The sequence below is a fragment of the Pseudomonas sp. GW823-FHT03E05 genome (genome assembly GCF_058796855.1).
Genome location: NZ_JBXAJB010000008.1, coordinates 114,176 through 226,388, shown reverse-complemented (window position 1 = coordinate 226,388; position 112,213 = coordinate 114,176). Strand labels below are relative to the sequence as shown.

At 59.8% G+C, this 112,213-nt stretch carries 104 protein-coding genes (2 of these 104 cut by a window edge); 68 read left to right on the top strand and 36 right to left on the bottom strand.

Annotated features, from left to right (window positions below; genetic code table 11):
• Both AC1RCO_RS27865 and AC1RCO_RS27860 read left to right on the top strand, forming a co-directional pair.
• Window positions 1–1,062, top strand: the 3' portion of a protein-coding gene (locus AC1RCO_RS27865) for a thiolase family protein (protein WP_207239750.1). Its footprint begins 123 nt before the window's first position; only the last 1,062 of its 1,185 coding nucleotides appear in the window; the start codon falls outside the window, past its left edge; its stop codon occupies window positions 1,060–1,062.
• Between the two features lie 147 nt (window positions 1,063–1,209).
• A complete protein-coding gene (locus AC1RCO_RS27860; RefSeq protein WP_019093385.1) occupies window positions 1,210–2,169 on the top strand; it encodes a DMT family transporter in 960 nt (319 codons plus the stop codon).
• A 73-nt stretch (window positions 2,170–2,242) separates the two neighbouring features.
• Here AC1RCO_RS27860 and AC1RCO_RS27855 read toward each other — a convergent pair whose 3' ends face one another.
• A complete protein-coding gene (locus tag AC1RCO_RS27855) occupies window positions 2,243–3,637 on the bottom strand; it encodes a class II fumarate hydratase (RefSeq protein WP_011062598.1) in 1,395 nt (464 codons plus the stop codon).
• 193 nt (window positions 3,638–3,830) lie between these two features.
• Between AC1RCO_RS27855 and AC1RCO_RS27850 the strand changes: the two genes are divergently transcribed.
• The 7 genes from AC1RCO_RS27850 (at window position 3,831) to AC1RCO_RS27820 (ending at window position 11,652) form a co-directional block, all read left to right on the top strand.
• Complete coding sequence (locus AC1RCO_RS27850) at window positions 3,831–4,346, top strand: DUF2059 domain-containing protein (protein ID WP_015636579.1); 516 nt, start codon at window positions 3,831–3,833, stop codon at window positions 4,344–4,346.
• A gap of 12 nt (window positions 4,347–4,358) precedes the next feature.
• Window positions 4,359–4,658 carry a BolA family protein gene (locus tag AC1RCO_RS27845; protein WP_011062596.1) on the top strand — a complete coding sequence of 100 codons (300 nt, stop codon included), beginning with the start codon at window positions 4,359–4,361 and terminating at the stop codon, window positions 4,656–4,658.
• A 102-nt stretch (window positions 4,659–4,760) separates the two neighbouring features.
• A complete protein-coding gene (gene trhO / locus AC1RCO_RS27840; RefSeq protein ID WP_011062595.1) occupies window positions 4,761–5,702 on the top strand; it encodes an oxygen-dependent tRNA uridine(34) hydroxylase TrhO in 942 nt (313 codons plus the stop codon).
• Between the two features lie 36 nt (window positions 5,703–5,738).
• Window positions 5,739–6,341: a DsbA family protein gene (locus tag AC1RCO_RS27835; RefSeq protein WP_169892285.1), complete on the top strand. Its 603-nt coding sequence runs from the start codon at window positions 5,739–5,741 to the stop codon at window positions 6,339–6,341.
• 31 nt (window positions 6,342–6,372) lie between these two features.
• The gene (locus tag AC1RCO_RS27830; RefSeq protein WP_169892275.1) at window positions 6,373–8,154 is read left to right on the top strand and encodes an ABC transporter ATP-binding protein; all 1,782 of its coding nucleotides are present in this window, start codon (window positions 6,373–6,375) and stop codon (window positions 8,152–8,154) included.
• A 208-nt stretch (window positions 8,155–8,362) separates the two neighbouring features.
• Entirely contained in the window at window positions 8,363–10,822 is a 2,460-nt protein-coding gene (locus AC1RCO_RS27825; RefSeq protein WP_011062592.1) for an EAL domain-containing protein, read from the top strand.
• A gap of 77 nt (window positions 10,823–10,899) precedes the next feature.
• Complete coding sequence (locus tag AC1RCO_RS27820; RefSeq protein ID WP_186355228.1) at window positions 10,900–11,652, top strand: iron-containing redox enzyme family protein; 753 nt, start codon at window positions 10,900–10,902, stop codon at window positions 11,650–11,652.
• A gap of 96 nt (window positions 11,653–11,748) precedes the next feature.
• On the opposite strand, the gene AC1RCO_RS27815 is transcribed toward AC1RCO_RS27820, so the two are convergent.
• The 5 genes from AC1RCO_RS27815 to AC1RCO_RS27795 all read right to left on the bottom strand — a co-directional run bounded on the left by AC1RCO_RS27815 (window position 11,749) and on the right by AC1RCO_RS27795 (window position 16,609).
• Window positions 11,749–12,675 carry a GGDEF domain-containing protein gene (locus AC1RCO_RS27815; RefSeq protein WP_011062590.1) on the bottom strand — a complete coding sequence of 309 codons (927 nt, stop codon included), beginning with the start codon at window positions 12,673–12,675 and terminating at the stop codon, window positions 11,749–11,751.
• Window positions 12,676–13,044: 369 nt separating this feature from the next.
• Complete coding sequence (locus AC1RCO_RS27810; protein ID WP_015636577.1) at window positions 13,045–13,785, bottom strand: YciK family oxidoreductase; 741 nt, start codon at window positions 13,783–13,785, stop codon at window positions 13,045–13,047.
• A 56-nt stretch (window positions 13,786–13,841) separates the two neighbouring features.
• Entirely contained in the window at window positions 13,842–14,513 is a 672-nt protein-coding gene (gene mupP, locus AC1RCO_RS27805; protein ID WP_123431301.1) for an N-acetylmuramic acid 6-phosphate phosphatase MupP, read from the bottom strand.
• 3 nt (window positions 14,514–14,516) lie between these two features.
• The gene (gene ubiG / locus AC1RCO_RS27800) at window positions 14,517–15,215 is read right to left on the bottom strand and encodes a bifunctional 2-polyprenyl-6-hydroxyphenol methylase/3-demethylubiquinol 3-O-methyltransferase UbiG (RefSeq protein WP_011062588.1); all 699 of its coding nucleotides are present in this window, start codon (window positions 15,213–15,215) and stop codon (window positions 14,517–14,519) included.
• A 62-nt stretch (window positions 15,216–15,277) separates the two neighbouring features.
• Entirely contained in the window at window positions 15,278–16,609 is a 1,332-nt protein-coding gene (locus AC1RCO_RS27795) for a TRZ/ATZ family hydrolase (RefSeq protein WP_207239751.1), read from the bottom strand.
• Window positions 16,610–16,718: 109 nt separating this feature from the next.
• Here AC1RCO_RS27795 and mtnA point away from each other — a divergent pair, with 109 nt between their 5' ends.
• From mtnA to AC1RCO_RS27700, 19 genes are all read left to right on the top strand, one after another.
• Entirely contained in the window at window positions 16,719–17,795 is a 1,077-nt protein-coding gene (gene mtnA, locus AC1RCO_RS27790) for an S-methyl-5-thioribose-1-phosphate isomerase (protein WP_207239752.1), read from the top strand.
• 354 nt (window positions 17,796–18,149) lie between these two features.
• The gene (gyrA, locus tag AC1RCO_RS27785) at window positions 18,150–20,819 is read left to right on the top strand and encodes a DNA gyrase subunit A (protein WP_011062585.1); all 2,670 of its coding nucleotides are present in this window, start codon (window positions 18,150–18,152) and stop codon (window positions 20,817–20,819) included.
• A 64-nt stretch (window positions 20,820–20,883) separates the two neighbouring features.
• Window positions 20,884–21,969, top strand: a complete 1,086-nt coding sequence (gene serC, locus AC1RCO_RS27780) for a 3-phosphoserine/phosphohydroxythreonine transaminase (protein ID WP_026019999.1) — start codon at window positions 20,884–20,886, stop codon at window positions 21,967–21,969.
• The gene (gene pheA / locus AC1RCO_RS27775; RefSeq protein WP_401334533.1) at window positions 21,969–23,063 is read left to right on the top strand and encodes a prephenate dehydratase; all 1,095 of its coding nucleotides are present in this window, start codon (window positions 21,969–21,971) and stop codon (window positions 23,061–23,063) included. Before serC ends, pheA begins: the two co-directional genes overlap by 1 nt.
• Before the next feature lie 10 nt (window positions 23,064–23,073).
• Window positions 23,074–24,186, top strand: a complete 1,113-nt coding sequence (hisC, locus tag AC1RCO_RS27770; RefSeq protein ID WP_011062582.1) for a histidinol-phosphate transaminase — start codon at window positions 23,074–23,076, stop codon at window positions 24,184–24,186.
• Window positions 24,187–24,214: 28 nt separating this feature from the next.
• A complete protein-coding gene (locus tag AC1RCO_RS27765; protein ID WP_077934602.1) occupies window positions 24,215–26,422 on the top strand; it encodes a bifunctional prephenate dehydrogenase/3-phosphoshikimate 1-carboxyvinyltransferase in 2,208 nt (735 codons plus the stop codon).
• The gene (gene cmk, locus AC1RCO_RS27760) at window positions 26,419–27,108 is read left to right on the top strand and encodes a (d)CMP kinase (RefSeq protein WP_011062580.1); all 690 of its coding nucleotides are present in this window, start codon (window positions 26,419–26,421) and stop codon (window positions 27,106–27,108) included. The genes AC1RCO_RS27765 and cmk overlap by 4 nt, the downstream gene beginning before the upstream one ends.
• Before the next feature lie 121 nt (window positions 27,109–27,229).
• A complete protein-coding gene (gene rpsA / locus AC1RCO_RS27755; protein WP_007931318.1) occupies window positions 27,230–28,924 on the top strand; it encodes a 30S ribosomal protein S1 in 1,695 nt (564 codons plus the stop codon).
• 200 nt (window positions 28,925–29,124) lie between these two features.
• Entirely contained in the window at window positions 29,125–29,406 is a 282-nt protein-coding gene (locus AC1RCO_RS27750) for a hypothetical protein (protein ID WP_065365456.1), read from the top strand.
• Between the two features lie 140 nt (window positions 29,407–29,546).
• Entirely contained in the window at window positions 29,547–29,834 is a 288-nt protein-coding gene (gene ihfB / locus AC1RCO_RS27745; protein ID WP_073698965.1) for an integration host factor subunit beta, read from the top strand.
• Window positions 29,835–31,098: 1,264 nt separating this feature from the next.
• Window positions 31,099–32,241 carry a dTDP-4-amino-4,6-dideoxygalactose transaminase gene (gene rffA / locus AC1RCO_RS27740; RefSeq protein ID WP_492618249.1) on the top strand — a complete coding sequence of 381 codons (1,143 nt, stop codon included), beginning with the start codon at window positions 31,099–31,101 and terminating at the stop codon, window positions 32,239–32,241.
• Window positions 32,228–33,523, top strand: a complete 1,296-nt coding sequence (locus tag AC1RCO_RS27735) for an O-antigen translocase (protein WP_492618248.1) — start codon at window positions 32,228–32,230, stop codon at window positions 33,521–33,523. The genes rffA and AC1RCO_RS27735 overlap by 14 nt, the downstream gene beginning before the upstream one ends.
• Window positions 33,523–34,428 carry a glycosyltransferase gene (locus AC1RCO_RS27730; protein ID WP_492618247.1) on the top strand — a complete coding sequence of 302 codons (906 nt, stop codon included), beginning with the start codon at window positions 33,523–33,525 and terminating at the stop codon, window positions 34,426–34,428. Before AC1RCO_RS27735 ends, AC1RCO_RS27730 begins: the two co-directional genes overlap by 1 nt.
• Window positions 34,429–35,170: 742 nt before the next feature.
• Entirely contained in the window at window positions 35,171–36,379 is a 1,209-nt protein-coding gene (locus AC1RCO_RS27725) for a glycosyltransferase family 4 protein (protein ID WP_255313446.1), read from the top strand.
• A complete protein-coding gene (locus AC1RCO_RS27720; protein WP_492618246.1) occupies window positions 36,379–37,359 on the top strand; it encodes a UDP-glucose 4-epimerase family protein in 981 nt (326 codons plus the stop codon). The genes AC1RCO_RS27725 and AC1RCO_RS27720 overlap by 1 nt, the downstream gene beginning before the upstream one ends.
• Window positions 37,356–38,372 carry an MraY family glycosyltransferase gene (locus AC1RCO_RS27715; RefSeq protein ID WP_065365459.1) on the top strand — a complete coding sequence of 339 codons (1,017 nt, stop codon included), beginning with the start codon at window positions 37,356–37,358 and terminating at the stop codon, window positions 38,370–38,372. The genes AC1RCO_RS27720 and AC1RCO_RS27715 overlap by 4 nt, the downstream gene beginning before the upstream one ends.
• Window positions 38,373–38,425: 53 nt before the next feature.
• A complete protein-coding gene (locus AC1RCO_RS27710; RefSeq protein ID WP_492618245.1) occupies window positions 38,426–40,414 on the top strand; it encodes a polysaccharide biosynthesis protein in 1,989 nt (662 codons plus the stop codon).
• A gap of 110 nt (window positions 40,415–40,524) precedes the next feature.
• Window positions 40,525–40,854 (top strand): ComEA family DNA-binding protein, encoded by a 330-nt coding sequence (locus AC1RCO_RS27705; RefSeq protein WP_065365461.1) that lies wholly within the window; start codon window positions 40,525–40,527, stop codon window positions 40,852–40,854.
• A 202-nt stretch (window positions 40,855–41,056) separates the two neighbouring features.
• Window positions 41,057–41,851: an SDR family NAD(P)-dependent oxidoreductase gene (locus AC1RCO_RS27700; protein WP_015636561.1), complete on the top strand. Its 795-nt coding sequence runs from the start codon at window positions 41,057–41,059 to the stop codon at window positions 41,849–41,851.
• A 25-nt stretch (window positions 41,852–41,876) separates the two neighbouring features.
• Here the strand turns inward: AC1RCO_RS27700 and AC1RCO_RS27695 are convergent, their stop codons facing one another.
• A complete protein-coding gene (locus tag AC1RCO_RS27695) occupies window positions 41,877–42,437 on the bottom strand; it encodes a TetR/AcrR family transcriptional regulator (protein ID WP_492618244.1) in 561 nt (186 codons plus the stop codon).
• 193 nt (window positions 42,438–42,630) lie between these two features.
• Here AC1RCO_RS27695 and AC1RCO_RS27690 point away from each other — a divergent pair, with 193 nt between their 5' ends.
• Window positions 42,631–43,284 (top strand): GntR family transcriptional regulator, encoded by a 654-nt coding sequence (locus tag AC1RCO_RS27690; protein ID WP_053153125.1) that lies wholly within the window; start codon window positions 42,631–42,633, stop codon window positions 43,282–43,284.
• 15 nt (window positions 43,285–43,299) lie between these two features.
• The gene (locus tag AC1RCO_RS27685) at window positions 43,300–44,151 is read left to right on the top strand and encodes an urea carboxylase-associated family protein (RefSeq protein ID WP_492618243.1); all 852 of its coding nucleotides are present in this window, start codon (window positions 43,300–43,302) and stop codon (window positions 44,149–44,151) included.
• Window positions 44,152–44,195: 44 nt separating this feature from the next.
• Here the strand turns inward: AC1RCO_RS27685 and AC1RCO_RS27680 are convergent, their stop codons facing one another.
• Together AC1RCO_RS27680 and eat are read right to left on the bottom strand one after the other, a co-directional pair.
• Window positions 44,196–44,363 (bottom strand): DUF2897 family protein, encoded by a 168-nt coding sequence (locus AC1RCO_RS27680; RefSeq protein ID WP_011062571.1) that lies wholly within the window; start codon window positions 44,361–44,363, stop codon window positions 44,196–44,198.
• 132 nt (window positions 44,364–44,495) lie between these two features.
• Window positions 44,496–45,860: an ethanolamine permease gene (gene eat, locus AC1RCO_RS27675; protein ID WP_011062570.1), complete on the bottom strand. Its 1,365-nt coding sequence runs from the start codon at window positions 45,858–45,860 to the stop codon at window positions 44,496–44,498.
• A gap of 342 nt (window positions 45,861–46,202) precedes the next feature.
• On the opposite strand from eat, the gene kdpF reads away from it, so the two are divergent.
• From kdpF to AC1RCO_RS27645, 6 genes are all read left to right on the top strand, one after another.
• On the top strand, window positions 46,203–46,292 hold the full coding sequence (kdpF, locus tag AC1RCO_RS27670) for a K(+)-transporting ATPase subunit F (protein ID WP_019092894.1): 90 nt from the start codon (window positions 46,203–46,205) through the stop codon (window positions 46,290–46,292).
• 11 nt (window positions 46,293–46,303) lie between these two features.
• On the top strand, window positions 46,304–47,998 hold the full coding sequence (gene kdpA / locus AC1RCO_RS27665) for a potassium-transporting ATPase subunit KdpA (RefSeq protein WP_492618242.1): 1,695 nt from the start codon (window positions 46,304–46,306) through the stop codon (window positions 47,996–47,998).
• Window positions 47,999–48,008: 10 nt separating this feature from the next.
• Window positions 48,009–50,093 carry a potassium-transporting ATPase subunit KdpB gene (gene kdpB, locus AC1RCO_RS27660; protein WP_492618241.1) on the top strand — a complete coding sequence of 695 codons (2,085 nt, stop codon included), beginning with the start codon at window positions 48,009–48,011 and terminating at the stop codon, window positions 50,091–50,093.
• Window positions 50,094–50,129: 36 nt separating this feature from the next.
• Entirely contained in the window at window positions 50,130–50,675 is a 546-nt protein-coding gene (gene kdpC, locus AC1RCO_RS27655) for a potassium-transporting ATPase subunit KdpC (RefSeq protein WP_065365465.1), read from the top strand.
• Window positions 50,676–50,798: 123 nt separating this feature from the next.
• A complete protein-coding gene (locus AC1RCO_RS27650; protein WP_492618240.1) occupies window positions 50,799–53,450 on the top strand; it encodes a DUF4118 domain-containing protein in 2,652 nt (883 codons plus the stop codon).
• 101 nt (window positions 53,451–53,551) lie between these two features.
• Window positions 53,552–54,247, top strand: a complete 696-nt coding sequence (locus AC1RCO_RS27645; RefSeq protein ID WP_011062565.1) for a response regulator — start codon at window positions 53,552–53,554, stop codon at window positions 54,245–54,247.
• A 15-nt stretch (window positions 54,248–54,262) separates the two neighbouring features.
• On the opposite strand, the gene AC1RCO_RS27640 is transcribed toward AC1RCO_RS27645, so the two are convergent.
• A complete protein-coding gene (locus tag AC1RCO_RS27640; protein ID WP_011062564.1) occupies window positions 54,263–55,297 on the bottom strand; it encodes a patatin-like phospholipase family protein in 1,035 nt (344 codons plus the stop codon).
• A 219-nt stretch (window positions 55,298–55,516) separates the two neighbouring features.
• Here AC1RCO_RS27640 and AC1RCO_RS27635 point away from each other — a divergent pair, with 219 nt between their 5' ends.
• The 3 genes from AC1RCO_RS27635 (at window position 55,517) to AC1RCO_RS27625 (ending at window position 57,613) form a co-directional block, all read left to right on the top strand.
• A complete protein-coding gene (locus AC1RCO_RS27635; protein WP_011062563.1) occupies window positions 55,517–55,795 on the top strand; it encodes a hypothetical protein in 279 nt (92 codons plus the stop codon).
• Window positions 55,796–55,938: 143 nt separating this feature from the next.
• Window positions 55,939–56,706, top strand: a complete 768-nt coding sequence (locus tag AC1RCO_RS27630; protein ID WP_011062562.1) for a CHAD domain-containing protein — start codon at window positions 55,939–55,941, stop codon at window positions 56,704–56,706.
• A gap of 109 nt (window positions 56,707–56,815) precedes the next feature.
• Entirely contained in the window at window positions 56,816–57,613 is a 798-nt protein-coding gene (locus tag AC1RCO_RS27625; RefSeq protein WP_011062561.1) for an acyl-CoA thioesterase, read from the top strand.
• 4 nt (window positions 57,614–57,617) lie between these two features.
• On the opposite strand, the gene AC1RCO_RS27620 is transcribed toward AC1RCO_RS27625, so the two are convergent.
• The 3 genes from AC1RCO_RS27620 to AC1RCO_RS27610 all read right to left on the bottom strand — a co-directional run bounded on the left by AC1RCO_RS27620 (window position 57,618) and on the right by AC1RCO_RS27610 (window position 60,473).
• The gene (locus AC1RCO_RS27620) at window positions 57,618–57,980 is read right to left on the bottom strand and encodes a terminase (RefSeq protein WP_026019949.1); all 363 of its coding nucleotides are present in this window, start codon (window positions 57,978–57,980) and stop codon (window positions 57,618–57,620) included.
• Window positions 57,981–58,099: 119 nt separating this feature from the next.
• Window positions 58,100–59,581: a methyl-accepting chemotaxis protein gene (locus AC1RCO_RS27615; RefSeq protein ID WP_093407846.1), complete on the bottom strand. Its 1,482-nt coding sequence runs from the start codon at window positions 59,579–59,581 to the stop codon at window positions 58,100–58,102.
• Between the two features lie 85 nt (window positions 59,582–59,666).
• Complete coding sequence (locus AC1RCO_RS27610) at window positions 59,667–60,473, bottom strand: TatD family hydrolase (protein ID WP_011062558.1); 807 nt, start codon at window positions 60,471–60,473, stop codon at window positions 59,667–59,669.
• A 235-nt stretch (window positions 60,474–60,708) separates the two neighbouring features.
• Here AC1RCO_RS27610 and AC1RCO_RS27605 point away from each other — a divergent pair, with 235 nt between their 5' ends.
• From AC1RCO_RS27605 to AC1RCO_RS27595, 3 genes are all read left to right on the top strand, one after another.
• Window positions 60,709–62,130, top strand: a complete 1,422-nt coding sequence (locus tag AC1RCO_RS27605) for an MltF family protein (protein WP_011062557.1) — start codon at window positions 60,709–60,711, stop codon at window positions 62,128–62,130.
• A gap of 103 nt (window positions 62,131–62,233) precedes the next feature.
• On the top strand, window positions 62,234–62,668 hold the full coding sequence (locus AC1RCO_RS27600; protein ID WP_011062556.1) for a DoxX family protein: 435 nt from the start codon (window positions 62,234–62,236) through the stop codon (window positions 62,666–62,668).
• A gap of 285 nt (window positions 62,669–62,953) precedes the next feature.
• Complete coding sequence (locus AC1RCO_RS27595; RefSeq protein ID WP_011062555.1) at window positions 62,954–63,274, top strand: hypothetical protein; 321 nt, start codon at window positions 62,954–62,956, stop codon at window positions 63,272–63,274.
• A gap of 131 nt (window positions 63,275–63,405) precedes the next feature.
• Here the strand turns inward: AC1RCO_RS27595 and AC1RCO_RS27590 are convergent, their stop codons facing one another.
• Window positions 63,406–64,035 carry a response regulator transcription factor gene (locus tag AC1RCO_RS27590; RefSeq protein ID WP_011062554.1) on the bottom strand — a complete coding sequence of 210 codons (630 nt, stop codon included), beginning with the start codon at window positions 64,033–64,035 and terminating at the stop codon, window positions 63,406–63,408.
• A 292-nt stretch (window positions 64,036–64,327) separates the two neighbouring features.
• Between AC1RCO_RS27590 and greB the strand changes: the two genes are divergently transcribed.
• The gene (greB, locus tag AC1RCO_RS27585; RefSeq protein ID WP_011062553.1) at window positions 64,328–64,801 is read left to right on the top strand and encodes a transcription elongation factor GreB; all 474 of its coding nucleotides are present in this window, start codon (window positions 64,328–64,330) and stop codon (window positions 64,799–64,801) included.
• A 33-nt stretch (window positions 64,802–64,834) separates the two neighbouring features.
• Here greB and AC1RCO_RS27580 read toward each other — a convergent pair whose 3' ends face one another.
• Entirely contained in the window at window positions 64,835–67,339 is a 2,505-nt protein-coding gene (locus AC1RCO_RS27580; protein WP_492618239.1) for an ABC transporter permease, read from the bottom strand.
• Entirely contained in the window at window positions 67,339–68,022 is a 684-nt protein-coding gene (locus tag AC1RCO_RS27575) for an ABC transporter ATP-binding protein (RefSeq protein ID WP_011062551.1), read from the bottom strand. Before AC1RCO_RS27575 ends, AC1RCO_RS27580 begins: the two co-directional genes overlap by 1 nt.
• Window positions 68,023–68,032: 10 nt before the next feature.
• On the opposite strand from AC1RCO_RS27575, the gene AC1RCO_RS27570 reads away from it, so the two are divergent.
• The 3 genes from AC1RCO_RS27570 to AC1RCO_RS27560 all read left to right on the top strand — a co-directional run bounded on the left by AC1RCO_RS27570 (window position 68,033) and on the right by AC1RCO_RS27560 (window position 70,097).
• A complete protein-coding gene (locus AC1RCO_RS27570) occupies window positions 68,033–68,638 on the top strand; it encodes an arylesterase (RefSeq protein WP_019092884.1) in 606 nt (201 codons plus the stop codon).
• Window positions 68,639–68,694: 56 nt separating this feature from the next.
• Complete coding sequence (locus AC1RCO_RS27565; RefSeq protein ID WP_007931378.1) at window positions 68,695–68,988, top strand: hypothetical protein; 294 nt, start codon at window positions 68,695–68,697, stop codon at window positions 68,986–68,988.
• Window positions 68,989–69,122: 134 nt separating this feature from the next.
• A complete protein-coding gene (locus tag AC1RCO_RS27560) occupies window positions 69,123–70,097 on the top strand; it encodes a L,D-transpeptidase family protein (protein WP_015636545.1) in 975 nt (324 codons plus the stop codon).
• Between the two features lie 126 nt (window positions 70,098–70,223).
• Here the strand turns inward: AC1RCO_RS27560 and oprI are convergent, their stop codons facing one another.
• Window positions 70,224–70,475, bottom strand: a complete 252-nt coding sequence (oprI, locus tag AC1RCO_RS27555) for an outer membrane lipoprotei OprI (protein WP_003448337.1) — start codon at window positions 70,473–70,475, stop codon at window positions 70,224–70,226.
• 641 nt (window positions 70,476–71,116) lie between these two features.
• Between oprI and AC1RCO_RS27550 the strand changes: the two genes are divergently transcribed.
• Entirely contained in the window at window positions 71,117–71,398 is a 282-nt protein-coding gene (locus AC1RCO_RS27550; protein ID WP_011062548.1) for a GNAT family N-acetyltransferase, read from the top strand.
• Between the two features lie 60 nt (window positions 71,399–71,458).
• On the opposite strand, the gene AC1RCO_RS27545 is transcribed toward AC1RCO_RS27550, so the two are convergent.
• On the bottom strand, window positions 71,459–72,535 hold the full coding sequence (locus AC1RCO_RS27545; RefSeq protein WP_011062547.1) for a 3-deoxy-7-phosphoheptulonate synthase: 1,077 nt from the start codon (window positions 72,533–72,535) through the stop codon (window positions 71,459–71,461).
• 140 nt (window positions 72,536–72,675) lie between these two features.
• Window positions 72,676–73,110: a PilZ domain-containing protein gene (locus AC1RCO_RS27540; RefSeq protein ID WP_011062546.1), complete on the bottom strand. Its 435-nt coding sequence runs from the start codon at window positions 73,108–73,110 to the stop codon at window positions 72,676–72,678.
• Here AC1RCO_RS27540 and AC1RCO_RS27535 point away from each other — a divergent pair.
• From AC1RCO_RS27535 to cysB, 5 genes are all read left to right on the top strand, one after another.
• Window positions 73,109–73,495, top strand: a complete 387-nt coding sequence (locus AC1RCO_RS27535) for a thioredoxin family protein (protein ID WP_011062545.1) — start codon at window positions 73,109–73,111, stop codon at window positions 73,493–73,495. The genes AC1RCO_RS27540 and AC1RCO_RS27535 overlap by 2 nt on opposite strands.
• Window positions 73,495–74,451: a putative 2-dehydropantoate 2-reductase gene (locus tag AC1RCO_RS27530; protein ID WP_492618238.1), complete on the top strand. Its 957-nt coding sequence runs from the start codon at window positions 73,495–73,497 to the stop codon at window positions 74,449–74,451. The genes AC1RCO_RS27535 and AC1RCO_RS27530 overlap by 1 nt, the downstream gene beginning before the upstream one ends.
• Window positions 74,452–74,482: 31 nt before the next feature.
• Complete coding sequence (locus tag AC1RCO_RS27525; RefSeq protein WP_065365474.1) at window positions 74,483–75,388, top strand: 5'-nucleotidase; 906 nt, start codon at window positions 74,483–74,485, stop codon at window positions 75,386–75,388.
• A gap of 95 nt (window positions 75,389–75,483) precedes the next feature.
• A complete protein-coding gene (locus tag AC1RCO_RS27520; RefSeq protein ID WP_011062542.1) occupies window positions 75,484–75,984 on the top strand; it encodes a universal stress protein in 501 nt (166 codons plus the stop codon).
• Window positions 75,985–76,095: 111 nt separating this feature from the next.
• Entirely contained in the window at window positions 76,096–77,070 is a 975-nt protein-coding gene (gene cysB, locus AC1RCO_RS27515; protein ID WP_011062541.1) for an HTH-type transcriptional regulator CysB, read from the top strand.
• A gap of 12 nt (window positions 77,071–77,082) precedes the next feature.
• Here cysB and AC1RCO_RS27510 read toward each other — a convergent pair whose 3' ends face one another.
• Both AC1RCO_RS27510 and AC1RCO_RS27505 read right to left on the bottom strand, forming a co-directional pair.
• Window positions 77,083–77,565 carry a GreA/GreB family elongation factor gene (locus AC1RCO_RS27510; RefSeq protein ID WP_011062540.1) on the bottom strand — a complete coding sequence of 161 codons (483 nt, stop codon included), beginning with the start codon at window positions 77,563–77,565 and terminating at the stop codon, window positions 77,083–77,085.
• 2 nt (window positions 77,566–77,567) lie between these two features.
• On the bottom strand, window positions 77,568–77,966 hold the full coding sequence (locus tag AC1RCO_RS27505) for a hypothetical protein (protein ID WP_492618237.1): 399 nt from the start codon (window positions 77,964–77,966) through the stop codon (window positions 77,568–77,570).
• A gap of 123 nt (window positions 77,967–78,089) precedes the next feature.
• Here AC1RCO_RS27505 and earP point away from each other — a divergent pair, with 123 nt between their 5' ends.
• Together earP and AC1RCO_RS27495 are read left to right on the top strand one after the other, a co-directional pair.
• Window positions 78,090–79,223 carry an elongation factor P maturation arginine rhamnosyltransferase EarP gene (earP, locus tag AC1RCO_RS27500; RefSeq protein ID WP_401262168.1) on the top strand — a complete coding sequence of 378 codons (1,134 nt, stop codon included), beginning with the start codon at window positions 78,090–78,092 and terminating at the stop codon, window positions 79,221–79,223.
• 48 nt (window positions 79,224–79,271) lie between these two features.
• Window positions 79,272–79,844, top strand: coding sequence for an elongation factor P (locus AC1RCO_RS27495; RefSeq protein ID WP_007931398.1), 573 nt, complete (start codon window positions 79,272–79,274; stop codon window positions 79,842–79,844).
• A 71-nt stretch (window positions 79,845–79,915) separates the two neighbouring features.
• Here AC1RCO_RS27495 and AC1RCO_RS27490 read toward each other — a convergent pair whose 3' ends face one another.
• From AC1RCO_RS27490 to AC1RCO_RS27480, 3 genes are all read right to left on the bottom strand, one after another.
• A complete protein-coding gene (locus AC1RCO_RS27490) occupies window positions 79,916–80,335 on the bottom strand; it encodes an organic hydroperoxide resistance protein (protein WP_011062537.1) in 420 nt (139 codons plus the stop codon).
• A gap of 220 nt (window positions 80,336–80,555) precedes the next feature.
• Entirely contained in the window at window positions 80,556–81,017 is a 462-nt protein-coding gene (locus tag AC1RCO_RS27485) for a MarR family winged helix-turn-helix transcriptional regulator (protein WP_011062536.1), read from the bottom strand.
• Window positions 81,018–81,093: 76 nt separating this feature from the next.
• Window positions 81,094–82,044, bottom strand: coding sequence for a LysR family transcriptional regulator (locus tag AC1RCO_RS27480; RefSeq protein WP_011062535.1), 951 nt, complete (start codon window positions 82,042–82,044; stop codon window positions 81,094–81,096).
• Window positions 82,045–82,149: 105 nt separating this feature from the next.
• Between AC1RCO_RS27480 and AC1RCO_RS27475 the strand changes: the two genes are divergently transcribed.
• Entirely contained in the window at window positions 82,150–82,899 is a 750-nt protein-coding gene (locus AC1RCO_RS27475; protein ID WP_011062534.1) for a sulfite exporter TauE/SafE family protein, read from the top strand.
• Here the strand turns inward: AC1RCO_RS27475 and AC1RCO_RS27470 are convergent.
• Together AC1RCO_RS27470 and AC1RCO_RS27465 are read right to left on the bottom strand one after the other, a co-directional pair.
• On the bottom strand, window positions 82,889–83,743 hold the full coding sequence (locus AC1RCO_RS27470; protein ID WP_011062533.1) for a LysR substrate-binding domain-containing protein: 855 nt from the start codon (window positions 83,741–83,743) through the stop codon (window positions 82,889–82,891). The genes AC1RCO_RS27475 and AC1RCO_RS27470 overlap by 11 nt on opposite strands.
• A 72-nt stretch (window positions 83,744–83,815) precedes the next feature.
• Window positions 83,816–84,385: a peroxiredoxin gene (locus tag AC1RCO_RS27465; protein ID WP_401026925.1), complete on the bottom strand. Its 570-nt coding sequence runs from the start codon at window positions 84,383–84,385 to the stop codon at window positions 83,816–83,818.
• Window positions 84,386–84,802: 417 nt separating this feature from the next.
• On the opposite strand from AC1RCO_RS27465, the gene AC1RCO_RS27460 reads away from it, so the two are divergent.
• From AC1RCO_RS27460 to AC1RCO_RS27440, 5 genes are all read left to right on the top strand, one after another.
• Complete coding sequence (locus tag AC1RCO_RS27460) at window positions 84,803–84,970, top strand: hypothetical protein (RefSeq protein WP_015636538.1); 168 nt, start codon at window positions 84,803–84,805, stop codon at window positions 84,968–84,970.
• A gap of 447 nt (window positions 84,971–85,417) precedes the next feature.
• Entirely contained in the window at window positions 85,418–86,875 is a 1,458-nt protein-coding gene (locus AC1RCO_RS27455; RefSeq protein ID WP_169892177.1) for a thiaminase II/PqqC family protein, read from the top strand.
• The gene (locus tag AC1RCO_RS27450) at window positions 86,872–87,774 is read left to right on the top strand and encodes a hypothetical protein (RefSeq protein WP_492618236.1); all 903 of its coding nucleotides are present in this window, start codon (window positions 86,872–86,874) and stop codon (window positions 87,772–87,774) included. The genes AC1RCO_RS27455 and AC1RCO_RS27450 overlap by 4 nt, the downstream gene beginning before the upstream one ends.
• 130 nt (window positions 87,775–87,904) lie before the next feature.
• Window positions 87,905–88,126 (top strand): DUF1127 domain-containing protein, encoded by a 222-nt coding sequence (locus AC1RCO_RS27445; protein ID WP_041119391.1) that lies wholly within the window; start codon window positions 87,905–87,907, stop codon window positions 88,124–88,126.
• A 64-nt stretch (window positions 88,127–88,190) separates the two neighbouring features.
• Window positions 88,191–89,405, top strand: a complete 1,215-nt coding sequence (locus AC1RCO_RS27440; RefSeq protein ID WP_125063707.1) for a winged helix-turn-helix domain-containing protein — start codon at window positions 88,191–88,193, stop codon at window positions 89,403–89,405.
• Between the two features lie 67 nt (window positions 89,406–89,472).
• Here the strand turns inward: AC1RCO_RS27440 and AC1RCO_RS27435 are convergent, their stop codons facing one another.
• Window positions 89,473–90,819, bottom strand: coding sequence for a class II 3-deoxy-7-phosphoheptulonate synthase (locus AC1RCO_RS27435; protein ID WP_194237939.1), 1,347 nt, complete (start codon window positions 90,817–90,819; stop codon window positions 89,473–89,475).
• Between the two features lie 162 nt (window positions 90,820–90,981).
• Here AC1RCO_RS27435 and AC1RCO_RS27430 point away from each other — a divergent pair, with 162 nt between their 5' ends.
• Window positions 90,982–91,737 (top strand): spermidine synthase, encoded by a 756-nt coding sequence (locus AC1RCO_RS27430; protein ID WP_011062527.1) that lies wholly within the window; start codon window positions 90,982–90,984, stop codon window positions 91,735–91,737.
• Between the two features lie 49 nt (window positions 91,738–91,786).
• Here AC1RCO_RS27430 and AC1RCO_RS27425 read toward each other — a convergent pair whose 3' ends face one another.
• The gene (locus tag AC1RCO_RS27425; RefSeq protein ID WP_053153080.1) at window positions 91,787–92,578 is read right to left on the bottom strand and encodes a crotonase/enoyl-CoA hydratase family protein; all 792 of its coding nucleotides are present in this window, start codon (window positions 92,576–92,578) and stop codon (window positions 91,787–91,789) included.
• A 420-nt stretch (window positions 92,579–92,998) separates the two neighbouring features.
• Between AC1RCO_RS27425 and AC1RCO_RS27420 the strand changes: the two genes are divergently transcribed.
• Window positions 92,999–94,672: a DEAD/DEAH box helicase gene (locus AC1RCO_RS27420; RefSeq protein WP_011062525.1), complete on the top strand. Its 1,674-nt coding sequence runs from the start codon at window positions 92,999–93,001 to the stop codon at window positions 94,670–94,672.
• A 91-nt stretch (window positions 94,673–94,763) separates the two neighbouring features.
• On the opposite strand, the gene AC1RCO_RS27415 is transcribed toward AC1RCO_RS27420, so the two are convergent.
• Window positions 94,764–95,531 carry a DODA-type extradiol aromatic ring-opening family dioxygenase gene (locus AC1RCO_RS27415; protein ID WP_019092872.1) on the bottom strand — a complete coding sequence of 256 codons (768 nt, stop codon included), beginning with the start codon at window positions 95,529–95,531 and terminating at the stop codon, window positions 94,764–94,766.
• A gap of 102 nt (window positions 95,532–95,633) precedes the next feature.
• Here AC1RCO_RS27415 and AC1RCO_RS27410 point away from each other — a divergent pair, with 102 nt between their 5' ends.
• Window positions 95,634–96,302, top strand: a complete 669-nt coding sequence (locus tag AC1RCO_RS27410) for a thiopurine S-methyltransferase (protein WP_011062523.1) — start codon at window positions 95,634–95,636, stop codon at window positions 96,300–96,302.
• 63 nt (window positions 96,303–96,365) lie between these two features.
• Here the strand turns inward: AC1RCO_RS27410 and htpX are convergent, their stop codons facing one another.
• A complete protein-coding gene (htpX, locus tag AC1RCO_RS27405) occupies window positions 96,366–97,253 on the bottom strand; it encodes a protease HtpX (protein ID WP_015636531.1) in 888 nt (295 codons plus the stop codon).
• 301 nt (window positions 97,254–97,554) lie between these two features.
• A complete protein-coding gene (locus AC1RCO_RS27400; protein ID WP_011062521.1) occupies window positions 97,555–98,766 on the bottom strand; it encodes a pyridoxal phosphate-dependent aminotransferase in 1,212 nt (403 codons plus the stop codon).
• A 224-nt stretch (window positions 98,767–98,990) separates the two neighbouring features.
• On the opposite strand from AC1RCO_RS27400, the gene msrB reads away from it, so the two are divergent.
• From msrB to AC1RCO_RS27385, 3 genes are all read left to right on the top strand, one after another.
• Complete coding sequence (gene msrB, locus AC1RCO_RS27395) at window positions 98,991–99,383, top strand: peptide-methionine (R)-S-oxide reductase MsrB (RefSeq protein ID WP_011062520.1); 393 nt, start codon at window positions 98,991–98,993, stop codon at window positions 99,381–99,383.
• 104 nt (window positions 99,384–99,487) lie between these two features.
• Window positions 99,488–99,973 (top strand): glutathione peroxidase, encoded by a 486-nt coding sequence (locus AC1RCO_RS27390; protein WP_011062519.1) that lies wholly within the window; start codon window positions 99,488–99,490, stop codon window positions 99,971–99,973.
• A complete protein-coding gene (locus AC1RCO_RS27385; RefSeq protein WP_065365481.1) occupies window positions 99,970–100,431 on the top strand; it encodes a MarR family winged helix-turn-helix transcriptional regulator in 462 nt (153 codons plus the stop codon). Before AC1RCO_RS27390 ends, AC1RCO_RS27385 begins: the two co-directional genes overlap by 4 nt.
• Here AC1RCO_RS27385 and AC1RCO_RS27380 read toward each other — a convergent pair.
• Window positions 100,415–102,736 carry a hybrid sensor histidine kinase/response regulator gene (locus AC1RCO_RS27380; RefSeq protein WP_011062517.1) on the bottom strand — a complete coding sequence of 774 codons (2,322 nt, stop codon included), beginning with the start codon at window positions 102,734–102,736 and terminating at the stop codon, window positions 100,415–100,417. The genes AC1RCO_RS27385 and AC1RCO_RS27380 overlap by 17 nt on opposite strands.
• A gap of 165 nt (window positions 102,737–102,901) precedes the next feature.
• Between AC1RCO_RS27380 and AC1RCO_RS27375 the strand changes: the two genes are divergently transcribed.
• Window positions 102,902–103,792, top strand: a complete 891-nt coding sequence (locus AC1RCO_RS27375) for an ATP-binding protein (RefSeq protein ID WP_019092871.1) — start codon at window positions 102,902–102,904, stop codon at window positions 103,790–103,792.
• Window positions 103,789–104,271 (top strand): GAF domain-containing protein, encoded by a 483-nt coding sequence (locus AC1RCO_RS27370; protein ID WP_011062515.1) that lies wholly within the window; start codon window positions 103,789–103,791, stop codon window positions 104,269–104,271. Before AC1RCO_RS27375 ends, AC1RCO_RS27370 begins: the two co-directional genes overlap by 4 nt.
• A gap of 5 nt (window positions 104,272–104,276) precedes the next feature.
• Here the strand turns inward: AC1RCO_RS27370 and AC1RCO_RS27365 are convergent, their stop codons facing one another.
• From AC1RCO_RS27365 to AC1RCO_RS27350, 4 genes are all read right to left on the bottom strand, one after another.
• Window positions 104,277–107,225 (bottom strand): HD domain-containing phosphohydrolase, encoded by a 2,949-nt coding sequence (locus AC1RCO_RS27365; RefSeq protein WP_492618235.1) that lies wholly within the window; start codon window positions 107,223–107,225, stop codon window positions 104,277–104,279.
• 120 nt (window positions 107,226–107,345) lie between these two features.
• Window positions 107,346–109,088 (bottom strand): response regulator, encoded by a 1,743-nt coding sequence (locus tag AC1RCO_RS27360; protein ID WP_492618234.1) that lies wholly within the window; start codon window positions 109,086–109,088, stop codon window positions 107,346–107,348.
• A 43-nt stretch (window positions 109,089–109,131) separates the two neighbouring features.
• The gene (locus tag AC1RCO_RS27355) at window positions 109,132–109,758 is read right to left on the bottom strand and encodes a response regulator transcription factor (protein WP_019096116.1); all 627 of its coding nucleotides are present in this window, start codon (window positions 109,756–109,758) and stop codon (window positions 109,132–109,134) included.
• Between the two features lie 202 nt (window positions 109,759–109,960).
• A protein-coding gene (locus AC1RCO_RS27350; protein ID WP_492618233.1) for a hemagglutinin repeat-containing protein crosses the window boundary here: on the bottom strand, window positions 109,961–112,213 show its final stretch. 2,706 nt of this gene lie beyond the right edge of the window; only the last 2,253 of its 4,959 coding nucleotides appear in the window; the start codon falls outside the window, past its right edge; it ends in the stop codon at window positions 109,961–109,963.

Below are 112,213 nucleotides of genomic sequence, written 5' to 3'. Positions count from 1 at the left end.
AACGGCATCGACCCGGCCAGTGTCGAGGACTGCATCGTCGGCGCCGGCTCCAATGAAGGGGCCCAGGGTTTCAACATAGGGCGCAACGTCGCGGTGCTCTCGGCCCTGGGCACCGGCACCGCGGGGATGACCCTCAACCGCTTCTGTTCCTCGGGCCTGCAGGCGATCGCCATCGCCGCCAACCAGATCGCCTCCGGCTGCAGCGACATCATCGTGGCCGGTGGCGTCGAATCCATCAGCCTGACCATGAAGAGCGTCAACACCGAAAACCTGGTCAACCCGCTTCTCAAGGAGCAGGTACCGGGCATCTACTTCCCCATGGGCCAGACCGCCGAAGTGGTGGCCCGGCGCTACGGTGTCAGCCGCGAAGCCCAGGACCGCTACTCCCTGCAAAGCCAGCAGCGTACCGCCCAGGCCCAGGCCGCCGGCCTTTTCAGCGACGAGATCGTGCCGATGACGGTCAAGTACAAGGTCGAGGACAAGAACACCGGTGAGGTGCAGATCCTTGATGGCGTGGTGGACCGCGACGATTGCAACCGCCCCGACACCACCCTGGAAAACCTAGCGGCGTTGAAGCCGGTGTTTGCCGACGACGGTTCGGTGACGGCGGGCAATTCCTCGCAGCTGTCCGACGGTGCTTCGATGACCCTGGTGATGAGCCTGGAGCGGGCCCTGGCCCTGGGGCTCAAGCCCAAGGCGTTCTTCCGCGGCTTTACCGTGGCCGGCTGCGAGCCGGACGAGATGGGTATCGGCCCGGTGTTCTCGGTGCCCAAGCTGCTCAAGGCCAAGGGCCTGAGCGTGGCTGATATCGATCTTTGGGAGCTCAATGAAGCGTTCGCTTCCCAGTGCCTGTATGCCCGCGACCGCCTGGAGATCGACAATGCCCGTTACAACGTTAATGGCGGCTCGATCTCCATCGGCCACCCGTTCGGCATGACCGGTTCGCGTCAGGTCGGGCATCTGGTGCGCGAGCTGCAGCGGTGCAACCTGCGCTATGGCATCGTCACCATGTGCGTGGGTGGCGGCATGGGGGCCACGGGGTTGTTCGAGGCGGTACGCTAGGTTTCGCTTCGTCGGCAAGCCGGCTCCCGTGGGGCCGGTTTGCGACCTGCACAATCCTGTTTGCGCTTTGTCGCCAACTGTCTCTGTGTCGGCTGCCGGCGCAGGCCTAGTATGTGAACCTTGCTCGTAAGGCCTTGTGGGGTTCGCATGCACGTCTCGTCCGGTCGCTGGGTCTATGGTCTGTTCCTGGCCTTACTGACCGCGCTGTTGTGGGGCATCCTGCCCATCAAGCTCAAGCAGGTACTGCAAGTGATGGACCCGGTCACCGTGACCTGGTTTCGCCTGACGGTGTCCGGTGGCTGCCTGCTGGCCTACCTGGCGGCGGTGGGGCGCCTGCCGCGCTGGCGAGTGCTGGGGCCCAAGGGTATCTGGCTGGTGCCGATCTCGGTCTGTGGCCTGGTAGGCAATTACGTGCTGTACCTCATGGGCCTCAATCTGTTGAGCCCGGGCACCGCGCAACTGGTGGTGCAGATGGGGCCTATCCTGCTGTTGATCGCCAGCCTGTTCGTATTCAAGGAGCGGTTCAGCCTCGGCCAGGGCCTGGGGCTTCTGGTGCTGCTGATCGGCTTTGGGCTGTTCTTCAATCAGCGCCTGAGCGAACTGCTGACTTCCCTGAGCGACTACACCGCGGGGGTCCTGACCATTCTTGCCGCTTCCGCGGTCTGGACCTTCTACGCCCTGGGCCAGAAGCAACTGCTGAGCGTGTGGAATTCCCTGCAGGTAATGATGGTGATCTACCTGTTCTGCGCCTTGTTGCTCACCCCTTGGGCTCACCCGCTGGAGGCGCTGGAGTTGAACCCGTTGCAGGGTTGGCTGTTGCTGGCGTGCTGCCTCAATACCCTGATTGCCTATGGCGCCTTTGCCGAGGCTCTGGCCCATTGGGAAGCGTCGCGGGTCAGCGCGACCCTGGCCATTACGCCGCTGGTGACCTTTGTCGCGGTGGCTTGGGCCGCCTGGCTCTGGCCCGAGTATGTGCAGGCCGAGCAGATCAATGGCCTGGGCTATGGCGGGGCGCTGCTGGTGGTGCTGGGGTCGGCGCTGACGGCACTGGGTCCGTCGTTGATGGCGGGGTTGCGAGCGAGGCGGCAGCGGATTGCGGCGGGCTGAGCTTCGCTGGCGAGCCAGCTCCTGCAGTCGGGTTGTGGCAGGAGCTGGCTCGCTAGCGAAGGCGACTGCGGTCTTACCCCTGCTTCCCGGCCTCCAGCATGTTTTCCGGGCGGACCCAGGCATCGAACTGTTCATCGGTCAGGTACCCGAGTTCCAGCGCCGCCTCGCGCAGGGTCAGGTTCTCGGCATAGGCCTTCTTGGCGATCTCGGCGGCCTTGTCGTAGCCGATATGGGTATTGAGCGCGGTCACCAGCATCAGCCCGCGCTCCAGGTGCGCGGCCATCTGTTGCGGGTCAGGCTCCAGCCCGGCGATGCAATGGTGCTGGAAGTTGCTGCAGCCATCGGCCAGCAGGCGGATCGATTGCAGCAGGTTGTGGATGATCACCGGCTTGAACACGTTCAGTTGCAGGTGGCCCTGGCTGGCGGCAAAGCCGATGGTCACATCGTTGCCCATGACCTGGCAGGCCAGCATCGACAGGGCTTCGCACTGGGTCGGGTTGACCTTGCCGGGCATGATCGAGCTGCCGGGTTCGTTGGCGGGGAGCTTGACCTCGGCCAGGCCCGCCCGTGGCCCGGAGCCCAGCAGGCGCAGGTCGTTGGCGATTTTCATCAGGCACACGGCGAGGGTCTTCAGGGCGCCGGAAAGGCTGGTCAGCGGTTCATGGCCGGCCAGGGCGGCGAACTTGTTCGATGCCGTGACGAAGGGCAGGCCCGAGAGCGCCGCCAACTCGGCGGCGATGGCCTCGCCGAAACCGTGGGGTGAGTTGAGCCCGGTGCCTACCGCGGTGCCGCCCTGGGCCAGTTCGCAGACGGCCGGCAAAGCGCTGCGGATGGCGCGCTCGGCGTACCCCAGTTGGGCGATGAAGGCCGAGATTTCCTGGCCGAAGGTAATGGGGGTGGCGTCCATCATGTGGGTGCGACCGGTCTTCACCAGCTTCATGTGCCGCGCCGACAGCTCGGCCAGGCCGCCGGAGAGCTCGGTGATCGCTGGCAGCAACTGGAACTGCACCGCCTGGGCCGCCGCAATGTGCATGGCAGTGGGGAAGCAGTCGTTGGAGCTCTGCGAGCGATTGACGTGGTCATTGGGGTGCACCGGCGTCTTGCCGCCCCGAGGGTTGCCCGCCAGCTCGTTGGCCCGTCCAGCCAGCACTTCGTTGACGTTCATGTTGCTTTGGGTACCGCTGCCGGTCTGCCACACCACCAGAGGGAACTGGTCGTCATGCTCGCCCGCGAGCACTTCGTCGGCGGCCTGTTCGATCAGGCGGGCGATATCGGCAGGGATGTCGCCGTTGCGGTCGTTGACCCGCGCCGCGGCTTTCTTGATCAGGGCCAGGGCATGCAGCACCGCCAAGGGCATGCGTTCGTTGCCGATGGCGAAGTTGACCAGCGAACGTTGGGTCTGCGCGCCCCAGTAGGCTTCTTGCGGGACTTCAACCTGGCCCAGGCTGTCGGTTTCGATTCGGTTCATCGTGGCAATCCTCCTAGTCTGACAGGCCAGTTTAGGCCGTGATCCGCGGCTCGGGTTCCATGCCGGGGGTTTTTCCCCGCCATGGCCGAGCAAAACCGGGGGCCGGTCGGCGTGGGGTTGAGGGACGCGGATTAATAGGCGCAGAATGGGCGCCCTTGGGGTTCTACCTCGCCTGCTAGATAAAGGAAACTCGATGACCCGTTTTCGTGCCATCTGTACCGCGGTTGTTCTGGTGTGTGCCAGCGGCCAGGTTCTTGCCGATACCGCCAGCCACAACGCCAGTGCCGAGGCCTTCCTGACCCTGGCCCATGCGGACAAGCTCGGTACCCCGGTGTACATGCAAGTTCAGCAAATGTTCGCCCAGCGCTTCGAGCAGACCAAAGCCCCGGAATCCAAGCGTGCCCTGCTGGAAACCTACCAGGCCAAGGCCAATGCCGCCCTGGACCAGGCCATTGGCTGGAACAAGCTGAAGCCGGACATGGTCAAGCTCTACACCAGCAATTTCAGCGAATCGGAGCTCAAGGAACTGGTGGCTTTCTATCAGTCGCCACTGGGCAAGAAAGTCCTGGAAAAAATGCCCCAGCTGACCCAGCAATCGGCGCAGATGACCCAGGCCAAGCTGGAAAGCGCGGTACCGGTAGTGAACAAGCTGCTGGCTGACATGACCGCCGAGCTCGAGCCCAAGGCTGCCCCGGCGAAGAAGAAGTAAGCGGAGCCCGCAATGACCATGCAACAACGTATCGAAGCGGCGCTCGGGGCATTGCAGCCCGAGCACCTGCAAGTGCTGGATGAAAGCCACATGCACAGCCGTGGCCTGGAAACCCACTTCAAGGCGGTACTGGTCAGCGAGCAGTTCGCCGGCCTCAACAGCGTCAAGCGCCATCAGAAGGTCTACGCCACCCTGGGTGAGCTGATGGGCCAGTTCCATGCGTTGGCGCTGCACACTTATACGCCTGAGGAATGGTCGAAGATCGGTGTGGCTCCGGCTTCGCCGACCTGTGCCGGTGGCAGTCAGCATTAACCGCGGTTTTTTTGTTAGAATCCGCAACGCGCCGCTTATGCCGGCGCGTTTTTTTTTGCATCCGGTTCACCCTTTACGAGGGTAGCCACCTGGAGATTACCCATGGCACAACCTATTGTCGTGGCGGCACTGTACAAGTTCGTCACCCTCGAAGATTACGTCAACCTGCGTGAGCCCCTGTTGCAGGCAATGCTCGACAACGGCATCAAGGGCACCTTGCTGATTGCCGAAGAAGGCATCAACGGCACGGTTTCCGGCAGCCGCGAAGGCATCGACGGGCTGCTGGCCTGGCTGAAGAACGACCCGCGCATGGTGGATATCGATCACAAGGAATCCTACTGCGACGAGCAGCCGTTCTACCGCACCAAGGTCAAGCTCAAGAAAGAGATCGTTACCCTGGGCGTGCCCGGCGTCGATCCCAACAAGAAGGTCGGGACCTACGTCGAGCCACAGGACTGGAACGCCCTGATCAGCGATCCGGAAGTGCTGCTGATCGATACCCGCAACGACTATGAAGTGTCCATTGGCACCTTCGAAGGCGCCATCGACCCCAAGACCACCAGCTTCCGCGAATTCCCGGACTACATCAAAGCCCACTTCGACCCGAGCAAGCACAAGAAGGTGGCGATGTTCTGCACCGGCGGCATCCGTTGCGAGAAGGCCTCGAGCTACATGCTCAGCGAAGGCTTCGACGAGGTGTTCCACCTCAAGGGCGGGATCCTCAAGTACCTCGAAGAGGTACCGCAGCAAGAGAGCAAATGGCAGGGCGACTGCTTCGTGTTCGATAACCGGGTCACCGTGCGCCACGACCTGAGCGAAGGCGACTACGATCAATGTCATGCCTGCCGTACTCCAGTGAGCGTCGAGGATCGTGCATCCGAGCACTATGTGCCTGGTATCAGCTGCCCGCACTGCTGGGACAAGCTGAGCGAGAAGACCCGCCGCAGTGCCATCGACCGGCAGAAGCAGATCGAATTGGCCAAGGCTCGCAACATGCCGCACCCGATTGGTTACAACTACAAGCAATCTTCTTCCGAGGCTTGAGCCATGTCTGCCCGCCTGCTCTATGTGATGGACCCGATGTGTTCATGGTGCTGGGGCTTTGCGCCCGTGGCCCAGGCCCTGGCGGAGCAGGCCCGGGCCGCCGGGGTCGAGGTGCACCTGGTGGTGGGGGGCTTGCGTACCGGTAGCGGTGCGGCCCTGGAACCCAATACCCGGCGCTACATCCTCGAGCACTGGCAGGCGGTGCACCAGGCCACCGGCCAACCGTTCGGCTTCGAGGGCGCCTTGCCCGATGGCTTTGTCTATGACACCGAACCGGCCTGTCGCGCCATCGTCACCGCACGTGGCCTGGCGGCGGACTGCGCCTGGACCCTGCTGGGGCTGATCCAGCAGGCGTTCTATGTCGAAGGCCGGGATGTCACCCTGGCCAGTGTGCTGGTGGAGCTGGCGGAGCGGGCAGGGGTGCCGCGCATCGAATTCGCCGAGGCCTTCGACCGGGCCGAGCAGCATGTGGCTACCGCGGCGGACTTCACCTGGGTCCAGGACCTGGGAATCGCCGGCTTTCCTACCTTGCTGGCCGAGCGTAATGGCCAGTTGGCGTTGCTGACCAACGGCTATCAGCCGCTGAGCGAGCTGTCTCCTCTGTTGGGGCGCTGGCTGGAGCGTGCCGCCTGTGCCTGAGCCGGTGGATTCAAGCGTCAGCGGTAAGCCGATCGATCGCCTGAGCTGGGCGCATATCCGTCGCCTGGCTCTTGAGCACAAGAAATCTCTGTGGATCGCCAACGGCGTCGCCGTGCTGGCGACCCTGTGCAGTGTTCCGATCCCGCTGCTGCTGCCCTTGCTGGTGGATGAGGTGCTGTTGGGGCACGGCGATGCCGCTCTGCAGGTGATGAACCGCTTCCTGCCCCAGGGATGGCAGAGTGCCGCTGGCTATATCGGCCTGATGCTCATGGTGACGCTGATCCTGCGCTGCTCGGCGCTGGTGTTCAACGTGATTCAGGCGCGGCTGTTTGCCGGGCTGGCCAAGGACATCGTCTACCGCATCCGCGTGCGGCTGATCGAGCGGCTCAAGCGCATTTCCCTGGGGGAATACGAAAGCCTGGGGGGCGGTACGGTCACCACTCACCTGGTCACCGACCTGGACACTGTGGACAAGTTCGTCGGCGAGACCCTCAGCCGCTTCCTGGTGGCCATGCTGACCCTGGTGGGCACGGCGGGCATCCTGATGTGGATGCACTGGAAACTGGCCTTGCTGATCCTGCTGTTCAACCCGCTGGTGATCTTCGCCACGGTGCAGTTGGGCAAGCGGGTCAAGCACCTGAAGAAGCTGGAAAACGACAGCACTTCGCGCTTTACCCAGGCCCTGACCGAGACCCTGGAGGCTATCCAGGAAATTCGCGCGAGCAATCGCCAGGGCTACTTTCTCGGGCGCCTGGGGCGGCGTGCCGAGGAAGTGCGGGACTACGCTGTGGCCTCGCAATGGAAAAGCGATGCCTCGGGCCGCGCCAGCGGGCTGCTGTTCCAGTTCGGCATCGATATCTTCCGCGCGGCGGCGATGCTGACCGTGTTGTTCTCCGACCTGTCCATCGGCCAGATGCTGGCGGTATTCAGTTACCTGTGGTTCATGATCGGGCCGGTGGAACAGTTGCTGAACCTGCAATACGCCTACTACGCCGCGGGCGGCGCACTGACCCGGATCAACGAGCTGCTGGCGCGGGCCGACGAACCGCAGTACGGCCCGGGTGCGGACCCGTTCGTGGGGCGCGAGACCGTCGGCATCGAGGTCCGCGGCTTGAGCTTCGGCTACGGTGACGAGCGGGTGCTGGACAATATGGACCTGTCCATCGCTCCCGGTGAAAAGGTAGCCATTGTCGGTGCCAGCGGTGGCGGCAAGAGCACCCTGGTGCAGTTGCTGCTGGGGCTGTACACACCGCAGACCGGGGTGATCCGCTTTGGTGGTTCGACCCAGCAGGAAATCGGCCTGGAGACGGTGCGGGAGAACGTGGCGGTGGTGTTGCAGCATCCCGCGCTGTTCAACGACACGATCCGCGCCAACCTGGCCATGGGGCGCGAGCGCAGTGACGAAGCCTGCTGGCAGGCCCTGGAAATTGCCCAGTTGGACGCTACCGTCAGGGCCTTGCCGCAGGGGCTGGACAGCGTGGTGGGGCGTTCCGGCGTGCGTTTGTCCGGGGGCCAGCGCCAGCGCCTGGCGATTGCGCGGATGGTTCTGGCCGAGCCCAAGGTGGTGATTCTCGATGAGGCCACTTCCGCCCTGGATGCCGCCACCGAGTACAACCTGCATCAGGCCTTGACGCGTTTTCTGCGTGGGCGGACTACGCTGATCATTGCCCATCGCTTGTCAGCGGTAAAACAGGCGGACCGGGTTTTGGTGTTCGATGGCGGGCAGATTGCCGAAGATGGCGACCATCAGCAGCTGATTGCCGATGGCGGCCTTTACGCCAAGCTGTACGGGCATTTGCAGCAGGTTCGATAGCCTTGAGTTTTATCCGTCTTTCTGTGCTTAGTGCTTGAATTTCCTGGTGGAACAACCGTTTCAGCTTTAGTGCGGCGGCCCGTTTCCCCGGCCAGTCTGCGTCAGCGGCAGCCTGCCCTGCGCCGGTTCTGTGGAAATTGGCCTAACCTGTGCTGTCTGAGGCGCAACTACTGGGTGTTCATTTGGCTGTGCGCAAGCAAGGACCCTCATGAAGCAAAAGCGGACTTTCGCAACGCCGCGCTTGTTGGGCATCGTCTGGCCCTTCATCGCCGTGGTGTTATTTCAAGCGCTGTTGGGCGGCCTCAGCCTGTACGTACTGTCGGCGGTACGGGGCTATGTGGCTGGTGAAAGCCTGTGGTCCAAGGGCCAGAAAGACGCCATCTACTACCTCAATCTGTATGCCGACAGCCGCGACGAAGGCACTTTCCTCAAGTACCAGAACGCAATTGCCGTGCCCCAGGGCGGGCATGAGTTGCGGGTTGCCCTGGATCACCAGCCACCGGATCTGGAGGCCGCACGCCTGGGCATCCTCAAGGGCGGCAATCACCCGGACGATGTCTCCAGCCTGATCTGGCTGTACCTCAACTTCCGTCATTTCAGCTACCTGGAAAAGGCCATCGATCTGTGGACCGTGGGGGACGGATACCTGTTGCAACTGGACACCGTGGCCCGGGAGATGCACCAGAGGATCGGCAGCAATAGCGCCAGCGAAGGCGACGTGCAGCGCTGGAAGAGTCAGATTTTCGCCATCAATGACGGCGTCACTCCCGCTGCCAAGGCCTTCAGCGATGCCTTGGGCGAGGGTTCGCGGGTGATCTTGCGGCTGTTGCTGGTGACCAACCTGGCAACCGCGCTGGTGCTGATTGCCCTGGCCCTGCTGCGCACGCACAAGCTGCTGGCCCAGCGCCATGCCTTTGCCGACGCCCTGCAACTGGAAAAGGAGCGGGCGCAGATCACCCTGCAGTCCATCGGCGACGGGGTGATCACCACCGACGTCGAAGGTGCCATCGCCTACATGAACCCTGCGGCAGAGGACCTGACTCGCTGGAAGGCCGAGCAGGCAGTGGGGTTGCCCCTGGCAGCCTTGTTCAACCTGCTGGATGAAAATGCCCAGGCTGACGGTTTCACCCTCATCGAACACATCCTCAGCGGTCAGCTCAGCGGCGGCAGCGAGCATTCCAAACTGATCCAGCGTCTGGATGGCAGCACGGTCTCGGTGACCCTGGTGGGGGCGCCGATCCGCAATGCCGGCAAGGTCAGCGGCACGGTGCTGGTGCTGCACGACATGACCCAGGAGCGGCAATACATCGCCAACCTCTCCTGGCAGGCGACCCATGACGCCCTGACCGGCCTGGCCAATCGCCGGGAGTTCGAGTTCCGCCTGGAGCAGGCCCTGCACAGCCTGATTCGCCAGCCGGCACGGCATGCGCTGATGTTCCTCGATCTGGATCAGTTCAAGCTGGTCAATGACACCTGTGGCCATGCTGCCGGGGACGAGCTGCTGCGGCATATCTGCGCGCTCCTGCAGTCGGGCCTGCGCGAAGGCGACACCCTGGCACGGCTGGGTGGGGACGAGTTCGGCATCCTCCTGGAGAATTGCTCGCCAGAGGCCGCGGAGAAGATTGCCGAGGGGCTGCGCCAGACCGTGCAGAATCTGCATTTCGTCTGGAAAGGCCGGCCCTTCGTGACCACCGTGAGTATCGGCCTGGTGCACATCGCCCAGACCCCGACCACCCTCGAAGCCTCGCTGAGAGCGGCGGACATGGCCTGCTACATGGCCAAGGAAAAGGGGCGTAACCGTGTGCAGGTCTACCATGCCGACGATTCCGAGCTGTCGCTGCGCTTTGGCGAGATGGCCTGGGTCCAGCGTCTGCACATGGCGCTGGAGGAAAACCGCTTCTGCCTCTATTCGCAGGAGATCACCGCCCTGGGGCATGTCGAGCGTGGCGGCGGGCATGTGGAGATTCTGTTGCGCCTGCATGACGAGGCGGGCCGGATGATTCTGCCGGACAGCTTCATTCCGGCGGCGGAGCGCTACGGCCTGATGACCTCTCTGGACCGTTGGGTGGTACAGAACGTATTCAAGATCATTGCCCAATGCATTGCCGAAGGCCGTGAAGGGCCAATGGCAATGTGCGCCATCAACCTGTCGGGTATCACCATCGGTGATGATGCGTTTCTCGACTTCTTGCGCGAGCAGTTTGTCGTCTATGGCGTACCGCCAAAGTTGATCTGTTTTGAAATTACTGAAACCAGTGCGATTGCCAATTTGGGCAGTGCCATTCGTTTCATAAATGAACTCAAGGGCTTAGGCTGCCATTTTTCCCTGGATGACTTTTGTGCGGGAATGTCGTCGTTCGCTTATCTCAAACATTTGCCTGTAGACTTCCTCAAGATCGATGGAAGTTTCGTAAAGGATATGCTGGACGACCCGATTAACCGCGCCATGGTCGAAGTGATCAACCACATCGGGCATGTCATGGGTAAGCGCACGATTGCCGAGTTTGTTGAAACACCGCAGATCGAGCAGGCATTGCTTGAGATCGGCGTGGATTATGCTCAAGGCTACATTATTGAACGCCCGCAATTGTTCACCTGTGACAGCCTGCAGTGTCGACCCGTGAGACCACAGCCACTGTTGTTCAAGGCGCCCGGTACGTTCCGTTGAAACCTCTTTTGGATCCGTACATCACAATCAAAAGGAGCCCGACAGTGATCGACACATTCAGCCGAACCGGCCCGCTCATGGAAGCTGCCAGTTACCCCGCCTGGACCCAGCAATTGATCCAGGACTGCAGCGAGAGCAAGCGCCGCGTCGTGGAGCATGAACTGTACCAGCGCATGCGCGATAACAAACTCAGTGCCAAAGTCATGCGTCAGTATCTGATTGGCGGCTGGCCGGTGGTTGAACAGTTCGCCCTGTACATGGCGCAAAACCTGACCAAGACCCGTTTTGCCCGCCATCCCGGCGAAGACATGGCGCGTCGCTGGCTGATGCGCAATATCCGGGTCGAGCTCAATCATGCCGATTACTGGGTGCACTGGAGCCGGGCCCATGGCGTGACCCTGGAAGACCTGCAGGCCCAGCAAGTACCGCCAGAGCTGCATGCCTTGAGCCATTGGTGCTGGCATACCAGTTCTGCCGATTCCCTGATCGTGGCCATTGCCGCCACCAACTACGCCATTGAAGGGGCCACGGGCGAGTGGTCGGCGCTGGTGTGTTCCAACGGCATCTATGCCGCGGCGTTCCCGGAAGAGGATCGCAAACGTGCCATGAAGTGGCTGAAGATGCATGCCCAGTACGACGACGCCCATCCCTGGGAAGCGCTGGAAATCATCGTCACCCTGGCAGGGCTGAACCCGACCAAGGCCCTGCAGGCCGAGCTGCGTCAGGCCATCTGCAAGAGCTATGACTATATGTACCTGTTCCTGGAACGCTGCATGCAGCAGGAAAAGACTGCGGTGACCCGCGAGCGCCTGGCACTGGCCGAAGGCTGAGTCAGGGAATGTCGGGCGCTTCGATTGCCGCGCACGCTGGACGTGTGGGGTGATGAAGTTGCCCGTGCATCAACGGGGCAGGGCGCTACCTTGTGCTCAGCCCGCCATTGCCAGGCGGTTGCGCCCTTCGCGCTTGGCCACGTACAGCGCGCTGTCGGCGCGTCGCAACAGGCTTTCTGCGGATTCTCCCGGTAGCAGAGTCGAACACCCCAGGCTTACGGTAAGTTCGATCGGCTGACCATCGGCTCGGTAGTCCTGGGCCTGGGCGGCATGGCGCAGACGCTCGCCCACCATCGCCGCGGCTTCGCGCCCGGTGTTGGACAGCAGGATCAAGAACTCTTCCCCGCCAAAGCGAAACACCATGTCGACATTGCGCAATTGCCCCTTGATTGCCGCGGCAACGGCCTTGAGCACTTGATCGCCGGCGCTGTGGCCGTGGTTGTCGTTGATGCGCTTGAAGTGATCGATGTCCAGCATCAGCAGCGACAGTGGAAGCAGGTGACGACGGGCCATTTCGATTTCCCGTTGCAGGGTCTGGTCCATGGCGATGCGATTGCCGGTATCGGTCAGCGGATCCCGCAGGGCGCTGCGAGTGGCGGCGCGATACAGCAGGGCATTGCGCATCGGGTACAGCAGGGTCGAGAGCAGCGATTCCAGGGAGCCCTGTTCTGATTCGCTGAAGCGCTGGTTGCGGCGAAAGACCAGCTCGCCCATCGGTTCGCCTTCGTGGCTCAGGCTGTAGCTGATGGAGTGATGGCCGCGCTGGCCGAACTCCAGGCGCAGGTCGCTGGGAGTGTGCTGGTACTGCAGGGCATCCAGGGGGACCAGGCGCTGAACCTCACGAAAGAACAGGCCCAGGATGCGTTGCGGTTCAAGGCTGGTCTGCAGCTGCAGGCCCAGTTGCTGGCGCAACTGAGCGAGGCTGATGGGCTGCTTGATCAGTGGCGACTGCTGGCCAAAGCCCAGGCGTTGCAATTTGGCGCTATCGAAGTCAATTGCGTTGGTCTGGGTCGGTGTTTTCATCTGAGCTTGAGCCCCCTGAGCACTGTGTACGGTCTAACTGCCTGGGTGAGAGCGGCTCAGAGCTGCGCGTCATACTGTTCCATCAGTCCCGTAGGACAACGCGCATATTTTAGGCCGTCTCGCCTGTGGCTATAAAGCCCTCAGCGCAAGCCGTTTTCCACAGCGTCAATGCACTGTGTATTGAGTGTCGTTAGAGCGAAACTCGTGCCATTCGGTTCATATTGGGAAAACTTGTTTGGATTCAGCAGCTTGGGTTTCGGCGTAAAAAGGCTGTCGTCAAAAATGACATTTGTTTGGCTTGAAACCTACGCGGGGTAGGCATTGCCGAGGCGTCGCGACGGTATTCCGTCGCGACGAACGGGAGGGGTATTACTGCGCGTCGAAGGCTTGACCGTTGATCCCGGTGCTGTCCGGCCCCATCAGGTACAGATAGACCGGCATGATTTCTTCCGGGGTCGGATTGTTGCTGGGGTTTTCTCCCGGGTAGGCCTGGGCCCGCATGCTGGTGCGGGTGGCGCCTGGGTTGATGCTGTTGGCCCGCACCGGGGCCACGGTGTCCAGCTCGTCGGCCAGGGTCTGCATCAAGCCTTCGGTGGCGAATTTCGACACGCCGTAGGCGCCCCAGTAAGCCCGGCCCTTGCGGCCAACGCTGCTGGAGGTGAAGACCACCGAGGCATCCTGGGACAGCTTGAGCAGGGGCAGCAGGGTGCTGGTAAGCATGAACATGGCGTTGACGTTGACCTGCATCACACGCATGAAATTCTCCCCGGAGAGCTGCTCCAGAGGCGTGCGCGGGCCGATGATCGAGGCGTTGTGCAACAGGCCGTCGAGGTGGCCGAACTCGGTTTCGATCATGGCCGCCAGTTCGTCGTACTGGTGCGGCAGGGCGGTTTCCAGGTTGAACGGGATTACCGCCGGCTGCGGATGGCCGGCCGCCTCGATGGCGTCGTAGACCTCGGTCAGGTTGGCTTCGGTCTTGCCCAGCAGCAGCACGGTGGCGCCATGAGCGGCAAAGGTCTTGGCGGCGGCGGCGCCGATGCCACGACCGGCGCCAGTGACCAGAATGACCCGGTCCTTGAGCAGTTCTGGGCGAGCGGAATAATCAAACATAAAAGGCCTCAACAGAAATTGGATCGTCCCCGGCGCTTAGCCGGGCATGCCGCTGCTCAGCAGCCGCACAGCGCGTTGTCCAGAACCTGGCGCAGTTCCAGCGGGTGACTGACCACCACGTCGGCGCCCCAGTGCCGTGGGTTGTCGTCCGGATGGATATAGCCATAGGTCACCGCAGCGGTCCTGGTGCCCGCATCGCGGCCGGATTCGATATCGCGCAGATCGTCGCCGACAAACAGCACGCTGGACGGGGCCAGGTCGAGCATCTTGCACGCCAGGATCAGCGGTTCGGGGTCGGGCTTGCTGTTCTTCACGTGGTCAGGGCAGATCAGCAGTGCCGAGCGCTCGGCCAGCCCCAGTTGCTGCATGATCGGCTCGGCGAAGCGCAGCGGCTTGTTGGTGACCACGCCCCAGACCAGGTGGGCCTTTTCGATATCTGCCAGCAGCTCGGCCATGCCGTCGAAGAGCTTGCTGTGCACGGCGCAATGCTTGAGGTAGCGCTCGAGAAACTCCAGGCGCAGTTCCTCGAAGCCCGGGGATTCGGGGTCCATGGAGAAGGTCACCGCCACCATGGCGCGGGCGCCGCCGGAGATCTCGTCGCGAATGTGCTGGTCGGCGATGGGTGGCAGGCCGCGATCACGGCGCATGCCCTGGCACACCGCGATGAAGTCCGGAGCGGTATCGAGCAGGGTGCCATCCATGTCGAAGAGAACGGCTCTGATAGCCATGTCTTACTCCTCTCGCAGGGTCTGGATCATGTAGTTGACGTCCACGTCCGGGGCCAGCTTGTAGTGCTTGGTCAGCGGGTTGTAGGTCAGGCCGATGATGTCCTTGACGGTCAGGCCGGCAGAGCGGCTCCAGGCACCGAGCTCGGATGGGCGGATGAACTTCTTGAAGTCGTGGGTGCCGCGCGGCAGCAGCTTCATGATGTATTCAGCGCCGATGATGGCGAACAGGTAGGCCTTGGGGTTGCGGTTGATGGTGGAGAAGAACACCTGGCCACCGGGCTTGACCATGCGGAAGCAGGCGCGAATCACCGACGAAGGGTCCGGCACGTGCTCGAGCATTTCCAGGCAGGTGACCACGTCGAACTGCTCGGGCATTTCCTCGGCCAGGGCCTCGGCAGTGATCTGCCGGTACTCGACGTTGACGCCGGATTCCAGCTGGTGCAATTGCGCCACGGCCAGCGGGGCCTCGCCCATGTCGATGCCGGTCACGGTAGCGCCGCGCTGGGCCATGGCTTCGCTGAGGATGCCGCCGCCGCAACCGACGTCGAGGACTTTCTTGCCCGCCAGGCCGACCCGTTCGTCGATCCAGTTTACCCGCAGGGGGTTGATGTCGTGCAGGGGCTTGAACTCGCTTTCACGGTCCCACCAGCGATGGGCCAGGGCTTCGAATTTGGCGATTTCAGCGTGGTCGACGTTGCTCATGGGTAGTGCTCCAAAGCTAGAAAATTCTCTGTCGGGCCTCGAGCCTGTGCTCAAGGCCCGGGTTATGGGTGGTGGCCGCTGATGCGCCGGGCCCAGTCGCGGGCGGTAGCGCCCAGCTGATGCTCGTCCAGGCGGGTCAGGCGTCGGTCATCCAGCAGTTGCTTGCCGGCGACCCATACATGTTTCACGCAGTCTCGGCCGGTGGCGTAGATCAGTTGCGACACCGGGTCGTAGATCGGCTGCTGCGCCAGGCCGGACAGGTCGAAGGCTGTCAGGTCTGCGGCCTTGCCGATTTCCAGGGAACCCACTTGGCTTTCCAGGCCCATGGCCCTGGCGCCGTTGAGGGTAGCCATGCGCAGTGCGCGATGGGCATCCAGGGCGGTAGCCGACCCGGCCACGGCCTTGGCCAGCAGCGCGGCGGTCCGGGTTTCCCCCAGCAGGTCCAGGTCGTTGTTGCTGGCGGCGCCATCGGTGCCTACCGCCACGTTGACTCCGGCTTGCCACAGACGTTCTACAGGGCAGAAGCCGCTGGCCAGTTTCAGGTTGGATTCCGGGCAGTGAATGACGCTGGTGTTGGTTTCTACCAGTAAAGCCAGGTCGTCATCGCTGATTTGGGTCATATGAACGGCCTGGAAGCGTGGTCCCAGCAGGCCCAGGCGAGCCAGGCGCGCCAGCGGTCGCTCACCGTGCTGTTCCACGGATTGCTGCACCTCGTGGGCGGTCTCATGCACATGCATGTGGATCGCAGCGTCGAGTTCTTCGGCAATGATCCGGATTTTTTCCAGGTTCTCGTCGCCAACGGTGTAGGGTGCATGAGGGCCGAAGGTGATGTTGATCCGCGGATGATGCTTGAGATCGCCGAACAGCTCTACGCCCTGGCGGATGGCTTCGTCGGCATCGTGGGCACCGGGAATCGGGAAGTCGAGAATGGGGATGGCGACCTGTGCTCGCATGCCGCTGTTGTGCACCCGCTCACTGGCAACCTTCGGGAAGAAGTACATGTCCGAGAAACAGGTGATCCCACCCTTGACCTGCTCGGCGATGGCCAGGTCGGTGCCGTCGCGGACGAAGGCTTCATCCACCCACTTGGCTTCGGCGGGCCAGATGTGCTTTTCCAGCCAGGTCATCAGCGGCAGGTCATCGGCCAGGCCGCGAAACAGGGTCATGGCGGCGTGCCCGTGGGCGTTGATCAGGCCCGGGGTGAGCAGCGTGTCGGGCAGTTCGCGGATTTCCGTGGCGCGATACTTCAAGGCCTCGGCGCGTGGGCCGATGAACACGATGTGCCCGTCGCGGATGCCCAGGCCGTGTTCCCTGAGGACGACGCCGGCCGGCTCGACCGGCACCAGCCAGGTCGGGAGCAGCAGCAGGTCGAGCGCAATGTCGCGGTTCGGCATCGAGTATCGGTCCAGGGCTTTATATAAAAGGATGGCGAAGTATACCCGAGCGTCCTGGCAGGGGGATCGCTATAATCGGCGGCTTTTGTTCATGAGTGCGGGGTGAGGGATGCGCGATCGTCTGTTGGCTGCGGAGAAAGTCAGGGCCATTGAATGGCGGGATAGCATTCTGTACCTGCTCGATCAGCGGGCCTTGCCTTTCGAGGAATCCTGGATTGCCTATGACAGCGCCGCTGGAGTGGCCGAGGCGATTCGCTCGATGGTGGTCTGTGGGGCGCCGGCCATTGGCATCAGTGCTGCCTACGGCCTGGTTCTGGCAGCACGTGGACGATTTGTCGCAGGTGGCGACTGGTTTGCGGCGCTGGAAGAGGATTTCACCTTGCTGGCGGATGCCGCTCCTGCGGCGGTGAATCTGTCCTGGGCGCTCAATCGCATGCGCGAGCGCCTGGAGCGGGTCAGGGAACATGCTGATCCGTTGGCAGCGCTGGAAGCTGAAGCCCTGGCCATTCATGAGAGCGATCGCGAAGCCAACCTGACCATGGCTCAGCTGGGTGTGGACCTGATCCGGCGGCATCAGGGCAACCCCCAGGCCCTGTTGACTCACAGCAATACCGGCGCCCTGGCCACCGGTGGCTTCGGCACGGCCTTGGGGGTGATTCGCGCGGCCTGGCTGGAAGGTATGGTGGAGCGGGTCTACGCCGATGAAACCCGGCCCTGGTTGCAGGGTTCGCGCCTGACGGCCTGGGAGCTGGCCAGCGAAGGCATTCCGGTAACGGTAAATGTCGATGCAGCCGCCGCGCACATCATGAAGACCAAGGGCGTGACCTGGGTCGTGGTGGGGGCGGACCGCATCACTGCCAATGGCGATGTAGCGAACCAGATTGGCACTTACCAGCTGGCGGTCAATGCCATGCACCACGGTGTTCGCTTCATGGTGGTGGCGCCCAGTTCGAGCATCGACATGAGCCTTGCCAGCGGTGATGACATTCCCTTGGCAGAGCGGGCGGGCGAGGAGTTGCTGGAGATCGCGGGCAAGCGCATGGGGGAGGGGGTAGAAGGCTTCAATCCGCTGTTCGATGTCACGCCAGCGGACCTGATCGATGCCATCGTCACCGAGAAGGGCGTTGTCGAGCGGCCGGACACGGCCAAGATGGCGCAATTGATGTGCCGCAAGCGCTTGCACTGACGAGTGCCCGGGCAAGTCGTTGGTGCCAGCTTCCCGGGAAAGCTGTCAGCTCAGTAAAAAGCGCTTAATTATGTGCGAATTTGGCCTCTGAGCCCCTCTCGTCTCTTATCAGGCTGTCACCGGTCAACTAACTATGCTCCATGCGCGTCAGGGGGATAGGTGCGTGGCGGCGATTGTGATAACATCCGGCGGTTTCCAAGGTGGTCCGACGCGGCTGCCTTCACTGCGCAAATCCATGGCATAACTTGTTGATTTGTCGTAAGTCGGTGCATGGCACTAGGCCTGCAGCGGCGAGCTTCGTTCGTCCCATATGGATGTGACGAAGTTTCACCAGAAAAAGGAATCAGGCTTCTCATGGGCGAACTGGCCAAAGAAATCCTCCCGGTCAATATCGAAGACGAGCTGAAACAGTCCTACCTCGACTACGCGATGAGCGTAATCGTCGGGCGGGCACTGCCTGATGCGCGCGATGGCTTGAAGCCCGTGCACCGGCGTGTGCTGTACGCGATGAGCGAGCTCGGTAACGACTGGAACAAGCCGTACAAGAAATCTGCCCGTGTTGTCGGTGACGTGATCGGTAAGTATCACCCGCACGGTGATACCGCGGTGTACGACACCATCGTTCGTATGGCCCAGCCATTCTCCCTGCGCTACCTGCTGGTAGACGGCCAGGGTAACTTCGGTTCGGTCGACGGCGACAACGCGGCGGCCATGCGATACACCGAAGTTCGCATGACCAAGCTGGCGCACGAGCTGCTGGCCGACCTGCACAAGGAAACCGTGGACTGGGTGCCGAACTACGACGGCACCGAGATGATCCCGGCGGTCATGCCGACCAAGATCCCCAACCTGCTGGTCAACGGTTCCAGCGGTATCGCCGTGGGCATGGCGACCAACATTCCGCCGCACAACCTCGGTGAAGTCATCGATGGTTGCCTGGCGCTGATCGACAATCCCGAGCTGACTGTCGACGAGCTGATGCAGTACATCCCCGGCCCGGATTTCCCGACCGCGGCGATCATCAACGGTCGCGAAGGCATCATCGAGGCCTATCGCACCGGCCGTGGCCGCATTTATATGCGTGCCCGCTCGATCATCGAAGACATTGACAAGGTTGGCGGCCGCCAGCAGATCGTCATCACCGAGCTGCCTTACCAACTGAACAAGGCGCGGTTGATCGAGAAGATCGCCGAGCTGGTGAAAGAGAAGAAACTCGAAGGCATCACTGAACTGCGCGATGAGTCCGACAAGGACGGTATGCGCGTCGTGATCGAGCTGCGTCGTGGCGAAGTGCCTGAGGTAATCCTCAATAACCTCTACGCCCAGACCCAGCTGCAAGCAGTGTTCGGCATCAACATCGTGGCGCTGATCGACGGCCGTCCGCGGATCCTCAATCTCAAGGATCTGCTGGAAGCCTTCGTTCGTCACCGTCGTGAAGTCGTTACCCGGCGTACCGTGTTCGAGCTGCGCAAGGCTCGTGAGCGTGGCCACATCCTTGAAGGCCAGGCCGTTGCCCTGTCCAACATCGATCCGGTGATCGCCCTGATCAAGGCCTCGCCGACGCCGTCGGAAGCCAAGGAAGCGCTGATCAGCACCCCTTGGGAGTCCAGCGCGGTCATGACCATGGTCGAGCGTGCCGGTGCGGATTCCTGCCGTCCGGAAAACCTTGATCCGCAATACGGTCTGCGCGACGGCAAGTACTTCCTGTCCCCGGAACAGGCACAAGCCATTCTGGAGTTGCGCCTGCACCGCCTGACTGGCCTGGAGCACGAAAAGCTGCTGGCCGAGTACCAGGAGATCCTCAACCAGATCGGCGAGCTGATCCGCATCCTCAATAGCGCCACGCGCCTGATGGAAGTGATCCGCGAAGAGCTGGAAGTGATCCGCGCCGAATACGGCGACGTGCGCCGCACCGAGATTCTTGATGCCCGCCTCGACCTGACCCTGGGTGACATGATCCCGGAAGAAGAGCGTGTGGTGACCATTTCCCACGGCGGCTACGCCAAGACCCAGCCGCTGGCTGCCTACCAGGCCCAGCGTCGTGGCGGTAAAGGCAAGTCGGCCACAGGCGTCAAGGATGAGGACTACATCGCTCACCTGCTGGTTGCCAACAGCCACACCACGCTGCTGCTGTTCTCCAGCAAGGGCAAGGTGTACTGGCTGAAGACTTATGAAATTCCTGAAGCATCCCGTGCGGCACGCGGTCGTCCGCTGGTCAACCTGCTACCGCTGGATGAGGGTGAATACATCACCACCATGCTGCCGGTAGAGGAGTACACCGAAGGTCACTACATCTTCATGGCGACCGCCAACGGCACCGTGAAGAAGACCCCGCTGGAGTCCTTCAGCCGCCAGCGCAGCGTGGGCCTGATCGCCCTGGAGCTGGACGAAGGCGACGTGCTGATCAGTGCCGCCATCACCGATGGCGAGCGTGAAGTCATGCTGTTCTCCGACGGAGGCAAGGTCACTCGCTTCAAGGAGTCCGACGTGCGCGCCATGGGCCGTACCGCTCGCGGTGTGCGCGGCATGCGCCTGGCGGAAGGCCAGAAGCTGATTTCCATGCTGATTCCGGAAGAAGGCAGCCAGATCCTCACCGCCTCCGAGCGTGGTTTCGGCAAGCGTACCGCCATTGGCGAGTTCCCCGAGTACAAGCGTGGCGGCCAGGGCGTTATCGCCATGGTCAGCAACGAGCGTAACGGTCGCCTGGTTGGCGCGGTGCAGGTGCTGGATGGTGAGGAGATCATGCTGATTTCCGATCAGGGCACCCTGGTGCGTACCCGTGTCGACGAAGTGTCGAGCCTGGGCCGTAACACTCAAGGCGTGACCCTGATCAAGCTGGCCAGCGATGAAACCCTGGTGGGCCTGGAGCGGGTGCAGGAGCCATCGGAAATCGAGGGCGAAGAGTTCGAAGGTGAAGAGGGTGCTGAATTCGAGGGAGCCGTGCTGGATGCGGTTGCCGATACCGATGAGGCAGCCGAAGGCCAACAGGCAGACGCCGCAGGCGAAGAAGAGTCGCAAGACTAAATAAATCGTAGCAGGGCAGAGTGTTTGCTCTGTCCGCTACCGTGAATGCATAGCGAGAGTGGATGTGAGCAAACGAGCCTATAACTTCTGCGCAGGTCCCGCTGCGCTACCTGAAGCTGTCCTGTTGCGTGCCCAGGCCGAATTGCTGGATTGGCATGGCAAGGGCCTGTCGGTCATGGAAATGAGCCATCGCAGCGATGAGTTCGTTTCCATTGCCACCAAGGCCGAGCAGGATCTGCGTGATCTGCTGAATATCCCCTCGAACTATAAAGTGCTGTTTCTGCAAGGCGGCGCCAGCCAGCAATTTGCCCAGATCCCACTGAACCTGCTGCCCGAGGGTGGCAAGGCCGACTATGTCGACACCGGTATCTGGTCGCAGAAAGCCATTGAAGAAGCCTCCCGCTACGGGCAGGTGAATGTGGCGGCCACTGCCAAGCCTTACGACTATTTCGCAATTCCCGGCCAGAACGAATGGCAGCTGTCGCCAGATGCGGCCTACGTGCACTACGCGCCGAACGAAACCATTGGCGGCCTGGAATTCAACTGGATCCCGGAAACCGGCGACGTTCCCCTGGTGGCCGACATGTCGTCCGACATCCTCTCGCGCCCTGTGGATATCTCCCGTTTCGGCATGATCTACGCTGGCGCGCAGAAGAATATCGGCCCCAGCGGCATCCTGGTGAACATCATTCGCGAAGACCTGCTGGGGCGTGCCCGTTCGCTGTGCCCGACCATGCTCGACTACAAGGTCGCGGCGGACAACGGCTCGATGTACAACACGCCGCCGACCCTGGCCTGGTATCTGTCCGGCCTGGTGTTCGAATGGCTCAAGGAGCAGGGCGGGGTTGAAGCCATCGCCAAGCTCAATGAGGCCAAGCAGCGCACCCTGTACGATTTCATCGACGCCAGCGGCCTGTACAGCAACCCGATCAACAAGACCGACCGCTCCTGGATGAACGTGCCGTTCCGTCTGGCCGACGATCGCCTGGACAAACCGTTCCTGGTGGGCGCCGAGGCTCGCGGCCTGTTGAACCTCAAGGGCCACCGCTCGGTGGGTGGCATGCGCGCTTCCATCTACAACGCCGTGGACATCAACGCAGTCAATGCGCTGGTGGCCTACATGGCGGAGTTCGAGAAGGAACACGGCTGATGTCTGAGCAAGAACTCAAGGCTCTGCGCCTGCGTATTGACGCCCTGGACGAGAAGGTCCTGGAGCTGATCAGTGAGCGCGCGCGCTGTGCCCAGGAAGTGGCGCGGGTCAAGATGGGCTCCCTCTCCGAGGGCGAAGTGCCGGTGTTCTATCGTCCCGAGCGTGAAGCCCAGGTGCTCAAGCGGGTGATGGAGCGTAACCAGGGGCCGCTGGGCAATGAAGAGATGGCGCGTTTGTTCCGCGAAATCATGTCTTCGTGCCTGGCCCTGGAGCAGCCATTGAAAGTGGCCTACCTCGGTCCTGAAGGTACCTTCACCCAAGCCGCGGCCATGAAGCACTTCGGTCATGCGGTGATCAGCAAGCCGATGGCAGCGATCGATGAGGTGTTCCGTGAAGTGGCGGCCGGCGCCGTGAACTTCGGCGTGGTGCCGGTGGAAAACTCCACCGAGGGTGCGGTGAACCACACTCTCGACAGCTTCCTCGAGCACGACATGGTGATCTGCGGTGAAGTCGAACTGCGCATTCACCATCATCTGCTGGTGGGTGAGAACACCAAGACCGACAGCATCAGTCGCATTTATTCCCATGCCCAGTCCCTGGCCCAGTGCCGCAAGTGGCTGGACGCCCATTACCCGAATGTCGAGCGCGTGGCGGTGTCCAGCAACGCCGAGGCGGCCAAGCGGGTCAAGGGCGAGTGGAATTCGGCGGCGATCGCCGGCGACATGGCGGCAGGCCTGTATGGCCTGACGCGCCTGGCAGAGAAAATCGAGGATCGTCCGGACAACTCCACGCGCTTTTTGATGATCGGTAATCAGGAAGTGCCGCCGACCGGCGACGACAAGACCTCGATCATCGTGTCCATGAGCAACAAGCCCGGTGCCTTGCACGAGCTGTTGGTGCCATTCCACGACAATGGCATCGACCTGACGCGAATCGAGACCCGACCTTCGCGCAGTGGCAAATGGACCTATGTGTTCTTCATCGACTTCGTCGGCCACCACCGTGATCCGTTGGTCAAGGGTGTGCTGGAAAAGATCAGTCAGGAAGCAGTAGCACTCAAGGTGCTGGGTTCCTACCCGAAAGCGGTTCTCTGAGGCTTTAACAATGAGTGGCGACTTCCTCGCACTGGCACAACCAGGCGTGCAACAACTTTCGCCTTACGTTCCGGGCAAGCCCGTGGACGAACTGGCCCGTGAGCTGGACATCGATCCGGCCACCATCGTCAAGCTGGCGAGCAATGAAAACCCGCTGGGCGCCAGCCCCAAGGCCCTGGCGGCGATTCGTGACGAGCTTGCCGAGCTGACCCGTTATCCGGATGGCAACGGTTTTGCCCTCAAGTCCCTGCTGGCCGAGCGCTGCGGTGTGGAAATCGACCAGGTGACCCTGGGCAACGGTTCCAACGACATTCTGGAGCTGGTGGCTCGTGCCTACCTGGCGCCTGGCTTGAATGCGGTGTTCAGCGAGCACGCATTTGCCGTCTACCCCATCGTTACCCAGGCTGTCGGAGCCCAGGCTCGCGTGGTTCCGGCCAAGAACTGGGGGCATGACCTGCCAGCCATGCTCAAGGCGATCGATGATCGGACCCGCGTGGTGTTCATCGCCAACCCGAACAACCCGACCGGTACCTGGTTCGGTGCCGAGGAGCTGGACGAGTTTTTGCAGGATGTACCGGCCCACGTGCTGGTGGTGCTGGACGAGGCCTATATCGAGTACGCCGAAGGCAGTGACCTGCCGGATGGCCTGGACTTCCTGGCGGCCTACCCGAACCTGCTGGTTTCGCGAACCTTCTCCAAGGCTTATGGCCTGGCAGCCCTGCGGGTCGGTTATGGGCTGTCGACCCCGGTGGTGGCGGATGTGCTGAACCGTGTGCGCCAGCCTTTCAATGTCAACAGCCTGGCCTTGGCTGCGGCTTGCGCCGCACTTGAGGATGTGGACTACCTGGCCGAGAGTCGTCGTCTGAACGAGGCCGGCATGCAGCAGTTGGAGGCGGGGTTCCGTGATCTGGGCCTGAGATGGATTCCTTCCAAGGGCAATTTCATTGCCGTGGACCTGGGGCGTGAGGCTGCTCCGATCTTCCAGGAGTTGTTGCGCGAGGGGGTGATCGTGCGTCCGGTGGCCAACTACGGCATGCCAAATCATTTGCGCATCACCATCGGCCTGCCGGCGGAAAATACTCGTTTCCTTGAGGCCTTGGCCAAGGTTCTGGCCCGTGCTTGATGTCATTCCAATGCAATCTGCTGTGCCTATGATCGGTCGCCTGGTGGTGATCGGCCTGGGGTTGATTGGCGGTTCCTTTGCCAAGGGTTTGCGTGAAAGTGGCCTGTGTCGTGAGGTAGTCGGTGTCGATCTGGATCCGCAGTCCCGCCAGTTGGCGGTCGAACTGGGGGTGGTGGATCGCTGTGAAGAAGATCTGGTCCTGGCTTGCCAGGGCGCCGATGTGATTCAACTGGCGGTGCCGATCCTGGCCATGGAAAAGCTGCTGGCTCTGCTTGCCGGCATGGATCTGGGCCAGGCGGTGCTGACCGACGTCGGCAGCGCCAAAGGCAATGTGGTGCGCGCTGCACAAGAAGCTTTCGGCGGCATGCCTGCACGTTTTGTCCCGGGGCACCCCATTGCGGGCTCCGAGCAGAGTGGTGTGGAAGCCTCCAACGCGCAGCTGTTTCGTCGACACAAGGTGATCCTGACGCCTCTGGAGCAGACTGATACCGCGGCGCTGGACCTGGTCGACAGGCTTTGGCGTGAGCTGGGGGCGGATGTCGAGCACATGCAGGTCGAGCGTCACGATGAAGTCCTGGCGGCGACCAGCCATTTGCCGCACCTGCTGGCGTTCGGTCTGGTCGATTCTCTGGCCAAGCGCAGTGAAAATCTCGATATCTTCCGTTACGCTGCGGGCGGGTTCCGCGATTTCACGAGAATCGCCGGCAGCGACCCGGTCATGTGGCACGACATCTTCCTTGCCAATCGCGAGGCGGTACTGCGCACACTCGATACATTTCGCAACGACCTCGACGCTCTGCGTGATGCGGTCGATGCAGGGGACGGGCATCAATTGTTGGGCGTATTCACTCGCGCCCGGGTTGCCCGCGAGCATTTCGGTAAAATCCTGGCCCGCCGGGCCTATGTGGACGCTATGAACTCCAACGATCTGATTTTCCTGGCAAATCCTGGTGGCCGCCTGTCTGGGCGGATTCGTGTACCGGGCGACAAGTCGATTTCTCACCGCTCGATCATGCTTGGCTCGCTGGCTGAGGGCACCACTGAAGTGGAAGGTTTCCTCGAGGGCGAAGATGCTCTGGCGACCTTGCAGGCTTTCCGCGACATGGGCGTGGTCATCGAAGGGCCGCATCATGGTCGTGTGACCATTCATGGTGTTGGCTTGCACGGCTTGAAGCCGGCTCCAGGGCCGATCTACCTGGGGAACTCCGGTACCTCGATGCGCCTGCTGTCGGGCTTGCTGGCTGCACAAAGCTTCGACAGCACGTTGACTGGCGATCCGTCCCTGTCCAAGCGTCCGATGAATCGTGTGGCGAACCCGCTGCGGGAAATGGGCGCGGTCATTGAGACGGCTGCCGAGGGTCGCCCGCCGATGGTGATTCGTGGCGGTCACAAGCTCAAGGGGCTGACCTACACCTTGCCGATGGCCAGTGCGCAGGTTAAATCCTGCCTGTTGTTGGCAGGTTTATATGCCGAAGGAAAAACAACGGTCACCGAGCCGGCTCCGACCCGTGACCATACCGAGCGCATGCTGCGTGGCTTCGGCTACTCGGTGAGTGTCGACGGCGCCACGGCCTCGGTCGAATCCGGCGGCAAGCTCAAGGCAACCCATATTGAGGTGCCTGCGGACATTTCTTCCGCAGCGTTCTTCCTGGTGGCTGCATCCATTGCCGAAGGTTCCGAACTGGTGCTGGAGCACGTGGGGATCAACCCGACCCGTACAGGTGTGATCGATATCCTGCGGTTGATGGGCGCTGACATTCGCCTGGAAAACCAGCGCGAAGTGGGTGGCGAGCCGGTTGCCGATCTGCATGTGCGCGCCGCCAAGCTCAAGGGGATCGAGATTCCCGAAGAGTTGGTACCGCTGGCAATCGATGAGTTCCCTGTGTTGTTCGTCGCGGCCGCTTGCGCCGAAGGACGCACGGTGCTGCGTGGCGCTGAAGAGCTGCGGGTCAAGGAGTCTGACCGTATCCAGGTGATGGCTGATGGCCTGCTGACCCTGGGGGTCAAGTGCGAACCGACCCCGGACGGCATCATCATTGAGGGTGGCCAGATCGGCGGCGGGGAGGTTCATGGGCATGGTGACCACCGTATCGCCATGGCTTTCAGTGTCGCCTCGCTGCGCGCCAATGCGCCGATCCGCATTCATGACTGCGCCAACGTCGCGACCTCGTTCCCGAACTTCCTTGCGCTGTGCGCGCAAGTGGGGATCCGTGTCGCGCAAGAGGCTCAGTCGTGAATATCAAGGCGCCGGTGATCACCATCGATGGGCCGAGTGGTTCGGGTAAGGGCACCATTGCCGGGAAGCTGGCCAAGCATCTGGGCTGGTGTCTGCTGGACTCCGGAGCGCTGTACCGGCTGCTGGCGTTCGCTGCGCGCAATCATGGCGTCGACCTGACCAATGAAGAGTCGCTGAAATTGTTGGCGGCTCACCTGGATGTGCAGTTTCTCGGGGCTACCGAGAACCATCCGCAGCGTATCATTCTTGAGGGTGATGACGTGACGGATGACCTGCGCAACGAGCAGGTCGGGGCCTGGGCTTCTCAGGTTGCGGCGTTGCCTGCTGTGCGAGACGCCCTGCTGCAGCGTCAGCGTGCCTTTCAGGAGCCGCCGGGGTTGGTTGCCGATGGCCGCGACATGGGAACCGTGGTGTTTCCCGACGCTCCGTTGAAGATTTTCCTGACTGCCAGTGCCGAGGAGCGTGCTCGTCGCCGTTACTTGCAGTTGAAGGGAAAGGTCGATGGTGTTAGTCTGTCGAGTCTGCTAGATGAGATCCGTGCGCGTGATGAGCGCGATACCCAGCGAGCGGTGGCCCCGCTCAAGCCGGCGGCTGACGCTATACAGCTGGATTCTACGGAGTTGTCCATCGATCAGGTGTTGCAACGCATCTTGAGTGAAATCGCCATTCGCGATATCGCCGGGTGAACAAGAAGGATTGCAGGGGACCAGTCATAGTCCTGCGATCGTTCTTTTATATGAACGTAACCCACATCGTCTGGGATGTGGCAGATGGGCGGATTCTTCGCCCTTATCAACAGGAATTAAAATGAGCGAAAGCTTTGCGGAACTCTTTGAAGAAAGCCTAAAAACCCTGAACCTTCAGGCAGGCTCCATCATCACCGGTGTTATCGTCGACATCGACTACCAAGCGCGTTGGGTAACCGTTCACGCTGGTCTGAAGTCTGAAGCGCTGATCCCGCTTGAGCAGTTCTACAACGATGCTGGCGAACTGTCCATCAATGTTGGTGATGAAGTTCACGTTGCTCTGGATTCGGTTGAAGACGGCTTTGGTGAAACCAAGCTCTCCCGTGAAAAAGCCAAGCGCGCTGAATGCTGGATCGTTCTGGAAGCAGCCTTCGCAGCCGAAGAAGTGGTCAAGGGCGTTATCAACGGTAAGGTTAAAGGCGGCTTCACTGTCGACGTTAACGGCATCCGTGCGTTCCTGCCAGGTTCTCTGGTTGACGTCCGTCCAGTGCGCGACACCACGCACCTGGAAGGCAAAGAGCTCGAGTTTAAAGTCATCAAACTCGACCAGAAGCGCAACAACGTTGTCGTTTCCCGCCGCAGCGTCCTCGAAGCCGAGAACTCCGCTGAGCGTGAGGCTCTGCTGGAATCCCTGCAGGAAGGTCAGCAAGTCAAAGGTATCGTCAAGAACCTCACCGATTACGGCGCATTCGTCGATCTGGGTGGCGTCGATGGCCTGCTGCACATCACCGACATGGCTTGGAAGCGTATCAAGCATCCTTCCGAAATCGTCAACGTTGGCGACGAGATCGATGTCAAGGTTCTGAAGTACGATCGCGAGCGCAATCGTGTTTCCCTGGGCCTGAAGCAACTGGGCGAAGATCCATGGGTTGCTATCAAGGCTCGTTACCCAGAAAGCACTCGCGTTACCGCTCGTGTAACCAACCTGACCGACTACGGCTGCTTCGCTGAGCTGGAAGAAGGCGTGGAAGGCCTGGTACACGTTTCGGAAATGGACTGGACCAACAAGAACATCCACCCTTCGAAAGTCGTACAAGTCGGCGACGAAGTGGAAGTTATGGTTCTGGACATCGACGAAGAGCGTCGTCGTATCTCCCTCGGCATCAAGCAGTGCAAGTCCAACCCATGGGAAGACTTCTCTGGCCAGTTCAACAAGGGCGATAAGATCTCCGGCACCATCAAGTCGATCACCGATTTCGGTATCTTCATTGGTCTGGACGGCGGCATCGACGGTCTGGTTCACCTGTCCGACATCTCCTGGAACGAAGTGGGCGAAGAAGCCGTACGCCGTTTCAAGAAGGGCGACGAGCTGGACACCGTTATCCTGTCGGTTGACCCAGAGCGCGAGCGTATCTCCCTGGGTATCAAGCAACTGGAAAGCGATCCGTTCTCCGAGTACGTCCAAGAGAACGACAAAGGCGCAATCGTTAAGGGTGTTGTAAAAGAAGTTGACGCCAAAGGCGCCATCATCACCCTGGCTAACGATATCGAAGCTACTCTGAAAGCCTCCGAAATCAGCCGTGACCGCATCGAAGATGCGCGTAACGTTCTGAAAGAAGGCGAAGAAGTTGAAGCCAAGATCATCAGCGTTGACCGTAAGAGCCGTGTAATCCAGCTCTCGATCAAGTCGAAAGACGTTGAAGACGAGAAAGAAGCTATCCAGAGCCTGCGCGACAAGCCAGCTGCTTCGGATATCGCTGCTGGTCCTACCACTCTGGGTGACCTGCTGCGTGCACAAATGGAAAAGCAGAACTAAGTTCTGTCAGACCATAAAAAGGGCGACTTCGGTCGCCCTTTTTTATGCCTGAAATTCGAGAGGGTCAGAGCAAGAGTGTTTGGGGGAAACCAATCTGTGCAATGAGTTGTCTCTTTCTTAGGTGGGTCGGCTGTGTATTTGAGTCTAGGCTTACTCAATGGTGCATTATTCAAGCAGCATAAGCTGCCTTAAGGAAGGGCATGAGCAGGTTGGGTGTCGTGGTTTTGATTCTTCTTTTGGCTGGGTGTACGACCAATGTAAAGACCCACGCGGTGCGCGGGGTCAGTGGCATAGAGATCGATTGTTCGGGGCTGGGGTCGGATTGGGGCAAATGCTACAAGCGTGCTGCACGTGAGTGTAAGGCCAATGGCTACAAGGTCATTAGCAAATCTATCGACGCCAAGGATGAGGAGGGAGATTATCCTTTCGGTTGGAATCCGGCGGGTTATCTGACTCGAACGATGTTGGTCATGTGTCGATAGGGCCGCTTTGCATTTTTGTAACTGCATCTTCTGCAAGAAAGGAGTTTGTATCGGCGTGGCAGATGGGCTGTTCAAAACCCTCAGAGCATGCTAAAACCTTTGAAGCACTGACCTAGCTGCTTGAAAAAGAAGGGAAAAATATGACGAAGTCGGAGTTGATCGAACGAATTGTCACCCATCAAGGGCTGCTCTCATCCAAGGATGTCGAGTTGGCGATAAAGACCATGCTTGAACAGATGTCACAGTGTCTGGCTACCGGTGATCGAATTGAGATTCGAGGATTTGGTAGTTTCTCTCTTCACTATCGTGCTCCTCGCGTAGGCAGAAATCCAAAAACTGGTCAATCAGTCAGTCTGGATGGCAAGTTTGTGCCTCATTTCAAACCGGGTAAAGAGTTGAGAGATCGTGTCAATGAAGAAGAAAGTTAAATAATGAAATCTGCACTTAAAGTTATATGTTGCTCATTTTGATTTTTGTTTTTTGAGGTTGTAGATATATTTTTTGAAAGTCTAAGATAAATATGAAAGTCGTCTCTACTTGAATGTTGGTTAAGGGGGAGTGTTTTTATATTCTATATATCCAGAAGTGAATTTTGTTCCGGGAATGGCTAGTTATTATCAATGTGCTGCTCGGAGTCTTTAAATGGCTATAGAAACAGATCATTCTGAGGTTTCCTCCCCTATTCGAATAAAGCTCTTCACCTTGCTAAGGAATTTATGGTTTGAACGGTTGCTGTTTTTATTCAGTATATTAGTTGTGACCTTTATTTTTGCTGTTTTCGATTTTATTATCAAGCCAGCTTACGAAGCTCGGATTTTATTGTGCCTACCAGGGGGTTAGGGGCGTTTCGATTATCGGTTATAGCTTTCTGAAAGATGAAGGTACTATGCGTGAAACGATCGCTAAAATTTACTCTACATTTATTCGTAACGTTCGATCTGATAACTATCTTAGAGAGTTTTCTGGGAACATATTCTGAGGTCGTCTAAAGTTAGAAAAATTATAAAATTAACTCAAGCATAAATAGCTATGAGGGGTTCTCTCAGCGAGTCATCGTTTAATGAACTATTTATAAAGCGAGCTGCAGGAAATTACTCTAAAGATAATGAAACGAGCTTCGATATCTACTAGTTCAAAAAATATTTTATAATTCAGTGGTTGTTGAGTCTGATAGATTATCAGTTTGTTTGAAGGACGGACCTATGGCTAGCATAGGTAACCCAGTACGCTCTAAAAAATGATCATCATCCTGATTGGGGTTCTCGTAGGGGCGGGGTTAGAGGGGGCTCTGTCTGTTACTCGTTATCATTATAAGAAGTCGCTTTCGTGTGCATGATGAAGGGGCATCTCTCGCGCGATGAGCTTTTGCAGAGAGCAAGGGAGCCTGGAATTTTGACCTTCCAGGGCTAAAAATAGCTTGTAAAGGTTAAGATTTTCCGACAGTTGTGTATAATTTAAATGTTATTCAGTGCAAGTCACATGTTGTGAAACTGGCGTAAGCTAGCTAACAGTTGCAGGATGCTGAAAGCTTATCCGTATATGCTACGGAATCAAGATGATTTTTATACTTTACGTGAAGCATCTTTATTGTTGGGTGGTACCTTGTAAGGTATATGCTTGTAATGAGTTATAGATTGGTTAATTATTTTAAATAAATGTAAAAGTATTTTGGCTAAAGGATGTAAACGAAAAATGAATATCCCATTCAACAAGCCACCATATACTGGAAGTGAAGATCAGTATGTGATATCAGCTATGCGCAGTGATAAGATGTCCGGTGATGGAAAATTCACCATCCTTTGCCAAAAATGGTTTGAAGAAAGTTTGGGTTGCAAAAAAGCTCTATTAACCCCTTCCTGCACTCAAGCTTTAGAAATGGCTGCTTTGTTAATCGACATTCAGCCGGGTGATGAAGTAATTATGCCTAGCTACACTTTCGTAAGTACGGCGAATGCGTTTGCTCTTAGGGGGGCAAAAATTGTTTTTGTAGATATTCGTCCAGATACGATGAATATTGATGAGACGCTTATTGAAGCGGCTATCTCAAAGAATACCAAAGCCATAGTTCCAGTTCATTATGCCGGTGTTGCTTGTGAAATGGATACAATAATGGGTATAGCAAATCATTATGGGTTGTATGTGATTGAAGATGCCGCCCAGGGAATGACATCTTTCTATAAAGGAAGACCCTTAGGGACAATAGGGCACATGGCAGCTTATAGTTTTCATGAAACAAAAAACTATACAAGTGGTGGCGAAGGCGGCTTATTAATTATAAATGATGAGAGTTTTATACTCAGGGCTGAAGTCATTCGAGAGAAAGGAACGAATAGAAACCTATTTTTTCGAGGAATGATTGATAAGTATACCTGGGTGGATTTGGGCAGTAGTTACCTTCCAGGGGAACTTCAAGCAGCTTATCTGTATGGTCAGCTTGAAAAAGTTGAAGAAATAAAAGAGTCTAGAATGAAAACATGGAGATTTTTTTATGAAAATCTCAGTGAGCTTTCAGCTAATGGGAAGCTAGAGCTGCCTATAATTCCCGCAGAATGTATAAGTAATGCTCATATGTTTTACGTTAAGCTTCCTGATATTGGTGTTAGGACAAAGGTATTAAAGTATTTAAAAAATAATGGGATTGGTGCGGTATTTCACTATATTCCATTACACTCTGCTCCAGCGGGTATTCGACTTGGTGCTTTTGTTGGTAAGGATAAATTTACAACATCTGAGAGCGAGCGTTTAATCAGACTTCCAATTTGGTATGGAATGACTGATATCGAGAGAGCTACTGTAGTGGATACTGTCGTCGAGGCTGTCAATGCATGTTGCTAGTAATGCAAGTCGAATGGTAGTTAGTCGAAAACATGCATTACAGAGTGCTGCTTTAACTGTCGCCTCTCAAACATCTAAAATTGCCGTTGGTTTTATTTTGATAAAACTGATTGCGGTTTATTTAGGTGCTGGTGGTATGGGGTTACTGGGTAATTTTATGAGCCTCGTTGCTATGCTATCTCTGATGGCCGGTGGCGGCATATCTAATGGAGTGATCAAATATGTAGCAGAGTATAAAAAAAAACCTCGACGGTTGGCTGAGTTTATTGGTTCAGCAAAATTATACTCTCTTTTATTTTGTACTTTTTTTTGTATAGTTGGAGTTTGTTTTTCGCGAGATATCTCGGGTTATATTTTTAAGAGCGAGGAATATTATAAAATAATAGTTTTTTTATTTTTGGCTCAGTTTGGTTTTGCATTTGTTAATCTAGTGTGCGGTATCGCTAATGGACTGCGTGATACTAAAACATATGCACTTATTCAGATCTCTGGAAATGTTCTAGTTGTACCGATCAGCTGGTTTTTAATTGGATTTTATCAGCTGGTAGGTGCCGCAATTTCAATGGTTTTGATGTTTCTCATTTATTCAATTCCAGCATATTTTTTTTATCGTAGGTCTTTTTTCTTTAGAGCCAAAATTAAAACAAAGATTAATGCGCTAGCTGTGAGAAGGTTGTCCGTTTTTACTTCCATGGCCCTGGTGGGAGCGGTGAGCGTACCTCTTATAGAAATACTCGTTCGGCAACAAATTATCAATCACATAGGCTATGCGCCAGCTGGAATATGGCAAGGGGCGATTAAAGTTTCAAGTGCATATATGGGTTTTTTTACCATATTCCTTGCAGTCTATTTTATGCCTACAATCTCAGGAAGTAATAATAGAAAGGAAATTGCAAGTTTAGTCTTGAGGTTCATGGCAGTCGTTATGTTTGTTTTTCTTTTTGGGGCGAGCATTTTCTTTTTACTAAGAGTGCAAATTATACCAATAATATTATCGAGTGAGTTTGAATCATTAGAGTCATTGATTAAGTATCAATTAATTGCGGATTTTTTTCGTGTTTCGACTTATGTTATCGGTTTTGTAGTTATAGCCAAGGCTGCACTGAAGATCTATATCGTAAGCGAACTGCTTCAGGGGATATTCTTTTTTAGTGTCAGCTCTATTTTTCTTAATTTGGGGCTCGGTCTAAAAGGTGTATTCCTAGCTACTTTGTTAATGAATATTGTATATTTTGTGGTCGCCGTATCAGGCTTTTTTCTCTATAGGAGAAGGGAAGTATAATGTTATCAGCTACTGTCGTCGTATCTTGCTACAATCAAGAGCGCTATATTGTAGAGTGTCTTGATAGTATCCTGTCGCAAGAAATAAATTTCGAGTGTGAAGTTATAGTCTCTGATGACTGTTCTACTGATAGAACTCAAGAGGTTCTTCTTGAGTACTCTCGCTTGCATGAGGGAAGACTCAAACTAAACCTTCGCTCAGAAAATGTAGGGCCTGCATTAAACTATCTTGGTTTACACTCAATGGCTTCGGGCGACATCGTTTTCCATTTTGATGGTGATGATGTAATGCTCCCTGGAAAGTTAGCTCTTCAATATAAAGAATTTCAGGAAGATGCTCAAGTCAATGTCGTCTTCCATAAAGCAGTATACTTTTCTGATGATGGTAAATACTTGTCTGATACACAATTTCCAGACTCTGCCGAAAGATCAATAGATATTTCGGGGGAGGAGCTTGCTTGTTGGGGGTCAGTTGCTGTCCATAGTTCGTATGCATATAGAAGAAGCTCAAGGAAAACGGTTATAAATCGTGAGTTTATGGAGTGGTTTTTTGCTATGGACTCTTTAATTCCCGAAGGAAAGGCTGTTTATATAAACAAATCTCTGGTTAAGTATAGATGCAATCCATCTGCGGGTTCGTATCTATCCACACAATCAGGAAAGTTAAAGGCGTACTCTATCTATTTTGAAGATATTGAGCATTATTTTGATAGCTATAAAGTTTTACGATGTGATCTATATGCGAACTACTTTGTTACGTTTTTGGCTATGCTGAGGTCTACTAATAGATTTTCGCTGAAACGTTCATTGTTCTTGCTGCGCAATATATATTGTGTCCGGCCCAAAAAAATACTCAACACACTTGGTGTGCGAAGGCTGGTTGGTCCTAAGTTAAAGAATCGATAGTTTGGAGAAGAGATGACTTATCTGAATCTCTATGGTTTGGATATTGATATAGTTATCTCTTTCTTTTTTAAGCATTCTAAATGCTTTTGGCGAAATCAAGGTTTCTTAAAGAGGTATTGTGCTCAGCTGAGTTTTTTGTGGTGTTGCTGGCCATAGGATTTGTTTCTCAGAGTATTGCTGTACGTTCATTTTATACATATGGCGATACTTAGGTTTATATAAGGTTATATGACTATCTGGATGCAGGGCTGGATAACCCTTTTCAAAAAATAGACACTTCATTCGTTTTGCTGATGAGGTTTTTTGTTTTTTTGGGGGGGAGCATCAAACACTATTTTTTCTAATAACATTTTCTTTTGCTATTTCTTATTGCAGACTGGCGATGGGGCTTTTGGATGTATTCCTCGCTGCTAGTAGCTTTAATTCTGATCCTCAGTTATTCAGTCTATCAAATGGGTCTGGGCTTTATCTTTTTCATGTGTGCACCTTGGTTTCTTTTTTATATTGTAATCTTCGGCTTGATGTACAGCGATCGGATTGGTCTTTATTCTTTGATGTTTTATCCAATTTTAATTTTGTATACTTTGTGCGAGTTTTCGAAAGTTGGTTTTGTTTTTTTGACTCTTTAAAATAATTTCTGCTAATTAAATACTTGTCCTTGTTCGTAGGTATCACACTGTTCGATGACTTTTTTTTATAAATATGCTATTTTACCGCCATTGGTTACGGTTGTGGTTTATGAGTGGCGGCGTTATTTTTTGGTTTGAGTTTTAATCGGGCGAGGGCTTGGTGGGTGACAAAAGAAGCAATCAGGGTTGCTAGGGTTTCCACAGTTTCGTTTTTCATAGTGACGCAACTAGAGACTCAATTTGAGCAGTTGGCAATGTCTGGCGTTGATTTGACGGCCATTTCAAGTGCCGATGAGTCGGTTGGGAGGTTGCTCGCAAATAAGAGATTTAATTTTTTACCAATTAATATTGAACGTAAAATTAATATTAAAAAAGATATTTTAAGTTTGTTTCTTTTGATAAAGACTTTTCGAAAATATAATTTTGATATAATTCACTCAACCACACCGAAAGCAGGATTGTTATGTTCTATTGCGGGTCTGTTTGCTAGACGGTCCGTTCGATTGCACACATTTACTGGCCAGCCATGGGTAACTATGTCTGGTTTAAAACGCTCACTTCTAAGAGCGTGCGATAAGCTTGTCGGTATACTCAATACGCACTGTTATGCAGATAGCCACAGCCAAATGAAATTTCTAATTTCGAATGGTATTATTAAACCAGAGAGAATATCAGTTCTGGGGGCCGGATCGCTCGCGGGTATAGATTTAGAACGATTCAATAAGAAATACTTTCCAGAAAGTACATGCTTGGATTTGAGGTCAAAGCTTGGTATTTCAGAAAGTAGCAAGGTAGTTCTATATGTTGGCCGAATAACACCGGATAAAGGAATTAGTGAGTTAGTTCAGGCTTTTGAGAGGATATCTGCCAAAGACAGTGATGTATTTCTTGTGCTGGTTGGGCCTTCTGAGCCTGAAGGTCAATTAATTATTGATAGCATTCCTGAATATATAAAGTCGCATGTTAAAGTTGTCGGTTACGACCGCGAGCCCGAACGATACATGGCCGTCGCAGACTTGCTATGTTTGCCTAGTTACCGCGAAGGATTTGGCACGGTTATCATTGAAGCGGGGGCGATGGGGATCCCTTCAGTAGGGACCGATATCTATGGCTTGTCTGATGCGATTTTAGACGGGCTGACAGGTTTGCTAGTTAAAGTTGCAGATCCCGCATCTCTGGAAGAGGGGATCTGGACGCTATTGTCTAATCCATCGATGAGATACTCTATGGGCGCTGAGGCACGCCGTCGAGCCTCGGAAAATTTTAGTTCTTCCAGGTGCTCGGAGTTGCTGCTGAAAGAGTATAAGGCGTTTATAAGTTGATGGACGAAGTCTTTGAGGAAAAACAGCGCGTCATGGTAACGGGGGCAGCAGGGTTTGTCGGAGGCTGCTTAGTTCGTGCACTTACTTTACATGAGGCTTATATTCCCATATCAGTTTTTCGCTCTGAAGGTGATTTGCAGCTTATATCAAATAATGTATATGCTGCCAATGTATCCCCGGAAACGGACTGGGCTGTGGCTTTGGCCGGCGTATCTATAGTTGTTCACGCTGCTGCACGAGTGCATGTGATGAACGAGAGTTCCGCTACTGCTCTAGCCGAATATAGAAGAGTAAACTTTCATGGTACCTTGAGGTTGGCGCGTCAAGCCGCTGAGGCCGGTGTGCGTCGCTTTGTTTTTATTAGCTCCATAAAAGTTAATGGAGAGGCTACCAGCCTTGCACGACCTTATTGTGCAGATGATCCAGTTAACCCGGTTGACCCATATGGTGTATCCAAACATGAGGCTGAAGTTGCTCTCCGCCAGCTCGCTTTGGAAACTGGTATGGAGGTGGTAGTTATTCGTCCTACACTGGTTTATGGACCAGGAGTAAAAGCAAATTTTGAGGCTATGCTTGCGTGGGTTAAGCGAGGAATCCCCTTGCCTTTAGGGTCGATTAACAATAAGCGTAGTCTGGTTTTTATTGAAAATTTAATTGATCTAGTTATTCTGTGCATGCATCATGAGAGTGCTGCAAATCAAACTTTTCTTGTTAGTGATGATGAAGATCTCTCTACAAGTGAATTATTGGCGAAAGCAGCAAATGCATTGGGTGTAAAAAGCCGAGTTTTTCCATTTCCAAGTAGTATGCTTAGATTATTTTTAACTCTCCTAGGACGTAAGGCAATTTCGCAGCGCCTATGTGGAAGCTTGCAGGTTGATATAAGTAAGACCTGCCTTCTCTTAGGTTGGCGTCCCGCAGTAAACGTTAACGAGGCGTTAAAAAGAACCGCGGCAGCCTTTGTGGAAAAAAGCGTATGAGCAATGTGTACTGGGTGATGTTCTTTTCGTTTGTTGGTTCCTTGATGGGGACTGCAGTTTTACGCAGATACGCTTTATCTAATAGCCTTATTGATATACCTAACTCCCGAAGCTCTCATACTGTTCCCACTCCTAGGGGCGGAGGGGTGGCTATCGTTGTTGTTTTTATAATCAGTGCCATCGTTTTAGAGATTACTAGTAATTTGCAATTTTTTACTATGTTAGCTCTTACAGTTACAGGGGGGATGGTTGCCGTTATCGGGTTTCTCGATGACCATGGGCATATTCCCGCTCGCTGGAGATTATTGGGGCACTTTACAGCCGCAATTTTGGGGGTGGCATTATTGGGTGGGATGCCATCTATGCTTATACTTAATGTATATGTTGAGTTGGCATGGGCAGGACATATCTTTGCAGTTTTTTACTTGGTATGGATGCTTAACTTATATAATTTTATGGATGGTATTGACGGTCTGGCTGCCATTGAGGCTGTATTTGTTTGTTTAGCTGGCGCAGGCTTGTATTGGATAGTTGGTAGTTATGACTTGGCTTGGGCTCCTTTGGGCCTGGCTCTTGCGGTCTTGGGCTTTTTGTACTGGAACTTTCCCCCTGCTCGAATTTTTATGGGCGATGCAGGTAGTGGATTTCTTGGATTAGTTCTTGGTTTGCTTGCCCTGCAGGCTGCTTGGACTAATCCATCTTTATTTTGGAGTTGGTTGATTTTTCTAGGTGTTTTCATTGTTGACGCGACGTTTACTCTTTTCTGTCGGCTATTAAGAGGGGAGAAGCTGTACGAGGCGCATCGCAGTCACGCTTATCAATTTGCAGCGAGGCGTTACGGTAGGCATTTTCCGGTAACGTTGGCAGTGCTATTTGTAAATATAATTTGGCTATTACCACTAGGCTTTCTTGTGGGTACAGAAAAGCTCGAAGGAGTTATTGGTCTTGTAATAGCTTATGTACCTTTGATTCTTCTTGCAGTGTTCTACAAAGCCGGCGCAAGAGAGAACTGAGATGCGGGTTCTGGTTTACGTCTGTGGCGTTTTTATTTAAGAAGGGTATTAGTATGTTTCGTCAGTGGTTGCTTGAGCTTCCGAGGCGCCAAAAACGCTTGATCCAAGTCGTAGTAGATACTGTGCTTGTCTGGCTTGCGTTGTGGTTAGCGTTCCTTGTACGTCTTGGCATTGATGAAATTGCCAATCCATTAGAGGCGCACCCATGGCTTTTCCTGTTTGCACCTTTAGTTTCTATTCCACTATTCATCCATTTTGGTCTATATCGAGCAGTTTTACGTTATTTTGGTACTGATGCACTCATCGCTATTACTAAGGCTGTGACGTTGTCTGCGTTGGTAATGGGGGTTATAGTTTATGTCTATAGTAATCATAAGTTTGTAGTTCCTCGTTCTATTGTTTTTAATTTCTGGTGGTTGAGTCTCATCATGATTGGAGGCTTGCGCTTAGCAATGCGTCAATACTTCCTTGATGATTGGTTTTCTACAACGCAACACATGCCTTTCTCCAATACAGATAATAATCTTCCTAAAGTTGCTATTTATGGAGCAGGCGCTGCTGGTAATCAACTGGTTGCGGCGTTGAGGATGGGGCGAGCAATGCGTCCTGTTGCTTTTATTGACGATGATAAGAGTATTGCAGACAGGGTAATCGCCGGACTACATGTTTATCAGCCCAAAAATATTCAACGTATGATTGATGCAACTGGAGCGCAGGAAGTGCTTTTGGCCATTCCTTCTTCAAGCCGTGGGCGTCGTCGTGAAATCTTGAGCTTTCTTGAAAGCTATCCTCTTCATGTTCGAAGTGTTCCCGGGTTTATGGATCTCGCTAGTGGCCGAGTGAAAGTTGATGATATTCAGGCTGTTGATATTGCTGATTTATTAGGGCGTGACGCAGTTCCGGCTCAAGAGGATTTGCTTGAACGCTGTGTGACGAAGAAGGTAGTTCTTGTAACTGGCGCCGGAGGATCCATTGGCTCCGAGCTATGTCGGCAAATATTGCTTCTTCGTCCTACTGTATTGTTGTTGTTCGAGCATAGCGAGTTTAATCTCTATAGTATTTTTTCCGAGTTAGAAGGGCGTGTTGCTCGTGAGTCACTTTCCGTAAAAGTATTGCCGATTCTTGGCACTATAAAAAGTCATGAAAAGCTCGTTGATATAATGACTACCTGGAAAGTTAATACAGTTTACCATGCTGCGGCTTATAAGCATGTCCCAATGGTAGAACACAATATTTCCGAAGGCTTTTTTAATAATGTAATCGGCACGCTTAATACCGCCCAGGCAGCATTGATGTCTGGTGTTACAGATTTTGTCTTGATATCTACAGATAAGGCAGTTCGTCCCACCAATATAATGGGAAGTACTAAACGCTTGGCTGAGCTGACGTTACAAGCACTTAGTCGCGAAAAAGATCCCGTTTTATTTGATGTGGCTGGTTGTGAACAGATAAGAAACAACACTCGATTTACAATGGTTCGTTTCGGTAATGTTCTGGGCTCTTCAGGTTCTGTAATTCCATTGTTTCATAAACAAATACAGTCTGGTGGCCCCTTGACTGTTACTCACCCTAAAATTACTCGATATTTCATGACCATTCCTGAAGCTGCACAGCTAGTTATTCAAGCGGGGTCGATGGGCTTGGGCGGGGATGTATTTGTATTGGATATGGGTGAACCGGTAAAAATTGTAGAACTGGCTGAGAAAATGATTCATCTCTCAGGTCTGAGTGTTCGCTCGGAAAAAATGCCTCATGGTGATATTGCTATCGAATTTACCGGGTTGAGGCCCGGTGAGAAACTTTACGAGGAGCTATTAATAGGTGATAACGTTTCTATCACTCCACACCCGATGATTATGACAGCTAATGAAGATTATTTGCCTTGGGGTGTGTTGAAAACTAACCTAGCTAAGATGCTCGAGTCTGTTCATCAAGATGATTACGTCACATTCCGCCAATTGTTGCGTGAAACAGTGAGTGGCTATACGCCAGACGGTGAAATTGTCGATTGGATTTATCAACAACGCCGTTTACAACCATAAGTTTACATAAACAGTAACCATCTACATTTTGACTTGTCCCCTGCATCACCTAGGTTTGGAAGGCAGCTTTGGAAAGCTGCTTTCCTTACTCGATGTCATGGAGCGTCACTATGCGTAACTCTTTTTTCACCTCATTGATCTTTGCTTTTCTCGCCAGCTTTGCACTTGTCACTCAAGCAGCGCCGGGTCCCCAGACCCAGCCCGGTTCTGCGCAAGTGGCGGAGCAGGCGCCGATTCAAGCGAGCAAGGTCAACCTCAATACGGCGGATGAGGCTGTGCTGCAACGCGAGCTTTTTGGGGTGGGGGCTGCCAAGGCCAAGGCGATTGTCGCTTATCGGGAAGAAAATGGGCCCTTTGCTTCGGTGGACGAGTTGCTGGAGGTCAAGGGGATTGGCAGGGCAATTCTGGAACGAAATCTGGATAAGCTCGAAGTCAATTGAGTTCTTCCGCATAACGTTTGAAGGCCGGTCTCTGACCGGCCTTTTGCATTTCATGGGTGGGGTAGCTGACAGTGAATCTCTATTGCCTGGATTGATCATTTTCATGATGACTCGAAAATATTATGGTAATAATATTTTTCGGGCGCCAAATGCTTCTGGCCGAAGGCGCTCATTACTTTCATGCATTGTCAGGAGTCCAGCTATGAGTTCGATTCAATCCCAAGGTACAGCATTGGTCACTGGGGCCTCATCCGGTATTGGAGCGGTTTATGCCGAGCGACTGGCAGAGCGAGGTTTTGATTTGTTGCTGGTTGCTCGAGATGAGGGACGTTTGAAGGTGGCAGCCAATGCGTTGAGCGATAAATATAACGTGCAAGTGGAGGTGTTGAAGGCGGATTTGACGCTCAAGAAGGACTTACTGAATGTCGAGCGACGTTTGCGCGACGACTCCCGTATCAGCTTGCTGCTGAACAATGCGGGAGTAGCTGCCAACGGGGCTTTGGCTGGCGCCGACCTGGATCAGATGGAGCACATGATTCAGCTCAATGTAGTGGCACTGACCCGGCTGGCCGGGGTGGCTGCAACGAGTTTCTCTGCGACTGGGCGTGGGGCGATTATCAATATTGCCTCGGTGGTGGCCTTGATTCCTGAGCGTTTCAACGCGACTTATAGTGCAACCAAGGCATATGTACTCAGTTTGACTCAGTCGCTGCAGGCTGAGTTGAAGGGCAGCGGGGTTCGTGTACAGGCTGTGTTGCCGGGTGTCACTCGTACCGAGATCTGGGAGCGTTCAGGGCTTGATGCCAAGGCCATTCCGGCGGAAATGGTGATGGAGGTACAGGAGATGGTCGATGCGGCGTTGAGCGGCTTGGATCAGGGCGAGTTGATTACATTGCCTTCGCTACCCGATCCTGCGGATTGGCAGGCTTTGGTGGCGGCGCGCTTGGCTCTTGGCCCCAATCTGTCCAGAAGCAGTGCGGCCGCTCGCTATAAATAAGGAGAGTAGGTTGGAGCGGATCGCTTCAGCGCCGCTCCTGTTGCTTCAGGCCCTCGCGAACCACCTCCAGTATCCGAGTTCCCAACTCCGGGTTTTCCACGCTGCGAGAAAGCATGAGTGCACCGACCAAGGTGGACATGAGCATCAGGCTTCGCTCGGCTTTCTGTTCGCCTTCCAGCACCGATTCTAGTTGTTCCAGCCTGGTGTTGAGCACCTCATCTGTAGTCGCACTGGGTTGCCCGCGCTGGCCGAGTTCCGAGCTCATGGTCGGTAGCGGGCAGCCTTGATGAGGGGACTTCTGGTGCCACTCGCAGAGGTAGTTATCGATAAAGGCTGGCAGTGGATGCTCTTGTGCGAACAGTGCAGCGCAATGGGTGTCCAGCTCTTGGGCGGCGGCGCGCAGGGCTTCTTCTACCAGTTCATCCTTGGACTTGAAGTGGGAATAGAAGCCGCCATGGGTCAACCCCAGGGCTTTCATCAGGGGCTGTAGACCTGTTGCACCTATCCCGTCACGCCGAAAACGTTCTGAAGCTTCCTTGATAATGCGTTGATGAGTCTGGGCTTTATGGTCTGGCGAGTAACGCATTTGAGAAACCTCCGCAACTAGAAGGCCATTTTAACCAAGGATTATCAGATCATGCCCCTACTTCTAGGCAGGGATTGTCAGCGTTGACAGCTTCCCGACAGCTTTTCGTGAGGGCATAAGGGGGTGATTGAAGTTGGCACGATAAGTGATTACCTGCTGTTCATGAATTGTTGAACAATCGTGAGGTGCCCCCATGAGCGACGGACTATCCCTGGCGGACCACATTACTGTGGAACTGCGGGCTGACATCATCGGTGGTCGTTTATTGCCCGGAATGGCGCTGGTGGAAAGCGAGCTGGTCAGTGCCTATAACGCCTCACGCAATACCATCCGTGAAGCCCTGCACCGCCTGGGGCAGGAAGGGCTGACCTGGTACGTGCGGCACAAAGGCGTGGTGGTCCGTCGCCTTGGTGCTGATGACGTGCGGGATCTGTTTCGAGTGCGCCGTACCCTGGAGTTGCAGGCCATCGCCAATGCTCGCCCGCTACGCGAGTACCAGTCCGATCGCATGCTCGATGCCATGGAAGCGGCGGAGCTTGCCCGGGAGCGCGAGGACTGGCGCGCCGTGGGAACCCATGGCCTGCGTTTTCACCAGCATGTGGTGGGGTTGCTGGGCTCGCCACTATTCGATGAGTTCTTCACCAACGTGGTGGCGCAGTTGCGCCTGGTGTTTTGTACGGCGCCGGATGAGGCGCGGTTTCAGGCGCCCTGGCTGGTCCGTGACCGACAGATCCATGAATGGCTTCTGGAGGGTGACAAGGCGGCCGCCATCGAGGCCATGGAGTTGTACCTGGACGACTCGGAGCGCCTGCTGTTGGACATGCTCGACCAATCCCTGTGTCACTGAATGAGGGCGATACCCATGTACAAAGACTATCCAGCGGCTTATCAGGTCAGCAAAGGTTCGGAGCTACAGGTGGACAAGGCGTTTTACGAACGCATTCGGCACAATCAGGGCCAACGCCATCTGATCGAGCAGTTCGAGGTTCCGATCCGTACCGGACGCGCCTGGAAGGTGCCCGCCGGGCACGTATTTCGGGTGACCACCCCGGTAGGGCCGCAGGTGGGCGACTTCAACGTATGGAATGCCAACGATCCGCGTGAGCGCCTCTGGGCTGCGCGCACCCGGCAGTTGCAGGGGGCGCATGTCAGTACCCACGACCGGCTCTGGTCGAACCTGCCTTTTCTGCGGCCGCTGGTGACCATCACCGATGACAGCCTGGCCCATTACGGCATCGACGAGCATGGTGGCCGCCTGCACGATCTACTGGGCACCCGTTGCGACCCCTATGTGAATCGCATGCTTACTGGCGAGGACTTTCACCATCACTGCCATTCCAACCTGACGCGGGCAGTGCTGCCTCATGGCCTGACCGAGTTCGATGTGCATGATGTGTTGAACATCTTCCAGTGCACGGGCCTGAACCATGACGACATGTACTTCATGAAGGCCTGCCCGGCGCAGAAGGGAGATTATCTGGAGTTCTTCGCCGAAATCGACCTGCTCTGTGCATTGTCGACCTGTCCGGGCGGAGATCTGTCCTTGCCGATGTGGGGGCCTGAAGCCCAGGACCCGTTAAGCGTGTGCCGTCCACTGGGAGTGGAAATCTATCGTCTGGACGAATCGTTGCTCGAAGGCTGGAGCCAGCCGCAACGTGCAGCCTATAAGGGCCAGCACGGGTTGCACATTGCCAAGGCCGAATGGGAGCGCTGAGCTTCCAGGCAGCCCCTGCACGTTAGGGTGAAGGGGCTGTAGGCTTAACGATCCTGCGCTTCCTTGGCATCCATTTGTGCGTTGCGCTCGGCCACGCGCTTGCGTTGCTCATCGGTCAGCTCGACCTTGTTGGCGGTGTCGCGCAGCATCATCAAGCCGCCAACGATAGAACCGATAGCAACCACCAGAATCAACCAGGCATACCAGGGCATAGGGCTCTCCTTAATGGGCAGTAGCCCGCAGGCGAAGGTTCGCCTTCGGGCCTGCCTATAACGCTTTGAGTTAAAGCGCTTCGCAGTGGTTCCATTGTATGCCTGATCCGCCTGGTGCGAGCAGAGCGCGGTTCAACGGCCGGTGAGCATGGCGTCCACCGGTGCGTCGGCCCGCAGTTGCCCGGTCAGCAGGAAGTAGATGAAGCCCAGGGCCATGAACACCAGAAATATCAGGCCGATCAGGGCATTGAACCAGGCCATGGCCACCAGGCAGACCGCGGCGAGTGCCAGGGCGATGGCCGGCACCAGCGGGTAGCCCGGGGCGCGGAAGCTGCGTGGCAGATTCGGTTCCGCCCTGCGCAGTTTGAACAGGCTGAGCATGCTCATGATGTACATCACGATGGCACCGAACACCGCCATGGTGATCATGGCGGCAGTGAGGGTCATGCCGCCAAGGTTGATCAGGCCATCGCTGTAGATGGCGGCGATGCCGATCAGGCCGCCGGCGATGATCGCCCGATGTGGCGTCTGAAAGCGCGACAGCCTGGCCAGGGAGGCAGGCAGGTAACCGGCCCGGGCCAGGGCAAAGAACTGGCGCGAGTAGCCGAGAATGATCCCGTGGAAACTTGCCACCAGGCCGAACAGGCCGATCCATACCAGCATGTGCAGCCAGCCGGAACTGTCACCCACAACGGTCTTCATCGCCTGGGGCAGCGGGTCGTTGATGTTCGACAAGCTGCGCCAGTCCCCCACGCCGCCGGCGAAGAACATCACCCCCATGGCCAGCAGCACCAGGGTCAGGATGCCGCTGATATAGGCTTTGGGAATGGTGCGCTTGGGGTCCTTGGCTTCTTCGGCAGCCATGGCCGCGCCTTCGATGGCCAGGAAGAACCAGATGGCGAAGGGAATGGCGGCGAACATCCCGGCAATTGCCGGGGCGCCGAAGGCGTCGGCGCCTGCCCAGCCGTTGAGGGCGAAGTTGCTGAAGCTGAAGGCCGGGGCCACCACGCCCATGAACACCAGGAGTTCGGCCACCGCCAGCACGCAGACCACCAGTTCAAAGGTGGCTGCCAGTTTCACCCCGAGAATGTTCAGGCCCATGAATACGATGTAGGCGCCAACCGCCGCATGTTTCGGATCCAAGGCCGGGAATTGCACGTTCAGGTAAGCGCCGATGGCCAGGGCGATGGCGGGAGGGGCGAAGACGAATTCGATCAGGGTGGCCAGCCCCGCGATCAAGCCGCCTTTTTCACCAAAGGCGCGACGGCTGTAGGCAAACGGGCCGCCGGCGTGGGGAATCGCCGTGGTCAGCTCGGTGAAACTGAATATAAAGCAGGTATACATGGTTGCCACCATCAGCGAGGTCACGAGAAACCCCAGGGTTCCTGCCACGCCCCAGCCATAGCTCCAGCCGAAGTACTCCCCGGAAATCACCAGTCCGACTGCGATGCCCCATAAATGCAGCGTGCCCAAGGTGGGCTTGAGTTGTGTGTTCATCGGTTGCTCCCTGAACGATTAGGACGTGCTCGCGGCTGTTCTGTGCAGTGCCCATGCCAGTTCCTGGAGCACCGTCGTAAAGCACGAAAAGCTGTCGTATCGAGGATGTTTCGCCGATTTTTAGCACTATTGACCTTCAGTGCATGGGGGCGTGATGCCTCGCATCGGGGCAGCCGCGCTCCAGAGGCGAGCGATGCGCTTCATCGCCCCTCGTAAAGGCTGGATGACGCCAGTCTTTACGCTTTCTTTATGCGCTGCCCGCCCCGTCGATCTCGTTCCTTTACAGGCACCCTGCGGACAATGCCTACATTCGCGGCAATCGCCGTACCACGGAGACATTCCATGAACATTCTGGACGCGGTGTCGCTGCTGCTGGCAGTGGGCCTGTTCATTTATCTATTGGTTGCGCTGCTGCGCGCGGATCGGAACTAGGAGCTGCGGTTATGCACAGTTATGACTATTGGCTGATCCTCGCCTTCTTCGCTCTGGTGCTGTTGCCCGCACCTTGGCTGGGGCGCTTCTACTACCGGGTGATGGAGGGCCAGCGCACCTGGCTGACCCCGGTTCTGGGCCCGGTGGAGCGTGTCTGCTATCGAATCTCCGGGATCGATCCACAGGTTGAGCAGAGCTGGCAGAAATACACCCTGGCTCTGCTGGCCTTCAACCTGGCCGGGTTTGTCCTGCTGTTTGCCATCTTGCTGTTTCAGGATCACCTGCCGCTCAATCCGCAGCATCTTCCGGGGCAGGAATGGACGCTGGCGTTCAACACCGCAGTCAGTTTCATGACCAACACCAACTGGCAGTCCTACAGCGGCGAAGCCTCTCTGAGCTACCTCAGCCAGATGGTCGGCCTTACCGTGCAGAACTTCGTCAGCGCTGCCACCGGGCTGGCGGTACTGGTTGCCTTGTGCCGCGGCATTGGCCGGCGTTCGGTGCGCACCCTGGGCAACTTCTGGGTCGATATGACCCGCGCCACCCTCTACGGCCTGCTGCCGCTGTGCCTGCTGCTGGCGCTGTTCCTGGTCTGGCAGGGCGTACCCCAGACCTTTGCCCATTACGTGGACGCCCTGACCCTGCAGGGCAATGACCAGGTCATTCCGCTGGGCCCGGCCGCCAGTCAGATTGCCATCAAACAGTTGGGCACCAACGGTGGCGGTTTCTTCGGCGTCAACTCGGCGCACCCGTTCGAGAACCCCACGGCCTGGAGCAATCTGTTCGAACTGGTATCGATCTTCCTGATTCCGGTGGCCCTGGTGTTCACCTTCGGCCATTACGTCAAGGACCTGCGTCAGAGCCGGGCGATCATCGCCTGCATGTTCGCCTTGTTCCTGATCGGCGGTGCTACCTCGCTGTGGGCGGAGTATCAACCCAACCCGGCGTTGCAGAACGCAGCGGTAGAGCAGGCTGCGCCCATGGAAGGCAAGGAGGCCCGCTTCGGCACCACTGCCACGGTGCTCTGGTCGGTGACCACCACTGCGGCCTCCAACGGTTCGGTGAATGGCATGCACGACAGCCTCAACCCGCTGAGCGGCATGGTGGCGCTGATCAACATGATGGTCGGCGAAGTGATCTTCGGCGGCGTCGGCGCGGGCCTCTACGGAATGCTGCTGAACGTGTTGATCGCAGTGTTCCTGGCCGGGCTGATGATCGGTCGCACCCCGGAATACCTGGGCAAGAAGCTACAGGCCAAGGAGGTGCAGTTGCTGGTAGTGACCCTGATGGTGATGCCCATCGGCGTCCTGGTGCTGGGCGCCCTGGCCGCCAGCTTGCCAGGGCCGGCAGCAGCCATCAGCAACCCGGGGCCCCATGGCTTCAGTCAACTGCTCTACGCCTACACCTCGGCCAGCGCCAACAACGGCTCGGCGTTCGGTGGCTTCAGCGCCAATACCCCGTTCCATAACCTGATGCTGGGCCTGGGCATGCTGATCGGTCGCTTCGGCTACATCCTGCCGGTGCTGGCCCTGGCCGGCAGCCTGGCGATGAAGAAGACCGCACCCATCGGCCAGAACAGTTTTCCCACCCATGGCCCGCTGTTCGTGGCCTTGCTGACCGTGACCATCTTGCTGGTGGGCGGCCTGACCTTCCTGCCGACCCTGGCGCTGGGCCCAATCGCCGAACACCTGAGCATGGGATTCTGAGGACCTGATGATGAATATGCATGTTCCTGCCTCGAACAAAGCCGCCGATGCGCTCGCCAAGAGCCAGCCGGCCAAGGCCGAAGTGGCGAGTACCGCAATCTCTGCCCTGTGGCGCCCGGCGCTGATCCAGGCTTTCGTCAAGCTTGACCCGCGCCAGTTGCAGCGCTCGCCAGTGATGCTGGTGGTGGAACTGACAGCGATCCTGACCACCGTGCTGTGTTTCATTCCGGACACCGCTGTGCCGACCTTCGTCGCCGCCCAGATTGCTCTCTGGCTATGGTTCACCGTGCTCTTTGCCAACTTCGCCGAGGCCCTGGCGGAAGGCCGCGGCAAGGCTCGCGCCGACAGCCTCAAGGCCGGCAGTGAGGGCTTGAGCGCCCGCCGCCGGGCCAGCGACGGCAGCTATCAGCTGGTGCCGGCGGTCAATCTGCGCAAAGGCGACGTGGTGCGGGTCGAAGCCGGCGAAATGATTCCCGGCGATGGCGAGGTGATCGAAGGTATCGCCGCGGTCAACGAAGCGGCAATCACTGGTGAATCGGCTCCGGTGATCCGGGAATCCGGCGGTGATCGTTCGGCGGTGACCGGCAATACCCGGCTGGTCTCCGACTGGCTGCTGGTGCGCATTACCAGCAACCCTGGCGAGTCGACCCTGGACCGCATGATCGCTCTGGTGGAAGGCGCCAAGCGGCAGAAGACACCGAACGAAGTGGCCCTGGATATCCTGCTGATCGGCCTGACCCTGATCTTCCTGCTGGTGGTGGTGACCCTGCAGCCCTTCGCCCACTTTGCCAATGGCAGCCTGCCGCTGGTGTTCCTGGTGGCGCTGCTGGTGACCCTGATCCCCACCACCATCGGCGGCCTGCTCTCGGCCATCGGGATTGCCGGGATGGACCGCCTGGTGCGCTTGAACGTGATCGCCAAGTCCGGGCGTGCGGTGGAGGCGGCGGGGGACGTGCACGTGTTGCTGCTGGACAAGACCGGCACCATCACTTTCGGTAACCGCCGTTGCAGCGCCATCTACCCGGCGCCGGGCGTCAGTGCCCAGGTACTGGCCGAAGCGGCTTTGATGGCCTCCCTGGCGGACGACACTGCCGAAGGCAAGTCCATCGTCGAGTACCTGCGGGAGCTTTATCCACAGCCCGAGCCGGGCAGCGATCTGCTGATGGCAGTGCCTTTCAGCGCTGAAACCCGGCTGTCCGGGGTCGATTACCAGGGCCGGGTCTATCGCAAGGGTGCAGTGGATTCGGTGTTGAGTTTCGTCGGCCTCAAACGCAGCGAGCTGGCACCGGCCCTGTCCCGGGAGATCGACAAGATCGCCCAGAGCGGCGGCACCCCGCTGCTGGTCTGTGCCGAGGGCCGGATGCTCGGCGCCATTCACCTCAAGGACGTGGTCAAGCCCGGCATTCGCGAGCGTTTCGCCGAGTTGCGCAAGCTGGGTATCCGTACCGTGATGGTGACCGGCGACAACCCGCTGACCGCCGCGGCCATTGCCGCCGAAGCCGGAGTCGACGATGTGCTGGCCGAGGCCACGCCGGAGAAGAAGCTGGCGCGCATTCGCCACGAGCAAAACGACGGGCGTCTGGTGGCCATGTGCGGTGACGGTGCCAACGACGCACCGGCATTGGCCCAGGCCGATGTCGGCATGGCCATGAACGACGGCACCCAGGCGGCGCGCGAGGCGGCCAACATGGTCGACCTGGACAGCGACCCGACCAAGCTGCTGGATGTGGTGCAGATCGGCAAGGAGCTGCTGGTGACCCGGGGTGCCCTGACCACCTTCTCCATCGCCAACGACGTGGCCAAGTACTTCGCCATCCTGCCGGCGCTGTTCGCGGCGATTTATCCACAGCTGGGGGTGCTCAACATCATGGGGCTGGCCAGCCCGCAGAGCGCAATCCTTTCGGCCATCGTGTTCAACGCCCTGATCATCGTGGTGCTGATCCCCCTGGCATTGCGTGGGGTGCGGGTACAGGCGGCCAGTGCCGCGCACCTGCTGCGGCGCAACCTGTTGATCTACGGCGTGGGTGGCATCGTTGTGCCCTTTGTCGGGATCAAGCTGATCGACATGCTGTTGACCGCGCTGCACCTGGTGTAACCGGCCTGCAGATCTGAACGAATCGAGGAGTGAGAAATGACTAGCGTAGTGCGTCCGGCCTTGAGCCTGATTGTGTTGATGACCCTGATCACCGGTGTGGCCTATCCCCTGGTGGTGACCGGCGTGGCCCAGTTGGCCTTCCCGGAACAGGCCAATGGCAGCCTGGTGCGCGATGCCGACGGCAGGGTGCGGGGTTCGGCCCTGATCGCCCAGGATTTCGTCGGTGATGCCTGGTTCCATCCGCGCCCTTCGGCGGGGGCCTTTGCCACGGTATCCAGCTCTGCCAGCAACCTGGCGCCGAGCAACCCGGCCCTGGCCACGCGGGTGATCGAGGATGCCGGCAAGCTCCTGGTACCGGGGCAGGGGCCGGTGCCCCTGGCATTGCTGACCACTTCGGGCAGCGGCCTCGATCCACACTTGCCACCGCAGGCAATTGACTATCAACTGGCGCGGGTCGCGGCGGCGCGCAACCTGTCGCCAGCCAAGTTGCAGGCCCTGGTGGACGCCCATATGGAGCAGCCGCTGGTGGGGCCGCCGGTGGTCAATGTACTGGCCCTGAACCTGGCCCTGGAACAGCTGTAGCCGCTGCCGAACCTGCGAGGCTGCAAAATGCCCCGCAGGGGCTTCCAGCCCCAGGGAGCGCTGGCAAACGCAACTGAAGTGAGCGCAGATTGAACCGAATGTCTTGTCGCAGAGAGATAACCCATGAGTGATTCCGGTCGCGCCGACGCGCTGCTAGCCGAGCTGCCACGGGACGGCCGCGGCCGGCTCAAGGTGTTCCTGGGCGCCGCCCCCGGGGTTGGCAAGACCTACGCCATGCTCCAGGCGGCCCATAGCCAACTGCGCCAAGGGGTCAAGGTGCTTGCCGGGGTGGTGGAGACCCACGGCCGCGCCGAGACCGAAGCCTTGTTGAGCGGGCTGCCCCAGCAGCCCTTGGTGCGTTCGGAATACCGTGGCGTATTGCTGGAGGAAATGGACCTCGACGGCCTGCTCAAGGCCAAGCCCAAGCTGGTACTGGTGGACGAACTGGCCCACAGCAATGCCCCGGGCAGCCGGCACGCCAAGCGCTGGCAGGACATTCAGGAGTTGCTGGCGGCCGGGATCGACGTCTTCACCACGGTCAATGTCCAGCACCTGGAAAGCCTCAATGACCAGGTGCGCGGCATTACCGGGGTCCAGGTCCGCGAAACCCTGCCTGACTGGGTGTTGCAAGAGGCCTATGAGTTGCTGCTGGTGGACTTGCCGCCCCGAGAGCTGCTGGAGCGTCTGCGGGACGGCAAGGTCTACGTGCCGGAGCAGGCGCGGGCGGCCATCGATGCATTTTTCACCCAGACCAACCTCACCGCCCTGCGCGAACTGGCGATGCAGACCGCCGCCGCCCAGGTGGACAACGACCTGGCCCAGGGCTATCGCCAGTTGGGGCAGGCGGCACCTGCGGTGCGCGGGCGGCTGCTGGTGGGTATCGACGGCGATGCCCAGGCGGAGCGGCTGGTACGTCACGCCAGCCGTGTGGCTCAGCGCCGCCACCTGCCCTGGAGCCTGGTGCATGTGGATAACGGCCGGTTGCGCGACGAGCAGGCACGCTTGCGCTTGCAGGCTGCTCAACAACTGGCCGAGCGCCTGGGCGGGGAAGTGGTCCTGTTGCGCGCCGGCGAGGTGGCCAAGACCCTGATCCAGCACGCCGCGGAGCGTCGCGCCAGCCTGCTGCTGGTGGGGCAGTCCAGGCGCCGCTGGCGCCGGCGCTGGTTCGGTGGCGGCTTGGCGGCGCGCTTGCTGCGCAATGCCGATGGCCTGGAGATCAATGTCCTGGACAGCGAGCCCCAGCCCCATCAGCCGGGCCTGCGGGTCAAGCATTCGCTGATCTGGTTCGACTACGCCCTGGCAGTCCTGGCCACCCTCCTGGCCAGCGCCCTGGCCTGGGGGGTGGCCAGTGTCCTGCCGTTGCCGAACATCTCCCTGGTGTTCCTCGCCGCGGTGCTGTTGGTGGCAGTGCGCAGCAGCCTGGGGCCGGCCCTGGCTTGCGCGGCGCTGTCCTTTCTCAGTTATGACTTCCTGTTCATTCCGCCGAACTTCTCCCTGGCCATCCAGCGGGAAGAGGATGTGCTGACCCTGCTGTTCTTCCTGCTCATGGCCGCGCTGACCGGCAATCTGGCGGCCCGCCAGCGCCGGCAGTTGCAGGCCTTGCGCGATACCCAGGAGGAAACCGGCGAGCTCCTGGACCTGTCGCGCAAGTTGACTGCCGCCACTGACCGGCAAGCGGTGATCAGCGCCGCGGCCCAGCATTTGAATGGTCGCGACGAGTTGCGTGTCTGCCTGATCAACCGCGACGGGCAGGGTGGATGGAAAGTCGAGACCGGTGGTTCGCCGCAGTTCTCCGAGGCCGAGCGTGCGGCGGCCGACTGGGCCTGGCAGCATGACCAGCCGGCGGGGCTGGGCACCGGGACCTTGCCCTTTGGTCGATGGTGGTGGTGGCCGCTGTCGGTGGATGACGGGCCCCTGGGGTTGCTCGGTGTCTGCCCCCGTGAGGGTGAAGAGTTCAGCGGCCAGCGCCGGCGCCTGCTCACTGCGCTCAGCCAGCCACTGGCCCAGGCCCTGGCACGGGCGCGGCTGGCCGAGGACCTGGAAGCGGCGAGGCTGCACGGGGAGACCGAACAGTTGCGCAGCGCCTTGCTGGCTTCGGTATCCCATGACCTGCGCACACCGCTGACCTCAATGCGCGGCAGTATCGACAGCCTGCTGGCCCTGGGGGAAGCGATCCCCCTGGAAGATCGGCGAGAGCTGCTGGAGGGCACGCGGGATGAGGCCGAGCGCCTGGACCGCTATATACAGAACCTGCTGGACATGACCCGGCTCGGCCATGGGGCCCTGAAGCTGGCCCGGGACTGGGTCGCGCCGGGGGATATCGTCGGCAGTGCCCTGAACCGCCTGCGGGCGGTGCTGGCGCCGTTGCAAGTGGCCACCGAACTGCCAGCGGACTTGCCCTTGCTTTATGTCCATGCGGCGCTGATCGAGCAGGCGCTGGTCAATGTGCTGGAGAATGCTGCCCGCTTCTCGCCACCCCAGGGCCATCTGCAGTTGAAAGTCGGTGCCAGCGAGCAGGAATTGAGCTTCGCCGTCAGTGATGAGGGCCCGGGGATTCCCGAGGATGAGCGGGCAAAGATCTTCGACATGTTCTACACCGCTGCCCGTGGCGACCGCGGCGGGCAAGGCACCGGCCTGGGCCTGGCGATCTGCCAGGGCATGGTCGGCGCCCATGGCGGGCATATCAGTGTCGCCGAGGGCATTGGCGGCAAGGGGACATGCATCACCTTGCACCTGCCGTTGCAGACCCAGCCGGAGCTTGAGTCCGACCTGTGAATACCTGTAGAACGCGCTGCGGCCTTGCCGTGTCAGCGCCACACGGATGCGGCATGCCTTGCGCTACGCTTTTGCCTCTTAATTTGTCTTGAACTGAAACCATGAGCCAGACCGCGACCATCCTGGTCATCGACGACGAGCCGCAGATTCGCAAGTTCCTGCGCATCAGCCTGGCGTCCCAGGGATACAAAGTGATTGAAGCCGGGACCGGCACCGAAGGCCTAGCCCAGGCCGCCTTGAACAAGCCGGACCTGCTGGTACTTGATTTGGGGCTGCCGGACATGGATGGGCAGCAGGTGCTGCGCGAGTTTCGCGAGTGGTCGGCGGTGCCGGTGCTGGTGCTTTCGGTGCGTGCCAGCGAGTTGCAGAAGGTCGAGGCGCTGGATGGTGGTGCCAACGACTATGTGACCAAGCCTTTCGGTATCCAGGAGTTCCTGGCGCGGATTCGCGCCCTGTTGCGCCAGGCGCCGAGCGGGGAAGTGCAGGAGGCGGCGTTGCAAGTGGGGCCGCTGACGGTCGACCTGGCTTATCGGCGGGTGCTGCTGGACGGTGTCGAAGTGGCCCTGACCCGCAAGGAGTATGCGGTGCTGGCCCAGCTGGCGCGGCACCCGGGGCGGGTGATTACCCAGCAGCAACTGCTCAAGGACATCTGGGGCCCGACCCACACCGAGGACAGTCATTACCTGCGGATCGTGGTCGGGCACTTGCGCCAGAAGCTGGCGGACGATCCGACCCGGCCACGCTTCATCGTCACCGAGGCGGGGGTCGGCTACCGCCTGCTGGGCGCCGATTCCTGAGTTTGCGGCCTTTCGCTACTGGTCCTGCTCGTAGCGGTCCAGGGTATCGCTGGCAATCTCACGGCCCAGGGCGATCAGCTCCGGCGCCTTGTAGAACTCGAAGAAGCGGCAGACGCGCTTGGGCACGTTGATCAGGATATCCGGCGGGTAACCGGCGATCTTGTACTGCGCCAGGGAGGTCTGCATGACCTCGAAGCTCTGGTTGACCAGGTCCAGCAATGACGCCGGGCCGACGTTGTCGATGATGAAGGAGCCGCTGGCGGATTTCGGCGCGCCGTCGGTTTGCGGCGCGGCGGCCGGTTGCTGGGCTTCCGGTTCGGCGCCCTCGACCCATGGATTGATCTCCGCGGCTTCGCTCTTGAAGGCTTCCTGCTCGAGCAGTAGCAGTTGTTCGGCCTGCTTGCGGCGAAACGGCAGGTGTGAGCCCAGGGAGTTGATCAGGCTGTCAAAGCGGCTCTTGAACGCGGGTGGGCGCTGGATTACCGGTAACTGGTAGTGGCGCTGGTTGGTGGAGTTGAGGTTCACCGCAATGATCAGGTCGCAGTGGCTGGAAACCACCGGAACGATGGGCAGCGGGTTGAGCAGGCCGCCGTCCACCAGCATGCGGTTGCCCTGCATGACCGGGGTGAACAGGCTGGGGATCGCGGCGGAAGCACGCATGGCCTGATGCAGGCAGCCTTCCTGGAACCAGATTTCCTGCTGGTTGGTCAGGTCGGTGGCGACGGCGGTATAGGGGATGCGCAGGTCTTCGATGTTCACTTCGCCGACGATCTTGCGGATCTGGCCGAAGACTTTCTCGCCGCGAATCGCCCCCAGCCGAAAGCTCACGTCCACCAGGCGCAGCACGTCGAGGTAGTCCAGGCTTTCGATCCATTCCCGGTACTCGGCGAGCTTACCTGCGGCGTAGATACCGCCGACCACCGCGCCCATCGAGCAGCCGGCAATGCAGGCGATGTCATAACCGCGTTTTTCGATTTCCTCGATGACGCCGATATGGGCGTAACCGCGAGCGCCCCCCGACCCAAGGACCAATGCGACACGTTTGCTCATGATTCGTCCCTTCGACAAACAGGCTGCAACAATGCACCCATAGCGCCTCGTGGTTCAATTGCTGATGCGCTGCGGGGCCTGTGAGTTTTTTTCTAGGGCCGCCGGGGCCGCGAGGCTATGCTCCTGCAGCTATGTTTTCCAAGGGGTGGGACTGGCACTTTTTCCTGCGGCCATCGTCTTAACCTGTACGACTGTTTTCCCTATCTTGAGGTGTCATCGATGAAAGCCTGGATCTGCCTGCCCCTGATTGCGTTGGTATTGACCGGTTGTGCAGGCAAGACTGCCTACCGTGACAGTTGCGGCACGCAGCTGGACGCTGCCTGGCACGAGCTGGATCTGGCCAAGGCCGAAGGTTTCGCTGGCACCGTGAGCTACTCCAAGGCGTTGTCGCTGCTGACCGGCGCCAAGACCCAGCAGCAGTTCGAAGCCTTCGAAGGCTGCACCAACAAGGCCGAGAAGGCGCGTTTCTACATTCGTGAATCCCGGGCCGGGCGCTGAGCCGCGACAGCCGCTAAGCTGGTCCGACAATCATCACCGCGAACCTGAATGATCTGGCGCAATGCCTGTCGCCGGTTCGCGGTGCCATTCTTGGAACTGGATAAGCCGAAGTCAGGCTTTTGACTCGCGTTGGGGAAGCCTTGATGTCTGCCTTGGTTGATCGTTTGGTGGCTCAGGTTCTGGGCCTGGAAGTGAGTTTGCTGGCTTGTCAGGCCCGCTTGTCGGCCGCCACGGATGCCGAGGCCTTGCATGATCTGCGCATCAGCGTGCGACGCTTGCGCAGCCTGTTGCGACCGTTGCGTGGCCTGCCCGGAGTGGAGCAACTGGAAGCCGCGGCCAGCGAAGTGGGGCGGGTGACCACGCCGATTCGTGATCGTGAAGTATTGGCGGCCTATCTGCATCAGCATGGCCAGCATGCTGCTGCCGACCGTCGTACCTCACAGCTGTTGCATGAGTACTCGGCAGTGGCCGCGGGGGCGGAATTGGCGCAGTTGTTTCTGGTGCTGGATGCCTTCCCCAGGTTCCTCCGGGCCTCTGAGCGCCAAGGTTTGCTGCGGGGCCTGCGCGGCAGTATCGAAAAACGCCTGGCCAAGCAGTGGAAAGCCTTGGGCCAGGCGCTGCTGGACCCTGCCCACGACCGTCATCGCCTGCGTCTGCTGATCAAGCGGGTGCGTTACGCCGCCGATGCCTATCCCGAGTTGGATCGCTTGCCCTCCCAGGCGATGAAGCGCCTCAAGGCGGCTCAGAGCGCCCTGGGCGATTGGCATGATTGCTGGCAATGGCTGGCCCAGGCCGAGCAGCAACTGGATTTACTGCCCTGTGTGGCGGTCTGGCGCAGAACCATGCTCAAGGCCGAGGCCCGCTCCGATCAGGTGCTGGAGCAACTGCATCGCGATTGCTTCAAGCGGTGAAGGCCAAAGGGCGGCTTATCTGTCCGCTGCTTTGGCCGGAATAATGGCTGTGTGGCTCTGCGACGCTGGTTAAGATCCCTCAGTCTATTTTTTGTCCCCCGAGGTTTTCATGCGTTTCTACGATTTGCTCGAAGCCGTTCGCGGCCAGCCCCAGGCGCTGACCATTCCGGCGGAATGGGCCCAGGGGCGCGCCAGTTTCGGTGGCCTGGTGGTTGCTCTGCAGTATGAAGCGATGCGGGCCAAGGTTGCGGCGGACCGCCCCGTGCGGTCGCTGGCGGTCACCTTTGTCGGCCCGGTGGCGCCAGATGTGCCGGTCAGTTTCGAGGTGGATGTGCTGCGCGAAGGCAAGGCCGTCAGCCAGGTACTGGGGCGGGTCATGCAGGAGGGGCAGGTGGTGACTCTGGTGCAGGGCAGTTTTGGCGCTTCCCGTGAATCGTCCGTCAGTGTGGCCGCCGAACCAGCGCCCGAAATGAAACACTGGGATGACTGCCAGGAGCTGCCTTATATCCAGGGCGTGACGCCGGAGTTCATGCGTCATCTGGCAATGCGCTGGAGCATCGGTGGCCTGCCATTCACTGGCAATCGCTCCCGCGATATGGGCGGTTGGGTGCGCTTGCGTGGGGATGTGAAGGAAGAACCGGTCACCGAGGCGCATATCCTGGCGCTGGTGGATGCCTGGCCGCCGGCGCTGTTGCCGCACCTGACGAAGCCCGCTGCGGGCAGCACCCTGACCTGGACCATCGAGTTCGTCCAGCCGTTGCTGGAACTGAGCACTCTGGACTGGTGCAAGTACCGGGTGGAAATCGAACACGCGCGTGACGGCTACGGGCATGCGGCAGCGGCCTTGTGGAATGCTGAGGGCCAGTTGATCGCCCTGAGCCGCCAGACGGTGACCATCTTCGCCTGAGCCGTCAGTGCCGGTGGCGCTGCAACCAGGCACGCCACCAGGCACCGCTCAGGACAAAGCGCGGAAAGGTCACGAACTGTTCCACCAGCAGCCGTTGCACGGCATCCTTGCGATCACTGAAGGGCTCGGCGGCCTGGGCCTCCAGGCTGTGTCCGTGGCGCTGCAGGCCCAGGGCTGCGAGGATGCCGACCACGCCGATGGCCAGGCTCAGGAAGCTCAAGGAAAACACGCCTGAAACAATCAGCAGAAAACCGATGATGAACAGCGGTACGGCAATCAGGTGCAATACCAGATTGGCAGGGTGCTGGTGATTCTGCGGGTAGACGCGCCATTGCCAGGCGGGAAGGTTGGGGTGACGTTTGCCCATGATGATCATCCTTAGTTCTTGAAAACTCATGAACCAAGGATAGGGGCCAGTTGGGATGGCGGCGAATCAAGGCTGGCTATCGGTCCGATAGCCAGTAGAGGGGGGTAGAGGCACTCGGATCAGAGTTTCAGCTGGCCTATGGCTTTGCTCAACTCACCAGCCAGGGTCGCCAGTTCACTGCTGGTGGTGGCCGAGGCAACGGTCTGTTGCACGGTGTTCTCGGTGACATCGCGAATGCTCACCACCGCCCGGTTCATTTCTTCCGCTACCTGGCTCTGCTGTTCCGCTGCAACAGCGATCTGCGTGTTGCTTTCGCGCATCTGGGCTACGGCGCCGGTTATTTCCGCCAGTGCCGCGCCGGCTTCCTGGGCCTGTTGCACGCAGTCATCGGCCTTGAACGAGCTTTCCTGCATGAAATCCACGGCATCCCGGGTGCCGGCCTGCAGGGCCGAGACCATGCTGGTGATCTCGTCGGTGGAGGTCTGTACACGCTTGGCCAGGTTGCGCACTTCATCTGCTACCACGGCAAAACCGCGGCCCATTTCCCCTGCTCGAGCGGCTTCGATGGCGGCATTGAGTGCCAGCAGGTTGGTCTGCTCGGCGATGCTGTGGATGACGTTGACCACGCCATTGATCTTCTGGCTGTCCTCGGCGAGCTTCTGAATCATCTCGGCGGTCTGCTGCACGCCATTGGAAAGCCCGGCGATGGATTTCTGCACCCGGCCCACCACTTCATGGCCGGTACCGGCCAGGGTGTCGGCGGTCTGCGACAGGTCCCGGGTGGCACCGGCATGTTGGGCGATGTGATAGACGGTAGCGGACATCTCGTTGATGGCCGTGGCGGCCTGATCGGTTTCGCTCTGCTGGCCGAGCATGCCGTGGCGTACATCGTTCATGCTCGAGGCCAGGCGTGCGGCGCCCTGGTCCAGCTGTCGGGCGGTATTGGCCACGGTATTGACTACCCGCTGGTATCCGGCCTGCATGGCATTGAACGCGCTGGCCATCTGACCCACCTCGTCCTTGCAGGACAGCGGCACGCGAGCAGACAGGTCGCCGGTCTTCTCCACGTGCAGCATGACGTCCTTGAGGGTGTTGAGTTGGCTGAGGAGAAAACGGATCAGCAACTGCGAGGCGCAGAGCATGGCGAACATCAGGATGAACACTGCGACGGCGTAATTGGTGAAACGATCGCTGAAGACCTGGGCCAGGCTCGGGGCGTAGGCCAGTACGGCGACCTGCTGGCCGTCGGCACGCTGGATCACGTCAGCGCCCAGTAGCGGGTTTTCACCGAACAGCGGCATCGGGTTGAGCTCAACCCAGCCGTTGGCGCCGTTGAGTTCGCTGAGAGTCTGCTCGTTGAGGCTGGGTGTCTGCCCCCGGGAGAAATACAGCAGGTGTTCGGCGCTGGGCAGCGCCTGTCCTTCGGGCCAGGCGCCGAGCAGCCTCGCCTCGGCCTGGGCGGCAGCCTGGGCTGTCTGGCTGCGAGCCTGTTGCTCCAGTTGTACGGCGTACAGCACCAATAACAAGGTGGTGACGAAGGCGACTGCATTGACCGCCCAGAATTTGTACTTCAGCGAGATATTGCTAAGCCAGGCACCCATGGAAGGTCTTCTCTGATTGAGCGAAACAGTATTGGCAAGGTGCCATTATTGTGCCGCCATGATCTCGGAAAAATCTTGATGTGGGTCAAGCAATCTCTGGCAAGCGAAAAAACGCCCGAGAGCAGGCGGTACTGTGGCTTGCAAGGTCTTCCAGGGTTTCACCGCGGTGCAATGCAACTTCTCGTAAAACCTCGGTCAGATAGGCTGGCTCGTTACGACCATTTTTCGGCTTTGGCCGCAAGCTGCGGGGTAGCAGGTAGGGGGCATCGCTTTCCAGCATCAGGCGCCCGCGGGGGATGTCGCGTACCAGCGGGTGCAGGTGGGTGCCGCGGCGTTCGTCGCAGATCCAGCCTGTGATGCCGATGTGCAGGTCCAGGTCGAGGTAGCTGAACAGGGCCTTTTGTTCACCGGTAAAGCAGTGGACTACAGCAGCCGGCAAGCGATCACGGAAATCCCGCAGGATGTCCAGCAAGCGCAGGTTGGCGTCACGTTCGTGGAGAAACACTGGCAACTGCAACTCGACAGCCAGGGCCAGGTGTTCTTCCAGGACTTTTTCCTGTTGCGGGCGGGGAGAGAAGTCCCGGTTGAAGTCCAGGCCGCATTCGCCCACGGCGCGTACCCGCGGCTCTCCAAGTAGAGCGCGCAAGCGTCGCGGGCTGTCGGCATTCCAGTCGCTGGCGCTGTGGGGATGCAGCCCGGCGGTGGCAAACAGTCTCTGCCCGTCGGCGTCCAGTTTCTGGCACAACTCCAGGGCCTGTTCACTGCCTTCGACGCTGGTTCCGGTGAGGACCAACTGGCACACCCCAGCCTCATAAGCACGATTGAGAACGGCTTGGTGTTTTTCGGCAAAACTGGGATTGGTCAGGTTGACGCCGATATCGATGAGTTGCATGGTGCTATCTCCGCCTGCGGCCGGAAAGCATATCAGAGCTGTAGATTTATAAGAAAAACCAAGAACTACAACGAGTTATAGCTGTCTTTTGCTGCCGGACCAGAGCAACGGCCACGTTCTTCAGCGCCATTGCACGGGTCTTTCGCAGCTTGCCAGCGCTCAAGGCGCTCTGTTTCTGGCAATCAATTCTTCAAAAAGCGACGAAGGGTTGAACAGTATTCTTTGCGGAGAACGGATGACCCGATCCTCGATATTGCTCGCGCTGTGCCTGTCATTGCTGCTGCCCTTGCCGGCGCTGGCGCGCTTGCCCGGGCCACTGGAAGCACACGCCACGGGAAAAGTGCGCGACCTGGCGGAAATCCGCAGCAGCCGGGTACTCCGGGTGCTGGTCAATCAGAGCCGCAATAGCTCCGGAGAAGTCCAGGGCCAGGCCATAGGTGTCGAGTACCACCGCCTGCGCTCGTTCGAGCAGTACCTCAATGGCCATGCTCGCGACGGCCAGGAAATCAGCCTGAAGATCATTCCCAAAGCCAAGGATCAATTGCTGGGTGCATTGCAGCGGGGCGAGGGCGACCTGGTGGCGCCTGGTGAGCTGCTGGAAGCCCAGCCCGGAAATGCGGTCAGCTCCAGCGACCCGATCGTCAGTAATGTTCCCCTGCTGCTGGTCGGGATCAAGGGTGAGCGCCGTTATACACGGATCGAACAGCTGTCTGGCAAGACCCTGACCCTGACTACCGGTAGTGCGGCGGGGGACGCGGTCAGCCAGATCAATCAGAAGCTGGCGCTGCACAAGCTGGCGCCGATCAAGGTGGAGTGGGTCGACCCCAGCCTGGCGGTGGAGGATGTGCTGGAAATGGTCCAGGGCGGCATTTTCCACCTGACGGTTGTCGAGCAGCCGATTGCCGAACGCTGGAGCAAGATCCTGCCCAAATTGCGTTTGGACAGGCAGTTGAAGATCAGTGAGCCGGGTGAAGAACACTGGTTTGTCCGGCGCGATGCGTCGATGCTGCGGGCGAGTATCGACCGCTTCCTCAAGACCTATAAGGCGCCGGCGGATCAGGATGTGGCGTTCCTGCGTATCTACCGACGCCAGTATCAGGTGCACTATCCCCTGGCCCGGGCCGACCGTCAGCGTCTGGAAAAACTGCGTCCGGTTTTGCAGAAGCATGCCGGCGAACAGGGCATGGACTGGCTGAACCTGGCGGCGCTGGCGTTCAAGGAGTCAGCGTTGCAACCCCCTTCCAGAAGCGGCAGCGGCCCTACCGGGCTGATGCAGATCACGCCTTCGGCAGCGCAGCGGGTCGGGGTCAACAATATTCAGTCCGTAGATAGCAATGTGCAGGCAGGGGCCAAGTACCTGGCGATGATTCGCCGTAAATTTTTTGCCAGCCCCAAACTCAATGAGCGCGAGCGCATGGCATTTGTGCTGGCGGCCTACAACATGGGGCCGGAGCGGGTGCAGGGTATGCGCAGTGAAGCCCGGCGGCGGGGGCTCAACCCCAACCAGTGGTTCTTCCAGGTGGAGCGCATCGCCATGGAGCAAGTGGGCATGGGGGCCGTCAGCTATGTTAATAGCGTCAACAAATACTATCTGGCCTTTGATCGTGAACGAGACTCCCTGGAGCCTCCGGAGCGAAAAGTTGCGTCACGTAAATAATCTAAGAAATCGATTATTAGCTTGGGTAATTTCCGCTTTTAACATGATTAAAACTGATTAGTATGGCGACCAACTTTCCTACCTTCACACAGGACTACACAGCATGAGCACACTGACCAACAAGCTACTGGGCACTCGCGCGGGCTACGGCTTGACCGTACTGCGGATCTTCGTCGGCATCATCTTCGTGGCTCACGGCTCGCAGAAACTCTTTGGCTGGTTTGGTGGTGGCGGTCTGGCGGGAACGGCGCAGTGGATGGAGAGTATCGGCCTGGCTCCCGGCTATTTGATGGCGTTGTTATCGGGGGGCACCGAATTCTTTGCCGGTCTGGCACTGATCATTGGCCTGCTGGCGCGTCCCGCTGCATTGGGCCTGTCGTTTACCTTGCTGGTGGCGATTTTCTCGGTGCATATCAGCCATGGCCTGTTCATGGCCAACAACGGTTATGAGTTCGCTCTTGCACTGCTTGGCGGCACTGTCGCAGTTCTGATTGAGGGGGCCGGCAAGCTGTCTCTGGATGCGGCAATCGCCAAGTAAGTCGATGCGCGGGCGGTGTTCCAGAGGCTCTGGATCAGCCGTCGGCAAAGTTATCCCAGGCCTGCGAATGCAGGCCTTTTTCGTTGCTGACAAATCTTGACACTGACCTGTCGGCTTCTCTAGGATGCTGCTCATGCGCCGATTTAAACAGCTACTTGCGGGGCGCCAGGTGAGTCGAAAGATCACTGATAGAAGCTATAGTCAGGCTTCGAAATACCGCTAAAGCGCTGGTTCGGTGTTGCCTCTCACCTGCCCGGCAGAAATCTGAGGCAGAGACACAATACGATGAATGCACCACGCCCCCTTGTACGTCTTGCGCCGATCACGGCGAGTCTTTCCCAGCGCAATCCGAAAATCCTCCTGGGTGGCAAGCACCAGCCCACACTATTGCGTTATCTCGACGGTTGGCCACGACGTTCCCCGGGCCCAGCGGCGTTTCTGATTCAATTTGTCGAAGAAGGTGAGTCCCTGGCACGCTTTGCCAGCGACAGCTTCGATCTGGCGGTCATTCCGGCACCCAGTGCTGCGGATGCTGCTGAAGTCATCAAGCAACTGACCCGCGTCGCTCGCCAGGGGTTGATCATCCGCCGCCAGTTCAGCAGTTGACCCGCCGGTAGTGCATCACGGCTGCTGAACTGCGCCTTGTACAGATCGGAATTCCATTGAACAGAAACCGACTGGAACGTCTTCAGTCGTGGCGGCTGTCCGTCATTTGATGGCGATTAATGGCTTGATGATCAAACTACGGCATTGCGTTTGGCCAATTCGGCCAAGGCCACCAGGTTGGAAACATTGAAACGCTTGAGTAACCGCACTTTGTAGGTGCTGACGGTCTTGTGACTGATCAACAGCGCATCGGCAATCTGCTGGTTGTTCAGACCGGTAGCCAGCAGTTTCAGCACTGTTATTTCGCGGTCGGTCAGGCGGGAAATCAACACACTCTCCTGGTTGGCGGCGTTGGTGTTCTGCTGCAGGATATTAATGGTGTCTTCCGGAAAGTAGCTGTACCCGGAAAGGATGGCCTTTACCGCATTGGCCAATTCGTGAAGGTTCTCGGTCTTGCACAGAAAGCCAGCGGCTCCGGCTTGCAGGCAGCGCAGGGCGAAGTTTTTCGAATCACTTGAGGTCAGTACCAGGGTCTTGACGTGCAGCCCGGCGGACTTGATGTGCGCGATGACCGAGAAACCATCCAGGTTGGGGATGCCCAGGTCGAGGATCAGCAGGTCCGGCAGGTGCTTGCGCACCAGTTGCACTGCATCGGCACCGTTGTCGGCTTCGGCGACGATATTGTGATGATGAGGATCCAGCACCGACCTGATGGCCAGTCTGATCAGTGGATGGTCATCGACGATAATGATGTTGCCCATGTGGTACTTTCCCTTTGTTTTTGAGGTGTTGGTAGTTATTGGCTAGCTCTGTGGGGAATGGGTATCAAGCAGTGTGGCGTGCCGATTGCCGACGCTCTTGTCGAACCTATGCCCTGGGCCGTACGGCTCGGCTGTTTGGCCCTATGATTGGCTGACCTCTCTGAAATCTAAATCGGACAAATCTGATAGTGATGTCCATAGATCGGTGGCAGATGCCGCTCATGACGTGCCGGCTTTGTCGGCTCATACAACTAATGCGCAGCATGCATAAGGCTGGAGGCTGATTAGCCAATTGAGTACCAAGCTCATCACACAGGATGGTTACGACGCTCTGAAACAAGAGCTGGACTATTTATGGCGGGAGAAGCGCCCGGATATCACGCAGAAGGTCACCTGGGCGGCCTCGCTGGGCGATCGCAGCGAGAATGCGGACTATCAGTACAACAAGAAGCTTCTGCGGGAAATCGATCGTCGGGTGCGCTACATACGCAAGCGCCTGGAAGACATGAAGGTGGTTTCCTACGCGCCGGAACAGGAGGGACGGGTGTTCTTTGGTGCTTGGGTCGAAGTCGAAAACGAGGCGGCCGAGATCAAGCGCTTTCGTATCGTCGGTTACGACGAGATCTACCTGCGCAAGGACTACATCTCCATCGATTCGCCCATGGCCAGGGCGTTACTGAAGAAGGAAGTGGGTGACGAGGCCGTTGTCCACACCCCGGCAGGTGAAACCTGCTGGTGGATCAACCAGATCGATTATGTGAAATAGGCTCGCCGACCTGGGCAGGCGAGCCTTGGGCTTTCAACCTTCGCGCAATACATTCAGCGGGCTGGCGTTCAATGCTCGACGGGTACCGAAAACTCCCGTCCCGCCTACTAGCAGCGCCCCCACCAGAGGCAACAGTAACAGCCATGGATGCGGGTGCCAGGGCAGATCGAAAGCGAACCGGTAGAGCACCAGGCTGACCAGTTCGCACCCCAGTGCCGCCAGCAGGCCGCTGACTGCGCCCAGCAGGCCGAACTCGATCCGCCTGGCTTTCACCAGCAGTTGCCGCTCGGCCCCGAGGGCACGCAGCAGCGCCCCCTGGCGAATGCGTTCGTCCAGGGTGGCCTGGAGCCCGGAAAACAGCACTGCCATTCCTGCCGCCAGGACAAACAGCAACACATACTCCACCGCCAGGGTGACCTGGGCCAGGATGCTGCGCAGTTGTTCCAGCAGGGCTTCGACCTGAAGGATGGTCACTGCCGGGAAGGCCCGGGACAGCTCGACAATCTGCTGATCGTGCCCAGGGCTCAGGTAGAAGCTGGTCAAGTAGGTGGCGGGCAGATCCTTCAAGGTGCCCGGTTGGAAGATCATGAAGAAGTTTGGCTGGAAGTTGTCCCAGTTGATGCTGCGCAGGCTGGTGACCCGGGCCTCCCGGTTGGCGCCGGCGACCGTGAAGGTCAGGTGATCACCCAGCTTAAGCTTCAGGCTCTGCGCCACCTTGGCCTCGACCGAGACGCCGGGCAACCCGTCATCTGGCTGGGCTGACCACCAACTGCCCTCGATAATGCTGTTGCCGCTGGGCAGATCGGCGGCCCAGGTCAGGCTCAGATCGCGTTGTATGGCCCGATCACCGCTGGAATCTTTGCTGACGATCTCCCTTACCGGCTCGCCATTGATGCTCACCAGGCGCCCCGGAACCACGGGGTACAAGGGCGCCGAAGGGGCGGAGAGCTGCACCAGGCGCTCGCTGAAGGCCTGTTTTTCCGCCGGCAGAATGTTCAGTGCGAAGTAGTTGGGGGCATTTTTCGGCAATTGGTTTTGCCAGGTGTCCAGCAGTTCGCCCCGCAGCAGGGCAATCAGCGCCATGGACAACAGAATCAGGCCGAAAGCCAGGGATTGCCCGGCCGCAGCCAGGGGGTGACGCAACAACTGGCCCAGGCCCAGGCGCCAGGGCAGGGCGGCGCGGGCCAGCAGGCGCCGCAGGCTTTGCAACAGCAGCAGCAACAAGCCACCCAATACCAGTGCCGCCAGCAGGCCACCGCCCAGCAGGGCGAAGGTGAGCACCAGGTCCAGGCTCAAGCGCCACATGATCAGGCCCAGGGCCAACAGAGCGGCGCCGTAGATCATCCAGGTGCTGGAGGGGATTGGCAGCAGGTCGCGCCGCAGTACGCGCAGCGGCGGCACCCGTCCCAGCGCAGCCAGGGGCGGTAAGGCGAATCCGGCCAGGGCCACCAGCCCGGTACCGATGCCGGCGATGGCGGGTAGCAATCCTCCGGGTGGTACGTCGTTGGGCAGCAGGTCATGTAGCAGGTAAAACAGGCCGAGCTGGGCCAGCCATCCCAGCAACGCCCCACTGAGGCTGGCCAGCAGACCCAGAACGCCCAGCTGTACGCTGAACAGCAGCATGGTTTCCCGGCGTGAGAGGCCCAGGCAGCGAAGCAGGGCGCTGGCATCAAAGCGTCGCGCGGCGAAGCGATTGGCTGACAAGGCTACTGCAACCCCTGACAGCAGCACCGCTACCAGGCTGGCCATGTTCAGATAACGTTCGGCCTTGCCCAGGGCTCCACCGATCTGCTGGTTGCCATCGCGGGCATCCTGCAGCCGCTGGTTGGCGGCCAGCGCCGGCTTGATCTGTTGACGATAGACCTCAAGCGCCGGAGCCGGTCCGCGCCACAGTTCCTTGAAGCTGACCCGGCTGCCAGGCTGGACCACGCCGGTGGCTTGCAGATCTTGCAGGTTGATCAGGACCCGGGGCGTCAGGCTGTAGAAGTTGCCGGCCCGGTCAGGCTCGTAGGTCAGCACCCTGGCCAGGCGCAAGGTTTTCATGCCGACGTCGATGCTGTCGCCGATTTTGAGGTCCAGCGCAGTCAGCAAGCGCGGTTCGACCCAGGCGTCTCCGGGCGCGGGACCGCCGCCGGGCTCCTCGACCCCATAGGGGGCTGCGGCACTCTTGAGCTGCCCCCTCAGGGGGTAGGCTTCGTCGACGGCCTTGATGCTGGAGAGCTGGATCGCATTGTCGGTGGCAATGACGCTGGAGAACTCGACTATCCGCGCATGATCCAGCCCCAGTTTCAGGCCGCTGTCGAGCTGTTCCGGGCGTGCTGTGGAGCTGCCTTCCAGCAGCAGATCGGCGCCGAGGAACTCGGTGGCGCGTAACAGCATGGCGCCGTTCAAGCGTGCACCGAAGTAGCCGATGGCCGTGCTGGCCGCAACCGCTACCAGCAAGGCGAAGAACAGTACCCGCAACTCTCCGGCACGGGCATCGCGCAACAGTTGGCGGACAGCGAGGCTGAACAGGCGCGGCAGCGGCAGACGTGCCATCAGGGCTCCAGAGGGGCGACCAGCAGGCCCGCTTCAAGACGGATCAGGCGCCGGCAACGATGGGCCAGGCGTTCATCATGGGTCACCAGCACCAGGGTGGTGCCGCTTTCCTTGTTGAGTTCGAACAGCAGGTCACTGATGCGTTCACCGGTATGGCTGTCGAGGTTGCCGGTGGGTTCATCGGCAAACAGCACATCGGGTTCGGCAGCGAAGGCCCGGGCAATGGCAACCCGCTGTTGTTCACCACCGGAAAGCTGGCGTGGCGAGTGGCTAAGGCGCTGGCCAAGGCCAACCCGCTGCAGCAGTTCGGTGGCCCGCTCGCGGGCATCGCGACGGCCGTCCAGCTCCAGGGGCAGCATGACGTTTTCCAGGGCATTGAGGCTGTCGAGCAATTGGAAGGACTGAAAGACAAACCCTACATGCTCGGCCCGGATACGGGCCCGCTGATCCTCGTCCAGCTGGCTCAGGGCCTGGCCGGCGAGGGTGACTTCGCCGCTGCTGGGCAGGTCGAGCCCCGCCAGCAAGCCCAGCAGGGTCGATTTGCCGGAGCCGGAGGCGCCGACGATGGCCAGGCTGTCGCCCTGGTTCAGCTCGAGGCTGAGTTCATGCAGGATGGTCAGTTCACCTTCCGCGCTGGGAACCACTTTGCTAAGGTTCCGCGCAGTGAGAATGCTTGCGCCCATGGAGAATCCGATGCGTGTATGGTTTTTGAGTGCCGGCCTGGCCTTGATGTGCATGGCCCAGAACGCAGCGGCGGGTACGGTCCTGATCGTTGGCGATAGTATCAGTGCGGCTTTCGGCCTGGATACCCGTCAGGGCTGGGTAGCCCTGCTGGAAAAGAGGCTCAAGGACCAGGGTTTTAACGACAGGGTAGTCAATGCCTCGGTCAGTGGTGACACCAGTGCCGGGGGCCAGGCGCGGCTGCCGGCGCTGCTTGCAGAGCATAAGCCTGAAGTGGTGATTCTCGAGTTGGGGGGTAACGATGGCTTGCGCGGCCAGCCGCCCCGGCAATTGCAACAAAATCTTGCTTCGATGATCGACAGCTCCCAGGCCCAGGGTGCCAAGGTGCTGCTTTTAGGCATGCAATTGCCGCCCAACTATGGCGTGCGCTATACCCAGGCCTTTTCCCAGGTCTACAGCCAGTTGGCCAGCGAGAAAAAGGTGGCCTTGGTGCCGTTTTTTCTTGACGGGGTCGGGGGGCATCCCGAACTGATGCAGGCAGACGGTCTGCACCCTGCGGCAGCGGCCCAGGGCAAGTTGCTGGAAAATGTCTGGCCGACGCTAAAACCGCTGCTTTGACGCTTTTCTAGTGACAGTGTTTCGGCTAATGTGGCGCCCCCGATTTGGAGCCCCCGATGCCGCGTCCCGCCTGGTCCCTGTTTGCCTATCAACTGATCGAGCCTGATGAGCAGCTTGACCTGTTCGCCTGCCAGGAAGTTCGGGTGCATCTGGTGACGCGTCAACTGGAGTTGGGCGGCTCTGCCGACCGCACCTTGTGCGGCACTTTGTTGCCCGCGCAACCGCGCTGGTCGAGCGTGGATCGGACGATTTTCCAGGACCAGCGACTCTGCCCGTTGTGCCGGGCGATTCTGGAGTCGCAAAAACGTGGCACTCCGCCAATCTGGCCTGAGCTGCGTTTCGAGTTGTAGGCGGTCGCCAGCAGGCCGTTTCGACAGGGAATTCATGTGTCTGCGCTTGTCTCCCCGGCCTGGCTGCCGAAGCCGGAGGGCGGGGTGTACAATCGTGTTTCTTTCATTCGTTGTTCATGCGAAGGATTATCCGGATGTTGCCCCGCCTCCCTGTCGTCACCCGCTGCCTGACACTCGCCGCCTTGTGTGTGGCCGGTCCTGTTGCCGCATTGGAATTGCCTCTACCGCCGCCGGGTGAAGACATCGTCGGCCAGGTACAGGTGATCAAGGCCAAGTACGAGGATACCTTCGCCGACCTGGGTACGACCTACGACCTGGGTTACCTGGAAATGGTCGCGGCCAACCCGGGGGTCGATCCCTGGCTGCCGGGGGCGGGCACCGAGGTGATCCTGCCTACGCGTTTCATTCTGCCGCCCGGGCCGCGCGAAGGCATCGTGATCAACCTGGCCGAATATCGACTGTACTACTACCCCAAGGGTCGGAACGTGGTCTACACCTTCCCGCTGGGTATTGGTCGTGAAGGCTGGGGGTCACCGATCGCGCACACCAGCATTACCGCGAAAACCCCGAATCCGACCTGGACGCCCCCGGCGTCGATCAAGGCCGAGCATGCCGCCGACGGTGACCCCTTGCCGAACGTGGTACCTGCCGGGCCGGACAACCCCTTGGGGCCATTCAAGTTCACCCTTGGCACACCGGGTTACCTGATTCACGGTTCGAACAAGAAGTTCGGTATCGGCATGCGCACCAGCCACGGTTGTTTCCGCATGCTCAACAACAACGTGCTGGAAATGGCCGGCATGGTGCCAGTGGGAACTTCGGTGCGCATCATCAACGATCCGTACAAGTTCGGTATCAGCGGCGGGAAAGTCTACCTGGAAGCTCATACGCCGTTGGATGACAAAGGCAATCCTTCGGTGGTCGACAAGCACACCGCAGTGATCAATGCCTTGCTCAAGCGTGAGGACCTGGCTAACAACCTGCGCATGAACTGGGATGTGGTGCGGGATGTAGTGGCAGCCGAAGATGGCTTGCCGGTGGAGATCGCCGTGCCGACGACAGCGCCTGTGACAACAATGTCCAACGCGACCTACGATTTGCAGCAGTAAGCGCTTAAGTGCAACCCGCCGATACCTGCTGGTAGCGGCGGGTTTTTTATTGCCGGTGAAGAACTCTGGGCAATAAAAAAGCCGATCCAAAAAATGGATCGGCTCGATAACAATCCCGAGGGACTATTACTTGCGGCTAGCTTTTTCCAGCATACGCAGAGCGCGCTCGTTAGCTTCGTCAGCAGTCTGTTGTGCTTTTTGAGCAGCAGCCAGAGCTTCATCAGCTTTACGATAGGCTTCGTCTGCACGAGCCTGAGCACGAGCTGCTGCGTCTTCAGTAGCAGTCAGACGAGCTTCGGTTTCTTTGGATACGCTGCTGCAACCGGTAGCCAGAACTGCGGCCAGAGCCAGAGCAGAGAATTTCAGAACGTTGTTCATCGTGTTCCCCTTCAAGGACTTTCTATTAGTAGCTATCACCTCAGAGTGAGGAAATAGCCGGCGTACATACTACCCATTACTTGTAGTAAGTAAACTGACGTAGCGCAAGAAGCAAAAAAAATTCTAGGCGCTGTTTCTTTTTCGAGCAACTTTTTAGCGGGTTGTATAAAAAATATTCAGCGGCGAAGCTCCGGGGCCGAATGCTGCTTGTTTGCCAGCATCGTTATCGGAGTTTCCGGGCGCTGTTTCAGAGCCTAGGCTAAAGTCGGTCTATATTGTGTCGACTGCACTTTTCTTCAGAATTTGTTCAGCCCTGAACCTATGTTTAAGCATCTTGTGGGTGACTTTAAGAGGCGTCGCTCGTCTTATGTTTCAGCATCCGGCGATGTACCGTCGCAAGACGTTTAGGTATCGATCCCGACTAAGGTTCGTACTCAGCCTCAACAAGGTTTTGCGCCGATCTGTGACGAGTGTGGCTTGAGCATTTGTGCCAATGGCGCCTATATTTTGTAACGTGCTGATGGCGCAAGAGCGAGAGCTTCTACGGGCGGCCGACAGGCACGAGGTGGCGTAAGTTGTTCCTTCGCCGGAAAAACATCGGTAAGGTAGGGGTCAGCATTCCAGACCCGCAAGGAGTAGTGATGAGCGAGGCGTTGTCCATCCACCATGACCAGGCTGGTCATCAGTTCGAGACCAATGTGGACGGTCATCGTGCCTACCTGACCTATATGGACCTGGGTAAGCAGACCCTGGATATCTATCGCACTTTCGTGCCCAACGCACTACGTGGGCGCGGTATTGCCGCGGCGCTGACCGAGCAGGCGCTGGAGTACGCCGAACGCATGGGCTACACAGTGATTCCGTCCTGCTCGTACGTAGAGCGCTATATGGAGCGTCATCAGCGTCACGCAGCAAAGCTCTGACCGGGGCGACCATGAAAAACGCCGGGCTTGGCCCGGCGTTTTTGTGTCTGCAGGAAAGGATCAGCTGCGATCGCGTTTCGGCAAGACGTCCTTGAGCTTGGCGTGCATGCCGCGCAGGGTCTTCTCGGTACTTTCCCAGTCGATGCAGGCATCGGTGATCGATACGCCGTACTGCAGTTCCGACAGGTTCTTCGGAATCGCCTGGCAACCCCAGTTCAAGTGACTTTCCACCATCAGGCCGATGATCGACTGGTTGCCCTCGAGGATCTGGTTAGCCACGTTTTCCATGACCAGCGGCTGCAGTGCCGGGTCCTTGTTGGAGTTGGCGTGGCTGCAGTCGATCATGATGTTCGGCTTGATCTTGGCCTTGCTCAGGGCCTGCTCGCAGACGGCGACGCTGACCGAGTCATAGTTGGGCTTGCCGTTGCCGCCGCGCAGTACCACGTGGCCGTAGGCGTTGCCTTTGGTGGTGACGATCGACACGCCGCCCTGGGGGTTGATCCCCAGGAAACGGTGAGGGCTGGAAACCGACTGCAAGGCGTTGATTGCCACAGTCAGGCCACCGTCGGTGCCGTTCTTGAAGCCCACGGCCGAGGACAGGCCCGAAGCCATTTCGCGGTGAGTCTGGGATTCGGTGGTACGTGCACCAATGGCCGACCAGCTGATCAGGTCCTGCAAGTATTGCGGGGAGATCGGGTCCAGGGCTTCAGTGGCAGTAGGCAGGCCCATTTCAGCCAGGTCCAGCAGCAACTGGCGACCAATGTGCAGGCCGTCCTGGATCTTGAACGAGTCGTCCAGGTAAGGGTCGTTGATCAGGCCTTTCCAGCCGACGGTGGTCCGCGGTTTCTCGAAATAAACGCGCATCACCAGGTACAGGGTGTCGGAGACTTCAGCCGCCAGTGCCTTGAGCCGCTCGGCGTATTCGTGGGCTGCCTTGATGTCGTGGATCGAGCAGGGCCCAATGACGATGAACAGGCGGTGATCAGTGCCGTCGAGGATATTGCGGATCACTTCGCGACCCTTGGTCACGGTGCGCAAGGCGGTGTCGCTCAGCGGGATGTCTCGTTTGAGTTGATCAGGGGTGATCAGGGTCTCGTTGGAGGCGACGTTAAGGTCGTTGATCGGTAAATCAGCCATCGTGTTACTCGTCAGGTCACGGGTGCCGGCCGCCAGCGATCCCCGCGCGGCGGAGCACAGCGGATTTGAGCGCGTCGGGGAGCGGAACCTTAGCGCGTTAGCCGGTGACTCTACAATGGGCAGGTGGCGGTTTTATTGGGCTATGGCTGCACAAAAGCCTGGTGCACACGGTCTTCGGAATAGTCTTCTGCGTGCTGCTCGACCCAATCCAGCGCCAGCGCCTCAATGCATTGCTGTTCGCTCTGAGGTTCATGCAGGCGACAGTAGCGGGCGATCTGGCACACCTGCTCACCCATGCGCGCGCCGAACAGCGTTTGTTCGTCGACGAAAGCGATGCCCACCAGGTAGCCACGCTTGCGTTTCAGGCACCAGGCGACATAGCCGTTGTAACGGGCGTTATCCCCCAACGTTGGCATGTACACCTCCAGCGCGGTACCGCGGCGCCAGGCACGGTGGTAATTGCACGCCATGCCACCGAGGCTGATAGTGTGCAACCGCTGGCGTGAAATACAGGCGTGCTTGCGCAAGGTCAGTTCAACCGGAACATCATCAGGATGAGGCAGGAAACGTCCCATGACCGCAGACTCCGAGTGTCGTCCATTTGACATTGTTTCCCCCAGTATAGTGCTCGAATTGGAACTGACCGATTTCGATATCGACCAGCAATTACTGGGCCTGGGCGGCGTTTCCCTGGTTGTTTTCACCAGTGTCGGCTGTTCCAGTTGCCGTTGGGCCCGGGCGCGGCTGCCGGAGTTGGAGCTACCCATCGACCGTCTTTGCTGGGTCGATGCGGGCGATAATGGCGGTGCGGTTCAGCGCTATCAGGTGTTCCACTTGCCGGCTTTGTTCGTGGTCCGCGACGGTGAGTTTCATGGAGCGCTACAGTCGCGCCTGACGCAGCAGGATCTCAGCGAGAGCCTGCGTCAGGCGCTTAATCGAATACCAGAGGAGTTGCCTTGATGGGTGCAGGCCGTAAACCGCGTGTAGGCATTATCGGGACCGGAGCGATCGGAGGTTTTTACGGGGTGATGCTGGCACGTGCCGGTTTCGACGTGCACTTTTTATTGCGCAGCGAATATCCGGCAGTGCTCGAGCATGGGCTGCAAGTCAACAGCAGCCAGCACGGCAAGCTGACGTTGAAGCCGGCGCAGGCCTACGCCAATGCCGAACAGATGCCGCCTTGCGACTGGCTGCTGGTGGGCGCCAAGACCACCAGCAACCTTGATCTGGCGCCGGCGATCCTTCAGGCCGCGGCCACCGATGCCAAGGTTCTGGTGCTGCAGAATGGGCTGGATGTCGAAGACGACCTGCGCGCGGTGCTTCCCGATTCGCTGCATCTTCTGGGCGGCTTGTGCTTTATCTGTGTGCACCGCGCCGGGCCCGGGCAGATCGAGCATCAGGCGCTTGGCGCGGTAAACCTGGGTTACCACAGTGGCCCGGCCAGTGCCGATGCGACCCTGAGCCAGGCGATAGTCGAGGAGGGCGCCGCGCTGTTTCGCGAGGCGGGGCTCGATTCCCAGGCCATGGGCAACCTGCAGCAGGCGCGCTGGCAGAAGCTGGTGTGGAATGTCCCGTATAACGGCCTGTCGGTTCTGCTCCGAGCCAGTACCACGCCACTGATGGCCGACCCCGCCAGCCGCGAGCTGATCCAGGACCTGATGCAGGAAGTGCTGCAGGGGGCGGCGGCTTGCGGGCATGCCATCCCCGCGGCCTATGCGCAGCAACTGTTCAAGTCCACCGAGCACATGCCGGATTACTGGCCCAGCATGTACCATGATTTCCTGCACCAGCGTCCTCTGGAACTGGCAGCTATCTATGTTGCACCCTTGGCGGCAGCGCGGGCCGCAGGTTGTGAGCTGCCGAAGATCCAGGCGTTGTACCAGGCCTTGAGTTTCATCGACCGGCACCACGCCTGAGTTGGGCTTATTACCTTTAAGGGGATGAAATATGGCAAAGGGCCTGGATGGCAAGCTGGTGGTGGCGATCTCGTCGCGGGCGCTGTTCGACCTGGGCGACAGCCACAAGGTCTATCTGGCCCAGGGGGTCGAGGCCTATCGGCAGTACCAGATCGAACATGAAGAGGAAGTCCTCGAGCCCGGTGATGCCTTCCCTCTGGTCAAGAAACTCCTCAGCCTCAATGCCAGCCTGGGCAGAGCCCGGGTCGAGGTGGTGCTGGTCTCGCGCAACAGTGCCGACACCGGGTTGCGTGTGTTCAACTCGATCGAGCACTACGGCCTGGGCATTTCCCGAGCAGCCTTCGTCGGCGGGCGCAGCCCTTATCCCTATCTGGCGGCCTTTGGCAGCGACCTGTTTCTCTCCACCCATGCCGATGATGTGCGCAGTGCACTAGAGGCCGGCTTTGCTGCGGCAACCATTCTGTCCGGCGGCACCCGGCGCGCTGAAAATGGCGAACTGCGCATCGCGTTCGACGGTGATGCGGTGCTGTTTTCCGATGACTCGGAGCGTATCTACCAGTCCGGCGGCCTGGAGGCATTCCAGGCCAGTGAGCGGCAGTCGGCACGAGAACCGTTGCCGGGCGGGCCGTTCAAGGGGTTCCTGGCGGCACTCAACCTGCTGCAGGGAGAGTTTTCCGATGAGGCCAGTCCGATCCGTACCGCCTTGGTGACAGCCCGTTCCGCGCCGGCCCATGAGCGGGTAATCCGCACTTTGCGCGAGTGGAACATCCGCCTGGACGAATCGCTGTTCCTTGGCGGGCTGGAAAAAGCCGCCTTCCTCGAAGCCTTTGCAGCCGACGTGTTCTTCGACGACCAGGCCGGTCACTGCGAGCTGGCTCGCGAAGTGGTCGCCACCGGTCACGTGCCGCACGGCATAAGCAACGAAACCAAGGCTTGAATCCTAAAATCCGTGGTTTTTCCTCGGACCTCCCACAGTTCCAGGCACTGCTAAGCTGAATCAATCTCCGCCATCTTGGCAGTTGAGGAGGTCATATGATTCGTTCGATGCTGTATGCCACTGACCTCGGTCTGTATGCGCCCTTTGTGATGCAACATGCCCTGGAGCTGGCTCGAACGTTCAATGCCGACTTACATGTAGTGCACGCCGTGGAGCCCATGGGCCTGTTCGCCGAATCAGTGTTGCAGAGCTACCTGGATGAGCAGTCGTTGAATGAGTTTCACCGCCAGGGCCTGAATACAGTGATGGCCAATATAGAGCAACGGGTGCTGGACAGTTTTCGCGAGGAGCTGGGGGAGGGGATGCAGGACCTGACCTTGATCCAGTCGGTGCGGGTGCTTCAGGGGGACCCGTCCCAGGTGATTCTGGAGCAGGCGGGGAAACTCTCTGTGGATTTGCTGATCGTAGGAAGTCACAGCCATGGGGTGGGGGCGCAAACGCCTTTGGGGCGTACCGCAACGCGAGTTCTGCAACTGGCCAAAGTCCCGGTTTACCTGGTGCCTCTGGTGCAGCGTCGACGTCAGGGCGATACCTGAGGATGGAATGGAAAATTCTGAATAAAAGTTCTAGATTTATTCTCCTGACCATTAATATAGTTATATACCGTCGCTGATACCCGTGGCGTCTACCTGCTTTGAGGGATTGATATGAAGCTTCAACAATTGCGCTACATCTGGGAAGTGGCGCACCACGACCTCAACGTCTCCGCTACCGCGCAAAGCCTTTACACATCGCAACCGGGTATCAGCAAGCAGATCCGTCTGCTCGAGGACGAACTCGGGGTCGAGGTCTTTGCCCGCAGTGGCAAGCATCTGACCCGCGTGACCCCGGCCGGCGAGCGCATCATCACCACCGCTGGCGAGATCCTGCGCAAGGTCGAAAGCATCAAGCAGATCGCCCAGGAGTTCTCCAACGAGAAGAAGGGCACCCTGTCCATCGCCACTACTCACACCCAGGCGCGCTACGCCTTGCCACCGGTGATCAGCAGCTTTATCAAGCAGTACCCGGATGTGGCCTTGCACATGCATCAGGGTTCGCCGATGCAGATTGCCGAAATGGCCGCTGACGGCACTGTGGATTTCGCCATCGCTACCGAGGCCCTGGAGTTGTTCGGTGACCTGGTGATGATGCCGTGCTATCGCTGGAACCGCTGCGTGGTAGTGCCTCAGGGCCACCCGCTGACCAAGCTGCCGAAGTTGACCTTGGAAACCCTGGCCGAGTACCCGATCGTCACTTACGTGTTCGGTTTTACCGGTCGTTCCAAGTTGGACGAAGCCTTCAGCCATCGCGGCCTGACGCCCAAGGTGGTATTCACCGCTGCCGACGCCGACGTGATCAAGACCTATGTGCGCCTGGGCCTGGGCGTGGGCATCGTGGCCAAGATGGCGGTCGACACCAAGCTCGACAGCGACCTGGTGGTGCTGGATGCCAGTGAACTGTTCGAATCGAGCATCACCAAGATCGGTTTCCGTCGCGGCACTTTCCTGCGTGGCTTCATGTGCGATTTCATCGAGAAGTTCGCCCCGCACCTGACCCGCGAAGTCATGGCCAAGGCCATTGCCTGCCATAACAAGCAGGAACTGGAAGAGCTGTTCGACGGCGTCGAATTGCCGGTCCACTGATCCCCAGCCTGCCTAGCGGACCTCGGTGACAGTGAACTGTTGCCGGGCGCCCGCCACCACGATCTCCACCTCATCGTCCTCGAACTTGCCCAGCAGGCTCTTGCCCAGGGGCGAGCGGGGGGTGATGACGGTCACTAGTTGCCCCACCACGTAGACCTTCAGGCCCGCGCCATCCGGGCCGAGAAACAGCCACTGTTCGTGGCCGTTTTCATCTTCCAGCCCCAACAGCGCACCGATCTGAATCCCCTTCTGCGGGTCGTAAGGGCGCAGGCTCAGGTTCTGCCAGAGGCCCAGGGCCTGGCGGATTTCCTCGACCCGTCGAGCCTGGCCGGCGGCCAGGTAGGAAGCTTCCAGCCCCAGGGTGTCGTACTTGTTCTCGGCGATATTTTCTTCGTGGGTGGCGGTTTCGTAAGCGGTTTGTGCCGCCCGCACCGCGACCTCCAGGTCGTCCCGGAGCTGTTGCAGAATCAGTTGGCAGACGGACTGTTTATTCATGGTCAATTACAGAATTGCAGGACGTTGGCCCGGCTTTTTTCGCTCGGCGCGGTCTGGTCCTGCTGCAACCAGAACTGGCATTTAGGGTTGGACAGGTTGCGCAGGTTGCGGCGGGCGTTGTCCAGGGATTGCAGTTCCTCGTTCTTGCGCAGGTTTTCCTGGTACTGCTCGAACATTCGGTTTTGTGGCTCGGGTGGCGCGGCCACCGGTGGTTTTGCCAACTGCTGCACCGCTTGAGCGACCGGAGCCAATTGCTGGCTGAAAAGGTAGTGCGAGGCCAGCCAGCAGGTCAGGGCGATCGCCAGGAAACCCAGCCACAGGCCCAGGGCAATGCTGGCGGTGAGCGCCAGGAAGTTGAAACTGATGCGCAAGGAGCGACGTGCGGTGGGACGATGGGACATGGCTGCCTCCTGGCGGGCGGTGTTGGGCAAGGGCCGATTGTCGCACGAAGATAATCGCGGTTGGCTCTTCTGCGCAGGAGCATTTATGCGGACAATCGGCGCCTTTGCCAATCGGGGAGTGGAATGAAAGCCTCCTGGGATATTTTCTGCAGCGTGGTCGATAACTACGGCGACATCGGCGTGACCTGGCGCCTGGCCCGGCAACTGGTGGCCGAGCATCAATGTGTGGTGCGCCTGTGGGTCGATGATTTGCGCGCTTTCGAAAAGATCTGCCCGCAGATCGATAGCCAAAAGGCCAGCCAGATTCAGGATGGCGTCCAGGTGCGGCACTGGCCCGTCCAGTGGCCGGACGAGGCGGCGGCCGATGTGGTGATCGCGGCTTTCGCCTGCCAGTTGCCCCACGCCTACATGGACGCCATGGCCGACCGTGCGCGTGCCCCACTGTGGCTGAACCTGGACTACCTGAGCGCCGAGGACTGGGTCGGCGGGTGCCATGGCCTGCCTTCCGTGAAGTTTCGCGGGGTGCAGAAGTACTTCTTCTTTCCTGGATTCCAGGCCGATACCGGCGGCTTGCTGCGCGAGGCCGGGCTGCTCGAGCAGCGCCGGGATTTCCAGGGCAGGCCCCAGGCCCGGCTGGATTTCCTGAAATCCCTGGGCGTATCGCCTGTTGCCGGCAGTCGCTTGATCTCGCTGTTCGCCTACGAAAATTCCGGGGTTGCCAGTTGGTTGCAGGCCCTGGCCGACGACGGGCAGCCGACTCATCTGCTGGTGCCCGAGGGCCGCGTGCTGGCCGATGTGCAGCGCTGGCTGGGAGAGGAACCGCTGGCGCCGGGCTGTCCCCAGGTACGCCAGTCGCTGACCGTTCAGGTGTTGCCCTTCGTGCGCCAGGAGGATTACGACCGGCTGCTCTGGTGCTGCGACTTCAACGCGGTGCGCGGGGAGGACTCCTTCGTTCGGGCGCAATGGGCCGGGCGTCCGATGCTCTGGCACATCTATCGCCAGGATGAAGACATCCACCTGGACAAGCTCGAAGCTTTTCTCGGCCTCTATACCCGCACACTATCCCCGGGGGCCAAGGCTGCAGTACTGGCCCTGTGGCAGGCCTGGAACAGCGAAGCATCGATGGCTGAACCCTGGAAAAACCTGCTGCAATACTGGCCGGAAGTCGCCGCGCACGCCGAGCAATGGTGTCTGGAACAAGGCTCCCAGCCCGATCTTGCTGCGGCGCTGGTGCAGTTTTACCTAAATTGGATATGATACGCGGCCTAGATTTTTGTAAATCCCATCCAAATTCGGATATTCGCAATGAAAACTGGTAAAGAACTCAAACCCGGTACCGTGATCCGTATCGACAACGATCCTTGGCTGGTTCAGAAAGCTGAATTCACCAAGTCCGGTCGTAACAGCGCGATCATGAAGACCAAGCTGAAGAACCTGCTGACCGGTTACAAGACCGAAACCGTTTACGGTGCGGACGACAAACTGGACGACGTGATCCTGGATCGCAAAGAAGCGACCCTGTCGTTCATCAGCGGCGACACCTACACGTTCATGGACACCACTGACTACACCATGTACGAGCTGAACGCCGAAGACATCGAAGCGGTTCTGCCGTTCATCGAAGAAGGCATGACCGACGTTTGCGAAGCCGTGTTCTTCGAAGACCGTCTGGTTTCCGTTGACCTGCCGACCACCATCGTGCGCCAGGTTGACTACACCGAAGGTTCCGCGCGCGGCGACACTTCGGGCAAGGTGATGAAGCCTGCCAAACTGAAAAACGGTACCGAGCTGAGCGTTGCGGACTTCATCGAAATCGGCGACATGATCGAGATCGATACCCGCGAAGGCGGTTCCTACAAAGGCCGCGCCAAGGTTTAAACCTGGCTCGCCCCTGTAGACGAAAAAGCCCGACCTTGAGTCGGGCTTTTTTATGCCTGGAATTTGCCGTTTCAGACCGTAACGTGCAGGCGCACATCCACATTGCCACGGGTGGCGTTGGAGTAGGGGCAGACCTGATGCGCGGCATCCACCAGGCTTTGCGCTTCGTCCTGGGCCAGGCCGGGGAGGCTCACATGCAGGTCGATATCCAGGCCGAAGCCGCCGGGGATCTGGCCGATGCCGACATGGGCAGTGATCGAAGCGTCGTCCGGGATCTTGCGCTTGCTCTGGCTGGCGACGAACTTCAGGGCACCGATAAAGCAGGCCGAGTAACCGGCTGCGAACAGCTGTTCAGGGTTGGTCGCCTGGCCACCGGCACCACCGAGTTCCTTGGGGGTGGCCAGTTTGACGTCGAGGATCTGGTCATTGGAAACAGCGCGGCCATCACGGCCACCGGTGGCGGTTGCAACGGCGGTGTAGAGAGTTTGCATGGTGGAAGCCTCGTGGTAGGTGATTTTCGCGCTAATTATTTGCGCGCTAAGTAAGTGCGAAATAAATGTATCTCGCTAATATTTAGCGCGCAAGATAAATTTTGCTGAAAACCCCTCCATTAACCTTGAGTCATGGGCAACTCATTGATTCTGAAAAAGATATTTTTTCGGTTGAGAAGCTAGCCCTAGCCGTAGGGGGGGCTGGCTTGCCAGCAAAGCGTCAAAGACTGTCCTGCAGATGCCCGCGCAACACCTGCAAATCTTCCTGCAACTGACGCAATTGCTCCACGCTCCGGCCGCTGGCCCCGAGGATGCACTGGGGAATGTCCCGGGCTTGCTCGCGCAGCACCCGGCCCTGTTCCGTCAGTTGGACAATTACCACCCGTTCATCTTCCCGACTGCGGGTGCGGCTGAGCAGACCTTCGGCCTCCAGGCGCTTGAGCAGCGGGGTCAGGGAACCGGGGTCGGTCAGCAGGCGCTGGCTGATCTCGCCGACCGTCAGCCCGTCCCGTTCCCAGAGCACCAGCATCGCCAGGTACTGCGGGTAGGTCAGCCCCAGCTTCTGCAGCAGAGGCTTGTAGACCTTGGTCAGCATCAGCGAGGTGGAGTGCAGGGCAAAGCACACCTGGTTGTCCAGCAGCAGTTGATCGCAGGAGTCCAGGGGGGAGCGTTCGGTGGTCATGTTGGCGGCCTTGATCATTAATGGTCATGAATCTAGCGGGCGAGTCTTTAATGCGCCAGATAATTTTCCTCAGGTTTCAGCCCATCGCGCTTTGCAATGCCAGGTCCCAGGGCGGAACCGGGCTGAAGCGGCTTTTCAGGTACTCCAGCAGCAGGCGGCTACGGGCATTGGGGTGCTGTTCCATGCGCAAGGCGTAGATGCCGGCGGTTTCCGGCTTGGGCAGGCCGCCTTCGCAGAACAGCGGCACCAGTTCGCCGCGCAGCAGGTATTCACTCACCAGCCAGGTGGGCAGGTGGGCAATGCCCAGCCCGGCCAGGGCCCCGGAAAGCAGGGCTTCAGCGTTATTGGCACCAAGGCGTATACGCTGCGGACGATGGCTCTGCACCTGGCCGTCAAGCTCGAAGCGCCAGGCGAACAGCGGCGCCAGGCCATCCCAGTCGAGGCCGTCGTGCTGGCTGAGTTCGGCGGGGTGGCTGGGGGTGCCGCGGCTTTTCAGGTAGGAGGGGCTGGCACAGGCGATACGCACGATGCTGGCCAGGGAGGTGGCGACCATCCGCGTGTCCACGCGCTGGCCGGCGCGCAGCACCAGGTCGACCTTGCCCAGGTGGGAGCCCTGCATGTCGACAAAGCTGTCGATCAGGTGCAACTGCACATCCAGCCCGGGGTAGAGCACCAGGAAATCGGCAATGGCCGGCGCCAGGTGGCGGCGCCCGAAGGCAGCGGGGGCGTCGATGCGGATCAGGCCCTCCGGGGCATGGCTCAGGGAAACTGCCTCGGCCCGAGCCAGTTGCAGCTCGGCAACGATACGCCGGGCCCGTTCGGCAAAGGCCTGGCCGGCGGCGGTGGCGACCACGGCGTGGGTGGTACGCATGAACAGAGTGGTGCCCACGGCGTTTTCCAGGCTGTCGATGCGCCGGGCCACGGCGGAGGGCGTCAGCGGATGGCGGCGTGCCGCGGCGGAAAAGCTGCCCGCTTCCAGCACATCAAGAAACAGCCCCAGTTGTTCGGTCAGTGTATTGGGATTCATGATCAGCTCGCTTATGCGAAAACGGCAAAGCCATTGTGCGTTGCTATGCGTTTCCGTGCCAGGGCCGACTGCGTAGCATGCAGCTCTCAGGTGAGGAGAGCGGTTGTGATCGAGTTGATGATGTATCTGTTGTTGGGCGCGGCGTTGGGTACGGTGGGCGGGCTGTTCGGTATTGGCGGTGGCTTGATCGCGATTCCGGTGCTCGGCGTGCTGTTTGGCCTGGACCAGCAGATTGCCCAGGGCACGGCGCTGGTCATGGTTGTACCCAATGTGCTACTCGCGCTGTGGCGCTATCACCAGCGCAACCGCATAGAGGCGCGCCACGCCTTGCCCCTGGCCCTGATGGGGTTCAGTTTCGCCTGGCTGGGCTCGATCTGGGCGGTGGGCATCGATGCCCAGAAGATGCGCATCGGCTTTGTCGCCTTTCTTCTGGTGCTGTCGGCCTACAACCTGCTGCGCATGTTCATGGCCAGTGCCCCGGCCAGCAGCGAGATGCGTTACCCCTGGCCTTGGCTCGGGGTATTGGGCGCCGCTTCCGGGGCCATGGGCGGGCTGTTCGGGGTGGGGGGCGCAGTGGTTGCCACGCCCGTACTGACCAGTGTCTTCGGCACCACCCAGGTGGTAGCACAGGGTTTGTCCCTGGCGCTGGCGCTACCCAGCACCGGGGTCACCCTGGTGACCTATGGCTTTCACCATCAGGTGGACTGGGCGATCGGTCTGCCGCTGGCAGCCGGTGGCTTGCTGAGCATCAGTTGGGGGGTGAAGGTCGCCCACGCCTTGCCCGAGCGGCTGTTGCGCGGCCTGTTCTGCGGCTTCCTGGTGGTGTGTGCGGTGATGCTGGCGTTTAAAGTTTGAAGCCTTCGACGATGTGTTCGGCCAGGCATTCGGTGATGGGCGAGGGCTGGTTGAGGTTGCGCAGCAGCATGATGCTGGCCTCGGGCAGCTCCGGCAGCCCTTCGTTCTCGCCGAGGATGCGCAGGTCCGGCGTGATCAGGCTTTCCAGCTGCGCGGTGATCGCCAGCCCGGCGCTGACCACCGCCATGATTGCCGACAGGCTGGAGCTGTTGTAGGCAATGCGATAGTCGAGGCCGATGGCATCCAGGGCGTTGCAGGCCCACAGCCGGCAAAAGCAGTCGCTGTTGAACATCGCCAGCGGCAGTGGCGTCTGTTCATGGGGCGTGAAGCACTGGGCCACGGCCCAGACGAAGCGCTCCTTGCGCAGGAGTTGGCCGATCTCGTTGCCCGGCTCTCGGGTGACGATGGTCAGGTCCAGGTCCTGGCGTTGCAGCAGTTGCTTGGACGATTCGCAATGCACTTCGATCTGGATCAGCGGGTAGCTCTGGGCGAAGCGCGACAGAATCCCCGGTAGAAAACGCATCACATAGTCATCCGGCGTGCCGATGCGCACCAGCCCCACCATGTGCGGTTCGCGCAGGGTATTGAACACTTCGCTATGCAGTTTCAGGATGCGCCGGGCATAGCCCAGCAGTACCTGGCCCTCGGCGGTCAGCTTGACCTGGCGTCCGTCGCGCTGGAACAGCTGGCGTTGCAGCACGTCCTCTTCCAGGCGCTTCATCTGCATGCTCACCGCCGATTGGGTGCGGTTGACCCGTTCTCCAGCCCGGGTAAAACCGCCTTCATCGGCGATAGCGACGAAGGTGCGCAGCACTTCGGTGTCGATGCTGGGGAACTGGGACATTGATCAAATCCTGAGATGCATGGGGCAGGAAGCATTCCTGGGCCTGATCTTATTCCTCGAAAGGCCACGGCGTCATCCCTGGCGTTGCGCTTGCAGCCAGGCCAGCACCTGCCGGGCGTTCTGGTCCGGTGGAAACACCGGGTAGAACACCTTTTCGATCTGCCCGGCCTTGAGAATCAGAGTCAGGCGTTTCAGGAAGCGGGTGGCGTTCAATTCGAACACCGGCAGCCCCAGGGCTTCGGTCAATTGCCCCTGTGCATCGGAGAGCAGGGCAAAGGGCAGGTGCAGCCGCTCGACGGCTTCACGTTGATAGTCGCTGTCCTGGCTCGAGAGGCCGAACAGGTTCGCCGCCCCGGCGGCCGCGAGTTCCTCGGCCAGGTCGCGAAAGCCGCAGGACTGCGGGGTACAGCCGCGGGCGCCGGGGGTCATGTCCCAGCCCTCCAGCAGCGGCAAATCCGGTCGTCCCATGCGCGGGTAGACATAGAGCACCGTTATGCCGGGCAGCGTCGACAGGTCGACCCCTTCGCCCGAGGTGGAGGGCAACCGCAGCCCGGGCAAGTGCAGGCCTTGCAAGTGACGGGCTGCGCCATCGTCCTGGGGGGCCGGGATACGCGACCAGTCCACGCTCAACATGTCTCTCATGACGCTTCCTCCTGATCAGTAGCGCTGGGCAATCGCAATAGGGATAGCTGGATAACAGAGTGTCGATAGTGCTCCTTCAGTTCAAGTAGTACTGCGGATAAATGATGTTCGATCCAGCAATTAATACTCGTGGCTTTTATTGGTTTTGTCTTTGGCTTTAGTTGTGCTGTTTTATTGGCGATAAGCCTTATCGGTGCTGGCTATAAGTTTTCAAAAAAAAGGTCTGGAGTGTTGGCTATAAGTTGTCGTTTGCTAATTTCGCTGCGCGATAAAAATCAATGAATATGCCCTGGGCCGATTAATGGTCAACTTTGTCGTTGTTTGGGTTTGCCTAAAGAAACATCCGCTACTAGTGTTGCGCTTGCCATGTACAGATGGTCTGTACTGGGATTGCGACCAACTTTGGAGGGTCCTTTCATGAACGTGAAAGCGGAACACACTGAGCCAACCACTGCCGAGCTGACACAGCTCAAGACCAAGCTCAAAGCCGGCAAGCTGGCGCCGGAAGACCTCAAGGCGCTGGTGGGCCTGGTGGAACGTACGGAGAAGGCGGCGAAGCAACTTAGGGCAGCCATCGTCGAGTAAATGACGCTAACGCTTTGGAGGGCAGGATCAGAAATGGACCTCACTACTCGAACTACTCATATCGATATATCTGAACCGTTGCGTAGCCCTCCATTTTTAGCGCGCAGCACTATCGGCAGTCACTCGGTACTGCTGCTGGGAAGTCTGGAAGCGCCTATCTCTACACTTAGTGATAATGCTTTTATTGTCGAACGCATTGCCCAGAGTCTCAACTTGTCGGCGCTGGGCGCCCAGTTCAATGCGGAAGAAGTTATTTTTCTGCTGAACGAGCAATATACCGCTGCAGAAGAGTTTGTTTATGGTCACCCTATCTGGCGAAAGATAAGAGAGGGTGATCAAGCTGCGCTCTACGCTTATATCCTGGAAACCCGGCACTACCTGGCTGCCGCGGCCTCGAGGATGTGCCCCTCGGTCAGCCCGGGCATAGGGTTGTCGCCGATCTCCCTGATGCTGTCCAGGCATGCGCTGGAGGAGTGGGATCATGCGCAGTTCTTCAATGAGGCCCTGGAGCTGATCGGCTGTTCCGGCGACATGGTCAGGCTGGCCCGGCCTTTGCCCGCAACCCTGGAGTGGATTCACCTATCCCGGCAGATCGCGGCCATGGGCGAGCTGGTGTCGGCGGCCTGCTCCGGTTTCATGGAGCACTCCTCGGTGGAGCAGGAGGCGGTGCTGGGTTGGCATGAGTTGCTGGTGGGCCACAACCTGTTGAGCCGCAAGGCGACAGACAAGGTGCTGGGGCATTTTTCCACCGACATCCAGTATGGGCATTCGGATAACTGGAAGAAGGCCGTGCGCACTCAGGACTGCTACCCCGCGCCGGTGGTGGCCACGGTGCTCAATGCAGTCTGCAGCCTCAGCGAAATGATCTACCGCTGGCTGACTGCGCTGGAGCAGGGATGTGCCAGCTCCATTGTCACCGCGGCCCAACTGGTGGCCGAGGAGGGGCTGGACCAACTGTTGCACGCCGCTGATTCGCCCCTGGACGTGGAAATTTTCCAGGGTCTGCCGGTCTGGCCGTCCAGTGTGATGAGCCTGGTCAACGGTGAGCGTTCCGGCGATGACAACCCTGCCGATACCGTCGTTGCATCCTGCTATGCCCTGGGGCCGCGAATGACGCAACTGGTCATGAGCCCGGCGCCTTTTGGCGCACTGATCAGCCAGGTGCATGAGCAGTTGCTCAATGGCCAGAGCTCCAGCGCCGAGAGTGTGGCGGCCATCGAACAGATGACCACCGACTGGCTGGTATCGGTGGACGGCCACGGCCTGTGGCAACAGATGACCGAGGGCTGCGCGGATGAGCTGATCATCGGCTACATGCTGGAGAACTATCATTACCTGGCCTCGGCGACCCGACATGTCAGCCCGGCCATTGCCGCCTGTGCGGATGCGCGGATCCGCGAAAACCTGTTGCAGCACCTGCAGGATGAGCTGACCCACTGCGACATCCTCAAGCCCAGGCTGCGCGAACTGGGAGTCCGGCGCCCGGAAGCGATGCGACCCTTGCCGACCACCACTGCCTTTGTCGGTTATCTCAGCGACCTGGCACGGCATGACTGGAAGGGCTACCTGATCGGTTCGACCTATCTGCAAAAAAGCCTGAGCGAATGCCGTGGCGATGATCGTCACCTGCGTTTCTACTCGCAGGTGTCCGCCAACAACCCGCGCTGTGCAGCGTTGCTGGGGGCCATGGCAGCCCATGACGAACTGGATGACGAGCTGGGCCACGATCAGCGGCCGTCGCTCAACATCGAGTACCTGCTGGCGCGGGGCGACGTGGGCCGTGACTCGGTGGCGCGTGCGGCCATGCTCCCGTCACTGGCCTGGAGCTTTCTGGATGGCATCCGCCAGCACTATTGCACCGGCAAGGACGCGGTGCTGCAGCGCCAGGCCTGGAGCGCAACATGAACCAGCCCTATTTCCAGAACCTGGAGCCCCTGGCGCAGTTGCAGGAATTGTTATTCGAGCGTGATGACTTCGAGGCCCTGGCCAGGCGCTTGCCGGAACCCAGGATGGCTCTGGAAAAGTGGCGCGATGTGTTGCATGGCGAGCTCCTGTCGCTGTTTCGCTGGGGGCTGATTCGCGCCAGGGAGAGCCTGGATGACCAGGGGGCGGGCCAGGGCTATGGCCAGGAAGTCCTGTGCCTGCTGCCCTATTACGGCTTTTGTCTGCACGCAATCCGCCGCGCCGCGCCCTTTGCCTTGATGGGCATACCCACCACGGTGTCGGTGCGTCACGACCGTTATCAGGAGGCCAGTGCAGTGATTGGCGAGTTGGCGGCCGTGCTTGGCGTAAAGGATTGGCTGCGGGTCAGTGAGGAATCCTCGGCAGAGCTGGTGCGGCAGTTTCATGGGCGCGATGGCCTGATCGTGCTCACCGGCAAGCAGTCCACCTACACCAGCCTGCGAAACCGTTACCCGGACGCGCGGATCATTGCTGCAACCGGCTGTTGCGGGGTGGTCCTGTCGGTGGAGGAGCAGCCGGCCCGCGTCATCGAGGAACAGCGCCAGGAACACCGGTTGCCGGTCAGTTGCAGCAACCATGGCTACACCGTCCTTGCCGAAGCCCTGACCCCGCAGGCGGCGGTGCTGGCCATCAACGGCGCCCGGCCCGCGGTCAGCAGCACGGTGCAAGAGTTGCTCGGGCAACTGCACCCGTCCATTGTCCTGACTCCCCCTTCGGCTCTGCCGTTGCCCGGTGATCTTGGCGGCTACAGCCTGCTGGCCTGTGAAGAGTCGGCGGCGGCCAGCCTCGATGGTTTCGGTCGCGACCCACTGGGCGGCTGGCCCGGGGATTACCGGATCTGAAAGCGGTCCCTGGAAACACCGGCGGGGAACCAAGGCATCAAACCCTGAGATGTATTGCATAAGAAACATTCGTTGGATTGATCCTTGTTCGGGGAAGAGACTGTGCTCATCCCCACTGGAGGACAGGATCATGAAAGCGCAAAAGGGTTATCTGCTGGTTCACAAACTGCCAATTCAGGCGTTGTCGTTACGTGCACTATGGCGCCAGGTGGTCCGCTGGCACGAGTTGGCGCAGGAGCGCCGGATGCTTGCCGGCCTGAGCGATTCGGCCCTGCATGACCTGGGACTGAGCCGGGCGGATGTGGAGCATGAAGCGGTCCGCCCGTTCTGGGACGATCCGATGCACAAATAACCCGGTGGCCACTACACAAGCTGGTCCAGGGTGCGTTAGCGTGCGGGCAGACAAGGAGACGCTCATGCCCGCACTACCTTCTTTCTCGCTCAAGCAGGCCCGCCGGCTGGCGCTGGCCGCCCAAGGCTTCGGCGGGCGCCAGCCGCCGGCATCGATCAAGGCCTCCCGACTCAATCAGCAGATCGAGCGCCTGGGCCTGTTGCAGATCGATTCGGTCAACGCCCTGGTGCGCGCCCATTACTTGCCGCTGTTTTCCCGTCTTGGCAGTTATCCACAGCAGCTGCTCGATCAGGCCGCCTGGAGCCAGGGGCGCCAGCGCACCTTGTTCGAGTACTGGGGGCATGAGGCCTCGCTGCTGCCGATGTCCATGTACCCCTTGATGCGCTGGCGCATGCAGCGCGCACGCCAGGGGCAGGGTATCTACTCGCAACTGGCGCGTTTCGGCCAGGAACGCCAGGCCACTCTGCGCCGGGTGCTGGCGGCCGTGGAGCAGCAGGGCGCGCTGGGGGCCGGCAGCCTCTCCACCCGCGAAGAGCGGGCCGGCCCCTGGTGGGACTGGAGCGAAGAAAAGCATGCCCTGGAATGGCTGTTCGCTGCCGGTGAGGTGACAGTGTCCGGCCGCCGCGGTTTCGAGCGTCTGTATGACTTGCCGGAACGGGTGATCCCGGCGGCGATCCTCCAGCAGATGCCGTTGGAGGAAGCCCAGGCCCAGCGCCGGTTGCTGCTGCAGGCGGCCGGGGCACTGGGGGTAGCCACGGAAAAGGACCTGCGGGACTACTTTCGCCTCGATCCCGGCGATAGTCGCGCGCGGCTTGCCGAGTTGTGCGAGTCCGGCGAACTGCTGGGCTGTGAAGTCCAGGGCTGGAAGCAAAGTGCCTATTGCCTGCCCGAGGCGCGGGTGCCGCGCAAGGTCGAAGCCAGCGCGCTGTTGTCACCTTTCGATTCCCTGATCTGGGAGCGTAGCCGTACCGAGCGGCTGTTCGATTTCCGCTACCGCCTGGAGATCTACACGCCTGAGCACAAGCGGGTCTATGGCTATTACGTGCTGCCGTTCCTGCACAACGAGCGGATTGCCGCCCGGGTCGACCTGCGGGCGGAGCGGGCCCAGGGGCGTCTGGCGGTGCACGCGGTGCATGAGGAGCCATTCGGTCTGGACGAAGAGGGTGTCCGGGCATTGGCCCTGCAATTGCGAAAGATGGCCGACTGGCTGGGGTTGGAACAGATTCAGCTCAATTGCCAGCGTGATGGCGCGCGACGCCTGCGTGAGGTGCTGGGGTGAAGAGCTTCGCGGGCCAGCCCGCTCCTACACAGCCCTTGCAGGAGCGGGCTAGCCGGCGAAAGCGCTCTTAGCGCTTGACCTGTTTCAAGGTCTCGGCAATCAGGAAGGCCAGTTCCAGTGACTGGTCGGCATTCATCCGCGGGTCGCAATGGGTGTGGTAACGGTCCGACAAGCCATCCTCGGTAATCGGCCGGGCACCGCCGATGCATTCGGTGACGTTCTGCCCGGTCATCTCGATATGGATGCCACCGGCATAGCTGCCTTCGGCCTGGTGGACCTGGAAGAACTGCTTGACCTCGGTGAGGATCTGCGCGAAATCCCGGGTCTTGTAGCCGCTGCTGGCCTTGATGGTGTTGCCGTGCATCGGGTCCGAGCTCCACAGCACCTGCTTGCCTTCGCTTTCCACCGCGCGAATCAGCTGTGGCAGGTGATCGCCGACCTTGTTCGCGCCCATGCGCACGATCAGATTGAGGCGGCCGGGATCGTTTTCCGGATTGAGGATATCGATCAGGCGGATCAGTTCGTCGGTGTTCATGCTCGGGCCGACCTTGACCCCGATCGGGTTGTTCACCCCGCGCAGGAACTCCACGTGGGCGCCGCCGAGTTGCCGGGTGCGATCGCCGATCCACAGCATGTGCGCCGAGCAGTCGTAGTAGTCGTTGGTCAGGCTGTCGCGGCGCACGAAGGCTTCTTCATAGTTGAGCAGCAACGCTTCGTGGGCGGTGAAGAAGCTGGTTTCGCGCAGTTGCGGCGCGCTGTCCAGGCCGCAGGCACGCATGAAGGCCAGGGTTTCGTCGATGCGGTCTGCCAGTTGGCTGTACTTCTCGGCCAGGGCCGAGTTGGCGATGAAGTCCAGGTTCCACTTGTGCACCTGGTGCAGGTCGGCGAAACCGCCCTGGGCGAAGGCTCGCAGCAGGTTGAGGGTGGCGGTGGCCTGGTGGTAGGACTGCAGCAGGCGGTCGGGGTCCGGCACCCGGCTTTTTTCATCGAAACCGATGCCGTTGACGATGTCGCCGCGATAGGCCGGCAAGGTCACGCCATTGATGGTTTCGTCGTTGGCCGAGCGCGGCTTGGCGAACTGGCCGGCCATGCGCCCGACCTTGACCACCGGGCAGCCGGCGGCAAAGGTCATGACGATGGCCATCTGCAGCAGCACCTTGAAGGTGTCGCGAATCTTCGCTGCGGAGAATTCGGCGAAGCTCTCGGCACAATCGCCACCCTGCAGCAGGAACGCCCGGCCCTGGGTGACTTCGGCAAACTGGCGACGCAACTCCCGGGCTTCACCGGCAAACACCAGCGGTGGATAACTGGCCAGGCTTTGCTCGACCTGCAGCAGGTGCGCGGCATCGGGGTAGTGGGGTTGTTGCTGGATCGGCAGGGCGCGCCAGCTGTCGGGGCTCCAGGGTTGGCTCATCGCGGACTCGAGTGCTTTAACGGTGGGAGGGGCATGTTAGCAGCAAATTAGTGCGTGACCTGCTCCTCTCGCTTGGCCGACAATCGCGCCTTTCCCGCTCGCTGCCGAGCGGTTGGTTTATCGCGCCGGCAAGGTTCTGTGCCCGCGCGGCTAGGAGATGAAATGACTGAGGAGCGCGTCGAGCGCCTGCTCGCCGAAGTGCATGACGAATTCGGCATGATCCGGGTCCTGGAAGTGGCGGACTATCGTTTTCTCGAATTTGGCGATGCCATCGAGCAAAGCTGTGTGTTCACGGCGGACCCCAGTTGGCTGGAGTACGACTACACCCGGGCCATGCTGATCGGTGCCCTGTGCCATGAGGCGCCGGAGAGCGCGTTGTTTCTCGGGCTGGGCGCCGGCACCCTGACCCAGGCCTGCCTGAAGTTCCTGCCCCTGGAAGATGTGGAAGCCATCGAGCTGCGACCGGACGTGCCGCGCCTGGCTATCGAGTACCTGGGGCTGGACGACGATCCGCGTCTATATATAAGAGTCGGCGATGCCCTGGAGCTGCTGGACAGTGCTGAATCCGCCGACCTGATCTTCGTCGACCTGTACACCGACGTCGGCCCCGGCGTCGGGCATCTGGCCTGGGGGTTTCTGGAGAACTGCCAGAAGCGCCTCAACCCCGGCGGCTGGCTGGTGATCAACCAGTGGGCCACCGATGATGGCAAGCCCTTGGGCGCCGCCCTGTTGCGCGGGCTCTATCACCGCCATTACTGGGAGTTGCCGGTGAAGGAGGGCAACGTGATTCTGATCGTGCCGTCCGACCTCGACCAGGAGCTGGACCTGCCAGGCCTGAATGCCCGGGCCCAAGCCCTGGCCCCACGCTTGGGCTACTCCCTGCAACCCTTGATCAAGGCGATCCGCCCGGCCACATAAGCCCTTGCTGGCGCCGGCTGGCCGGCGAAGCCGATCTGCCGGCCCCTGTTCAGCAGCCCTTGAACACCCCGGGCCGTTTTTCGATCATCGCCCGCACGCCCTCTTTGGCGTCCTCACTGTTCATCAGTTTGTGCACCAGCGGCGCCAGCCCCTGGGCGGCCGCCGTTTCCCCTTCGAGTCTGGCCTGGCGTGCCGACATCAGGGTCGCCTGCACCCCCAGCGGTGCCTGGCGGGCAATCCGTTCGGCCAGTTCGATGGCTCGGGGCAGCAGGTCTTCGCTGGCCATGACCTCCTGCACCAGGCCCAGGCGCAGGGCTTCATGGGCATCGAATTCGTCCCCGGTCAGCAACCAGCGCATGGCATTGCCCCAGCCGGCCAGTTGATGCAGGCGCAGGGTCGCGCCGCCGAAAGGGAAGATTCCGCGTTGCACCTCCATTTGCGCGAAGCGGGTATTGCTGGCGCAGAGATTGATGTCGGAGGCCAGCATCAGCTCGATGCCGATGGTCAGGCAGTAGCCTTGTACGGCGACGATCACCGGCTTGTTCACCCGTGGGCCGCTGAACACGCCCCAGGGGTCGCAGCCACCGGCTGGTGCTTGCCAGCCCTGGGCCAGGGCGGCGCCGACATTGGCCAGGTCCAGGCCTGCGGTGAAGTGCTCGCCGTGGCCGAACACCACCGCCACTCGCGCCTCGCTGCTGGCTTCGAACTCGCCGTAGGCCAGGCTCAACTGGTTGAGCAGCTCGAGGTCGAAGGCATTGCGCTTGGCCACCCGGTCCAGGCCGATAAGGAACAGGTGACCACGTAGTTCACGGCTGACACGGCTGGCACTGGGCTGATTCATGAGCGCTGTCCTGGGAAGAAAGAGGGGAGGTTGGCGCGGGCGGTTTCGTGCACAAAGGTGAACCGTTTAAGCGCGATGACCAACAGCGCCGGGCCTGAGCAAAATAGCGCGCCGCCGAAGTCTGCGCAAAGCCCATGACAATCGGGTGTTCAGCGGATTTTTCCGATAAAAAAAACTCCCTTTTTTGAGTAATTCCGGTATAGTGCGCGCCGGCCTTTAGCCGGGCCACGTTTAGGTAATGCAATTCCCCGAAGTCAGCTTCGGCTGCTTGTCCGCTGCGCGGACTATCCTTGACGATCCATTCATCCAATCGTTTTCGCAAATCCCCGCCGACAAAGCTGCCAGGGTGACTCTTGAGTCTTACACGGCATGCGCAGCTTTGGAGCATGGGTCTTTGCGGATGCACTTAGAGGCAGACCCATGACCCAGGAAATCGGCGGCTTCGCCGCTCTTGAACTTCATCCCAATATTGTCGCTGCAGTAGTCGCTACCGGCTATGAAGAGCCTTCGGCTATTCAGCAGCAGTCGATCCCGATCATCCTTGCCGGTCACGATATGATTGGTCAGGCGCAAACCGGTACCGGTAAGACCGCTGCCTTTGCCCTGCCTATCCTGCACCGCATTGATCCGTCCAAGCGCGAGCCGCAAGCTCTGATCCTGGCCCCAACCCGTGAGTTGGCGCTGCAAGTAGCAACCGCTTTCGAAACCTACGCCAAGCAAATGCCGGGCGTGACTGTTGTGGCCGTCTACGGCGGTGCGCCGATGGGCCCACAACTGAAAGCAATCCGTAATGGCGCACAGATCGTTGTCGCCACTCCGGGCCGTCTGTGCGACCACCTGCGTCGCGACGAAAAAGTCCTGGCCACCGTGAACCACCTGGTTCTCGACGAAGCCGACGAGATGCTCAAGCTGGGCTTCATGGATGACCTGGAAGTGATCTTCAAGGCCATGCCGGAGACCCGCCAGACCGTACTGTTCTCGGCCACCCTGCCGCAGTCGATCCGGGCCATCGCCGAGCGTCACCTGAAGGACCCGAAACACGTCAAGATCCAGAGCAAGACCCAGACCGTCACCGCGATCGAGCAGGCTCACCTGCTGGTTCACGCCGACCAGAAGACCTCTGCCGTTCTGAGCCTGCTGGAAGTTGAAGATTTCGACGCCCTGATCATGTTCGTGCGCACCAAGCAAGCGACCCTGGACCTGGCCAGTGCCCTGGAAGCCAAAGGCTACAAAGCCGCTGCGCTGAACGGCGACATCGCCCAGAACCAGCGTGAGCGCGTGATCGACTCCCTCAAGGATGGCCGCCTGGACATCGTTGTGGCGACCGACGTAGCCGCCCGTGGTCTGGACGTACCGCGCATCACCCACGTATTCAACGTGGACATGCCGTACGACCCGGAATCCTACGTGCACCGTATCGGCCGTACCGGCCGTGCCGGTCGCGAAGGCCGCGCGCTGCTGCTGGTGACTCCACGTGAGCGCCGCATGCTGCAAGTGATCGAGCGTGTAACCGGTCAGAAGGTTGCCGAAGTTCGCCTGCCGGACGCCCAAGCCGTTCTCGATGCCCGCATCAAGAAGCTGACCAACAGCCTGTCGCCGCTGGTGGCTGATGCTGAAGCGACCCACGGTGATCTGCTTGATCGCCTGACCGCCGACATCGGTTGCAGCCCGCGTGCCCTGGCCGCAGCCCTGCTGCGCAAGGCTACCAACGGTCAAGCGCTGAACCTGGCCGCGATCGAGAAAGAGCGTCCACTGGTGCCCAACAGCGCCCCACGTGGCGATCGTCCCGAGCGTTCCGGTGACCGTCCTGATCGTGGTGACCGTGAGCGTCGCGCGCCAATGCCTCTGGGCGAAGGTCGTGCACGCTGCCGTACCGCGCTGGGTGCCCGTGACGGCATCGCTGCCAAGAACCTTCTGGGCGCGATCCTCAATGAAGGCGGCCTGGCCCGTGAAGCTATCGGCCGCATCCAGGTGCGTGACAGCTTCAGCCTGGTCGAGCTGCCGGAGGACGGTCTGGACCGTCTGCTGACCAAGCTCAAGGACACTCGCGTTGCCGGCAAGCAGCTGAAGCTGCGTCGCTATCGCGAAGATTGATCGGCCCCTGGGCTGATTGATCAGGCATAAAAAATCCCCGACTGGTTCGGGGATTTTTTTTGCCAGTCATTTGCCTTGGAGCTGGCGGCCATCAGCCAAATCGGTAGATGTCCATGCCCAGGGCGCCCAGGGTGAAGCCCTGGTGGGCCACGCTGAATTTGCCACCGGCGCCCCGGGCGAAATACAGCGGCAGCAGGTGTTCATCACTGGGGTGGCTGCGCACGGCATTCGGTGCCTGCTGGCGGTAGTCATGCAGGGCCGCCTGGTCATCGGCCGCCAGCTTGTCGATCATCCAGTCGCGAAAGGCCTTGGCCCAGGGTTCGACGCTTTCCGGGCCAGCGTGCCAGTCCAGGTCCCGCAGGTTGTGGGTGATGCTGCCGGAGCCGATCAGCAACACGCCCTGTTCCCGCAGGCCCGCGAGGGCATGGCCGATACGGGTCTGCAGGGCCGGGCCCAGGCGGCTGGGCAGCGACAGCTGGACCACCGGGATGTCCGCCTGCGGGTACATCAGCGACAGCGGTACCCAGGTGCCGTGGTCGAAGGGGCGCTGGCTGTCCAGTTGGGCGGGCAGGCCTTCGGCCTGGAGCAGCTCCACCACCTGGGCTGCCAGTTCCGGATCGCCCGGGGCCGGGTATTGCACGGCAAACAGCGCGGCGGGGAAGCCGCCAAAGTCGTGCCAGGTTTCCGGGTGCGGGTTGCAACTGACCCGCAGATCGGAGCTTTCCCAGTGGGCCGAGACCACCAGGATCGCCCTGGGCCGGGGCAGCTCGGCTGCCAGGCGAGCCAGGGCCGGGCCGCTGGCGCCGGGTTCCAGCGCCAGCATGGGAGAGCCGTGGGAGATGAACAGGCTGGGAAGCATGAAGAGGCTCCTGAAGGTTAAGATGCGCCATCTTCAATCAGATCAATGATCTAAATCTAATATAAGTTTTAGCGCTTTTTGATCGAATTTTAAGGACTTCTCATGCAAGCGGACTTTTGGCAAAAGCGCTGGGAGCGCGATCAGATCGGCTTTCACCTGGCAGAGGTCAACCCTTACCTGCAGCAGTACTGGCCGGCCTTGGGCCTGGCGGCGCAAAGCCGCGTGCTGGTGCCCTTGTGCGGCAAGAGCCTGGACCTGATCTGGCTTGCCGACCAAGGGTTCGAGGTACTGGGCATCGAACTGGCGGAAAAGGCGGTGGAGGATTTCTTTCGTGAGCACCAGTTGCAGCCGCAGATCAGCCAGCACGGGGTGTTCAAGGTCTACGCCCACGGGCCCATTGAGCTCTGGTGCGGTGATTTCTTTGCCCTGACCGCCGAGGACACCGCTGATTGCACGGCCCTGTATGACCGTGCAGCCATGATTGCCTTGCCCTCGCCCATGCGACAGCGCTATGCCGCTCACCTCAATGGCCTGTTGCCGAATGGCAGCAAGGGGCTGCTGATCACAATGGATTACGCCCAGGAGCAGTTGGACGGCCCGCCATTTGCGGTGCTCGACGATGAGGTCCGGCAACGTCTGGGGGGCGTCTGGCAACTGCAGGTAGAAACGGAGCGCGACATTCTTGGCGAGAGCTGGAAGTTTCTCCAGGGTGGCGTGACCCGGCTGGTGGAGAGGGTCTATCGCCTGAGCAAGCAGGGTGCCGCGAGATAGGTTTTTGGCGGCCAAGCAAAAGGGCGACTTGCGTCGCCCTTTTGGGTATTGCCTTGCACTGGATCAGCCGCGACGACGCAGGGCCTCGATACGCTCTTCCAGCGGAGGGTGGCTCATGAACATGCGAGCCAGGCCCTGCTTGATGCCACCGTTGATGCCGAAGGCATTCAGGGTGTCGGGCATGTGCACCGGCAGGCCCTGTTCCGAACGCAGGCGCTGCAGCGCGCCGATCATCGCGTTGGTGCCGGCCAGGCGGGCGCCGGCTTCGTCGGCGCGGTATTCGCGTTTGCGCGAGAACCACATGACGATGGCGCTGGCCAGGATACCCAGAACCAGTTCGGCGAAGATGGTCGCCACGTAGTAGGCGATGCCCTGGCCTTCTTCGTTCTTGAAGATCACCTTGTCGACGAAGTTGCCGATGATCCGTGCGAAGAACATCACGAAAGTGTTCACCACACCCTGGATCAGTGCCAGGGTCACCATGTCACCGTTGGCGACGTGGCCGATCTCGTGGGCCAGCACGGCTTTCACTTCATCGGGCGAAAAACGTTCCAGAAGGCCCTGGCTGACGGCTACCAGCGCATCATTCTTGTTCCAGCCGGTGGCAAAGGCGTTGGCCTCATAGGCTGGGAAAATACCCACTTCGGGCATCTTGATGCCCGCTTCGCGGGACAGTTGCTCGACGGTCTGCAGCAACCATTGCTCATGGCGGGTGCGAGGTTGGGTGATGATCTGCGTGCTGGTGCTCATCTTCGCCATCCACTTGGAGATGAACAGCGAGAACAGCGAACCGGCAAAACCGAAGACCGCACAGAAAATCAGCAGCTGATTGAGGTTCAGATCAACCCCATTGGCCGCCATGAACCCGTTGAAGCCGAAAAGGCTCAGGGTGATGCTGGCAATCAGCACGACCGCAAGGTTAGTGGCCAAAAACAGCAGGATTCGCATCATGGTTGTAGAAATCTCCTCAAGCTAAAGATGTAGCGTACTGCGGGGTATATAAGGTGCGGCAACCGCCTATTCAATACGGCTTCTATTTCAAACTGTGTCGCACAGGCCGGGTCTAGACGCTTGTAGTTCAACGCCATGAGCCAACGCCAGGGCGGCCGCCACCCGGCTGCGGTGCAGACGTGTGACAGTGGGCAGGACGGAAAGTGCAAGCTTATAGAAGGGGAGTGGAGCAGGGCAGTGAAGATGTGTTGCTGAATTAATCGCAGTGCGCCCAGAGAAGGATCGCACTGCGATTTTTCCGTTACTGGCGGTAGGACTTGAGGAAGCTGCCGATCCGACCAATGGCCTGCTCCAGGTCATCCACCCGCGGCAGGGTCACGACGCGGAAGTGATCCGGCCATGGCCAGTTGAAGGCCGTGCCTTGCACCACCAGGAGCTTTTCCGAGAGCAGCAGGTCGAGGACGAACTTCTCGTCGTTGTGGATCGGGCAGATCTTCGGGTCGATCCGCGGGAAGGCATACAGCGCGCCCATGGGCTTGACGCAACTGACTCCGGGAATGTCGTTGAGCAGTTCCCAGGTGCGGTTGCGCTGTTCCAGCAGGCGGCCCGGGGGCAGCACCAGGTCGTTGATGCTCTGGTAGCCGCCCAGTGCGGTCTGGATGGCGTGCTGGCTGGGCACGTTGGCGCACAGGCGCATGTTGGCCAGCATGTCGATGCCTTCGATGTAGCTCTGGGCGTGCTGCTTGGGACCGGAAATGGCCACCCAACCGGAACGGAAACCGGCTACCCGATAGGACTTGGATAGGCCGTTGAAGGTCAGGCACAGCAGGTCCGGGGCCAGCGAGGCGGTGCAGATGTGCACGGCGTCATCGTAGAGGATCTTGTCGTAGATCTCGTCCGAGAACACCACCAGGTTGTGCTGGCGGGCCAGCTCCAGCATGCCCAGCAGTACTTCCCTGGGGTAGACGGCGCCGGTGGGGTTGTTCGGGTTGATGATCACCAGGGCCTTGGTGTTCGGGGTGATCTTGGCCTTGATGTCGGCCAGGTCCGGCCACCAGTTGGCCTGCTCGTCGCACAGGTAGTGCACCGGGTTGCCGCCGGCCAGGCTCACCGCGGCGGTCCACAGCGGGTAGTCGGGGGCCGGCACCAGCACTTCGTCGCCGTTGTTGAGCAGGGCCTGCATGGCCATCACGATCAGCTCGGAAACACCGTTGCCCAGGTAGATGTCTTCGATACCGATGCCTTCCACCTGCTTCTGCTGGTAGTACTGCATCACCGCCTTGCGGGCACTGAACAGGCCCTTGGAGTCGCTGTAGCCCTGGGCAGTGGGCAGGTTGCGGATCACGTCCTGGAGAATTTCGTCCGGCGCTTCGAAACCAAAGGGCGCCGGGTTGCCGATATTCAGCTTGAGGATGCGGTGGCCTTCCTCTTCCAGACGTTTGGCGTGCTTGAGCACTGGGCCGCGTATGTCATAACAGACGTTGGCGAGCTTGTTCGATTTGCTGACCTGCATGGCGATGTGTTCCCGAAAATGAACGATCCAGGCGGAGGATGAACTACCGTACTGGGAATCCTGCCGTGTCACACCGGCCTGTAACCCGCACCGGCTGCGGCAAAATCCGTTTGAATGGGTGTAACGCGGCTGCCAGACTGGCGTCTGACGAGGCGCAATCATACGTGCCGCCCGATCCGTGGAAAAGACACAGATCGGGCTTTTTCCGTTGCAGAGGAAGGACCATGGAAAAGCTGGAAAAAACCCTGGAAGAATGGCGGTCGATGCTCGACCCGGAGCAGTACAACGTCTGCCGGCTCAAGGGCACCGAACGGCCCTTCTCGGGCAAGTACAACGGCACCAAGACCGATGGGGTCTATCACTGCATCTGCTGCAATGAGCCGCTGTTCGATTCCAAGGCCAAGTTCGATTCCGGGTGTGGCTGGCCGAGTTTCTACGAGCCCATTGCCGACAGCGCCATGGTGGAGATCCGTGACATGAGCCACGGCATGATCCGTACCGAAGTGGTCTGCGCCAAGTGCGACGCGCACTTGGGCCACGTGTTCCCGGACGGCCCGCCGCCCACCGGCCTGCGTTACTGCATCAACTCGGTGTGCCTGGACCTGGTGCCGCGCTGACCGGTTGGCGATTCTTCGGAATCGCCTTTTGCTCAATTAAATTGCATGCAATTTAATTGAGCGCTATTTTTCTGCCTCTTACTTCCACACATGGAGTTGCCGTCATGACCGACTCACTGCTGACCATTCCCTGCACCACCATCAAGGGTGAACAAAAGACCCTGGCGGACTTCGCCGGCAAGGCCGTGCTGGTGGTCAACACTGCCAGCAAGTGCGGCTTCACCCCGCAATACAAGGGGCTCGAAGAGCTGTGGCAGACCTACAAGGACCAGGGGCTGGTGGTATTGGGCTTTCCCTGCAACCAGTTCGGCAAGCAGGAACCAGGCAACGAAGGGGCGATCTCCGAGTTCTGCGAGCTCAACTACGGTGTGAGTTTCCCGCTGTTCAAGAAGGTCGAGGTCAATGGCGCCGGGGCCCATCCACTGTTCGCGCAGTTGAAAAAGCGCGCACCCGGCGTGCTCGGCTCCCAAGGCATCAAGTGGAACTTCACCAAGTTCCTGATCGGCCAGGACGGCAAGCTGGTCAAGCGTTTCGCTCCGGCAACCAAACCCCAGGACCTGAGCCGCGAGATCGAAGCCCTGCTCAAATGAACGACCTGTCCATGGATTCACTGAAACTCGATTCCCAGCTGTGCTTCAAGCTGTACGCCGCCTCGCGGGCGGTGGTCCGTGGCTACAAGCCGATGCTCGACCGCCTGGGCCTGACCTACCCGCAGTACCTGGTGATGCTGGTGCTGTGGGAATGGCAGGCAACGCCTCCGTCCCTGCCGACGGTCAAGGCCCTGGGCGAGCGCCTGGCCCTGGATTCCGGGACCCTGACCCCGTTGCTCAAGCGTCTGGAGCAGTTGCAACTGGTGCAGCGCCAGCGGTCCGGGCGCGACGAGCGCGAGGTGCACTTGAGCTTGAGCGAGCGCGGCCTGGCGCTGCGTGAGCAGGTGCCGCCGCTGAAGGCGGCGCTGCTGTGCGACAGCGGGATCGATCTGGACAACCTCGATCAGCTGCGCGAGGGCCTGGATCAATTGCTGCAGCAGATCAAAGCTTTGTCGTAGTCGGCACCCAGAGGTCGAGCAGGGCGATCAATTCTTCGCGACGAAACGGTTTGGCCAGGTAGTCGCTCATGCCGGCGGCGCGGCAGCGTTCACGCTCCTCGGGCATGGCGTTGGCAGTCAGGGCGATGATCGGCAGATCCGGCCAGCGCCCGCTGCGCCGGATCTGCCGGCTGGCTTCGTAGCCATCCATGACCGGCATGTTGCAGTCCATCAGCACCAGATCGAAACGATGCAGCTCCAACTGGTTGAGGGCTTCGGCGCCATGGGCGGCCACGGTCACCGCGCAGCCGAGCTTGCTCAGCATGCCCTTGGCCACCAGTTGGTTCACCGGGTTGTCCTCCACCAGCAGAATGTCCGCCCGGCGCCGTTGCACCGGCATTTCCAGCTGGGCGTCGTTGAGGGTGATGGTTTCCCCCAGCAACGAGCGTCGCAGGGTCTGATACAACGCATTGCGCGCCAGGGGCCGGGCCTGCTGTTGCAGCGGCGCCAGGGCGTTGGCCTCTTCGCTGGGCAGGAAGCTGCCATAGGCGGTCACCAGCAGGATTGGCGCGCGGATCGCCGGGCGCAGGCCGAACAGGCATTCCGGGCAGTCGGTGATCAGCAGGTCGGGGTCGAGGCCGGCCAGGGAATCCTCGATATCACAGCGCTGATAGCTCAGGCCCCAACTGGGCAGCAGGCTGGCCAGCAGCTCGGCGAGGCCGCTGCCGGCCTCGGTGATGGCGATGATCTTCCCGGCCAGCGCCGGCGGCGGGGCGGCCGGAGTGTGGCAGGGCAGAGGCAGGTCGGCGCAGAACTGGCTGCCGAAGCCGACTTCCGAACTGATGCTCAGGCGGCCGTCCATGGCTTCGCAGAGGTTGTAGGTCAGGGCCAGGCCCAGGCCGGTGCCTCCGTATTGGCGAGTGATGCCGGCGCCGGCCTGGGTATAGGGCTGGAAGATGCGCACCTGGGCTTCCTGGGCGATGCCGATGCCGGTGTCGCAGATCTCGATGCGCACCCCGTCGCCCAGGGTGCTCAGGCGCACATCGACGCGGCCGAAACGGGTGAACTTGAGGGCGTTGGACAGCAGGTTGCTGACGATCTGCCGCACTCGGGTCGGGTCCCCCAGTACCAGGGCGGGGAAGTCCGGGGCGATCAGGCAGGCCAGCTCCACGCTGGCCGCGGCGTTTTGCGACAGCAGGTTGGCGGTGTCCTCCACCAGTACCCCGAGATCGAAGGGAATTCGCTCCAGCTCCAGTTGCCCGGCGTCGAACTTGGACATGTCGAGAATATCGTTGAGCAATTCCACCAGGACCTTGCCGGAGTCATGGGCAATCGACAGCTGCTGGCGCTGCTCGGGGTTCAGCGGGCTGTCCAGGGACAGCGCGATCATCCCCAGCAGGCCATTGAGCGGGGTGCGAATCTCGTGACTCATGTTGGCCAGAAACGCCGCCCGCGCCTGGGCCATGTCCAGGGCAGTGCGCCGGGCGATCTCCAGTTCCTCGTTGGACTGGCTGAGCCGGGCATTGCTGGCCTTGAGCTCGGTGGTGCGGGCCGAGACGATGTTCTCCAGCTGCCCGAGGTATTCGGTCAGGCGGTTTTCGGCGTTGCGTCGCTGCTGGATCTCGGTGGCCATGATGTCGAACTGCTGGTTGGCCACCTTGACCAGCACCCCGACCTCGTCGTTCTCGTGGCCATGGGGAAAGTCCAGCTTGGCCTGTTTCGGGCTGCGCGGGTCGCGGCTGCTGAGCTCGCGGATCACCCGCACCAAGGGCTTGGTCAGCATCACGTAGAACAGCGCCAGGAGAATCCCGGTGAGGATCAGGCTGCGGGCGAACCCGTTGATCAGGGTGACTTCGGCACGCCGCAGGAAACGGCTGCCGAAGGCGTAGGTATCCACATCCAGGTGCAGGGTGCCGAGGGACTCCTCCGGCAGGTGGCTCAGATACAGGCGATCCTCGAACTGGCGATCGGCGCCGAACAGGAAGTCGCTGATGGCCCGATAGCGGCTCTGTTGCGGTGGCCGTTCGACGTTGGCCAGCAGGGTATTGTTGTTGTCGATCAATTGCGCGCGAATGATCGCCGGGGAGCGCAGCAGGCCCAGGGTCAATTCCTGGGCCAGCTCGGCGTCGATGTTGTAGGCGATGCGCGAGGCCGGATTGTGGCTGATTTCCAGCAGCGATTGGATTTCACGATTGATGGAGGCGTCTTCGCTGGCATAATCGATGCCGATTTGCAGCAGACTGAGCGCGGTCCCCAGAATGAAACCCACCAGCACGGTGAGCCGGGCCTGTTTATAGGACAGGCGGTTGGTGAACTTGATATCCATGGGGGGTTGAACCACTTTCGTTTCCCTTCGCTGCGCAAGCATAGCTGATCATTTTTGGTTGCCGGGCTGGCCGGGCAGCAGCTGATAAAGCGATAGACCCCTTGATCGGGATTGCGTTTGCTCTGTGTGCCGCATCATTACCTTGAACGTGCCTGAGGAAAAGTCGTGGATGCTCGATTGAATGCATTTCTTGAACGTGCCGATGCGGTTCTGGCGCGGATTGAACCCTTGTTGCCCACCCTGCGCCAGCCCATCGACTGGAATCAGTGCCTGGCGGCCCGCTGGCAGCGTGAAGGGCGCAGCGGTTTCCTGCTGCCGCTGGAAGTCAGCCTGGACATGCGCCTGAGCGACCTGATCGGGGTCGACAAGCAGCGTGAGCAACTGGCGCGCAACACCCAGCAGTTCCTTGACGGCCTGCCAGCCAACCATGCCCTGCTCTGGGGTTCGCGTGGCACTGGCAAGTCTTCCCTGGTACGGGCCCTGCTGGCCGAGCACGCCAAGGGCGGCCTGCGGCTGATCGAGATCGAGCGCGACCACCTGGCGGACCTGCCGCGGGTGGTGGAACAGCTGGTCAAGCTGCCCCAGCGTTTCGTGCTGTTCTGCGATGACCTGTCGTTCGAGGCCGGCGAGGGCGATTACCGGGTGCTCAAGAGCGTGCTCGACGGCTCCCTGGAGCAGGCCCCGGAGAACGTGCTGCTGTACGCCACCTCGAACCGCCGGCACCTGGTGCCGGAAAAGGAAAGCGACAACGAGAACTGGAAGCGCGTCGACGGCGAGCTGCATCCCAGTGAAGCCGTGGAAGACAAGATCGCCCTGTCGGACCGTTTCGGCCTGTGGCTGTCGTTCTATCCCTTCACCCAGGAGCACTTCCTCAACGTGGTGGAGCACTGGATCGGCGAACTGGCGCGCAAGGCCGGCCTCGACTGGCAGCGTGACGAAGAACTGGACATCCTCGCGGTACGCTGGGCCACCGGCCGGGGCAACCGCAATGGCCGTTGTGCCTATCAATTTGCCCGCTATTGGGTGGGCCTGCAGTTGTTGGAGCAAAAAGCATGATCGATTTGCAAAGCGCCGGCCAAGGCCTGGACGGTTACGGGCTGCTGTGCGCGCAGTTGGAGTCGCTGCTGGCCGATGAGCGTGATTTCATCGCCAACGCCGCGCAGTTCTCAGCCTTCCTCTATAGCCAGCTGGAGGACCTGAACTGGGCGGGGTTCTACCTCAACCGCAACCAGGAGCTGGTGCTCGGGCCGTTCCAGGGGCAGATCGCCTGCGTGCGGATTCCGTTTGGCCGCGGCGTCTGCGGTACCGCGGCGGCGACTCTGCAGACCCAGCGGGTGGAAGATGTGCACGCCTTTGCCGGGCACATTGCCTGTGACAGCGCCTCCAACAGCGAGCTGGTGGTGCCGCTGGTCAAGGACGGCAGGTTGATCGGCGTGCTCGACCTGGACAGCCCGAAGCTGGCGCGCTTCGGTGTTGCCGACCAGGCGGGAATCGAGCAACTGGCGGCGATCTTTCTGCGCCTGAGCGACTGCTGAAGCCCTCAGGTGCTCAAGCCCGCCTTCTTGAGCAGTGAATCCTGGTCCACCGGGTCGACCTGTTGCGGCGTCAGGAAACGCTCCGCGTAGCGCTGGTAGATCCGCTGCTGGATGAACAGTTCGAACAGCTCGGGATCGATATGGGCATCGCGGCACATCATGGCCATGATGTTCAGCGCCTCGCTCAGGGTCTTGCCCCTTTTGTAGGGGCGGTCTGCCGCCGTCAGGGCCTCGAAGATGTCGGCGATGGCCATCATCCGCGCGGGCAGGCTCATCTGTTCGCGCTTGAGCTGCTTGGGGTAGCCGGTGCCGTCCATCTTCTCGTGGTGGCCGCCGGCGATCTCCGCCACGTTCTGCAAGTGGCTGGGGAAGGGCAGGTGCTCGAGCATGATGATGGTCTGCACGATGTGGTGATTGATCACATAGCGTTCTTCGGCCGTCAGCGTGCCCCGGGCAATGCTCAGGTTGTACAGCTCACCACGGTTGTACTTGTGGCTGGGCACCTGCAGTTTGAAGCCCCAGGGGTTGTCCGCCGCCATGACTTCCGTGGCGCTGCGCTCCAGCAGGTGTTCGGGCTTGTCCGCCAGTAGCGGTTCCAGCACCGGCAGGCTCGGCGCCGGGGTGCGTTCCTGGCGCTGGTTCTCCTCCCAGGAAACCCCCAGGCGATCGTCCAGGGTCCGGCTCCAGGTGCGTTGGGCGATGCGCTGCAGGCGCTGCTGATCGGCCTCGGCCATGAATTCGGTGCCCATGTTGCAGCGGGCGACAAAGGCGAAGTCATCGTCCAGGGCCAGCAGCCGGGCCTCGCGCTCGGCGGCAAGAGGCTGTTCGTCGCCGCCCAGGGCCAGGGCGCGCCAGTAGTCGATCCAGGCGTCGCGCTTGAGCACCTCGAAGCGGGTGCGGATTTCGTGGATGCGGTTGTTCAGGGTTTCCAGCTTGGTGGCTTTGTCCACCACGTATTCCGGGGTGGTGACCTTGCCGCAGTCGTGCAGCCAGGCGGCGATGTGCAAGGCTTCCCACTCGTCCTCGCCGGGCTGGTAGGCAGCGAATCGCGGGTCCTGGCTGGCGGCGGCCGCCTCGGCCAGCATCAGGGTCAAGGCCGGTACCCGCTGGCAGTGGCCGCCGGTGTAGGGGCTCTTGGCGTCGATGGCCCCGGCCAGCAACTGGATAAAGGCATCCAGCAACTGTTTCTGCTTGTTCTGCAGGCGCTGGCTCTCGATGCACAGGGCGGCGGTGGCGGACACAGCCTGGATAAAGGCGATGCGGTCCGGGCTGAGTTTGTCCAGGTCGGCCTCGGCGCCGCTGTCCACCAGGAACAGCAGGAGCATGCCTATGGTTTCGTTGTGCCGGTTGCGCAGGCGGATGCCCACCAGGTGCGCACTGGGGCTGTCGAGGGCCAGCAACACGCTCTGCAGGTCCGCGGCCTGATCGAATCCCAGGGTGGTGACCACGCTGTCGTTGTGGGTCAGCTGGCTCAGCCACTCGGGAGTCCGGCTGTCCGCCAGTTCCCGGGAGCCGATGGGGAACTGCCTCATGTCCTGGGGCTGGCCATCGATGATCAGCCCATGGGGCTCCAGGCGCGTGCCCTTGCTTTCACAGAGGTAGATCAGGCCGGCCTGGGCCTGGGCGATCTTCACGGTCTCGAACAGCACCCGTTGCAGCAGCGGGTCGAAACGGGTTTCGGCGGACAGGCTGGCGTTGATCTCGAAAAAGCTCGCCAGGGTGTCTTTCATCCGCGCCATCGAGATGCTCAGTTGATCAACTTCCAGCACCGGTGAACGCCGGGAAACCGGATAGTCGAAATCGAAACTGCGGATCGCGTCGGCCTCCTGCACCAGGGCGTGCAGCGGCCGTACCAGGACCCGGGAGATCAGCCAACCAAGGGGCAGGCACAGCAGCAGGGTGGTGAGGGTGATCAGCGCGCCTTGCCAGCGCAGGCGATAGGCGTCGGCCAGAAGTTCGTCCTCGGGCACCAGCAGCGCCAACTGCAAGCCGCCGGGGCCACCCTCGGCGATATGGCCGCTGGCGACAATCCAGCTGCGCCCCTGGGCCTGCAGATGGCCGCCTTCGGTCTGGCCACGCATCAGGGCAGCGAGCGCCGGGCTCAGGTCGTTCGCCTTGACCAGTCGCGCACTGCGTTGTTCCGGCAGCAGCTTCTGGCTGTCCGGGTAGGCCACGACGTTGCCCTGGTCATCCAGCAGGGCAACCTCGGTGGAGGGTGTGACGCGGTGCTTGGCCAGGGTCGAGGACAGCTGTTCCAGGGTCAGGTCGGCGGCGATCACGGCCATCTTGCCGCTGTGCCGGGCCAGGGTGGTGCCGACGTTCTGGGTGGAAAAGAACACATAGGGGCGGGTAGTGATCTGGTCGGCGTCGCCCCGGGCGCTGGAGAACCAGTCGCGGTTACGTGGGTCGTAGCGCTCGTCGGGGTGCTCCAGGCGGTCGATCAATACCAGCGCGGGGTCATAGAACAGCGATTGGGAATGGACTTGGCCGGTGCGCGAGTCGCGTTCGATGCTCCACACCTCGTAGGCGCTGTTCTGCGGGGCCTGGCGCCTTTCGCGGATCTGCGGATTGCGCAGTGGCCGCACCATGAAGAAATCGCCATTGGCGTAGCCCAGGTACAGCGAAGCCAGGTCCGGGTTGTCCAGCAGGGCCTGGCTGAAAGGCCGCAGCAGGGTCAGCCGGTCTTCCAGGTTCGCCGCCTGGGCCGCCGGCGAGCCCGCCAGCAGGCTGAGCAGATGGCGCATGGGATCGTAGGTGGCCTTGACGTCGCTGCGTACATCCAGCTCGATGCGCTGGAAAAGCTTTTCACTGCTGTCGAGGATCAGCCGCGTGGTCTGCTGGTAGTTGTAGAGGCCCAGCACCACACCCGTCAGGAGCAACAGCAAGGTGAACATTGCACTGATATGGATATGCAGAGGAAAGCGGCGTTGTGCTAAGGCAGGGGTGCTCAGCATTCCAATTCACTCCAAAGGCACACGAGGCATGGCTCAGGACCCAAGCATAGTTAAGGCTGGCATTGCCTGCCTTGGCTTTACCGGGGGCCGAGGGTGTCGAGGAAACCGTTGCTACGGGTTTCATGGGTGTGGCTGACGGCGAGGCAATACTGGCCTTTTGCTATTTTCCTGGCAAGAGGCAGGCCGGGTTGCTTCGCGGGGCAGCGCAGGTTGCGATCGAGCCTGGCCTTCGAGGTGTCGGTGCAGGGATTGGGCAAGGCGTATCAGGGCCAGGTCCAGGGCGCGCACAGCGGTGCTGATGACGGTAGCCCCGGCCCGTTCCAGGCAAGCCCGCTCCAGGTTTTCACAGCAGTTCTGCAAGGGGGTGGCCCGGACCATCAGCGCCGAGCCCCTGATCTTGTGGGCCAGCTCCAGCAGGGCGGTGAAATCGTCGGGCGGGATCCTCCCCAGCAGGTGGCGATCCTCACGGCAACACTGCGACAGTTTTTCCAGCATGCTCCGGACAAGCTGCGGCTTGCCATGGGTCAGGGTGAACAAGGCCTCGATGCTGAAACTGTCAGGCCTTGGCCGGGGGGGCAGCGTCGCCAGGCGTGAGCCCAGCAACTCCAGCCCCAAGGGCTTGCACAGGCAATCGTGCATGCCGGCATCCAGGCCACGCTGATGCGTCTGCGGGTCGTTGCTGGCGCTGCAGCCGATCAGGTTGACCGCCGGCCCGGAGCCTTCGCTGCGGCGTATGGCCTCGGCCAGTTGGTAGCCATTCATCAAGGGCATGTTGCAGTCGACGATCAGCAGGTCGAAGTCGCCCTCGCGCCATAGCTGATAGGCCTGCAACCCGTTCCCGGCGCAGGTGACCCGGTGCCCGAGGTGCTCCAGTTGCCCTTGCAGCAAGGTCAGGCTGGCAGGGTGATCGTCTGCCAGCAGCACATCCAGCGGCAGTTGGGCAGCAGCCGGCGTGGCGGCGACGGGCCTGGGGGCGACGGCCGTGCGGCCGGGCAAGGTCAGCCTGACCTGCACTTCGCATCCGGGGCCCGTGCGGCCGTGCAGGCTCAGGCTGCCCCCCATCTGCAGGCACAGCTGATGGCTGATGGGCAGGCCGAGGCCACTGCTGTCCCGTGGCGACTGGCTGGTCGGTTCCACCTGGGCGAAGGGCTGCAACAGGCGCTGGCGCTCCTGTGGGGGAATGCCGATGCCGGTATCCAGCACCCGCAGCAGCAGGTCGAAGTGCCCGGGGCGCGCCGCCGGCAGCAATTGCAGCTTGACCTGCACCTTGCCCTGTCGGGTGAACTTGAGGGCATTGCTCAACAGGTTGGTCAGGATCTGCTTGAAACGCAGGCCATCTACCAGTACCTGGGGTTCGGGGGGCGGGGCCTGGAATTCCAGGCTCAGGTCCAGGTTCTTCTGCCGGGCCAGGGCCTGGAACACCCCCAGCACTGCCTCGGCGCTGTGGCTCAGGCAGGTCCAGGCCGGGTTCAGTTGCAGTTGCCCGGACTCGATCCGGCTGATGTCCAGCAGGTCGCCGAGCAGCTCCCGCAGGTCACTGGCGGCACCCAGGGCCAGCTCCAGGGAACCACGGTTGGCTGAGCCGTCCTCGGTGCGTTGCAGCACCAGCTCCAGGAGGCCGATGAAGGCGTTCAGTGGTGTGCGGATCTCATGGCCAAGGTGGCCGAGGAACTGGCCTTTCAGGCGGTTGGCCCGCTCGGCCTGCTGCAGGCTGGTGCTCAGGGTTGCCACCGTCTGTTGCAGCGCCTGGACCTGTTGCCGGTGTTGGCGCAGTTGCCGGTACAGGCAGGCCAGGCCCAGCCCGGCCGCCATCGACAGCAACAGCAGGGCAGCGACGCCCATCGGCAGCAGGGCCGGGGTCATGGCCAGGGTACCCGGCGCATCGGGGAAGAGGCTGGCTGGCGGTTCATATCAATGCGTTACGCTTGGCCATGTCCACCAGTTCACTCATCGAGGTGGTCGCCAGTTTCTGCATGATGCGTTTCTTGTAGGTGCTGACGGTCTTGTTGCTGAGAAACATGCCGGCGGCAATTTCCTTGTTGGTCTGGCCCATGGCGAACAGCTGCAGGACCATCAATTCCCGGTCATTGAGTGAGTTGAACTGCGCCAACTCCAGCGGCGAGCCAAGGGTGTTGCGGTCAACCTGCAGGGCCAGGCTGGGGAAGTAGTTGTAGCCGCTGCAGATCGCCTTGATGGCGCTGAGCAGCTCGCTCATGTCCTCCTGTTTGCAGACGTAGCCGCAAGCCCCGGCGCGCATGCAGCGGTTGGCGAACAGGGCAGCGGACTGGGCGGTCAGGACCAGGATCCGCGAGCGCCTCGGCATGTTGCCGAGGCGCTCCAGCAGCTCCAGCCCGTCCAGCTTGGGAATGCAGATATCGAGGATGACCAGGTCCGGTTCGCAATCACGGACCATCTGCAGTGCATCGACGCCGTTATCGGTTTCACCAACGATCGAATACCCCTCGTGCTCCAGCAGGATACGAATGGCCATGCGCACCACGGGATGATCATCAATGATTAGTACCGAGCCCATACAGGCCTCCAGCCGACCAATGGAAAGCCCGAACGTTAGCCCAGCTGGTGGAGGGGAAAAGTGGCGAAAGTGCGGTTAGACGCAATCTAGGAAGCGCCTTACACAGAATAAGGGGAGGGATTACAGGCGGGTGGCATCTAATGGAAGTTCAACAGGGTGGGGCACCCAGGCCGCCCTCCCAGGAAGGAGGGCGGCCATGACCTCATGGCGTTTTCTGATCGATACCGGCTTGCAGCAGCTGGCTGTTGCTGTGGCCGCCGACACGCAGCGGGCCGAGGTTGAACACCTGGTCCTTGCTGGTGGCCTCGTCCTGTTTGCGGGTCAGCTCGCTACCGGCGCCCAGGGCCAGGTTGACCGGTGACTTGGACAGGTTGAGCCCGGCGTCGACACGGTAGTCCGAGCCGGCCAGGGCGTTGCTGGTGACCTTGGAGCCCCCCAGGTCGACCCGGCCCTCGCTGGCACCGATGCGTGCACCGGTGAGCGTGGTTTCACCGCTGACCCGCAGGTTCACCCCTTGCTGGCCAAGGATGCCCGAGGCCTGCTCCACACTGTCCTTGCCAACATGGCTCAAGCCCAGGTTCAAGGTCGGGGTGTAGGAGGTGTTGCCGCTCTTGTCGCCGAACAGTACGCCTTCAGCGGTGTTGGCCACCTTGCTGCCGGTGGTGTTCTTCTCGCTGACCGAGTAGCTGTCGCTGGTTTTCGGCCAGAAGCGTTCCTTGAGGCTGGAGAAGCCATTGCCCACGGCGTCGGCCTTGTCGGCCAGGTAGCTCTTGGCCTTGTCCACACCGTTGCCAAAGGCGCCACGGGGCTCGGGGTTGACGTCGTAGCTGCCGCTGCGGCTGAGCTTCTCGCCCAGGCGCTCCTTGGCGTTGCTGGCCTGGGCGACCACGCTGTCCTTGGCCGAGCCGAGTTTGTCGACGCCCTTGTCCACGGCGTTCTCCAGTTTCTCGCGGTGCTTGTCGAAGCCTTTCTCGGCCTTGGCCTTCAGGTCGTCCTTGAGCGGGCCGGCCGGCTTGGCCAGCTTGTCCACCAGCCCGGGCTGGTTCTTCGCCACCTCCAGCTTGGCGTCGATATTGACCTGGGTGCTGCGCAGGCGGTCCTGGCGGCTTTCGATGTCGAGGCGGCCACCGATGGCTCCGTCGACCCGTTGCGCGTCGATGTTGGCCCCGGCCAGATGCACGTTGCCGGCGCTGTTGAGGACCACCTGGTCGGCCTTGATCAGGCTGTTGTGCTGGGTGGTGCTCTGGCGCTGGTCGACGTCGATCTTGGCCCGGGCGTTGATCCCGCGGTCGATTTTCGGCGAGTCGTGCTCGCTGGCATCGGCCAGGGTGGTCTTGCCCATGCTGCCACCGGCGCCCAGGGTCAGGCCCCAGTTGTCATGGGCCTGGGTAGAGTGCGCCGACTCCTGGAAGATGCCGCCCTGGGCCGCATCCAGGACGACCTTGCCGGCATCGATCCGGGTGCCCTGCAAGTGAATCGCGTCGTCGCCGGTGGCGGCGCTGCCCAGCAGGACCTGGCCCTGGCTGTAGAGTTGCGCGCCGCGCTGGCTCTGGTCGTTTTCAGAGACCCGGCCAATGTTGAAGTTGGCGCTGAGGTTGGCGCTCTTGCCGCTGCTTTGCTCGCTGCTGGTTTTACTGGCACCGGCGGTGAGCCCGCCACCCAGGTTGCTGCCCTGGCTGGTGTGGGTGTCCACGGCGGCTTGCAGGTCCAGCTTGCCGCCAGCGTCCAGGCGGATATCGCCGGTAGGCCGTGCCGCGTTGCCGATCTGCGTGCCTTGCAGCGTCAGGTTGGCGCCGCTGTCGAGCTGTACCGGGCCCTGGCCCTGGATGCTGGCAACCCGCGCCTGGCTGTCCTGCTGCTCCAGGCTCTTGTGGTCCAGCTGGACACCGGCACCCAGGTTGAGGTTGCTGCCGTTGCTGCCCGGGGTGGTGCCCAGGGTCAGCGAGGCGTCGCCACGCAGGCTGGAGTTGCTGCTGCTCTGGCGGTCATTGGCCTGGTTCAGCGCCAGTTCACCGCCGCTCTTGAGCTTCACGCCACCCTGGCCGCCATTGAACTGGCTGCCTTCGAAGCGCCCGTCGCCGGCCAGCTGGATGTCCACGCCCTGGCTGGCGTTGTAGCTGCCGACCTGGGCCTGGTCCTTGCTGCTGGTGACGGTACTGCTTCCACCGGCGCCGCTGCCGCGAATGTTCAGGTCCTCGCCGGTATTGGTGTAGACCCGCACGCCGGCCTTGGCATCCAGGGCCTGTTCGCTGCTGCTGGTGCTGTTGCTGGCGGCGCTGGCCAGCAGGCTGTCGGCGCTGATTTTCACCGCGCCATCAGTGGCACGGTACTGGGTGCCCTGGTCCTGCAGTTGGCCTTTGACCTTGACCTCGACCTGGCCACCGCTCAACTGGCTGACCACCGCGGTGCCGCTGCTGCTGTCCAGCTGGCGGTTCTGGTGGCTGACGTCCACGTC

Excerpts from the sequence above, each read along its gene's own strand:
- earP (WP_401262168.1), top strand. The coding sequence starts at position 78,090 with ATGAAAGCCTCCTGGGATATTTTCTGCAGCGTGGTCGATAACTACGGC.
- AC1RCO_RS27530 (WP_492618238.1), top strand. The coding sequence starts at position 73,495 with ATGGGTGCAGGCCGTAAACCGCGTGTAGGCATTATCGGGACCGGAGCG.
- gyrA (WP_011062585.1), top strand. The coding sequence starts at position 18,150 with ATGGGCGAACTGGCCAAAGAAATCCTCCCGGTCAATATCGAAGACGAG.
- oprI (WP_003448337.1), bottom strand. The coding sequence starts at position 70,475 with ATGAACAACGTTCTGAAATTCTCTGCTCTGGCTCTGGCCGCAGTTCTG.
- AC1RCO_RS27565 (WP_007931378.1), top strand. The coding sequence starts at position 68,695 with ATGCCGCGTCCCGCCTGGTCCCTGTTTGCCTATCAACTGATCGAGCCT.
- AC1RCO_RS27455 (WP_169892177.1), top strand. The coding sequence starts at position 85,418 with ATGCTGTCCAGGCATGCGCTGGAGGAGTGGGATCATGCGCAGTTCTTC.
- AC1RCO_RS27695 (WP_492618244.1), bottom strand. The coding sequence starts at position 42,437 with ATGCGTTACTCGCCAGACCATAAAGCCCAGACTCATCAACGCATTATC.
- AC1RCO_RS27810 (WP_015636577.1), bottom strand. The coding sequence starts at position 13,785 with ATGTTTGATTATTCCGCTCGCCCAGAACTGCTCAAGGACCGGGTCATT.
- eat (WP_011062570.1), bottom strand. The coding sequence starts at position 45,860 with ATGAACACACAACTCAAGCCCACCTTGGGCACGCTGCATTTATGGGGC.
- AC1RCO_RS27365 (WP_492618235.1), bottom strand. The coding sequence starts at position 107,225 with ATGCTGAGCACCCCTGCCTTAGCACAACGCCGCTTTCCTCTGCATATC.
- AC1RCO_RS27520 (WP_011062542.1), top strand. The coding sequence starts at position 75,484 with ATGATTCGTTCGATGCTGTATGCCACTGACCTCGGTCTGTATGCGCCC.
- AC1RCO_RS27685 (WP_492618243.1), top strand. The coding sequence starts at position 43,300 with ATGTACAAAGACTATCCAGCGGCTTATCAGGTCAGCAAAGGTTCGGAG.
- AC1RCO_RS27410 (WP_011062523.1), top strand. The coding sequence starts at position 95,634 with ATGCAAGCGGACTTTTGGCAAAAGCGCTGGGAGCGCGATCAGATCGGC.
- AC1RCO_RS27710 (WP_492618245.1), top strand. The coding sequence starts at position 38,426 with ATGTTTCGTCAGTGGTTGCTTGAGCTTCCGAGGCGCCAAAAACGCTTG.
- AC1RCO_RS27650 (WP_492618240.1), top strand. The coding sequence starts at position 50,799 with ATGAGTGATTCCGGTCGCGCCGACGCGCTGCTAGCCGAGCTGCCACGG.
- AC1RCO_RS27570 (WP_019092884.1), top strand. The coding sequence starts at position 68,033 with ATGCGTGTATGGTTTTTGAGTGCCGGCCTGGCCTTGATGTGCATGGCC.
- AC1RCO_RS27720 (WP_492618246.1), top strand. The coding sequence starts at position 36,379 with ATGGACGAAGTCTTTGAGGAAAAACAGCGCGTCATGGTAACGGGGGCA.
- AC1RCO_RS27630 (WP_011062562.1), top strand. The coding sequence starts at position 55,939 with ATGTCTGCCTTGGTTGATCGTTTGGTGGCTCAGGTTCTGGGCCTGGAA.
- kdpA (WP_492618242.1), top strand. The coding sequence starts at position 46,304 with ATGCACAGTTATGACTATTGGCTGATCCTCGCCTTCTTCGCTCTGGTG.
- AC1RCO_RS27845 (WP_011062596.1), top strand. The coding sequence starts at position 4,359 with ATGACCATGCAACAACGTATCGAAGCGGCGCTCGGGGCATTGCAGCCC.
- kdpC (WP_065365465.1), top strand. The coding sequence starts at position 50,130 with ATGACTAGCGTAGTGCGTCCGGCCTTGAGCCTGATTGTGTTGATGACC.
- AC1RCO_RS27730 (WP_492618247.1), top strand. The coding sequence starts at position 33,523 with ATGTTATCAGCTACTGTCGTCGTATCTTGCTACAATCAAGAGCGCTAT.
- AC1RCO_RS27850 (WP_015636579.1), top strand. The coding sequence starts at position 3,831 with ATGACCCGTTTTCGTGCCATCTGTACCGCGGTTGTTCTGGTGTGTGCC.
- AC1RCO_RS27505 (WP_492618237.1), bottom strand. The coding sequence starts at position 77,966 with ATGTCCCATCGTCCCACCGCACGTCGCTCCTTGCGCATCAGTTTCAAC.
- AC1RCO_RS27860 (WP_019093385.1), top strand. The coding sequence starts at position 1,210 with ATGCACGTCTCGTCCGGTCGCTGGGTCTATGGTCTGTTCCTGGCCTTA.
- AC1RCO_RS27540 (WP_011062546.1), bottom strand. The coding sequence starts at position 73,110 with ATGGGACGTTTCCTGCCTCATCCTGATGATGTTCCGGTTGAACTGACC.
- AC1RCO_RS27635 (WP_011062563.1), top strand. The coding sequence starts at position 55,517 with ATGAAAGCCTGGATCTGCCTGCCCCTGATTGCGTTGGTATTGACCGGT.
- AC1RCO_RS27440 (WP_125063707.1), top strand. The coding sequence starts at position 88,191 with ATGCCCGCACTACCTTCTTTCTCGCTCAAGCAGGCCCGCCGGCTGGCG.
- AC1RCO_RS27640 (WP_011062564.1), bottom strand. The coding sequence starts at position 55,297 with ATGAGCAAACGTGTCGCATTGGTCCTTGGGTCGGGGGGCGCTCGCGGT.
- AC1RCO_RS27460 (WP_015636538.1), top strand. The coding sequence starts at position 84,803 with ATGAACGTGAAAGCGGAACACACTGAGCCAACCACTGCCGAGCTGACA.
- AC1RCO_RS27525 (WP_065365474.1), top strand. The coding sequence starts at position 74,483 with ATGGCAAAGGGCCTGGATGGCAAGCTGGTGGTGGCGATCTCGTCGCGG.
- AC1RCO_RS27355 (WP_019096116.1), bottom strand. The coding sequence starts at position 109,758 with ATGGGCTCGGTACTAATCATTGATGATCATCCCGTGGTGCGCATGGCC.
- AC1RCO_RS27465 (WP_401026925.1), bottom strand. The coding sequence starts at position 84,385 with ATGAGAGACATGTTGAGCGTGGACTGGTCGCGTATCCCGGCCCCCCAG.
- rpsA (WP_007931318.1), top strand. The coding sequence starts at position 27,230 with ATGAGCGAAAGCTTTGCGGAACTCTTTGAAGAAAGCCTAAAAACCCTG.
- AC1RCO_RS27580 (WP_492618239.1), bottom strand. The coding sequence starts at position 67,339 with ATGGCACGTCTGCCGCTGCCGCGCCTGTTCAGCCTCGCTGTCCGCCAA.
- AC1RCO_RS27545 (WP_011062547.1), bottom strand. The coding sequence starts at position 72,535 with ATGGCTGATTTACCGATCAACGACCTTAACGTCGCCTCCAACGAGACC.
- AC1RCO_RS27715 (WP_065365459.1), top strand. The coding sequence starts at position 37,356 with ATGAGCAATGTGTACTGGGTGATGTTCTTTTCGTTTGTTGGTTCCTTG.
- AC1RCO_RS27615 (WP_093407846.1), bottom strand. The coding sequence starts at position 59,581 with ATGGGTGCCTGGCTTAGCAATATCTCGCTGAAGTACAAATTCTGGGCG.
- AC1RCO_RS27550 (WP_011062548.1), top strand. The coding sequence starts at position 71,117 with ATGAGCGAGGCGTTGTCCATCCACCATGACCAGGCTGGTCATCAGTTC.
- AC1RCO_RS27385 (WP_065365481.1), top strand. The coding sequence starts at position 99,970 with ATGAACGACCTGTCCATGGATTCACTGAAACTCGATTCCCAGCTGTGC.
- AC1RCO_RS27600 (WP_011062556.1), top strand. The coding sequence starts at position 62,234 with ATGAGCACACTGACCAACAAGCTACTGGGCACTCGCGCGGGCTACGGC.
- mtnA (WP_207239752.1), top strand. The coding sequence starts at position 16,719 with ATGCGCGATCGTCTGTTGGCTGCGGAGAAAGTCAGGGCCATTGAATGG.
- AC1RCO_RS27825 (WP_011062592.1), top strand. The coding sequence starts at position 8,363 with ATGAAGCAAAAGCGGACTTTCGCAACGCCGCGCTTGTTGGGCATCGTC.
- AC1RCO_RS27445 (WP_041119391.1), top strand. The coding sequence starts at position 87,905 with ATGAAAGCGCAAAAGGGTTATCTGCTGGTTCACAAACTGCCAATTCAG.
- AC1RCO_RS27435 (WP_194237939.1), bottom strand. The coding sequence starts at position 90,819 with ATGAGCCAACCCTGGAGCCCCGACAGCTGGCGCGCCCTGCCGATCCAG.
- AC1RCO_RS27605 (WP_011062557.1), top strand. The coding sequence starts at position 60,709 with ATGACCCGATCCTCGATATTGCTCGCGCTGTGCCTGTCATTGCTGCTG.
- AC1RCO_RS27735 (WP_492618248.1), top strand. The coding sequence starts at position 32,228 with ATGCATGTTGCTAGTAATGCAAGTCGAATGGTAGTTAGTCGAAAACAT.
- AC1RCO_RS27360 (WP_492618234.1), bottom strand. The coding sequence starts at position 109,088 with ATGACCCCGGCCCTGCTGCCGATGGGCGTCGCTGCCCTGCTGTTGCTG.
- AC1RCO_RS27855 (WP_011062598.1), bottom strand. The coding sequence starts at position 3,637 with ATGAACCGAATCGAAACCGACAGCCTGGGCCAGGTTGAAGTCCCGCAA.
- AC1RCO_RS27425 (WP_053153080.1), bottom strand. The coding sequence starts at position 92,578 with ATGAATCAGCCCAGTGCCAGCCGTGTCAGCCGTGAACTACGTGGTCAC.
- AC1RCO_RS27400 (WP_011062521.1), bottom strand. The coding sequence starts at position 98,766 with ATGCAGGTCAGCAAATCGAACAAGCTCGCCAACGTCTGTTATGACATA.
- AC1RCO_RS27415 (WP_019092872.1), bottom strand. The coding sequence starts at position 95,531 with ATGCTTCCCAGCCTGTTCATCTCCCACGGCTCTCCCATGCTGGCGCTG.
- AC1RCO_RS27485 (WP_011062536.1), bottom strand. The coding sequence starts at position 81,017 with ATGACCACCGAACGCTCCCCCCTGGACTCCTGCGATCAACTGCTGCTG.
- AC1RCO_RS27575 (WP_011062551.1), bottom strand. The coding sequence starts at position 68,022 with ATGGGCGCAAGCATTCTCACTGCGCGGAACCTTAGCAAAGTGGTTCCC.
- AC1RCO_RS27370 (WP_011062515.1), top strand. The coding sequence starts at position 103,789 with ATGATCGATTTGCAAAGCGCCGGCCAAGGCCTGGACGGTTACGGGCTG.
- AC1RCO_RS27765 (WP_077934602.1), top strand. The coding sequence starts at position 24,215 with ATGATCGGTCGCCTGGTGGTGATCGGCCTGGGGTTGATTGGCGGTTCC.
- AC1RCO_RS27705 (WP_065365461.1), top strand. The coding sequence starts at position 40,525 with ATGCGTAACTCTTTTTTCACCTCATTGATCTTTGCTTTTCTCGCCAGC.
- AC1RCO_RS27490 (WP_011062537.1), bottom strand. The coding sequence starts at position 80,335 with ATGCAAACTCTCTACACCGCCGTTGCAACCGCCACCGGTGGCCGTGAT.
- AC1RCO_RS27610 (WP_011062558.1), bottom strand. The coding sequence starts at position 60,473 with ATGCAACTCATCGATATCGGCGTCAACCTGACCAATCCCAGTTTTGCC.
- AC1RCO_RS27820 (WP_186355228.1), top strand. The coding sequence starts at position 10,900 with ATGGAAGCTGCCAGTTACCCCGCCTGGACCCAGCAATTGATCCAGGAC.
- AC1RCO_RS27750 (WP_065365456.1), top strand. The coding sequence starts at position 29,125 with ATGAGCAGGTTGGGTGTCGTGGTTTTGATTCTTCTTTTGGCTGGGTGT.
- AC1RCO_RS27560 (WP_015636545.1), top strand. The coding sequence starts at position 69,123 with ATGTTGCCCCGCCTCCCTGTCGTCACCCGCTGCCTGACACTCGCCGCC.
- kdpF (WP_019092894.1), top strand. The coding sequence starts at position 46,203 with ATGAACATTCTGGACGCGGTGTCGCTGCTGCTGGCAGTGGGCCTGTTC.
- htpX (WP_015636531.1), bottom strand. The coding sequence starts at position 97,253 with ATGATGCGAATCCTGCTGTTTTTGGCCACTAACCTTGCGGTCGTGCTG.
- AC1RCO_RS27690 (WP_053153125.1), top strand. The coding sequence starts at position 42,631 with ATGAGCGACGGACTATCCCTGGCGGACCACATTACTGTGGAACTGCGG.
- AC1RCO_RS27595 (WP_011062555.1), top strand. The coding sequence starts at position 62,954 with ATGAATGCACCACGCCCCCTTGTACGTCTTGCGCCGATCACGGCGAGT.
- kdpB (WP_492618241.1), top strand. The coding sequence starts at position 48,009 with ATGAATATGCATGTTCCTGCCTCGAACAAAGCCGCCGATGCGCTCGCC.
- pheA (WP_401334533.1), top strand. The coding sequence starts at position 21,969 with ATGTCTGAGCAAGAACTCAAGGCTCTGCGCCTGCGTATTGACGCCCTG.
- ubiG (WP_011062588.1), bottom strand. The coding sequence starts at position 15,215 with ATGAGCAACGTCGACCACGCTGAAATCGCCAAATTCGAAGCCCTGGCC.
- AC1RCO_RS27510 (WP_011062540.1), bottom strand. The coding sequence starts at position 77,565 with ATGAATAAACAGTCCGTCTGCCAACTGATTCTGCAACAGCTCCGGGAC.
- AC1RCO_RS27420 (WP_011062525.1), top strand. The coding sequence starts at position 92,999 with ATGACCCAGGAAATCGGCGGCTTCGCCGCTCTTGAACTTCATCCCAAT.
- AC1RCO_RS27380 (WP_011062517.1), bottom strand. The coding sequence starts at position 102,736 with ATGGATATCAAGTTCACCAACCGCCTGTCCTATAAACAGGCCCGGCTC.
- AC1RCO_RS27700 (WP_015636561.1), top strand. The coding sequence starts at position 41,057 with ATGAGTTCGATTCAATCCCAAGGTACAGCATTGGTCACTGGGGCCTCA.
- AC1RCO_RS27450 (WP_492618236.1), top strand. The coding sequence starts at position 86,872 with ATGAACCAGCCCTATTTCCAGAACCTGGAGCCCCTGGCGCAGTTGCAG.
- AC1RCO_RS27495 (WP_007931398.1), top strand. The coding sequence starts at position 79,272 with ATGAAAACTGGTAAAGAACTCAAACCCGGTACCGTGATCCGTATCGAC.
- AC1RCO_RS27535 (WP_011062545.1), top strand. The coding sequence starts at position 73,109 with ATGACCGCAGACTCCGAGTGTCGTCCATTTGACATTGTTTCCCCCAGT.
- AC1RCO_RS27470 (WP_011062533.1), bottom strand. The coding sequence starts at position 83,743 with ATGTCCCAGTTCCCCAGCATCGACACCGAAGTGCTGCGCACCTTCGTC.
- AC1RCO_RS27620 (WP_026019949.1), bottom strand. The coding sequence starts at position 57,980 with ATGGGCAAACGTCACCCCAACCTTCCCGCCTGGCAATGGCGCGTCTAC.
- AC1RCO_RS27430 (WP_011062527.1), top strand. The coding sequence starts at position 90,982 with ATGACTGAGGAGCGCGTCGAGCGCCTGCTCGCCGAAGTGCATGACGAA.
- AC1RCO_RS27795 (WP_207239751.1), bottom strand. The coding sequence starts at position 16,609 with ATGCCGAACCGCGACATTGCGCTCGACCTGCTGCTGCTCCCGACCTGG.
- hisC (WP_011062582.1), top strand. The coding sequence starts at position 23,074 with ATGAGTGGCGACTTCCTCGCACTGGCACAACCAGGCGTGCAACAACTT.
- AC1RCO_RS27590 (WP_011062554.1), bottom strand. The coding sequence starts at position 64,035 with ATGGGCAACATCATTATCGTCGATGACCATCCACTGATCAGACTGGCC.
- AC1RCO_RS27835 (WP_169892285.1), top strand. The coding sequence starts at position 5,739 with ATGTGTTCATGGTGCTGGGGCTTTGCGCCCGTGGCCCAGGCCCTGGCG.
- AC1RCO_RS27390 (WP_011062519.1), top strand. The coding sequence starts at position 99,488 with ATGACCGACTCACTGCTGACCATTCCCTGCACCACCATCAAGGGTGAA.
- AC1RCO_RS27625 (WP_011062561.1), top strand. The coding sequence starts at position 56,816 with ATGCGTTTCTACGATTTGCTCGAAGCCGTTCGCGGCCAGCCCCAGGCG.
- mupP (WP_123431301.1), bottom strand. The coding sequence starts at position 14,513 with ATGGCTATCAGAGCCGTTCTCTTCGACATGGATGGCACCCTGCTCGAT.
- cysB (WP_011062541.1), top strand. The coding sequence starts at position 76,096 with ATGAAGCTTCAACAATTGCGCTACATCTGGGAAGTGGCGCACCACGAC.
- AC1RCO_RS27680 (WP_011062571.1), bottom strand. The coding sequence starts at position 44,363 with ATGCCCTGGTATGCCTGGTTGATTCTGGTGGTTGCTATCGGTTCTATC.
- trhO (WP_011062595.1), top strand. The coding sequence starts at position 4,761 with ATGGCACAACCTATTGTCGTGGCGGCACTGTACAAGTTCGTCACCCTC.
- AC1RCO_RS27480 (WP_011062535.1), bottom strand. The coding sequence starts at position 82,044 with ATGAATCCCAATACACTGACCGAACAACTGGGGCTGTTTCTTGATGTG.
- ihfB (WP_073698965.1), top strand. The coding sequence starts at position 29,547 with ATGACGAAGTCGGAGTTGATCGAACGAATTGTCACCCATCAAGGGCTG.
- msrB (WP_011062520.1), top strand. The coding sequence starts at position 98,991 with ATGGAAAAGCTGGAAAAAACCCTGGAAGAATGGCGGTCGATGCTCGAC.
- rffA (WP_492618249.1), top strand. The coding sequence starts at position 31,099 with ATGAATATCCCATTCAACAAGCCACCATATACTGGAAGTGAAGATCAG.
- AC1RCO_RS27815 (WP_011062590.1), bottom strand. The coding sequence starts at position 12,675 with ATGAAAACACCGACCCAGACCAACGCAATTGACTTCGATAGCGCCAAA.
- AC1RCO_RS27645 (WP_011062565.1), top strand. The coding sequence starts at position 53,552 with ATGAGCCAGACCGCGACCATCCTGGTCATCGACGACGAGCCGCAGATT.